The organism is Nonomuraea deserti (assembly GCF_004348685.1).
GTDB lineage: Bacteria > Actinomycetota > Actinomycetes > Streptosporangiales > Streptosporangiaceae > Nonomuraea > Nonomuraea deserti.
The window spans coordinates 1-100777 of record NZ_SMKO01000014.1 but is presented as its reverse complement, the minus strand read 5'-3'; the positions used below and the strand labels follow the sequence as shown (position 1 = coordinate 100777).

Here is a 100777-nt window from a genome sequence, read left to right as displayed (position 1 = left end):
CGGTCGCCGAGGTGACCCTGGCTCAGGTGCTCGAACGGCCCACCCACGAGGTCGCCGCGGCGCTGCGTGGGCTGGCGGCGGAATACACCGCCGCCGGACGGGGTTTCGATCTGAGAGAAGTGGCGGGTCATCCAGGCGGGCAGTGGCGGCTCCGAGTCGGGAGACTTGCGGGGGTTGGGCAGTGGGTTGTCAGTCATGGGATGGTTTCTCCGCGGATTCCTCGTAGTCGTCCCCCACCGCGACGTCGCCGTCGTCGGCGCCCGTCCAGGTGACGTGCAGGTCGCCCAGCGGCTCGACCTGCTCGAACGTGACCGCCGACTCCCGGAACAGCTCCAGCACGGCCAGGAAGCGGGCGATGACCTCGAAGGTGCCTTCGCAGTCGGCCACCAGCGCCCTGAAGGTGGCCCGCCGGAGGCGCCGCAGGTGCATGACGAGGATGGCCGCCTGCTCTTTGACGCTCGCCAGCGGCTGGTAGATGTGCCCCACGTTGACGGTGGGCGGCAGCTTGGGTGTGAAGGCCCCGGCGGCGATCTTGGCGAGTTGTTCAGGCCCGATGCCCAGGATGAGCTCGGGCAGCAGGTCGGCGAACTGCGGCTCGAGCGGCACCGTACGGGGAAAGCGCAGGGACTCCTCGGCCATCCGCCCGGCGAAGATCTTGGCGACCTCTTTGTAGGCTTTGTACTGCAGCAGCCGTGCGAACAGCAGGTCTCTGGCCTCCAGCAGGGCCAGGTCCTCCTCGTCCTCCACCTCGCCCGACGGCAGCAGCCGGGCGGCCTTGAGGTCGAGCAGCGTGGCCGCGACCAGCAGGAAGTGGCTGGTCTGGTCGAGGTCCCACTCGGGGCCGCGGGAACGGATGTAGGCGATGAACTCGTCGGTGACCTTGGAGAGCGAGACCTCGGTGATGTCGAGCTTGTGCTTGGCGATGAGACCGAGAAGCAGATCGAAGGGACCCTCGAAGACGTCCAGGTGAACCTGGAACCCTTGGGGCTCGGTCTGCTCTGCGGTCACCTGGCCATTGTGGCAGGCGCGGGCCAGCGGGAGAGCACTTCGCGCGCGAGCTCGCGGTAGGCGTTGGCGCCGAGGGACGAGGGGTCGAACGTGGTGATCGGCTCGCCGGCGACGGTCGCGTCGGGGAAGCGCACCGTGCGGTTGATGACGGTGTGGAACACCTTGTCGCCGAACGCGTCGACCACGCGGGCCAGCACCTCGCGGCCGTGCAGGGTGCGGGCGTCGTACATGGTGGCGAGCAGGCCCTCGATCTCGAGGTCCTCGTTGAGCCGCTCCTGGACCTTGGAGATGGTGTCCATAAGCAGGGCCACGCCGCGCAGCGCGAAGAACTCGCACTCCAGCGGCACCATGACGCCATGGGCGCACGTGAGCGCGTTGATGGTGAGCAGGCCGAGCGACGGCTGGCAGTCGATGAGGCACACGTCGTAGTGCGGCAGCAGCGGTTTGATCACGCGACCGAGCACCTGCTCGCGGGCGACCTCGGTGACGAGCTGCACTTCGGCGGCCGACAGGTCGATGTTGCTCGGCAGCAGGTCGAGCCCCTCGACGCCGGTCTCGAGCAGGACGTCCTCGGCGGTGACGCCGCGCTCCATCAGCAGGTTGTAGACGGTGAGGTCGAGCTGGAGCGGGTTGATGCCCAGGCCGACGGAGAGCGCGCCCTGCGGGTCGAAGTCGACCAGCAGCACCTTGAGGCCGTATTCGACGAGGGCGGCGCCCAGGTTGATGGTGGTCGTGGTCTTGCCGACCCCGCCCTTCTGGTTGACCATCGCGACCACGCGCGCCGGGCCGTGCACGTCGGGCACCACCGGCTCGGGGAACACGGGTCTGGGCCGCTGCGTGGGCCCGAGGTTGACGCCGTTGGAAGGCGCGTTGGTCTTCGTGTCGCCCCAGGGGTTGTCGGGGGTCCCCGGGGTCGAACCCTTGGTCGTCACAGTCACCAGCTCGAACCTCCCTGACGATCCCGAACCGGACCGTCCGGACGGACACTATGGCGTCACCACTTAACGCGGCAAGGCGGCACGCCGAGGGTGCCGCACACCGCAAAGACTATAGATCACTGCCGGGCCCGTGGATGCGCCGCGGCGTAGACCTCGCGGAGCTTGTCGACCGTGACCAGGGTGTAGACCTGGGTGGTCGTCACCGAGGCGTGGCCGAGCAATTCCTGGACCACCCTAACGTCCGCGCCACCGTCCAAGAGATGAGTTGCGAAGGAATGTCGGAGAACATGGGGAGATATGTTTTTCAGCCCGGCTCGTTCGGCGGCCGCGTGGAGCACCTCCCACGCTCCCTGCCTGGTCAGACGGCCTCCCCTGGCGTTCAGGAAGACGGCCGGCGTGCCGCGCCCGTGGGCGAGCAGGCCGGGCCGGGCGCGCACGAGGTAGGCGTCGAGGGCGGAGCGGGCATAGCGTCCCAGCGGCACGACGCGGGTGCGGCCGCCCTTGCCGCGCAGGCGCACCTGCTCGTCCTCGAGGTCGTCCACGGCCAGCCCGACGGCCTCCGAGATGCGGGCGCCCGTGCCGTAAAGGACCTCCAGCAGGGCACGGTTGCGCAGCGTGAGGGGCGCGCCGTCCGGGCCTGAGGCGGCGATGAGCCGCTCGACCTCGTCGACGGCGATGGCCTTCGGGAGCCTGCGCATGGGGCGCGGCGGGCGTACCTCGTGGGCGGGGTTGTGGGCCGTGACGCCTTCGCGCAGAGCGAAACGGTGCAGCCCGCGCACGGCCGACAGGGCGCGGGCGGCGGAGCTGGCGACGAGCGCCGGGTGCTCCCCGTCGCCCTCGCGCAGCGCGGCGAGGAAGGCCAGGACGTCGGCCTCACCCACCTCGTGGAGCTCCAGGCGCCCGCGCGCCCGCAGGTGCTCGTAGTAGCGGCGCAGGTCACGACGGTAGGACGCGAGCGTGTTGGCAGCCACGCCCTGCTCCACCGCCAGATGGGCGAGGTAGCTGGAGAGCACGGCCTCCACGATCGGTCCTTCCGTCACGCCTCCGGGGCGTCGGCGGGGCGCAACAGGGCGAGTCCCTCAACCGAAGCCGCGTACGCGGCGAGGATACCGGCCACGGCCGGGGAATTGTGGATCATTCCCATGAGCGCCTTTTCTACCGCGTCGGGCAGAGGGACCCATTTGACCGGCATGTCGATCTCTTCGTGCCGGTGCACGAAGCCGTTCTCCTCGTCGGGGATCTTGGTCAGGTCGCGGGCGAGGAACACCCTGATGCGCTCGTCGCTCATGCCCGGCGAGGTGCGCAGGTCGATGAGCGTGTGCCAGGTGGCGGCGCGGTAGCCGGCCTCCTCGGCGAGCTCGCGCGCGGCCGCGTCGACCAGCGGCTCGCCCGGCACGTCGCGGAGGCCGGCGGGCAGCTCCCACATCAGGTGGCGGGTGGGGTGACGGTATTGCCTGATGAGCAGGACGCGGTCCTGGTCGTCGAGCGCGAGGACGGCGACGGCCCCGGGATGGACCACGTAGTCGCGCTCGGCCGCCTCGTCGCGCGGCATCCTGACGGTGTCGGTGACCACCTTGATGACGTGGCCGTCGAACCGTTCCTTCGTCTCGAGCACGTCCCACGACTCGGGCGTGTCCTCGATCAATTGCCCCGCTCGCCGGTGGGGCGAGCCGTCGCCTTGGAAGCTCACTGGCCCACCGTCGTCGCGCCCACGCGGCCGTCGGCGTAGGCCAGGGCGGCGCCGATGAGGCCCTTGAACATCGGGTTGGCCCGGGTGGGCCGGGAGCGGAACTCCGGATGCGCCTGGGTGCCGATGAAGAACGGGTGGATGTCTGGGGGCAGCTCGGTGTACTCGACCAGGCGGCCGTCCGGCGACACGCCCGAGAAGACCAGGCCGACCTTCTCCAGCTGCTCGCGGTAGGCGTTGTTGACCTCGTAGCGGTGGCGGTGGCGCTCGTCGGCCTTGGCCATGCCGCCGTAGAGCTGCCGGGCGAGGGTGCCCTCGGCGAGCTTGGCGGTGTAGCTGCCCAGCCGCATCGTGCCGCCCATGTCGCGCTCGCCGGCGACGACGTCCTCCTGGTCGGCCATGGTGGAGATGACCGGGTGCTTGGTGTCGGGGTCGAACTCCGTGGAGTTGGCGTCCTCGATGCCCGCCATGTTGCGGGCGGCCTCGATGACCATGCCCTGCATGCCGAGGCAGATGCCGAGCAGCGGGATCTTGCCCTCGCGGGCGTGGCGGATGGCGCCGATCTTGCCCTCGATGCCGCGCACGCCGAACCCGCCGGGGATCAGCACGCCGTCGACGCCGTCGAGCTCGCGCGCGGCGCCCTCGGGGGTCTCGCAGTCGTCGCTCTTGACCCACCGGATGTTGACCCGCGCGTCGTTGGCGAACCCGCCGGCCCGCAGGGCCTCGGTCACCGAGAGGTACGCGTCCGGCAAATCAATATATTTCCCCACAAGGGCGACAGTGGCCTCCTTCGCCGGGCGGTGCACGCGGCGCAGGAGCTGCTCCCACTCGTTCCAGTCGACGTCACGGAACGGCAGGCCGAGCCGGCGCACCACGTAAGCGTCGAGGCCCTCGGAGTGGAGCACCTTGGGGATGTCGTAGATCGAGGCCGCGTCGACGGCGGACACGACGGCGTCCTCGTCGACGTCGCACATCAGGCTGATCTTGCGCTTGATCGCCGTCTGCACGGGCCGGTCGGAGCGCAGCACGATCGCGTCCGGCTGGATGCCGATGCTGCGCAGCGCCGCCACGCTGTGCTGCGTCGGTTTGGTCTTGAGCTCTCCCGAGGGCCCGATGTACGGCAGCAGCGAGACGTGCAGGAAGAACACGTTGTCGCGCCCCACCTCGTGCCTGATCTGCCGCACGGCCTCCAGGAACGGCAGCGATTCGATGTCGCCCACCGTGCCGCCGACCTCGGTGATGACGACGTCCACCTCGGGACCGGCCATGCCCCTGATCCGGTCTTTGATCTCGTTGGTGATGTGCGGGATGACCTGGACGGTGTCGCCCAGGTATTCGCCCCGCCGCTCCTTGGCGATGACGTTGGAGTAGACCTGCCCGGTGGTGACGTTGGCCGAGCCGTGCAGGTCGGTGTCGAGGAACCGCTCGTAGTGGCCGACGTCGAGGTCGGTCTCCGCGCCGTCGTCGGTGACGAAGACCTCGCCGTGCTGGAACGGGTTCATCGTGCCGGGGTCGACGTTGAGATAGGGGTCGAGTTTCTGCATGGTGACCCTGAGACCGCGCCCCTTGAGCAGGCGGCCGAGGCTGGATGCCGTGAGGCCCTTGCCGAGACTGGAGGCGACACCGCCGGTGACGAACAGATGTTTGGTTTGCGATGCGCTGCGCAAAGGGGCTCCCGTGGCTCGAGGTGTGGCCGAAGTGTCCACGGGCTCTCAGGATATCAAACAACGCCCCTCACATGGGCGAACGGCATGACCTGAGGGTAACTTTGGACTCTATGTCACTCGTACGGCGGGCAACGGGCGCGCTGATTCACCGCGTCTACCGGGCGATCCGCCGCGCAGGCGCGATCACTCCGGCGAGTCCGGCGGGCCACCGGTTCCGCCGGCTCGGCGACGGGGTCAGCATCGCGTTCCCCCCTGGCGCGATCTTCGGCGAGCAGTGGATCGAGGTCGGCGACCACACCCTGATCGGCGAGCGGGTGTCGCTCTCGTGCGGCATGGGCCCGGGCGTGGACCTCGGCCCGGGATCGATCCTGCGCATCGGCGGCGGCTGCTCGATCGGCCGGGGCACGCACATCGTGGCCCACCAGTCGATCGACGTGGGCGACGACGTCTTCACCGGCCCGTACGTCTACATCACCGACCAGAACCACGTCTACGACGACCCCGACGTGCCGATCGGCCGGCAGTGGCCGCGCAACAGCCCGGTCTCGATCGGCTCGGGCTCGTGGCTGGGCGCGGGCGCGATCGTCCTGCCCGGCACGACGCTGGGCCGCCAGTGCGTGGTGGCCGCCGGCGCGGTGGTGCGCGGCGAGTTCCCCGACCACAGCGTGGTGGCCGGGGTGCCGGCCAGGCGGGTACGCGGTTACACGCCCGAGTTAGGCTGGCACGCGCCGGACGTCGTCCTGGCCGACAGCGGATCCTGATCTGGACCGAACATCGTTCTGACGGTTAGCGTCACATCATGCGAACCGCCATCTGCGAGCGCCTGGGCGTCGAGTTCCCCCTGTTCGCGTTCAGCCACTGCCGCGACGTGGTGGCCGCGGTGACGAACGCGGGCGGCTTCGGGGTGCTGGGCGCGATCGCGTACTCGCCCGACCAGCTCGACACCGAGCTCACCTGGATCGACGAGCGGGTGGGCGGCCGGCCGTACGGCGTCGACGTGCTCGTGCCGGGCAGGGTCGACGCCTCCGCGCTCGACCGGCGCGCGCACCTGATGGACTTCATCCCCGAGCGGCACCGCGACTTCGTCACGCACCTGCTGTCCAAATACGGCGTGGGCGCGGCCCCGCAGCCGATGACGGCGGTGGCCGACGAGTTCGGCCGCAGGGTGACGGCGGCGGGGGCGACGGGGCTGATCGACGTCGCGCTCGAACACCGGATCGGGCTGATCGCCAGCGCTCTGGGTCCGCCGCCGCCCGAGATGGTGGCCAGGGCTAGGAGCGCGGGCGTGCCGGTGGCCGCGCTGGTCGGCACGGTCGAGCACGCGCGCAGGCAGGTCGCGGCGGGAGCGGACCTCATCGTGGCGCAGGGCACCGAGGCAGGCGGGCACACCGGCGAGATCTCCACGATGGTGCTGGTGCCGCAGGTCGTGGACGCGGTGGCGCCCCTGCCGGTGCTGGCGGCGGGCGGGATCGCGTCAGGACGCCAGATGGCCGCCGCCATGGCGCTCGGCGCGGACGGCGTGTGGTGCGGCTCGGTCTGGCTCACGACGGAGGAGGCGGAGACGCCGCCCGCGGTCAAGCGCAAGTTCCTGGCGGCCTCGTCACTGGACACGGTCAGGTCCAGGTCGCGTACGGGCAAGCCGGCCAGGCAGCTCCGATCGGCCTGGACCGACGAGTGGGACGCCAGCCAGGAAAGCCCCGGACCGCTGGGCATGCCGCTGCAGCTCCTGGTGGCCGAAGGGGCCATGGCGCGCATCGTGGCGGCGGCGGAGAAGGGCGAGCCGGGGGCGGTGGAACTGGTCAACTACTACGTCGGGCAGGTCGTGGGCCAGCTCGACCAGGTCAAACCGGCCAGGCAGGTGGTCTACGACCTGGTCAGCGAGTTCGGTGATGCCGTGGAGCGGCTCAAGCACCTGTCCGGGTGACGCCCGCGGCGGCCGGTCGGGGAGAATGGCGCCCGGCGGCCCGTTGTCACGCGCCGCGCTCCTTCACCCGAAGACGGAGACGACGAACCGTGGGCAAGACATACGACGCCATCACCGGCCGCTTGCGGGCGTTCATCGAGGCGCAGCCCGTGTTCTTCACGGCGACCGCGCCCCTCGCCGGCGACGGCACGATCAACCTCTCCCCCAAGGGGGTGAGCGGTTCGCTGGCGGTTCTCGACGAGCAGACGGTGGCCTACCTCGACTTCGCGGGCAGCAACGCGGAGACCGTCGCCCATCTGCGCGAGAACGGCCGGATCACCTTGATGTGGTGCGCCTTCCAAGGTCCTCCGACCATCGTGCGGGTGCACGGGCGCGGCGAGCCCGTCTTCAGGGACGACCCCCGGTGGGCCGAGCTGGTCGCCCGCTTCCCTGCGGTCGACGCCGGACTGCACGGGCTGCGCGCGATCGTGGTCGTCCACGCCGAGCTGATCCGCGACACCTGCGGCTTCGCGGTTCCCCTCATGTCCTACGAGCAGGACCGCGACCTGCACGCCAAGCGGTTCGCCCGGGAGGACGACGAGTCGCTCAACACCTATTTCTCCCGCAAGGAGCACGTCGCCACCAGCATCGACGGCTTGCCGGGCCTGCCGCTGCCCCTGCCCCCTCCACGGCCGCGGGAGCCCGCCAAGGGCTGACCGGGCTACGATGCGCGTGTGGTAGGGACACCGCCTCAGCTGGAGCGCGGCACCGGCGTCCCCGCGCACGTGCAGATCGAGCGGTGGCTGCTCGAGTCGATCTCCAGCGGCGAGCTGGCGCCGGGCGATCGGCTTCCCGGTGAGCGCGAGCTGGCCGGGCGGCTCGGCGTGAGCAGGATGACGCTCAGGCAGGCGCTGGCCACGCTGGAACGCGACGGCGTGCTCGTCAGGATGCCCGGCAGGGCGGGCGGCGCGTTCGTGGCCGAACCGCGCATCGAGTGCGACCTGACCGGGCTGACCGGGTTCACCGAGCAGCTGCGGCGGGCGCACCTGCGGGCCGAGGCGCGCATCCTCGTGGCGGCGACGGTGCCCGCGCCCGCGGCGGTGGCCAGGGCGCTGCGGGTCGCGCCCGGCTCGCCGGTGCACGAGGTGGCCAGGGTGCGCTCGGCGCGGTCGGCCAGGGGGCGATCGCCTGTGGCGCTCGAACGCTCCTACTTCCCCGACCTGCCCGGCCTGCTCGACCAGGATCTCACCGGCTCCCTCTACGCCCTGCTGGCCGGCCGCTACGACCTGGCGCCGCGCACGGCGGTCGAGCGGCTCGACCCGGTGATCGCCCGTCCTGCCGAGGCCGCGGAGCTGGGCATGACGCCGGGCGCGCCGCTCATGCTGATCGAGCGCACGGCGTACGCGGCCGGCGGCATGCCCGTGGAGTTCGCCCGCGACCTGTTCCGTCCCGACCGGGTGCGGATCTCGGTGCGCAGCGGCGTCACGGAACCAGCGGGGTCCTGACCACGGTTCCCGGCACCCAGGCGCCCTCGACCTCGATCTCCACCCCGGCCCCCGGCTCGACCGGCAGGTAGGCGTAGGCGATTGACCGGCCGGCGGTGTAGCCGTACCCGCCGGAGGTGACGCGGGCCAGCACCTGGCCGTCCACCCGGACCGGCTCGTTGCCGAGCGCGATTGCCCTCGGGTCGCTCAGCGTCACGCAGCGCAGCCTCCTCCCGGGGTCGGGGTCGAGGGCGTCCCTGCCGAGGAAGTCCTTGTCCGGCTTGACGCAGAACCCCAGCCCCGCCTCGTACGGCGTCGTCTCCGGCCCGATGTCGGCGCCCCACACCCGGTAGCCCTTCTCCAGCCGGAGGCTGTCGATGGCGCGGTAGCCGCAGGCCGCCATCCCGTGCGGCTCGCCCGCCTCCCACAGCGCCTGCCACAGCGCGAGCCCGTACTCGCTGGAGCAGTAGAGCTCCCAGCCGTGCTCCCCCACGAACGTCACCCGCAGCGCCAGCACCGGCACGTCGCCCACGGTGAGCTCACGTGACGACATGAACGGGAAGTCGAGCGGGTCGGGGGTGAGGCCGGACAGGATGTCGCGGGCGCGCGGCCCCCACAGGGCGACGCAGGCGTACTGGCCGGTGACGTCGGCGATCCTCGCGGTCGAGCCCGTGAGCGCGGCCTGTTTGCGCAGCCAGCCGAAATCGTGCGTGCCGCACGCGGTGCCGGTGACGATGAGGAACTCCTCCTCGCCGCGCCGGGTGACGGTGAAGTCGCACTCGATGCCGCCGCGCCGGTTGAGCGCCTGGGTGTAGGTGACGGCGCCCACCTCGCGAGCGACCCGGTTGTCGCACACCCACTCCAGCAGGGTGGCCGCGTCGGGACCGGTGACCTCGATCTTGGCGAACGAGCTCTCGTCGAACAGCCCCGCGGCCGTGCGCGTGGCCCGGTGCTCCGCCCCGGTCGCGGGCGACCACTCGCGCCCCGCCCAGCCGGCGGGGCGCTCGCCGTCCCCTTCGGCGGCGTTGGCCGCGTAGTAGTTGACCCGCTCCCAGCCCGCCTTCTCGCCGAAGACGGCCCCGTGCCGCTGGTGCCACGCGTACGCGGGCGAGACCCGCAGCGGCCGTCCCGCCGACCGCTCATGGCCGGGATAGCGGATGTCGTAGTACGTCTCGTAGTTCTCGACCGCGCGCTTGATCGTGTACGACGGCGAGCGGTAGTGGCGGCCGAAGCGGCGGATGTCCATGTGCCGGACGTCCATGGCGGGCTCGCCCTCGACGATCCACTCCGCCATCACCTTGCCGATGCCGCCGGCACCGGCGATGCCGTGGGCGCAGAACCCGGCCGCGACGAAGAACCCGCCCACCTCCGTCTCCCCCAGGCAGAACTCGTTGTCGGGGGTGAACGCCTCGGGGCCGTTGATCAGCTTGCGGATGCCGACGTCGGCCATCGCCGGCACGCGGATCCTGGAGTTGTCGGAGATCTCCTCGAATCTCGCCCAGTCCTCGGGCAGGAGCCGGCCGTTGAAGTCGGGAGGCACCGCGTCGAAGGTGTCGGCCCCGGCCGTCCAGGGCGCGCACGTGCGCTCGTAGCCGCCCATGACCAGGCCCTGCACCTCCTGCCGGTAGTAGACGAGCAGGTCGGGGTCGCGCAGCGTGGGCAGGCCCGTGTGGTCGTGAAAGGCGTCGGTCACCACGTACTGGTGGGACATCGGCACGATCGGGACGCGCACGCCGGCCATGCGGCCGATCTCGGCGGCGAACATGCCGCCGCAGTTGACCACGATCTCGCAGTCGATGTCGCCCTGGTCGGTGCGCACGCCGGTGACCCGGCCGCGGGCGGTGGTGATGCCGAGGACGCGCGTCTTGGTGCGCAGCCTCGCCCCGCCCTCGCGGGCGCGCGCGGCCAGCGCGTAGCAGAGCTGGGACGGGTCCACCTGCCCGTCCGTGGGCAGGTACGCGGCCCCCACGACCCTTTCGGGGTCCATCAGGGGGAACAGCTCGACGGCCTCCGCCACCGAGATCTCCCGCAGCGGCAGCCCGAACGTGCGCGCCCAGCCGATCTGCCGGCGGATCTCCGCCATGCGCTCGGGCGTGGAGGCCAGCTTGATGCCGCCGCACTCCGTCCAGCCGGCGTCGAGGGTGCGGTAGAGCTCGACGGAGTACTGGTTCATGCGGGTCAGCGTCGGGTCGGCGCGCAGCTGGCCGACCAGGCCCGCGGAGTGGAAGGTGGAGCCGCTGGTGAGCTCGTCCCGATCCAGCAGGACGACGTCGCGTTCGCCTAGTCGGGTGAGGTGGTAGGCGACGGACGTGCCGCCCACCCCACCACCGATGATCACGATGCGGGCCGAGTCGCTCATGGTCGCGAGGCTAACCGCCGTACCATAAAAGGTCTAGACCGTTTAGGCCGGTGGAGCTAGCATCGACCATGGCCGTTGCCCAGCTCCTCGATCGCATCCCCCTGCTGTCCGGCGTGCCACGAGCCGTGGAGGAGCTGCCAGGAGGGCTGACCAATCGCAACTATAAGGTGACCACGCCCGGCGGCGCGTACGTCGTGCGCGTGTCGGCCAGCGACGGCACGCTGCTGGCCATCGACAGGGACGCCGAGCACGCCAACTCGCTCGCCGCGGCGCGCGCCGGGGTCGGCGCGCCGGTGCACGCCTACCTGCCCGGCCAGGGGGTGCTCGTGGTGGGTTACCTCGAGGCGCGCACGTTCACCGAGGCGGATCTGCTCGATCCGGCCAACCTGCCGAGGGTGGCGGAGGTGTGCCGGCGGTTGCACGCCGGGCCGCGGTTCGTGAGCGACTTCGACATGTTCGACGTGCAGCGGCGTTACCTGGAGATCGTCCAGGAACGCGGCTTCCGGCTTCCGGCCAGATATCTCGACTTCATGCCCGCCGTGGCCGAGATCCGGAAATGTCTGGCTATACGGGATGAAGGCACGGTTCCGTGTAACAACGACCTCCTGCCCGGCAACATCCTCGACGACGGCCGGCGCCTCTGGCTGATCGACTACGAGTACGCCGGCAACAACGACCCCTGCTTCGAGCTCGGCAACGTCTGGAGCGAGTCCGACCTGCCGCTGGACCACCTGGAGGCGCTCGTCACCGCGTACTACGGCCGCCCGCTCCGCCACAGGATCGCCCGCGCCCGCCTGCTCGGCCTGATGTCCAAGTACGGCTGGACGCTCTGGGCCTCCATCCAGGACAGCGCGAACGAGAGCATCGACTTCGACTTCTGGTCGTGGGGGATGGAGAAGTACGAGCGGGCGGTGGCCGAGTTCACCGGTCCCGCCCTGACGGGCCTCATGGACGACGCGGCCCGGGCAGACTAGGGGCATGCTCGCCGCTCTGACCGGTCTGGGCCTGTCCACGGCCGCCGGGCTCAACGCCTACATCCCGCTTCTGGTCGTGGGCGTGCTCGCCAACCTCACCGACGCCGTCAAGCTCCCCGACGGCTACGCCTGGCTGTCCAACTGGGGCGTGATCGCCGTGATCGGGGTGTTGCTGATCGCGGAGACGGTCCTCGACAAGGTCCCCGCCGTCGACAGCGTCAACGACGCCATCCAGACCGTGATCCGCCCGGCGTCGGGCGGCGTGGTGTTCTCCGCCACGAGCGCCGCCGCCGAGCTCGACCGGTCGACCTGGATGGCCGAGCACCCGTGGGCCGGATGGCTGCTGGGCATCGTGATGGCGCTGGCCGTACACGTGATCAAGACCACCGCCCGGCCGGTGATCAACGTCGGCACGGCCGGGACCGGCGCGCCGGTCGTGAGCACGGCGGAGGACGCGGGCTCGCTCGGCCTGAGCCTGGTCGCGATCTTCCTGCCCGTCCTCGTGATCGTCGCGCTGCTGCTGCTCGCCGTCCTGAGCTGGTGGCTCATCAGGAGAGTACGCCGCCGACGCGCCCGCAGAAGGGCGGCCGGAGGCCTCCCCCCGGCCTGACCCCGGTCCGGTCGCCGGCCGGTCACGTCCGCAGGCGGGCCACCCATCCCTCCACCAGGTGCACGAACTCGGCGGCCCGTTCCTCGTGCAGCCGGTGGCTCGAACCCTCCCAGCACACCACCTTCGAGGCCGGATCGCTCAGCAGCCCGGCCTCCCAGCGCGCCCGGCCCGGATCCGACCAGATCGACAGCACCGGGCACCGCCTGCGCGCCAGATAGTCGTCGGAGGCCGGCCGCACCCCGATCGCGTCCGGACCGGTGAACATCGCCTCGAACGCCTCCGCCAGCACGTGCGGCGGCATGCCGTGCAGCCGGCGTTTGTGCCAGCGCCTGATGACGGCGGGGGTGGCGGCGTTCGTGCACCACTCGTCGATCTGCTCGGCGACCGTGTGCGCGTGCTCGCCACGCAGGCCCGCGATCATCCGGGGGAAACCGGCGGCGATGTCCGCCGTCATGCCGTAGCCGGGGTCGACGGCGACGATCCCGCGTACCTGCCGGGGATGCTCGACGGCGAGGATGGACACCACCTGGGCGCCCATCGAGTGCCCGGCCACGGTCGCCTGCGGGATGCCGAGGTGGTCGCCGAGCAGGGCGTGCAGGTCGCCGGCCATCGCGCGGGGCGTGTTGCCCGTCTCCGGAACCGACGAGTAACCGTGCCCGCGCAGGTCGACGGCGATCACGCGGTGCCGGACCGCCAGCGCGTCGATGTGCCACGACCACTGGTGCGAGTCGGCGCCCCACCCGTGGACGAGCAGCAGCGGCGGCCCGTCACCGTCATCGGTGTAGAAGAGCCGGACATCCTCCCCGACGTCGGCGTACGGCATCCGCCTACCGCTTCCCTTCCGGCCGGTCGTCGTCCGGCCCGTTCCCGTCCCGCGGGCCCTCTTCCTGCCGGTTCCCCTCCATACGGCTTCTGTCGGGGCGGAGCAGCAGCGCGGCCTCCCCCGCCGTCAGCCCGCCGTCGACGGCCAGCTCGGCCCCCGTCACGTACGAAGCCGCGTCGGACAGCAGGAACGCGATCGTCTCCGCGACCTCCTCCGGCTCCCCCCAGCGCCCGGCCGGGGCGAGAGGAAAGGTGCCGTCGCCGGACACCGCGCCGAGCGGCTCGGTCATCGTGGTGACGATCATCCCGGGATGCACGGAGTTGACCCGGATGCGGTGCCGCCCGAACTCCAGCGCCGCGATCTTGGTCAGCCCGCGCACCCCCCACTTCGAGGCGCCGTAGCCACCCGTGCCGGGCAGGGCGCTGAGGCCGGCGACCGACGACAGATTCACGATCGCGCCGCCGCCCGACTCCCGCATGGGCCCCACCACCGCCTTGAGGCCCAGGAAGACACCGAGCAGGTTGACCCGCAGCACGTGCTCGAACTCCTCGGCCGACTGCTGCTCGATCATCAGCATGGTGGCGATGCCCGCGTTGTTCACCAGCCCGTCGAGCCGCCCGTGTTCGTCGACCGTCTGAGCGACCACCGCCGCCCACTGATCCTGATCCCGCACATCGTGGGCGATGAAGCGGGCGTCCAAATCCTTGGCCGTGGCCGTACCCTCGTCAACCAGCACATCCGTGAGGACCACCCGCGCCCCCGCCGCGGCACACCGCCGCGCCGTCGCGGCCCCCATCCCCCTCGCCCCGCCAGTGACGATCACAACCTTGTCCTCAAGCACCGCCGTGTTCCCTTCTGCCGCACAAGCGCCTCAGGCCGCGTCGCCGGCCGGCGTGACCCGCTGCCCGGCGACCGATGTCGATGGTGAACTGAAACACAGGCCAAACTGATCGATCAAGAGCGGCCCCGGCCAGGCGCGCCAGACCCGCCCTGCCCGACTATCCTTCACATCATCGATTCCCACAGGAGGTGGCGGAGATCAGCGAAATCCTTCTCATCGCACTGGTGATCCTGGCGTTCCTCCTGTTGCTGGGCGGCGTCGGCATCTACGTGCTGGTCAAGCTGGGAAAGAAGGCCGCGGTCAAGGCCAGGGAGGCCACGACCCGGATCACCACGCACGTCAACGCGATGGGCACGGGCGAGGCCGCAGAGGTCGAGCGCCTCCGGCTCGACCTGCGCCGCGAGATGTCACTCACCCGCCAGGCCGTCGATCAGGCCCAGCGCCAGGGGTGGGGTCTGGGCGACCTGCCGAGGATCATGGCCGACCTGACGAAGCATGTCGACACGCACGACGGGCAGCTGGCGATGTTCGCCCAGCAGCAGCGCGTGTCTCCTTACGTCGACCACGTCACGCTTGACCGGCTCAGGGAGCACCAGGCCAAGCTGACGGCCACGTGCGCCCGCATCCGCACCGGCCTGCTCAACGACCAGGTCCACCACACCGCGTCGGGCATCGCCGATCTGACCTCCCGCACCGACCTGGAGATCGAGGCCCGCCGCCGCGACCCCGACCCGCTGGACGAGATCGACGACCTCTACCGCCGCACGATGGAGGAGCGCAGGAACGAACCCTGACCATCGCTCCTTGTGACACAATGGATGCGTCGCGTGAGCTTCGCTGAGGAGGCATTCCGATGACCACGGCCCTCCCGGAGTGGTTCTACCCCGGCCCTCCCGGTGGCTGGACCGCCGACATGCTCGATCACCTTCCCCCCGACGCGCCCCGGCACGTCGAGCTGATCGATGGGTCACTCATCATGATGTCGCCGCAGACGGCCTTTCACCTCTATGCCATCAGGCTGTTCGAGACCTCTCTCAAACCGCCGACGCATCTGGCGGTCGTTCGCGAGATGACGGTCACGCTGGGCATGCGCCAGCGTCCGGAACCAGACATCCTCCTGGTGAAGAAATCAGCGATCGGCGCGAGAACCACTTCTTTCCGGCCAGAGGATGTGCACCTCGTGGCTGAAGTGGTGTCGGAGGAATCCCTGGAGAGGGATCGGACGACCAAACCGATCAAATACTCCAACGCCGGCATCAAGCACTTCTGGCGCGTCGAACAAGAAGACGGCGTGCCCGTGGTCTACACCTTCGAACTCGAGCCTGCGGTCAAGGCCTATGTCCCTACGGGTATCCATCGCAAGCGCCTGCAGCTCAACGTGGGATTCGAGGTGGACCTCGATCTCACCTTGACCTGGCCACCCGCTTAGGGGCCGCTCCCCCAGTCACCGAAGATGACCGCGGCCAGTTCCGCCTCGGAAGCGCCCTTGCCCACCAGGGCCTTGGTGGCCTGGGCCTGCTCCACGGTGGGCAGCCGGCCGTCCAGGAGCGCGGGCAGGGAGAGGCGCCGCAGCAGCACCTCCGACGCCGAGATCCCGTACGGCCGGCGCGTCACGGCCACGTTGACCCGCAGCGCGTGCTCGTTGCCCGGCGGCACACCCGGACGGTCGATCTCGATGGCCGAATAACGGAAACCGTTGGCCAGGTCGCAGGGGGCGCACCCGGCCGGGCCCCTGCTGAGCCGGCCGCCGCACTCCGGGCAGGTCAGGCGGTCGTACGCGGCGTCCACCACGCGCCACACATGCCGGTCCGGTTCGTCCACGACCATCTCGGCGATCAGCCGCTCGCCGGGCGGCTCCGGCGCGCCGAACTCGCGCTCCAGGAAGGCCCGCCAGCCCTCCTCCACGATCTCGTCGACCAGCCTCGCGCACCGGGCACAACCATGGGCACCGGCCGGCTCCCACTGCCCGCACTCACCGCACCGTCGCATGCCCGCAAGGTACACAACCGTCCGGCCGTCCCGCACCGCGATATCCGACCCGCGCACCTCGGGCCGGGCCGGGCCGACATGCGCGAGCCGGGCCGACATGCGCGAGCCGGGCCGACGTGCGCGGGTCTTGCCGACGTGCGCGGGCCGGGCCGGGCACACCTGTGCGGGCCGCACACGTCGGCGGCATCCGCCCGCGACGCGACACGCCGTTTATTCGGTTGCGGCGCTCACGATCGACCGGCATAGTCGGTCCGAGTCGATCGCTGCGACGCGAAGGGAGGGTGAGACCGTGATGACGATTGTTCGCGTGCCGTTTTCCGCGTCCTCACACCTTCCCACCGGGCGTTCGCTGACCTGATCGACGAGCCGGTGGGTCTCACTTCTGGAGCAATCCCACCGTGCCCAAGCACTCGCAACACCGCCGCCGCGGCAAGTACGCCCTCGACGCCGACGACATCGCCTGGCTGGAGAGCACCTCCTCGAACACCTCCTCCGGAACCGACGACGGCCCGCCCGAAGGTGATCGCTGGTCCACCTGGGACCAGAGCACGCCCACCGAGAAGGGCCCCCGGCCCTACCCTGACTGGCTGGTCACCGAACTGGCCGCCGTCGACACCGAGCACGGCGTGCTCAAGACCGGCAAGGAAGCCGACGTCCACCTGATCTCGCGTGGCGTGCCCGGCACCGACCGCGAGTGCCTGCTGGCCGCCAAGCGCTACCGCTCCTCCGACCACCGCCTGTTCCACCGCGACGCCGGCTACCTGGAGGGACGCAGCACACGCGAGAGCCGGATGAACCGGGCCATGGCCAACCGCACGGCCTTCGGCAAGCAGGTGATCGCCGCTCAGTGGGCGGTGGCCGAGTTCGCCGCCCTGTGCCGGCTGTGGGAACTCGGAGTGCCGGTGCCGTACCCGGTGCAGATCGTAGGGACGGAGATCCTGCAGGAGTTCATCGGCACGCGGGACGGCTTCGCGGCGCCGCGGCTGGCCCAGGTGTCCGACGACCTGGACGACCTGTGGGAGCAGCTGGTCACGGCCATGGTCACCCTGGCCAGGGAAGGGCTGGCCCACGGGGATCTGTCGCCGTACAACCTCCTGGTGCACGAGGGCAGGCTGGTCATCATCGACCTTCCGCAGATCGTGGACGTGATCGCGCATCCGGCGGGCCCGTCGTTCCTCGACCGCGACGCGCGCAACGTCGCCACCTGGTTCGCCGCCAAGGGCGTCACGGCCGCCGACCCCGGCTCCCTCGCCGCCCTCCTGCGGGAGGAAGCGCGGATGTGACCGCCCCCGCCCCACGTCGTCGCGGCCGGAGCCCGCCCCGGGCCCGGTCGCGTCGCTCCCGGAGCCCGTTGCCACCGGTACATCGGGCATCGGGCATCGGGCATTAGGGGAGCGGGTCCGGCCGTCGACCGCGTTGGCGCCACCAACACGCGCTCAGTCGTTCCACGCGGGGCGCCACCAACACGCGCTCAGTCGTTCCACGCGGGGCGCCACCATCACGGGCTTTCCACGCGGGGCGCCACCGTCACCCGCTCGGTTATTCGACGCCTGCCTCGCGCATGTCGCGCAGCTCGCGCTTGAGCTCCTTGATCTCGTCGCGCAGCCGGGCGGCCACCTCGAACTGCAGGTCGGCCGCGGACTGGTGCATCTGCTCGGTCAGCGAGTCGATCAGGGACTCCATCTGTGCCCTGGGCATCTCGCCGGCGATGGCCTTGGCGTGCTGACCGGCCTGCCGGGCGGCGAAGCCCGGCACCGGCGCCTTGCCGCGCGACTGCTGGCGGCCCCCGCCGAGCAGCCGGTCGGTGTCGGCGTCCTCGCGCTGCAACGAGTCGAGGATGTCGGCGATCTTCTTGCGCAGGGGCTGCGGGTCGATGCCGTTGGCTTCGTTGTAGGCGATCTGCTTGGCCCTGCGCCGGTTGGTCTCGTCGATCGCCCGCTCCATCGACGGGGTGACCTTGTCGGCGTACATGTGGACCTGGCCGGAGACGTTACGGGCGGCGCGGCCGATGGTCTGGATCAGGGACGTCTCCGAGCGGAGGAAGCCCTCCTTGTCGGCGTCGAGGATCGACACCAGCGAGACCTCGGGCAGGTCGAGGCCCTCGCGCAGGAGGTTGATGCCGACGAGCACGTCGAACTCGCCGGTGCGCAGCTCGCGCAGCAGCTCGATGCGGCGCAGCGTGTCGACCTCGCTGTGGAGGTAGCGGACCCGGATGCCGAGCTCCAGGAGGTAGTCGGTCAGGTCTTCCGACATCTTCTTGGTCAGCGTGGTGACCAACACGCGTTCGTCGCGCTCGGCGCGGTCGCGGATCTCGTGGACCAGGTCGTCGATCTGGCCCTTGGTGGGCTTGACGACGATCTCGGGGTCGACCAGGCCGGTCGGGCGGATGACCTGCTCGACGACCTCGCCCTTGACCCGGCCCAGCTCGTAGGGCCCGGGAGTGGCCGACAGGTAGACCGTCTGCCCGATGCGCTCCAGGAACTCCTCCCACTTGAGCGGCCGGTTGTCGAGCGCCGACGGCAGCCGGAATCCGTGCTCGACCAGCGTGCGCTTGCGCGAGGCGTCGCCTTCGTACATGGCGCCGATCTGCGGCACGGTCTGGTGGGACTCGTCGAGCACCAGGACGAAGTCCTCGGGGAAGTAGTCGAGCAGCGTGTTGGGGGCGCTGCCGGCCTCGCGGCCGTCCATGTGGCGCGAGTAGTTCTCGATGCCGGAGCAGGTGCCGATCTGGCGCATCATCTCGATGTCGTACGTCGTGCGCATGCGCAGCCGCTGCGCCTCCAGCAGCTTGCCCTGGCGCTCGAGCTCCGACAGGCGTTCGGCCAGCTCCGCCTCGATGCCCGCCACGGCGGCCGTCATGCGCTGCTCGCCCGCGACGTAGTGGGAGGCGGGGAAGATGTAGAGCTCTTTGTCTTCGGTGATGACCTCGCCGGTGAGCGGGTGCATGGTCGAGAGCTTCTCGATCTCGTCGCCGAACATCTCGATGCGCACGGCCAGCTCTTCGTATTTGGGGATGATCTCGATCGTGTCGCCGCGCACCCGGAACGTGCCCCGGGTGAAGGCGAGGTCGTTGCGCGTGTACTGCATGTCGACCAGGCGGCGCAGCAGCTGGTCGCGGTCGACGTCCATGCCGACGCGGAGCCTGGCCATGCGGTCGACGTATTCCTGCGGCGTGCCCAGGCCGTAGATGCACGACACGGAGGCGACCACGATGGTGTCGCGCCGGGTGAGCAGCGAGTTGGTCGCCGAGTGGCGCAGGCGCTCGACCTCGTCGTTGATCGAGGAGTCTTTCTCGATGTAGGTGTCGCTCTGCGGGACGTAAGCCTCAGGCTGGTAATAGTCGTAGTAGGAGACGAAATATTCGACCGCGTTGTTCGGCAACATCTCGCGGAGCTCGTTGGCGAACTGCGCGGCCAGGGTCTTGTTGGGCTGCATCACCAGCGCGGGCCGCTGCAGCCGCTCGATGAGCCAGGCGATCGTGGCCGTCTTGCCGGTGCCGGTGGCACCCAGCAGGACGTTGTCCTTCTCCCCGGCCTTGACGCGGTGCTCCAGCTCGGCGATGGCCGTCGGCTGGTCGCCGGAGGGAGTCATCTCGGTGACGACCTCGAAGGGCGCCACCTTCCGCTGCAAATCTGTGACCGGTCGCATGGTGCCCACTGTAGGCGGCCGGACTGACAGAAAACGTCATGCGGACCGTTCGCCGATCCTGGGGAACGGGCTGGTGGAGAAGACCACTTCGACGGGCACCTCGAAATAGCCGGCGATGCGCAGCGCCAGGTAGAGGCTGGGGCTGTACTCCCCGCGTTCGAGATAGCCGACGGTCTGGTAGTGGACTCCCAGGGCCTCGGCGAGCTGCCTGCGGGTCACGTTCCGCTCCGCGCGCAGCAACGCGATGCGGTTGTGGACGGTCTCGCTCATCGAACTCCTCGCGTGCATCCCCGACGTAGTACGTCCACTACATAAGCAGCACACCTGCTACGGACAGCCATACATATGTGATGCCCCATTGCAAGCGAACAGTAAGTCATTCCCGATACGGTCGGAATCGCCTGTAGCGGAAAAGGAAGGTCCAATGTCACGTCCCAGAGAGGCACTACGCCAAGCAGGTCAGGGCATCGCCCAAGCGGTGGCGCAAGGGGGTGACGTACGCCAGGCGATGGGTCAGGCCGTGGGGCAGTTCGCCGGCCAGGTGGGGCCTCAGGGCGGGCAGGGCCAGGCCCCGGGCTTCGCGCTGAACCCGCACGACTTCGCGGCGGCCCGCGACGGCGGCGCCTCCATCGGCACGCTCATCGAGGCCAGAACGGCGTCGCTGAACGAGGCCGGCGAGATCGTCAACCGCAGCTTCGCCGACAACGGCATGCACGTCATCTCGCCCGTGGTGATCCCCAAGGGCAGCACCGCGAAGGTGCTCGTACCCCTCGGCATCCTCGTGGTGCTCGGCCTGATCGGCGCCCTCGGCAACGTCATCCCCAACACCGACCTGATCTTCGGCCCGCACTACTGGTTCGTGCTGGTCCTGGCCGCCGTGTTCCTGTGGTGGCGGCGGAGCGTGGTGATGGTGCCCGAGGGCTGCAAGGCGCTGATCACCAAGTTCGGCAAGCTGGTGCACATCGCGGATCCCGGACGGGTGACGCTGTTCAACCCGTGGAAGCGGGTCAGCTACATCGTCAACACCACGCGCGAGTACCCGTTCAACGCGCCGATCAGCGAAGCGCCGACCCAGCAGGGCGTCAAGGCGAGCGTGGACCTGTTCCTGCAGTTCAGGATCGAGAACCCGGCCGAGTTCATCTTCGTGCTCGGCTCGGTCAGCGGCTTCCAGTCGAAGCTCCAGAACGCCATCAGCGAGGTCACCCGCTCCCTCATCTACGCCCAGCGGGCCGAGGAGATCTACGACCTGGTGGGCGAGAGCACGCTCGGCATGCTGGAGAGCCTCAACCAGCAGTTCCTGCCCGCCGTACGGCTCACCGACGTGAACATCACGCACGCCGAGCCCTCCAGCCAGGAATACCGCATGGACCTGGCGGCCCCCGAGATGGTCCGCGTCGCCAAGGAGGCCTACACCTACGAGTACGAGCTGAACCTGCGCAAGGAGCAGAACGAGGGCGACCTGATCAAGGAGCTGGCCGGGCTGCAGGAGACGCTGAGTGCCATCCAGGCCGAGATCGCCGGCTACCAGGCCCGCATGGACACCGCGCTCGAACGTGCCACCCATCAGGCCACGGCGCAGGCCAGGCAGCGGCTGGTCGAGGCCGAGTCCACGGCCAACGCCAACGCCGCGCTCCTGGAGGCCCAGGCCCTGGACATCAGGGCGCTGTCGGCCGCGGAGGCGCCCGAGATCCTCGACTACCGCTTCCAGCAGGACCTGCTGACCAAGCTGGAGTCCGTCTCGGCCCGGCTGCCGCAGGTGGTGCAGGTGGGCGAGCAGACCGACATCGACTTCCTGGCCCTGGCGCAGCAGCTGGTGGGCGGTAAGGGCGCGGTGCTGTTCTCCCCCGAGGACATGGCCGCCATCCGCTCCAGGCTCGACGAGATCGGCGCGCGCGTGGCCGGCCGGGAGGACGAGATCGTCGCCCTGCTCAAGAAGGCCGCCGCCGACGTGGGCGAGGCCGTGGAGCCGCCGCAGCCCGACCCGGAGCTCGAACGGACCGTCGAACGCCTCCTGCCGGGCGGCCGGGCCCAGGGAAGTGAGCTCCTGTGAGCAGAGAGCCGAACCGACGCGTTGACGAGGAACTGGTGAGCGACCGATGAGCAGGGAATTCTCGAAGATCAAGGAGTCGCTGGCCTCCTGGGGTGAGATCCGCCAGCTGCTGCGCGGCGGCGAGCAGGGCCAGCTCGTCCCCGTCGTGATCCCCAAGGACCGCCGCGGCTTCGCCTGGATGGCGCTGGTGTTCCTGGCCCTCTACTGCGCCGGCATGGCCGCGCTGACCGACCTCACGATCATCGCCGCGCTCGCGGCGCTGCTCTTCCTGGCCCTGGCGCTGGTCACGATGTGGCGCAAGGCGATCATCGAGATCGAGGAGGGCACCACCGGCGTACGCAGCCGATGGGGCGCCATCACCAGCACGCTGCCGCCCGGCCGCCACTACCTCTGGCTGCCGTGGGACCGGGTGGACGCGGTCGTCGACACCTCGACCGAGATTCCGTACTCGGCGCCGATCGTGGCCTGCCCCACGGCCGAGAACGTGCCGCTGAAGTCGATCGAGTTCTTCCTGAAGTTCCGCATCGTGGACCCGGTCGCGTTCGTCCGCACGATCGGCGCGGGCAACTTCGACCTGGTGCTCTCCAGCGCGGTGCAGGACGCGATCAGGCAGCGCAGCCGCAGGGTCCACACCGAGCGCGCGTACGACCTGCGCGGCTCCGACGTGGGCGACATGCAGGACGCGCTCAACCGCCAGCTCGGCAGGTACGGCGTGCGCATCACGGGCGCCAACATCCCCGACGTCCAGCTGCCCGACCAGTACCAGCAGCACCTGTCCACCCGGGAGAAGGTGGCCAAGGAGATGTCGGCCTACGAGCGCGAGTGGGAGCTGACCCGCAAGCGCCGCATCGACACCCTGCTGATGGAGATCGAGCGCTCCAAGAAGACCCGTGACGCCCGCGTGGTCGAGGTCAAGGCCGCCCACAACACCGCGCGCAAGGACGTGGCGCGCATGCTGGAGGAGCAGGAGACCGAGGCGCAGCGGGTGACGTGGGAGATTGAGGCGCGCGGCAGGGCCGAGCTGACCGCCGCCGAGAACGAGGCCAAGGCGCTGCGCCGGCTGGCCGAGTCGTACCGGGACAACCGGGCCGTGCTGCAGTACGAGCTGGCCCGCAAGCGCCTCGACGTGGGCGCCAAACTGGCGGAGAACGCACCCCAGCCGCTGGTCGTCCGCACCCAGCAGGGGCAGTCGGACTCCGCGCTCTCCACCCTCCTCCTGGCCCAGCTGCTTCCCCGCATCTCGGGCACGGGTTCCGGCCACATGAACGGCCACACACCTTCCGCATAGGAGAACCCCCATGGTGTTCCGCAAGTTGATGGCCGCGTTCGGCGCGGGCGTCGAGGTTGACACGGTGCTGACCAACACGGGAGTGCGCCCCGGCGAGCTGCTGCGCGGAGTCGTCCACTTCCGTGGCGGCAAGGCGGACTACAAGGTCGAGGGCATCCACATCGACCTGACCGCGGTCGTGGAGGTCGAGTCGGGCGACAACGAGTACAAGTCGACCTACAGCTTCCTGCGCCAGCAGGTCTCGGGGCCGTTCCAGCTCGCCGCGGGCGCGCAGCACCAGCATCCGTTCGAGGTGGCGATCCCGTGGGAGACGCCGATCAGCGCGATCGCGGGGCAGCCACTGCACGGGATGAGGCTCGGCGTGCAGACGGAGCTGGCGCTGGCGGGCGCGCTCGACAAGGGAGACCTCGACCCGCTGTTCGTCAGCCCGCTGCCCGTCCAGGAGCACGTGATCGCCGCGCTCGACCGGTTGGGCTTCCGGTTCAAGAAGGCCGACCTGGAGCGCGGCACGCTCTACGGCTCGACGATGCCGTTCTTCCAGGAGATCGAGTACTACGCCGGCGGCAAGTGGCGGCGCTACTTCAACGAGCTGGAGCTGACGTTCATCGCCGTGCCGGGGAAGATGGACGTCATCCTGGAGGCCGACAAGCGGGGCGGCTTCCTGACCTCCAGCCATGACGCCTACAACCGGTTCACCATCCGCTACGACGATCCGCCCGGCGCGGCGGGTCAGGCCCTGGAGCGCGGGCTGGAGAAGATGGCCCGCAACCGCGGGTGGTTCTAGACCCGCGTCACGGCCAGCAGATGACCGCTGGCCCCCAGGAGCGACGGCTCGCACTCCACCTTGCGGGCGGCGTCGAGCAGCAGCTCGCGCCGCCCGTCGTCGTCCAGCCAGGCGTTCACGTCTCCGTAAAGCCAGAACACGCCTTCCAGGCCGTAGCGGTGCGGCTCGGGCAGCCCGGCGTCGGTGAACTCGCCGGGGATCTCCTCAGGGGTGTGCAGGTAACCCCGGAATCCCGTCTCTACGGTCGAGACGATCGTCCCGGTCTCGACCGAGCGGTAGTCGGCGGCGCGCGCGGCCTGCTCCGTGAAGGTCCCGTGGTAGACGCTGTCGTGCAGGGCCGCGTACCTGCTGATGAAGGCCGCGGCGACCGTGCCGCCGGGCCGTGCGGCCCGCCGCGCCTCGGCCAGCGCCCGGACGCGGTCTGCCCGCTCGGGCAGGTGGTAGAGCGGCCCCAGCAGCAGCACCGCGTCGGCCTGGCCGTCCGGGACCGGCAGGTCGCGGGCGTCGCCGAGCCGCGCGGTCACCCCCGGCAGCGCCGCCGCCTCCGTGACGTGCAGGGGCACCGGGTCGATCACCTCGACGGCGTACCCGTCGGCCGCCAGCCACTCGGCGTGCACGCCGGCGCCGCCGCCCACGTCGAGCACCCGGGCGGGTGGCGGGGGCAGCGTGCGGCGCAACACGTCGCGGGTGCGGTGGAACTCCAGCCTGCCGCGCCCCTGGCGCAGCCTGGTCAGCTCTCCGCCGCGCTCGTAGTAGGCGCGGACTTCCGGATCCATGATCATGCCGCCGGATCCTACGTTCGGCCGCGGTCCGGTTTCGACGCATTTTCCGCCTGACACCGGCTCCCCCACGGGTGTCTGAGGAAAAGTCCACACAAGTTGTGTGTCATATGTCGATGAGTTCCGCCGCCGTTCGATGTCTATTTAGAGGGTGCCGGCAAACGGCACGTGTGGAGAGGAGCCCGACATGTTCACCACGACCGAGCTTGCGCAGGTGCTCTTCGCGACCGCTCTGCAGCCGTCGGACCGGCTGTCGCCCGTCCAGATCCGCGAGGCCGTGGACGAGCGGCTGTGCGCGTGCGGCGGCGACGCGTCCTGGTGCGCGGAGTACGTGGCGCAGGAGGCGGGCGACCATCCCGAGACGTACGTGCGGCGGATGCGCTGGGCGCTGGGCGCGGTCGCCGACGCCTACACGCTGGCCGCCGCCTGACACACCTGACACGCCTGGCGCACCGGGCGTGCGGCGGGTGCTCGGCGGGCACGGGACAGGCGGCGCCCGGCGGCGCCGTCACGCGTCCGAGGTGCCCGACATGGGACGGCCCAGCAGGTCTCCGGCCACGGCCGCCACGTGCGGAGCGAGGTCGTCGAGGCCGGCCCCGGCCAGCGCCGGGGTGGCCACGACCGAGCGCAGGATGCCGATGCCGACCAGCCAGGCGCTGAGCAGCTCCGCCCGCAGCTCGGCGTCGTCGCCCTCGGCCAGGTCCTCCAGGGCCCTGACGTAGGTGGTGCAGACCTCCTCGCGGATGCGCTGCCTGGTGTCCTCGTGGGCCGAGGAACGCAACATGGCGACCAGCGGGTGCTCGCCGCCGTAGCGGGTCCAGTCGGCGAAGACCACGGAACGCACCATGCGGGCGACCAGCTCCTCCTCGGGGCCGTCGAGCAGGTCGGCGGGAATGTCGGCGGTGATCTCGTCGAAGAGCTGTTTCTTGCTGCCGAAGTAGCGGAAGATCAGGCCGGCGTCGACGCCGGCGTCTCCGGCGATGTCGCGCACGCTCGTGCCGTCGTAGCCCTCGCGGGCGAAGCGCAGCCTGGCGGCCTCCAGCAGGCGCGCTCTGGTGGCCTCCCGGTCCCTCTTCCGCACGCGGGACTCCCTTCGTAGTCATCGATCGTTGACATTGTACGGCCATGCTGTGTTACGTTCCCTCAAGTCAGCGTTCGATGACTTTAGGAATGAAATATGCGGACATATGTCGTGTCGGGTGGCACAGCCGGTATGGGGAGAGGGTTGGCCCGCCACTTCCTGCGGCGCGGCGACCAGGTGACGATCATCGGCAGCGACCCCGCGAAGGGGCGGCGGTTCCTCGACGAGGCGGCCCGCGCCGGGGCCGGCGACCGGGCCGCGTTCGTCCAGGCCGACCTGACCTCGGTCGCGGAGAACGTCCGCGTGATCAAGGAGATCGCGGCGCGGCACGACGCGCGGGACGGGCTCGTCCTCACCGCGATGCGGCACTTCCCCGGCCGGGTGGTGACACCTGACGGATTCGAGGCCGCCTTCGCCCTCTACTACGTCAGTCGCATGCTGCTCAGCTACGGGCTGACCGGCCCGCTGGAGAAGGGCGGGAACCCGATGATCGTCAACGTGTGCGGGGTCGGCGTCACCAAGGGCCGCATCCACTGGGACGACCTGTCGCTGAAGAACGGCTTCGGCCCCATCAAGGCCGTGCTCCAGGGAGGCCGCGCCACCGACCTCCTCGGCGTCGCCTACACCGCCAACCATCCGGGCGGGCGTACGCGCTTCCTCCTGCACCACCCGGGCTTCACCGACAGCGGCGCCGACAGCCTCGGCCAGCCGGCCAGAACCGTCATCAAGGTGCTGGCCAGGTTCTTCGCCCAGCCGGTCGAGAAGAGCATCCAGCCGATCATCGAGCTCATGGACGACCCGCCGGGCCGCGGCCTGCTCGCCTACGACCGGCGCACTCCGGTCGACCCGTCGCTGCCGACCCTCGACCCAGGTGACGCGCGCCGCCTGTACGAGCAGACCGCGCACCTGCTGCGGCCGTGACGCTCAGTACACCTCGATCCGGTCCATGCTGATCACGGTGCTGCCCGAGGCCGGGTTCCTCTCGCCTGTGACGCGGACCCGCAGGGTGTGCGGGCCAGGCGACAGGACCGGGCTCAGGTAGTTGAGCTGCTCACCGACCCGGATGCCGCTGTAGTAGTCGACGCGCTGCTCGGGGCCGCCGTCGATGGAGATCGCGGCGATGCCGTTGCCGCGGTCGCGCACGCTCAGCAGGGCCACCCTGGTGCCGGTGAAAGTGACGGTGGCGGTCGCGCCGGCCTCGCCGCTCCAGTGGTCGTTGCTCCAGAAACACTGGTTGCCGCAGCCTGAGCCCGACTGCCACGTGCCGGCGTACGACACCTGCGGGTCGAAGTCGTTGATCACCGAGGTGGCCGCGCCCGGATCGCCGGACGGAAGATCCTGGGTGGCCCCGGCGGCCAGCGGGCGGCCGAAGTCGGGCGTGCCGTCGGCCTTCCAGGTGAACCTCTGGACGCGGGTGGTGCGGAAGTCGTAGGTGTACTCGCTCGTGTTCTTGCCGTGGTAGGCGATCCAGTCCTCGGTGCCGTCGGGCGAGCGGAAGAACGAGTGGTGCCCCGGGCCCCACACGCCGGTGGCGTCGTTGCGCGAGAACACCGGCCCCGCGTGCTGCCGCCAGCTGGCCGCCACCATCGGGTCGGCGCCGTCCGCGATGCTCTTCATCCACAGCTGGTAGTCCGGCTTGCCGGTGTCGCAGGTGGAGTAGGTGAGGAACGTCCTGCCGTTGCGGTAGAGCGGGGTCGGCCCCTCCCTGACCTCCGTGCAGCCGCCGTCGGCGGGGATGGCCACCCGGCCGCCGGTCACCGTCCACGGGTTGCTCATGCGGGCGATGTAGAGCTGCGCCGGGCCGCCCATGCCGCGGCCCGGGCCGGCCCAGACGAAGTACTGCTGCCCGTTGTGGGTGATCGGCTCGCCGTCGATGGCGTACTCGCCGAAGTCGGCGATCTTGGCCTTGAAGGTGTACGGGCCCATCGGGTCGTCGCCCGCGGACTCCAGGACGTACATGCGGTGGTTGGCGTCGACGCCGTCGGAGGCGGTGTAGTAGACGTACCAGCGGGATCCGACGTGGCGGAAGGCGGGCGCCCACATCTGGGTGTTGCGGCTCGGGTCGCTGTCGCGCCACACCACCTGCTCGGGCGCCGACAGCAGGGTGGCCAGGCTGGGCGACTTCCAGACGCCGATCCGGTCGCCGCGCGTGGTGGCCACGTAGTAGTTGCCGTCGTGGTAGATCAGGCTGGGATCGGCGCTCGGGTTGACCGGGTTGCGGAACGTCTGCGTCGCGGCGCTCCCGGCGGCGGCGCCGGGGAAGATCCCCATGAGCGCGATGAGGGCTGTGGTCAAGACTGCGGACAAGCGCGGCATGGGGGGTCCTTCCACGAAACCTGTCGGGCGATCTTTCCGATGGTCATGGATCGTGGTCAGCCCGTCAACGCCCCACCGCTCCCGGGGCGCCGCGCCACCGGTGGACGGCGGGACCCTGCCCGCTCGTGCCGAGCACGGCGGCAAGGGCGGCTTGGGCGGGCACGAGCGGCACGGGCGGGCGCGGGTGAGACCTGCCCGCTCTCGTGCTCAGCCGCGGCCGGCGCGCCTCGTCAGCTCGTGCCAGACCTCGGCCACGCGGGCGTCCAGCTCGTCCAGGGAGCCCTCGTTCGGCACCACGATGTCGGCCGCGGCCAGCCGGTCCTCCCGGCTCGCCTGGGCGGCGATGCGGGCCCTGGCGTCGGCCTCCGGCATGCCCCGGTGCTCGGCGAGCCGCCTGACGCGCACCTCGTCGGCCGCGTCGACGACGATGACGACGTCGTACATGGGAGCCAGGTTGTTCTCCACCAGCAGCGGCACGTCGTAGACCACGATCGCGTCGTCGGGCGCCTGGCTTCGCAGCTCGGCCACCCGCTCCCCCACCAGCGGATGGACGATCGCGTTGAGCTCGGCCAGCCGCTCGGCGTCGTTGAACACGATGGACCCGAGCCGCTCCCTGTCGAGCGAGCCGTCCGGGCGGAGCACCCCCTCGCCGAACGCGGCGACCACCTTGGCCAGGCCCGGCGTGCCCGGCTCGACCACCTCGCGCGCGATCTTGTCGGCGTCGATCACCATGGCTCCCCTGGCGGCGAGCCGCTTGGACACCTCGCTCTTACCGGAACCGATCCCGCCGGTGAGCCCTGTCGTCAGCACGGGCACGAGCCTATCGACCGGAGCGGAGCCATGGGGAACACGCCTGCGCCCGGCCGCCTCGACGGGGTGGTGGGGGCGGCCCGGCCGCGGGCCGGCGCGCTCTCGACGGACCGCGTCCGGTGATCACCTCGGGTCCGCGACCCTGCGCAGGTGCACCAGCGTCAGATGGTCGTCCATCCGCTCCCGGTGCGTCTCCCGGTAGCCGAGGCGGCGGTAGAGCCGCACGTTGCCCTCCGACAGGTGCCCCGTGAACAGGTCGAACGCCGACGCCCCGGGCATCTCCTCGTGCAGGGCCCGCAACAAGGCCGTGCCCAGCCCCTGCCCCTGGCGGTCGGGCGCGACCACCAGGCGGCCGACCACGCACGTGGCACCCGACAGCTGCCCGCGCACCGCGCCGACGATCCTCCCCGCGTCGAGCGCCTTGAGCACGACGGCGCCCTCGATGGCCTTGCGCATCTGCTCCAGCGACTCCACGAGCGGCAGTATGTACGGATCGCCGTAGAGCTGGGCCTCGCTCACGTAGGCCGCGCGCTGCACGGTGAGGATCTCACCCGCGTCCGCGGCCACCGCCCGTTCGATCAGCACGCGCAGCACCCTACCCGGCGGCCGCGCCTCTCGGGTTCATACCGTCCACCAGGGCTCCCCCGCACGCGGTGCCGCGGGCGGGCAGGATGCCCTTGACGAGGTGGTCGTGCACGCGGGCGCGCAGGCAGGCGGCGCGGAGCTTGCGTACGCCCTGCAGCAGGTAGGCGTCATGCCCGTCGCTGTGCCACAGCACCACCGCACCGGGGATCCGCCTGGCCGCCCGGGCCGCGCCGGAGGCGGGCGTCTCGATGTCCAGCCGCCCGATCCCCACCAGCACCCGCGCTCCCGCGTACGCCCGGGACCGCTGGGGCACTTGGGAATACTGGAGCTGGGACAGCTGGAACTGTGACTGTGACTGTGACTGTGACTGTGACTGTGACTGGGCCTGGGCCTGGGCCTGGGCCTGGGACTGGAACTGGGGTTGCTGGGACGCTGCCGGAGAGAGCCGGGGCGGCTGGGACGGCCCTGTGCCCGCCAGGCCCATGCACCGGCCGGCCTCGTGTCTCCCGCTCAGCCACCCCACCCGGGGCGCGACCGCGCGCAGCCTCTCCTCCATGGCGAGAAAGCGCCGGTATCGGGGCATGGCGGGCGCGAAGTCATGACACATCATCATGCGCAGCGCCGTACCGTCCGCGCCGCCGGCCGGCGCTGCGGGCCCGCCGCCCGCCGCCGCGCCCGACCCGCGTACCGCACCATGACCGTCGCCCGGGGCGAGCCCGCTCAGCCCGCCGCTCGACGGCGGCCCAGGCGCGTCGTCCGCACCCGCCGACGCCAAGGAGTCCGGGGACGGCAGGGACGGAGACGCCAGGGACGGAGACGCCAGGGACGGAGACGCCAGGGACGCCAGCGGGCCGGCGTCTCCGGATCTGGCCGCCGACAGAGCCCTGGCCAGTTCGGGCCAGCGTGCCGGGGCGAGGCCGGCGTACACGGCGGCGACCAGCCGCCGGGCGTTCACCTTGCTTCGCGGCCCGGCGGGCAGGGGCACGCGTCGGGCCAGATCGTCGAAGACCGACACGGCGTCCTCCTCGCCCAGCGGGCAGCCGAGACGGCCGCGGCACCAGTCGCGGAAGGCGTACAGCTGGCGCTCCACCGCGCGGGCCCTGGCGGTCATCCGCCGCTCCAGCCCGGGTTCGGCGAGGTCGGGGACGCCCTCCAGGTACATCCGCCCCACGCGGCCAGGGAACGACTCCACGTACGCCTGCCCGTAGACGGCACCGTAGGAGTTGCCGAAGTAGCGCAGTCGTGCCTCGCCGAGGGCGGCCCGCAGGGCGTCGAGGTCGTACGCGACCTGCCAGGACGTGAGCCGGGTGGCTCCCGCGGCGGCGCGGCAACTCCTGCCGTAGGCGGCGTTGCCGCGGGCGTGGGCGCGCCAGCCGGCCTTGCCCCGGGACAGCTGCTGGAGCCGCTGCACGTCGGGGGGCGGCACCGCGCATCGTACGGCCGCCGCGCTGTCATGGTCGCCGGTCCCGCGCGCCTCCATGATCACGACGTCGAACCACCGCGCCAGCTCGCTCACGGTGTCGGGCCGCGCCCGCACGTCCTGGACGGAGGACCCCGCACCGGTGTTCACGACCACGTGGCCGAGACTCCGCCGCGGGTCCCGCGCGGGCATCCTGGCCACGTCGATCTCGGTACGGGCTCCGCGCGGCCTGGCCCAGTCGGCGGGCACGGACAGCTTGGCGCACTGCAATCCGTCCCCGCAGTCCCACCAGGCGAGCTCCCCGCGCATTCCCGGCACCACGCCGGCGCTCACTCCCGAGACCGCACGGGCGCCGCGCGCCCTCGGCGTGGCATGCACGGCACCCGCAGCATCCAACTCCGGCACGACCCGCACAGGGCTCCCGCCGGCCGCTTCCGGTGCGGCGAGTACGCCACCCGCGCCGGCGACCGCCAGAGCGGTCGTCATCCGCATCATCCGCTGACCCATGCCCACCGCGTCGCTCCTGCAGAGTAGTGCCGACAGCGCAGGTCAGCAGTCTGTCAGCGCCCCGCGGGCCGGTGGACGGCTTCGCCGAAGGCCGTCGGGGAAATCTCCGGCAGCCTCAGCGGATCGTCCGGAAAGCGGCGCGTATGCCCGCCACCAGGGAGTCCGGCGCCGCCATGGCGACCATGTGGCTGGGGCTGTGCGCCTCACCCCAGTAGACGATGTCGTTGCCGCGTTCGGCGATCCGGCGCATCACCGCCGGCCCGCCGTGTGTCACCCCGGTCGGCACGGCGCGCTGGTCGATGGGCAGCCCCGCGGCCCTTTCGTAGTAGGTCCACGACGACGACCCGCCGGTGCCGGTCAGCCAGTAGAGGCTCGCGTTGGCCAGCACCAGGTCGCGGTCGATGGGCTCGGACCCCGCCCCCCACCCGTCGAACTCCTTGAACCTCTCCACGAGGTAGGCGAGCTGCGCCACCGGCGAGTCGGTGAAGCCGTACGCGAGCGTCTGCGGCCTGTTCGCGAGGTAGGGGCCGTACCCGCTGCCCCCGGTCATCCAGGCGGCCATGTCCGCCAGTTCGGCCCGCTCGGCCTCGCTGAACCCCTCCAGCCGCGCCGGGTCGCCCATGTGGATGCCGAGCCCGGCCGTGATGACGGAGCCGATCACGTGCTCGCTGTCGAGCGCGGCCAGCTGTGGTGTGACCATCGCTCCGGCGTCGTTGCCGTGCGCGCCGTACCGATCGTAGCCGAGCCGGCGCATCAGCTCGGCCCATGTGCGCGCCACCCGCTCGATGCTCCACGGCCGCTCGTCGGCGGGCTCGGGAAACGGGGAGAAGGCGAATCCGGGCAGCGAGGGCGCCACGACGTGGAAGGCCATGGCCGGGTCGAGCCCGTGCCGGCGCGGGTCGGTGAGGGGCCCGATGACGTTCAGAAACTCGGTGACGGAGTTCGGCCAGCTGTGCGTCATGATCAGCGGGATGGCGCCGGGCTCCGGGGAGCGGGCGTGCAGGAAGTGGATCGTCTGCCCGTCGATGCCGGTGGTGAACTGCGGGAAGGCGTTGAGCCTGGCCTCCCACGCCCGCCAGTCGAAGCCGTCGGCCCAGTGTCCGGCGAGCTCGCGCAGGTATGGTGCGGGCACGCCCCGGCTCCACCCGCCGGGCAGCGCTCTCGCCCATCTGGTGCGCCGCAGCCGGTCGCGCAGGTCGTCGAGGTCGCTCTGCGGAATGTCCAGGTGAAAGCGCTTGATGACGTTCATGCCCGGCACCCTAGGAACCCTTGCGGCAAGGATGCTTCCGCATTGACGGGCCGGCGCGCGGCTGCGGCGATCGTGTCCGCGGCCGCCAGGCGACCGCGCCGGCCCGATCCACCGCGCGGACGGAAGCGCGTGGCGCCTAGGCTCCGTCCGAAGGAGCCGCTGGAGCACTCATCGGCACGTGCGCCCGCATGCGGAAAGCCCCGCACGGGTCATCCATCCGTACGGGGCTTTCCGGTCAGGCCAGGGATCGAGCCGCAGCCTCACTCAGGAGGACGTCAGCTCTGGCCGCCGGCGAGCTTCTCGCGCAGGGCCGCGAGCGCCTCGTCAGAGGCGAGCGCGCCGCTGGCGGGAGCCGACGACGAGCCGCCGCCCGACTGGGCAGGCGAGTCGCCGCTGTAGGACGAGGGAGCGGCCTCGCCGGCCTCCGCCTCGGCCTTGCGGGCCTCCTCGATCTGCTTCCTGTGGGCCTCGAAGCGCTGCTGGGCCTCGGCGTACTGCCGCTCCCACTCCTCACGCTGCTTGTCGAAGCCCTCGAGCCACTCGCCGGTCTCCGGGTCGAAGCCCTCGGGGTAGATGTAGTTGCCCTGGTCGTCGTAGGTGGCCGCCATGCCGTAGAGGGTCGGGTCGAACTCGACCTCGGTGCCGACACCCTCGTTGGCCTGCTTCAGCGACAGGCTGATGCGACGGCGGTCGAGGTCGATGTCGATGATCTTCACGAAGATCTCGTCGCCGACCTGGACGACCTGCTCCGGGATCTCCACGTGGCGCTCGGCCAGCTCGGAGATGTGGACCAGGCCCTCGATGCCCTCCTCGACCCGGACGAACGCGCCGAACGGCACCAGCTTGGTGACGCGGCCCGGCACGACCTGGCCGATCTGGTGGGTGCGGGCGAACTGCTGCCACGGGTCTTCCTGGGTGGCCTTGAGCGACAGGGAGACGCGCTCGCGCTCCATGTCGACGTCGAGGACCTCGACCGTGACCTCCTGGCCCACCTCGACGACCTCGGACGGGTGGTCGATGTGCTTCCAGGACAGCTCGGACACGTGGACCAGACCGTCGACGCCGCCGAGATCGACGAAGGCGCCGAAGTTGACGATCGAGGACACGACGCCCTTGCGGACCTGGCCCTTCTGGAGGGTGTTGAGGAACGTCTGGCGAACCTCGGACTGCGTCTGCTCAAGCCAGGCACGGCGCGACAGGACCACGTTGTTGCGGTTCTTGTCGAGCTCAATGATCTTGGCTTCGAGCTCGCGGCCGACGTACGGCTGCAGGTCGCGGACACGCCGCATCTCGACCAGGGACGCCGGGAGGAAGCCACGGAGGCCGATGTCGAGGATGAGACCACCCTTGACGACCTCGATGACGGTGCCGGTGACGATGCCGTCCTCGTCCTTGATCTTCTCGATCGTGCCCCAGGCGCGCTCGTACTGGGCGCGCTTCTTGGACAGGATCAGGCGACCCTCTTTGTCCTCCTTCTGGAGAACCAGGGCCTCGACGTGTTCGCCGACCTCCACGACGTCAGCAGGGTCGACATCGTGCTTGATCGAAAGCTCGCGCGAGGGGATGACACCCTCGGTCTTGTAGCCGATATCGAGAAGGACCTCGTCTCGATCGACCTTGACGACGGTGCCCTCGACAATGTCGCCGTCGTTGAAGTACTTGATGGTCTCGTCGATCGCTGCGAGGAAGGCTTCCTCGGACCCGATGTCGTTGACCGCTACCTGCGGGGTGCTCGAGGTGGCCTCAGTGCTGGACGTCATGTGTGGAATTGCTCCGAACGCGGACAGGGTGTCGATGTGGCGGATGCGCGGCAGGCCCTCTTCCGCATCAAGCCGAGGAATGACGACATCGACGTGACCGAGCGCGAGCCCGCTCCGTCTGAGGCGCGCGCGAGCCCACAGCGCAGCGATCAGCATATGAGACCTTGGCCACGGGGTCAATCCAGGGTGGCGTCAGTACGCGATGACCTGGAGCCCTCGCTTGGCCTCGATATTACCGCGAAGTTTCTTCGGTATGGAGATCCGGTCGGGGTCGCCGTCGGAGACGTAGCGCTCACCAGGGTGCTTACGCAGCCAGTCGAGCCAGTGTTGCGAGCACCACTTGCGGCACTCGCCCTTCTTGGCGTTGCTCTGGATGCGCTGGATCGCTCCCCGGTCGAATTTTTTCGCGTAGGGCGAAAGTGACGGCTCGGCTCCGGCGAGGAACACGCCTGCGAAATCATAACGCGTGCCGTCCCACGCCCCGACCCGAGCGGGTTTCTTCCCGCGGGGCAGCGAGCCGTACGGCAGCGCCAAGGTCCTGGAGGACGGCACGCCGAGCTTCTTGAGCAGGCGTTCGAGCCGGACGATCTGCTCGCGCACCTTCCGCCGCTTGATCGCCCGCAGGTCGGGGTGGCTCCAGGTGTGGTTGGCGACCTCGTAGCCATGGTCGACCAGCCACCGCACCGCCGCCGCCTGCGACGGCGTGTCGCGCAACCCGAACGGCTCCTTGTTGATCCAGAACGTGGCCACCGGCCGGAAGGACGGGTGTTTCCTGGCCACCTCCTGGATCACGGCCACGGCCGTGCCCGCCGCCGGGTTGCCTGCGGCGTCGAGGGCGAAGTGGCTGGGGTGACCGTCGTCGAACGTGAGCACCACCGGGAACCTCCCCGCGGGGACCCTGATGTCGCCGGTGGCGAACTCCCTGGCGGTGATCGGCACGTAGCCCTCCTTCGCCAGCCGCTCCAGCTCCTTCCTGAGCTGGGCGGGGGTTCTGTCGATGGCCGCCATCCGATCGGCGACGATCCGGTGGTACATCAGGACCGGCACCAGGCCCGCCTCGTTGGCGCCCACCTGGCGGGCGAACTCGGGCGTGGACACGACGCCGGGCGGCTGGCCCACCGGCGACGGGCTGGGCGGCGGAGGGCTGTCGCCGGCCTCGGCCGTGGTGTCCGGCCGCGCGTGCGGCCGCGGCTCCTCCGGTAACAGGCTGAGCCCGACGATGGCCACCGATATCACCACCACGTTCGCAACGCCGATGATCCGCGTGAGGGACGCTGGTAACCGCACAGAACTCCCGGGCCGCTCGGGTGAGAAACACGATCAGGCTAGTGCAGATCTCCCAAGGCGGGCGGCCCTCGGCGTCAGTGGCCGGCGTCCTCCCAGGTGCGCCCGACGCCCACGGAGACCTCCAGCGGCACGCGCAGGTGGTAGGCGGCGTTCATCTGGTCGCACACGAGCTGCGTGAGCGGCTCCAGCTCGCCGGGCGCCACCTCGAACACCAGCTCGTCGTGGACCTGCAGCAGCATCCGGGAGGCCAGCCCCGCCTCGCCGAGGGCCTGGCGCACGTGCAGCATGGCGACCTTGATGATGTCGGCCGCCGAGCCCTGGATGGGGGCGTTGAGCGCCATGCGCTCGGCCATCTCGCGGCGCTGGCGGTTGTCGCTGGTGAGGTCGGGGAGGTAGCGGCGGCGGCCCATGATGGTCTCGGTGTAGCCGTCGGCGCGGGCCTGCTGGACGATGGCGTGCAGGAAGTCGCGCACGCCGCCGAACTCGGTGAAGTATTCCTCCTTCAGCGCCCGGGCCTCGGCCACCGGGATGTTGAGCTGCTGGGCCAGCCCGAAGTCGGACAGGCCGTAGGCCAGGCCGTAGTTCATCGCCTTGATGCGGGCGCGCAGCTCACCGTCGATCTGCTCGGGCGGCAGGTCGAACACCCGGGCGGCGGTGGCCTGGTGGAAGTCGTGGCCCGACTCGAACGCCTCGATCAGCGACTCGTCGCCCGACAGGTGGGCCATGATGCGCAGCTCGATCTGGCTGTAGTCGGCCGTCAGCAGCGTCTCGTAGCCCTCGCCGACCACGAAGCCCTGCCGGATCCGGCGGCCCTCGGCGGTGCGGATCGGGATGTTCTGCAGGTTGGGCTTCTCCGACGAGAGCCGGCCCGTGGCGGCCATGGTCTGGTTGAACGTGGTGTGGATGCGCCCGTCGTCGGCGATCTCCTTGATCAGGCCCTCCACGGTGATGCGGAGCTTGGCCTGGTCGCGGTGGCGCAGCATGATCGTGGGCAGCTCGTGCTCGGTCTGGGTGGCCAGCCAGGCGAGCTGGTCGGCGTCGGTGCTCCAGCCGGTCTTGATCTTCTTCGTCTTGGGCAGGTTGAGCCGGACGAAGAGGATCTCCTGCAGCTGCTTGGGCGAGCCGAGGTTGAACTGCTCGCCGACCGCGCGGTGCGCCTCCTCCACGGCGTGCTTGACGGCGGCGCCGAACTCGGCCTCCAGGCCCGCGAAGTATTCGCTGTCGACGGCGATGCCGGCGCGCTCCATCTCGGCCAGCACCGACAGCAGCGGCAGCTCCACGTCGGCCATGAGCTGGGTGCCGCCCCTCCCGGCCAGGAAGCTCTCCAGGGAGTCGGCCAGCTCGCGCACGGCGTGGGCGCGCAGCGCGAGGTCCTTGGCCGGCGCGTCCTCGTCGTCGCCGAACAGCGCGGCCTGCCCGTTGGACTCCTCCTCGGCGCGCAGGTCGCGGTTGAGGTAGCGCCTGGCCAGGTCTTCCAGGGCGAACGTGCGCTGCCCCGGCATGGCGAGGTAGGCGGCCAGCGCGGTGTCGCAGCTCAGGCCGCGCAGCTCCATGCCCTGCGCCCAGAGGGCCAGGATGGGGCCCTTGGCGTCGTGGACGGCCTTGGGGCGGGCGTCGTCGCCCAGCCAGGCGCGCAGGGCCGTCTCGTCGGCCTCGGTGAGCTTGACGGGGTCGATGTGGGCGGCCGTGCCGTCGGGCGAGGCGATGGCGATGCCCTCGACGCGCCCGCTGCCGCTGCCGTAGGCGCCCTTGAACGCCAGGCCCGCGCGGCCGGCGGGCAGCGCCGACAGCCAGCCCGCGACGCGGTCGGGGCCGAGCAGCACGGTCTCGACCTCGAAGCCCTGCTCGGGCTCCTGCTCGCCGGTGCCGAGCACCTTGAACACCCGCTCGCGCAGCTCGCCGCGGATCTGCAGGGTGTCGAACAGTTTGTTGATCTCCTCGCGCTCCCACGTGCCCTGGCTGAGCGCGCCGGGCTCGACCTCCAGCGGGACGTCGCGCAGCAGCTCGGTGAGCCGACGGTTCATCAGCACCTGGGCGACGTGCTCGCGCAGCTTGTCGCCGACCTTGCCCTTGACCTCGTCGACCCGGTCGACCAGCGCGGTCAGCGAGCCGAACTCGCGCACCCACTTGGCCGCGGTCTTCTCCCCCACGCTCGGGATGCTCAGCAGGTTGTCGCTGGGGTCGCCGCGCAGCGCCGCGAAGTCGGGGTATTGCGCGGGCGTCAGGCCGTATTTCTCCTGGACCGCCTCGGGCGTGAACCTGGTCATGTCGCTGATGCCGCGCCGGATCATCAGGACGGTGACGTTCTCGTCGACCAGCTGGAGCGCGTCGCGGTCGCCGGTGACGATCAGGACGTTCATCCCCTCCGCGGAGGCGCGGGTGGCCAGCGTGGCGATGAGGTCGTCGGCCTCGAAGCCCGCCTTGGACAGCCGCGGGATGCGCAGCGTGTCGAGCAGCTCGAAGATCAGCTGCATCTGCCCGCGGAAGTCTTCCGGCGTCTCGCTCCTGTTGGCCTTGTAGTCGGAGTATTCCTCATGGCGGAACGTCGGCTCCGACCTGTCGAAGGCCACCGCCACGTGGGTCGGCTGCTCGTCGCGCAGGATGTTGGTCAACATCGAGGTGAACCCGTAGACCGCCTCGGTGTGCTGACCGTCGGTGGTCATCAGGTTGGCGTCCTTGAGCGCGTAGAACGCGCGATAGGCCAGGGAATGCCCGTCAAGCAGCAACAGGCACGGGCGGCTGGGGGTCACTTCACTCTTCGGCACACCCGCAGCCTAGTCTGCGTCTGCGACAGAAAACCTGAGCTCGGAAGAGTGGAGGCGTCCCTTTGACACAGACCAACCCCATGGACGTAGCGATGGTCGGCGACATGCACGCGGGCACGCTTCCCGAGCGGATGGGCGTCGAGTTCCTCGAGGCCACACCGGAGCGGGTGACGGGCCGGATGCCGGTCGAGGGCAACACGCAGCCGTACGGGCTGCTGCACGGCGGGGCGTCTGTGGTGCTGGCCGAGACCCTGGGCTCGGTGGCGGCGGCCATCCACGCGGGGCCCGAGCGCATCGCCGTGGGCATCGAGATCAGCGCCACCCACCACCGCTCCGCGACCTCCGGCCATGTGACCGGCGTCGCGACCAGGTTGCACGCCGGCCGCACGCTGGCGACGTACGAGATCGTGATCAGCGACGAGCAGGGGCGTCGCGTTTGCACCTCGCGCCTCACCTGCCTGCTGCGCGACCGCTGACACACCGGTCACTTGGGCGCATCCTTTGCACGTGCCCCCCGCGGGTCGCTACGGTTGTCCGAACAGAGCCCCGCGGGGAGGCCCAGTAGAAAACGTGTACGGCCGGGGAAGCCTTACACGGTCCCAAAGGCCGCCCCGCGGGCTCGTCAACATCCACCTGCGATCGTTATTCCATCGTTTTCCGCACATGCCAGGTGTCTCCCCCGATTTAGCCCCTGACCTGCCTCGTTGTTTCCTCACATCAGTGACACACACATGTCACTAATTGGTGACGAACGATACTGAAACGGGCGCACCCAGAATAGGCTCCCGCCATTGCATCCCAGTTGTGCCTGCGATGCGCGCGTGTCGAGATGGAGGGGCACAACCCCGCCTTGACCTATTTTCGAGGGAGCACCATTGCGCAGAGCCGTGATCGCGTTCACGGCCTTCCTGGGTGGACTCATCTTCCTGCTCGCCGGCCCCGCCCATGCGGGGCCCGCCGACTGCCAGGGCTTGAGGGGAACACTCAACTTCCAAGGCCAGCCAGTGAACGGCGCCAGAATCTCCGTGACCACCGAGGACGGCAAACCCGTCGCGGAGGCCACCACCGACGCTCAGGGCAGATGGGATGTCCAGGTCGAGGATCCGGGCAGGTACAAGGTCACCCTGGATGTCGGCAGCCTGCCGCAGAACGCCGAGGCGCGGGGCGGCACGAACGTCCGCACGCTGAGCGTCTATGAGGGCAACTGCTCCACCGCCCTCTTCCCGCTCCAGCCGAAGGGCGGCGGCCAGGACCAGGGGCAGCAGAGCGACGACAACAGCGCGTTCTGGACCCGCGCCGCGCAGCTCACCTTCGAGGGGTTCAACCTCGGCCTGATCATCGCCCTGGCCGCGCTCGGCCTCTCGCTCATCTACGGCACGACCGGCCTGACCAACTTCGCCCACGGCGAGCTGGTCACCCTCGGCGCGATCCTCGCCTACGGGTTCAACGCGGGCATGGGGCTCGGCCTCATCCCCGCCGCCGCCATCGCCGTCATCGTCGCCGGCCTGCTCGGCTACCTCCAGGACCGCTTCTTCTGGGGGCAACTGCGCAGGCGCGGCACCGGCATCATCGCCATGATGATCATCTCGATCGGCGTCGCGCTCTTCCTGCGCTACCTGTTCCTCATCGTCTTCGGGGGCCAGACCGAGGCGTACACCCAGTACAACGCCCAGCCGGGCGTGCAGGTGGGGCCGATCTCGGCCGCGCCGAAGAACTTCGTCGCCATGGGCATCGAGCTGGTCGTGCTGATCATCGTCGGCATCGCCCTGCTGCGCACCCGCACCGGCAAGGCGGCGCGCGCGGTGGCCGACAACCCGGCGCTCGCGGCGTCCTCCGGCATCAACGTCGACCGGGTCGTCCGGATCATCTGGACCTCGGGCGGCGCCATCGCCGCACTCGCGGGCATCATGCTCGGCCTCTCCCAGAACCTGAAATACACGATGGGACAGGAGATGCTCCTGCTCATCTTCGCCGGCGTGACGCTCGGCGGTCTCGGCACCGCGTTCGGCGCGCTGATCGGGTCACTGGTGGTCGGCCTGTTCATCCAGGTCTCGACACTGTGGGTGCCGCCGGAGCTCAAGAGCGTCGGCGCGCTGGCCGTTCTCATCATCGTGCTCCTCGTCCGGCCGCAGGGCATCCTCGGCCGCCGCGAGCGGATCGGCTGATCGGGGGAGGATCAGAATGGACTGGATCACGATCTTCAGCACCACCATCAAGTCCGCGGTCGGCGTCGAGACGGTGTTGTACGGCATCGCCGCCATCGGTCTCAACGTGCACTTCGGCTACACCGGCCTGCTCAACTTCGGCCAGGCCGCGTTCATGGGCGTGGCCGGCTACGGCCTGGCGGTCACCGTCGTCGTCCTGGGCATGCCGTTCTGGGCGGGCATCATCTTCGGCCTGATCGCGGCGGTGATCCTGGCGTTCCTGCTGGGCATACCGACGCTCCAGTTGCGCGCCGACTATCTGGCCATCGTCACCATCGCGGCGGCCGAGATCGTCCGGCTCGTCTTCCGCTCGGTGCAGTTCAAGGACGTCTTCGGCGGCTCCGACGGCCACCGCGGCTTCACCGAGGGCTTCTACGCGCTCAACCCCTATCCCACGGGAAACTACGGCTTCAACCTCGGCCCCATCCCGCTGTTCTTCAACCACCGCACGATGTGGGTGATCACCGTCGGCTGGGTGCTGATCGCCCTGGCCTGCCTCATAGTCCACCTGCTGATGAAGAGCCCGTGGGGCCGCGTGCTCAAGGCCATCCGCGAGGACGAGGACGCCGTGCGCAGCCTGGGCAAGAGCGTCTTCTCCTACAAGATGCAGGCGTTGGTGCTGGGCGGCGTCATCGGCAGCCTCGGCGGCTTCATCTACGGTCTGGGCTATGCCTCGGTGCAGCCCGACGTGTTCGGCACCGAGACGACGTTCTACATGTACACGATGGTCATCCTCGGCGGCGCGGCCCGCGTGCTCGGCCCGGTCATCGGCTCGATGCTCTTCTGGGTCCTGCTCGTGCTCATCTACGGCGTGCTCTCCGAGGCGGTCCGCGTGGGGTACATCACCTTCATGGACACCAACCAGGTCGGCGCGCTGCGCTGGATCCTGGTAGGCGCCGGTCTGATCCTGTTGCTCGTCTACCGGCCACAGGGCATCTTCGGCGACAAGAGGGAGATCGCAATCGATGCACGCTGAGACCATGAGCACCGACCGCAAAGCCGCCGCCCTGGCCGCCTTCAAGGACCTGGCGCGCGATCCCGGCGTGCCCAAGCCCGACCCCATCCTCGTGGTGGACCACGTCGTCCGGCGCTTCGGCGGCCTGACCGCCGTCGACGTCGGCCACGTGGAGATCCAGCGCGGCTCCATCACGGCGCTGATCGGCCCCAACGGCGCCGGCAAGACCACGTTCTTCAACCAGCTCACCGGCTTCGACACGGCCGACGCCGGCTCGTGGACGTTCAACGGGCGGTCCATGAACGGCGTTCCCGCCCACAAGGTGGCCAGAAGCGGCATGGTGCGCACGTTCCAGCTCACCAAGGCGCTTTCGCGCCTGACGGTGCTGGAGAACATGCGCCTCGGCGCCCAGAAGCAGAAGGGCGAGAACTTCTGGCGTGCGCTCGTGCCGCGCGTGTGGCGTGCCCAGGAAGACGAGATCACCGAGCGGGCCGAGGAGTTGCTGGCCCGCTTCAAGCTCGACGCCAAGCGCGACGACTTCGCCGGATCGTTGTCCGGCGGCCAGCGCAAGCTGCTGGAGATGGCCCGCGCGCTCATGGTGAACCCCGAGCTGGTCATGCTCGACGAGCCCATGGCGGGCGTCAACCCGGCGCTGACGCAGTCGCTGCTCGGCCACGTCAAGGACCTGCGCGAGCAAGGCATGACGGTGCTGTTCGTGGAGCACGACATGGACATGGTCCGTGACATCAGCGACTGGGTGATCGTCATGGCCCAGGGCGCGGTCATCGCCGAGGGCCCGCCCTCGACGATCATGTCCGACCAGCGTGTGATCGACGCCTACCTGGGCGCCCACCACGACGCGCCGCTGTCCGAGGGCGAGCTGGAGGCGCAGCTGCAGGAGGCTGAGGCGGCGCTGGAGGCCGAAATCGAAGAGGAGACGCAGAAGTGAACGCCGGCCCAGAGTCGAAGGCGGCCGTCACCGACCGCAGCGCGCATCTGGAAGGCGCCGAGGACGCCGTGCTCCGGTGCGACGAGCTGATCGCCGGCTACCTGCCGGGCGTCAACATCCTCAACGGCTCCGACCTCTACGTCAAAGACGGCGAGCTGATCGGCATCATCGGCCCCAACGGCGCCGGGAAGTCGACGCTGCTCAAGGCCATGTTCGGGCTGGTCAACATCCGCAGCGGCACGGTGCTGCTCAAGGGTGAGAACATCACGAACATGAAGGCGCACACGCTGGTCTCCCGCGGGGTCGGCTACGTCCCGCAGACCAACAACGTCTTCCCCAGCCTCACCATCGAGGAGAACCTCGAGATGGGCGCCTTCCAGACCCCGGGGAAGTTCAAGGAGCGCTTCGCGTTCGTGTCCGAGTTGTTCCCCGCCCTCAGGGAGCGGCGCAAGCAGCGCGCCGGGTCCCTGTCCGGCGGCGAGCGGCAGATGGTGGCGATGGCCAGGGCCCTGATGACCGAGCCCTCGGTGCTGCTGCTCGACGAGCCGTCCGCCGGTCTGTCGCCCAAGCTGCAGGACCTGGTCTTCATCCAGGCCCAGCAGATCAACAAGGCGGGCGTGACGGTCATCATGGTGGAGCAGAACGCGCGCCGCTGCCTGCAGATCTGCCACCGCGGCTATGTCCTCGACCAGGGCCGCAACGCCTACACCGGCACCGGTCGGCAGCTCGCCAACGATCCCAAGGTCATCGAGCTCTACCTCGGCACGCTGGCCAAGGCGTAAATCCCACGATCGTTCGCTAAAACGGCGAAGGGGCTCCCGGTGAGCCCCTTCGCCGTTCTTTAATGATCGGTGTGAAACGTTTTGCGACAGTCGCGCTCATGCTCCCCGTCCTGCTCGTCGGCTGCCAGGACGCAGCCTCGTCGGCGGGCAAGTACAGCACCGGAGGCGATCCCACCGACAGCCCCTGCGCCCGCGTGGTGTCCGCCATCGGGTACGCGGGCCTCATGCTGGGGCCGAAGGGCCAGGAGGACCGCCAGCACTTCGAGGACGCCCTGACCGGCCGCCTGGCGGAGGTGCACGGCATCACGCGGGAGTTCGGCGGCCGGCTGCCCGGCTCGCTGAGCGGGGCCGTGGAGACCGTCGAGACGACGACCGCGGGGCTGTCCAAGAACGACGTCCCGCGCGAGCGGCGGGTGGCGCTGCTGAAGCGCTACCGCGCGGCCGCCGACCAGATCGTGGCCGGCTGCGGATGACAGCAGGAGGGCCCGGTCCTGACGACCGGGCCCTTCTCCGTCACGCGGGTGCTGGTCAGCCCTCGATGTTGCCGGTGCGGTACTCGAGCGCCTTGACCGGGTACTTGTTGTTGTCGCCGTACTGGTAGATGCCGATGGTGGCGACGGCCGGGTCACCGGCGTCGTTGAACTCCACCGGGCCGCTGACGCCGTCGTAGTCGATGTCCTTGCCGGCCTTCAGCAGGTCGACGCACTCCTTGAAGTTCTTGCACTTCTCGCCGCCCTTGCTGACCTCGGCCAGCTTGGCCGCGATGTCGGCGCCCGCGTCGCTCTTGGCGGCCTCGGCGGCCAGCGCGATCAGGTTGGCCGCGTCGTAGGACTCGGGAGCGTAGGTGTAGTCCTCGAGCTTGGGGTCGACCTCGAGGAGGTTCTTCCTGAACGCGTCGGGAGCCGAGGCGCCGGGGTAGGTGCCCTTGACGCCCGTGAGCGTGCCCTTGGGCATCTTCGCGTAGTTGGTGTTCGACATGTTGCCGTCGACCATGTACCACTTGTGCTTGCTGGCCGGCATGCCCTGCTTGACGAGCTCGCCGATGACCTTAGCGGTCTCCTCGAAGCCGATCAGGACGATGCCCTTCGGGTTCTTCGCCTTGATCTTGGCGACGTCGGCGGAGAAGTCGGGCGCCTTCGGGTCGTAGTCGACCCGCTCGACCACCTGGGCGCCGGCGTCGGTGACGGTCTTCTCCACCTGGTCGGCCAGGCCGGTGCCGTACGAGTCCTGCATCGCCATGATGGCGACCGTGTCGTTGCCGTCGGACACCACCAGGTCGCCCAGCACGCGGCCCTGCAGCTTGTCCGGCGGCGCGGTGCGGAAGTAGAGGCCGTTGTCCTTGATCGTGGTGAACTTGTCGGAGGTGTTGGCGGGCGAGAAGTGCACCACGCCGGCGCCCGTGATCTTGTCGATCACCGACTCCGACACCGACGACGACGCGGCGCCGATGATGGCGTCGGCCTTCTGCGCCAGCAGCTTGTCCACCGACTGGGACGCGATGTTGGTCGTCGTGTCACCCGAGTCGGTGTCGAACTTCTCAACGGGCTTGCCGAGCACTCCCCCGGCCTCGTTGATCTCCTTGAGCGCGAGATCGACCCCGGCGAACTCGGGCGGGCCGAGGAACGCCAGCGAACCGGTCTGGGGCAGCAGCGTGCCGAGGGTGAGCGTGCCGTCACCCTTCGCCGCGGCCGGCGCCGACGAGGATGAGGCGGGCGCGGCACTTTCGGAGGTTTGCGTGGCCGTGTCGCCGCCACCACCGCAGGCTGTCAGGGCCAGGCTGGTGGCAGCCGCGACAGCCAGCGCCCGTCCCACGGGAGCAATGCGGATCATGAAGTGTCTCCTTCATTTCAGGCCGGGGATCCGTCAGCACCGCCGAACGTTCCCGATCGAATGACGGAAACGTACAAAACTGTCGCATGCTCCAACCAGATGCCGCGAGGAACTGTCGGCACTTGGATGCGGAGTCGTAATCAGTCCTCAACTTACGGGACCTGCGGAAGCAGGCTTAATGTGCGTCAGGTGAAGCGTAGTACCACATTCTTGGCCGTGGTGGCCCTTCTCGCCGGGTGCGGCTCCTCGGAACCCCCTCCCGAGGCTCCGTCGGGGCCACCCGCCGGCGTCTCCGTCACGCTCGGGCAATGGCGTTCCGACGAACCGGCACACCGGCTCCAGGTGGCCGTGCGCAACACCCGCGACACCCCCGTCTATTTCGCCGACGTCCAGCTGGTGACGCCGTCTTTCCGTACGGTGCCCGCGAGCAGAGCCGGCGCCGCCATCGGCAGGACCGAGCGCACCGACCTGCCCATCCCGTACGGCGCCGCCAACTGCTCACCCGACGGCCTGCCCCAGGTGCGGCCCGCCACCGTCGTGGCCCACCTCCGCACCGGCTCGGAGCCGCTGCGCAAGGTCGCCTTCGAGCTGCCCCACCCCGACCCGCTGCTGGCCAGGCTGCTGCGCGACGAGTGCTCGGAGTTCCTCATCAAGCAGGCCGTGCGCATCGAGTTCGGCCGGGAGTGGACGGAGTCGGGCAAGGTCATGCGCGGCGACCTGGTCGTCACGCGGCGCGGCGCGGGAGCGGTGACGCTGGCCGCCATGGGCGGCACGACGCACTACAACGTAGCCTACGACGGCCCGCGCCTGGGCCTGCTGCGGGCCGCCGAGCAGCGCCTGGAGGTGCCGATCGAGCTCACCCCCGCACGCTGCGACGGCCACGCGTTCGGCGAGGCCAAGAAAGCCTTCCAGTTCCCCGTGCGGGCCGCCATCGACGGAGGCGAGGAGCGGGTGGTCATCGTGGCGCCGCCCAAACCGCTGCAGGACCGCCTGATCGGGTACGCGTTCAGGGCGTGCGGCTTCGGCCGCTGAGCGACCCGCCGTGCGGCGGGTCGCTCAGCGGCCGAAGCCGGAGGTCAGCCCTCGATGTTGCCGGTGCGGTACTCCAGCGCCTTGGTGTCGTAGGTGTTGTTCTCGCCGTACTGGTAGATGCCGATGGTGGCGACCGCCGGGTCACCGGCGTCGTTGAACTCGACCGGGCCGCTGACGCCGTCGTAGTCGATGTCCTTGCCCTCCTTCAGCAGGGCGGCGCACTCCTTGAAGATCTTGCACTTCTCGCCGCCCTTGCTGACCTCGGCCAGCTTGCCCGCGATCGACGCGCCGGAGTCGTCCTTCGCCGCCTCGGCGGCCAGGGCGATCAGGTTCGCCGCGTCGTACGACTCCGCCGAGTACGTGAAGTCGTCGAGCTCGGCATCGAGCTTCTTGAGCTTCTTCCTGAAGTCGTCAGGGGCCTCGGCGCCCGGGATGGTGCCCTTGACGCCCGTGAGCGTGCCCTTGGGCATCTTCACGTAGTTGGTGTTCGACATGTTGCCGTCCACCATGTACCACTTGACCTTGTCGGCCGACAGGCCCTGCTTGACCAGCTCCGCGATGACCTTGGCGCCCTCCTCGAAGCCGATCAGCACGACCGCCTTCGGGTTCTTCGCCTTGATCCGCGCCACGTCGGCGGAGAACTCCGGCGCCTTCGGGTCGTAGTCGACCCGCTCCACGACGCTCGCACCCGCTGCCTCGGCGGTCTTGGTGACCTGGTCGGCCAGGCCGGAGCCGTAGGAGTCCTGCATGGCCAGGATGCCGATGGTGTCGTTGCCGTCGGCGGCGATCAGGTCGCCCAGCACGCGGCCCTGCAGCCTGTCCGGCGGCGCCGTACGGAAGTAGAGGCCGTTGTCCTTGATCGTGGTGAACGCGTCGGAGGTGTTGGCCGGCGAGAACTGCACCACGCCGGCGCCCGTGACCTTGTCGATGATGGACTCCGACACCGACGACGACGCCGCTCCCACGATCGCGTCCACCTTCTGCGCCAGCAGCTTGTCCACCGACTGCGACGCGATGTTGGTCGTCGTGTCACCCGAGTCGGTGTGGATCGTCTTGACCGGCTTGCCGAGCACTCCCCCGGCGTCGTTGATCTCCTTGACGGCCTGGTCGACGCCGGCGAACTCGGGCGGGCCGAGGAACGCCAGCGAGCCCGTCTGCGGCAACACCGTGCCGAGGGTCAGCGTGCCGTCGCCCTTCGCCGCGGGTGCCGAGGACGCGGCGGACGACGATCCCGGCGCGGGCTCCTGCGCCGACGTGTCGCCACCACCGCCGCCACAGGCCGTCAGGGCCAGGCTCGCCGCGGCCGCGACGGCCAGCAGGCGTCCCGCTGGAGCAATACGGATCATAAAAAAGTCTCCCCCAATCTCAGCGAAGGAACGTCCCCTTCGCCGGGTTCTCCCAGCTCAGCATGCCTCTCAGATGGGACGTCCAGGGGTTGTTACGCGGCTTTTATGCTGATTCGTAATGTCCTAAATACCCATAGTAATGGGATGTTCCGCCACAGTTACGGAGACATCACACAGGAACGGCCCTGACCCGAAATTTCGAGGCAGGGCCGTAATACTTGGGAATCGTGGGACATAAGGGAATTCGGAGGCGGCCCGCGATCGCGCAGCCGGGGAGCGCGACGCGGAACCCGGGGTCTCCGCCCCGGCCGCGGCGCCACGGGTCACATCCCGTGGTGCGGGGCGCCTCAGCCCCGCTCGGCCGCGTCGTCTATAACGATCTGAGCAACCTCCCGCATGCTCAGCCGCCGGTCCATCGACGCCTTCTGGATCCACCTGAACGCCTGGGGCTCGCTCCAGCCGTGCTGCGTCATCAGCTGCCCCTTGGCGCGCTCGACCAGCTTCCGCGTCTCCAGCCGCTCCGACAGGCTCGACACCTCGGCGGCCAGCGCCACCATCTCCTCGTGCCTGCTGACCGCCATCTCGATGGCGGGCACCAGGTCCGCCTTCGTGAACGGCTTGACCAGGTAGGCCATCGCCCCCGCGTCCCTGGCCCGTTCGACCAGGTCACGCTGGGAGAACGCGGTCAGGATGAGGCACGGGGCGATGCGCTCGCCCACGATGCGCTCGGCCGCGGAGATGCCGTCGAGCACGGGCATCTTGACGTCGAGAATGACGAGATCGGGTCTCAGCTCCGCGGCCAGCCGGATCGCCTGCTCGCCGTCACCGGCCTCGCCCACGACGACGTAGCCGTCCTCCTGGAGCATCTCCTTGAGGTCGAGGCGGATCAGGGCCTCGTCTTCCGCGATCACTACTCGCCGCTGCGTACTCACGAGCGCAAGAGTACAGACGTCCGGTAGATTAGATCCACGCTGCCACCGTTGCTGATCATCTTCGGCGGCGGAGCGTAGCATTGATCCGGACAAGTCCGGAAAATCAGCCGGAATGATGGAATGGCAGACATGGACGCCTCAAAAGCGTCTGCTCGAAAGGGCGTGCGGGTTCGAATCCCGCTTCCGGCACCTCCACCGCGCAGCCACTGCCGGCGCCGGTCCCCGCACTGAGCGTGTGCTCTTCGCCCGGGGCCTCGTCCACCGGCCGGTCGCCCGAGTCGTACGGCGTGTCCCTCCTGGCGTTCGGGGAACGGCGCACCCGCCCGGGACGGGAAGCCCGCCCACATGCGGAGCCGTCCAAGAGGGCCGAGAGGGTGCAGGTGCCGGGTCGCGTACGCGTTCGGCCGTCATCCGGACTGTGGGGGTTGGACATATCGGGTGCCCTAAACTGGCGGGCTGACAGGGACGCATGATCATTGGAGTGCCGCATGGCTACGCTCTCCGGCCAGGACGACGATCGCGAGATCATGGCCGCGATCAACGGCAAAGTCGAACAGATGGTGCGGGAATCCTTGGCAGCGCGGGATCGCGATCGGGACATCGTCGGGGTCGGCGAGAGTGCCGACAGGATGGTCAGGGCAAGGGCCGACGCCGAGGGTGCGATCGTTTCGCTCGCTCTCGATCCGCGCGTGATGCGGCGTGACGCGGGTCGTCTCGCCGAGGATGTGGCCGCGGTGCTCAGCGCGGCGCAACGGGACGCACAACGGCAGGCGCAGGAGATCCTGGACGGCGCCAGGCTTTCCTCGATCACCTCTGACCCGCTCGGCGAGAGCCTGGCGACCGACCGGGACGGGCGGGCTGTGGGCGCCGTTCTCCGCCGGCTCTTGGAGATGTCCGGCTCTGGCTCCGTGGCGGATGAAGTGGCGGACGAAGACGAGTCGCGGGTGCCCGATTTCCTGGAGAAGCAGTACGGCGAGCTGGAGAGCGTGACCGGCACGGGCGCGAATGCGTCCGGGCACGTCACGGCGACCGCGGACGCGCGCGGACGCGTCCGCGAGATCGGCATCGGGGGCCGTGCCATGCGGCTGGACAGTCACGTGCTGGCGGAGGACATTCTGGCAGCCGTCCGCGAGGCCCGGCGCGCGGTCGTCGCGAAGGCGGAGGAGAAGGTCTTCGATGCCTTCCCGGATCTCGATGCCGGAACCGGCGCCGGCGCGGCGTCCGCGGACGGCTCCCGGGACAGGCGCCGGTGACCCGGGACGGCGCCTCGTGTGCACGCCGGTGAGGCGCCGTCCGGGTTTCGTCCTAGGAAACCTTCTCTTTCTCGAGTTCCGGGATCACCAGCTGCTGGCCGGGGGACAGGTGGCCCTGATTGATGCCGTCGAGCTGCCAGTTGGCCTGCTGGAGGAGCGACGCGTAGCGCGCGCTGCCGTATTCGCGCTGAGCGATCGCCTCCAGCGTGTCGCCGGATCGCACCGTGTGCGTGGTGGCGCCGGGCGGTTGCCCGGAGCCGGACCGCGGCGGCTCGGCATTGGAGCCGTGGTCCCAGTTCCGGTAGTCGGGGATCGTCAGGTCGACGGGCTCGCTCTGACCGCGGGGCACCAGGGTGTAGTTGATCGTTCCGGGAATAAGGCCGAGGATGCGGTTCTTCCAGAAGGGGTCCAGCTGCAGGAAGGAGTTGATCGGCCCGATCTGCCTGGCCCGGTAGGTGAGGCCGTTCTTCGGGAGCCAGATCTTGGTGCCGTCGCTGAGCTTCATCTGGGCGAGATGGTTCCCTGGCAGAATCCGTCCGTAGCGGACGTTGGTGGCCGACATCGGGCCGCCCGCACTGAACTTCACGGTCCCCCACTTGTTCGCCTTGCGCCAGGCGAGGTGCTTCAGGCCGGTCGCGTCACGGAGCGCCGCGTAGCTTCCCAGGCCGAAGGCCGCACCGACTCCTCCGACGATGAGGCCATCCTTGAGCGCGGCGCCGAAGCTCTTGTTTTCGAACGTCATGCTCAGGGCCGTGGCCGCGCCGGCGTTGAGGCCGAACTCGAGCCCCATGGTGAACCTCACGGGGTGGGCCTGCGCGAGTCTGGTGACCGCGCCTATGTTCTTCACGAGCGCGAAGCCGCCACCGAGACCGAACAGGAAGGCTAGGGTGCCCAACATGCCCGGGGAAATCGCCCAGGGATTTTCGACGCCCCGAAAGCTGTTCGCTATCGAGGAGTTAATGTAGTTGGCGCCGGCGACACCAAGCCCGTTCTTCATGAATCCGCTCAGCACCGGGCCGCGTGCGGCCACGCTTGACCCGAAGCCCTTGCCCAGCAGCTTGAGCCTGGCGCGCAGGAGCTTGATCACCAGCATGGCGCGTTGCCTGAGAGCCTTGGCCATCCGCACGAGGAAGGCGCGTACCGCCGGGTTGAGGATCGCCGCTCCGGCCATGATGACGCCGATCGCCGCGAGCGTCTGCAGGGTGCGCTTGACGAGGTGCTTGGACCTTTGGGTCTCGTCGACTGCGTTGCCGAGGATCTCGGCGGAGTGCTCGGAGCGCGCGGCCCACTGTTCCAGGGTCTGGGCCTGGTCTCTCCCGCCGCCGGAGGGGTTGACGTACTCCGTCCAGGCCGCGTGGTAGGTCTGGGCGGCGTCTCCGCCCCATCGCGCCTTCTCGACCTCGTCCTCGACCGCGTCGATGTCGGGCTGCAGCGCCCGGAGCCGGCGTGCCGTGTCCTTGCACGCCTGCTGCATCTCGAGGAGCTTGCGCTCGTAGTCGTCGCCGAGGCCGAGCAGGTCGAGTGTCGCGTTGAACGTCACGGACAGGGTGCCGGGATCGGGCAGCTCGACGTTCTCGCGGAAGGGGGGCGGGTCATCGGGCGGGAGGAGGCGCTCGCTCCAGCCGTAATTGGCCGCGGAGTACTTCAGGTTGCTCCCGCAGTTACTCAGAGCGCTGCCACGCCGGTACATGGAGTCGGACAGGTCGCGGAAGAACTGGTTGTAGCCGCTGGCGAGTTCCGCCGCGCCGTCCTGGATCAGGGCGTACGAGTTGACGTCGCCCTTCGCGTGTGTGACGAACGACCTGCGGATCTCGGCGAGGCTCTCGCCCGCTTCCTGGCTTCTCATGCCCGCCCGCTTGAGATGCTCAAGCCCCTCCGGGCCGGCGTAGCTGAAACCACTACTGGCCATGCACTTCCTTATGGACTGGGACGACGTGACCGCTCGGCGGGATTACCGCCGCGGGTCTCGTGCCGGTACGGCTCCGCTGGGAGGAGCGGCTTGTTTGGCCGTAATCTGCTAGACAGTAGTTGATCAGTAATTCTTCAGTCAACTGTCCTTTTATGATCTGATGTCGACAGTTTCGCGACATTTCCCGCATACCGCAGCAGGCCTAAGGAGCGAGACTCGCGCATCCTGATATTTAGGTTAGGCTCACCTAATTAGGCCTAGCCACAGGAGGCGCACATGCGGGTTGCGATGTTCGGCTACCAGACCTGGGGACACCGTACGTTGCAGGCACTGCTGGAATCCGGCCACGACGTGGTGCTCGCCGTGACACACCCCAAGAGCGAGCACGCCTACGAGAAGATCTGGGACGACTCGGTGGCCGATCTGGCGGCCGGGCACGGCGTTCCCGTGCTGCTACGCGCCAGGCCGGACGACGAGCTCGTCACCGCGCTCAAGGAGGCGGAGCCGGACATCATCGTCGCCAACAACTGGCGCACCTGGATCCCGCCGGAGATCTTCAGGCTGCCCCGCCACGGCACCCTGAACGTGCACGACTCGCTGCTGCCCGCCTACGCCGGCTTCTCGCCGCTGATCTGGGCGCTGATCAACGGGGAGGAGGAGGTGGGCGTCACCGCTCACCTGATGGACGAGGAGCTGGACGCCGGCGACATCGTGCTGCAGCGCGCCGTACGCGTCGGGCCTTCCGACACGGCCACGGACCTGTTTCACAGGACCGTGGCGCTGATCCGCCCGATCGTGCGGGACGCGCTCGCGCTCATCGGGAGCGGCCGGGCGGCCCCGGTCGCCCAGGACCGGTCGAAGGCGAGCTTCTTCCACAAACGGTCCGTCGAGGACAGCCGCATCGTCTGGAGCTGGCCGGCGGAGGACATCGAGCGGCTGGTGCGCGCGCAGTCCGACCCGTACCCGAACGCTTTCACGTTCTACAAGGGTGAGCGCATCCGCGTGCTGAAGGCGTCCGTGTCGAAGGGTCTGTACGGGGGGACCCCCGGCCGGGTGTTCATCCGTGAAGGCGACGGAGTGGTCATCGTCGCCGGCCCGGAGGCTCGGAGGGGGCGCGGCCACGGGCTGGTGATCGAGCAGGTCCGCACGGAGTCGGGTGCGGACCTGCCCGCCACGGAGGTTTTCCGCACGATGGGCGGCTATCTCACCGACCGCTGACCTGGGTGGCCGAGCCAGGGACGGGAGCGGCCGGGTCGGCCCCGACGTCGACGATCCGGTTGCGCCCGTCGACGTGCACCACGAAGGGGACGTGCGATCCGGCCTCGTCGTCGGCCACATGCAGGAAGGACATGATGATCACGAGGTCTCCGGGCGACACGAGGTGGGCGGCGGCCCCGTTGATGCCGATGACGCCCGAACGTGCTTCGCCTTCGATGGCGTACGTGACCAGCCGTGACCCGTTGGTGATGTTCACGACGTGGACCTGCTCCCCCTCGATGAGCCCGGCCGCGTCCATGAGGACCTTGTCGATGGTGATGGACCCGACGTAGTGGAGGTCGGCCTGGGTCACGGTGGCCCGATGGATCTTCCCGCCGAGCAGGATGCGCTGCATCTTCAGCTCCCATGATCAATGTTAGGTAATGCTATCCTAAGTTGCATCCCATAACCTGGCCAGAAGGACCGCAGATGATCAGTTTCCGCGCGCTTCGGCGAGCCTTAGTCAGCACTGTGCCGGGCGTCCTCCTGGCGGCTTCGCTGATCTCGTGCTCGGCGGGAACGCAAGCCGAGGCGCCGCGGGCCGCCGCGTCCGCCGATCCCGCGTTCCCGGTCACCATCGACCACAAGTTCGGCAGCACCACGATCGAGGCCAGGCCGTCCCGGGTCGTCACCGTCGGATGGAACGATCAGGACTTCGCGCTCGCGCTGGGTGTGGTGCCGGTCAGCACGCGCGCGTGGTTCGACGAGTACACGAACTTCCCGTGGGTCAAGGCGGCACTGGGCGGCAAGCAGCTGTCCACGTTCTCGGCGGAGCTGAACTTCGAGGCCATCATCAAGCAACGGCCCGACCTGATCATCGCCATCTACGAGACCGTCAACAAGGAGACCTACGACAAGCTCTCCCAGATCGCGCCCACGGTGATCCAGTCGGGCGACTACGCCGACGAGCAGACCCCGTGGGACGTCCAGACGCTCACCACGGGCAAGGCGCTGGGCAAGTCCGCAGAGGCTCAGGCGCTCGTCGACGAGGTCAACGCGAGGATCGCCGAGGCGAAGCAGGAGCATCCCGAGTTCGCCGGCAAGACCCTCGTGGTGGACTTCGGGCCGGAGAACGGGCAGCACTGGCTGATCCCGGCCCGCGACCCGCGCCGCGCGCTGTTCGACGCGCTCGGCTTCGCCGCTCAGAGCGAGTCCGACGAGATCAGCGAGGAGCGGCTCGACCTGCTCGACCGCGACGTGCTGTTCGTCAACGGCGCGACCAGGGCCAAGATGCTGGAATCGCCGGTCTTCTCCCGCCTGAAGGTGGTCAAGACCGACCGCACGATCTACACGGACTTCTCCACCCCTCTCGGCGGCGCGCTGTCCTACAGCGGGCCGGACGCGCTGCTCTACGCGCTCGACGTGCTCGTGCCGCAGCTCGCGAACGCCGTCGACATGGACCCCTCGACCCCGGTCAAGGACCTGTCCGCCGTCACATGAGACGGGCCAGCAGCGGCCCGAGGATCTCCAGGGTGCCGGCGTCCAGCAGTTCGGAATGCCGGCACCCGACCGCGACCACGCGCAGCTCCCCCGCCACGTAGGGACTCCACCGCTCCGAGGCCGAGCCGGTGAACCCCTGCTCGGGCACGGTCGCGTCGACGAAGAGCACGTCGCCGGGATAGACGTCGTACCTGGCCCGCCCCATCATGCGATCGCCGGCCAGATAGCTCTCCACGACCCGCTCGATCTGCCCCTCCTGCAGCGCCGCGACGCCGTCGCCCATGCCGCGCAGGAAGGCGGCGGCGTCGGCGGCGGACATGCGCTCGTCCGGCACCCGGTAACCCATCTCGGCCAGCAACGCGGCGACGTCCCCCGCGGCTCCCGGAACCTCCACCGGCGTGTCGAGCATGCCGAGGAGGTGGATGTCGCGGCCCTCGGCCGCCAGCCGTACCGCCACCTTGTGCGCGACCGCCCCGCCGAACGACCACCCGAGCAGGGCGACCGGTCCCTCCGGCGCCACCCCGGCGATGAGGCCCGCGTACTCCGCGGCGAGCTCGTCCATGGTCGTGGGCAGGCCGCTGTCTCGGCTCAGGCGGGGCGACTGCAGCCCGTACAGCGGGACGCCCTCGGGCAGGTAGCGCTTGAGCGGGGCGAACGGCCAGCTCAGCCCGCTGGCGGGCGGGAAGCAGAACAGCGGTGGCCGGGTGCCGTCGCCGGGCCGCAGGGTCAGCAGTTCGGCCATGGCGTCGGCCGTGGGGACGCCGCCGCTGATCCGCCTGGCCAGGGCGGCCGCCGTGGGAGCGGCGAACAGGTCCGCGACCGGGATGTCCACGCCCAGCCGGGCGCGCAGCGCGGCCGCCAGGCGTACGAGCAGGAGCGAGTGGCCGCCGAGGGCGAAGAAGTCGTCGTCCACGCCGACAGAGCCGGCCGGGCCGACGCCCAGCACCTCCGCCAGGACGGCGCAGACGGCCGCCTCGGTACGCGTGCGCGGCTCGGCGCGGGTGGCCGTCGGCGCGAAGTCCACCTCGGGCAGGGCCGCGCGGTCCACCTTGCCGTTCGGGGTGAGCGGCAACTCGTCGAGGACCACGACCGCGGCGGGGACCATCCACGAGGGCAGCCGCCGCGCGAGATGGTCGCGCAGCGCGGGAGCGGGGGCGGTGACGTACGCGACGAGCCGGTCCTGCCGGGCGGCGACCGCGACCCGCGACACGCCCGGGCAGGTCGCCGCCACCGCCTCGATCTCGCCGGGCTCGATGCGGAACCCGCGCACCTTGACCTGGTGGTCGGCCCGGCCGAGGAACTCGAGCTCGCCTCCGGCGCTCCAGCGGGCGAGGTCGCCGGTACGGTACATGCGCCCGCCCGTGAAGGGGTCGGCGACGAACCTGCCAGCCGTGAGGCCGGGGCGGCGCAGGTAGCCGCGGGTGACCTGGGCGCCGCCGAGGTACAACTCACCGGCGACGCCGGGAGGCGCGGGGCGCAGCGCCGGATCCAGGACGTACGCGGTCGTTCCCGGCAGTGGCCGTCCGAGCGTGGGAGGCTCGTCCCGGCGGACGGTCGCGGCGGTGGCCCACACGGTCACCTCGGTGGGGCCGTACACGTTGGTTACGGAGGCGGCACGCGCGGTCAGGTCGCGGGCCAGGGCGGGCGGCAGCGCCTCGCCACCGACCAGGACGCGCACCCCACGCAGATCAGCGCCGGGCAGGTCGACACCGGGCACATCGATCCCAGGCACATCGAGGCCGCGCACGTCGGCGCCGGGCAGGTCGGCGCCGGGCAGGTCGGCGCCGGGCCGTAGCGTCGACCACAACGACGGCGTGGCCTGCATCACCGTGATCCGCTCTTCGCGGAGCAGCTCGGCCAGCAGGTTCGGGTCGCGTACCTGCGTGTCGGAGGCCAGCACCACGCAGCCACCCGCCCGCAGGGGCCCCATCAGCTCCAGGACGGAGATGTCGAAGGAGAGCGTCGTCACGGCGAGCAGCCGCTCGCCCGGCCCGGCCACCGGGAGCGCGCCGAGGAAACACTCCAGGTCGTGCTGGGTGACGACCACGCCCTTGGGGCGGCCGGTGGAGCCGGAGGTGTAGATGACGTACGCGGCCGAGCGCGGGTCGCGCGGCGGCGGATCGAAGGATGCCGGCCCGCCGCCGAGCATGATGCCCTCGGGGAAGAGCTCGCGGGTGCGGTCGTCCACCACGATCGCGGCCGGGCGCGCGTCGGCCACCATGAAGCGCAGCCGTTCGGCGGGGAACGCGGGATCGAGGGGGAGGTAGGCGGCCCCCGCCTTGGCCACGCCGAGCACGGCCACCAGCAGCCCGGCCGAGCGCGGCAGGGCGATCCCGACGAGGTCGTCGGGTCCGAGGCCGCCGAGCCGGGCGGCGAAGGCGTCAGAGGCGGCGTCGAGTTCGGCGTAGCTCATCGTCTCGCCCTCGAAGACGCAGGCGGCCGCGTCAGGGGTGCGCCGCGCCTGCGCGGAGAAACGTTCGTACCACGGCTGCCCGCCGGCCCGCGGCGGCCCGCCGTCCTGCCACCGGGCCAGGTCGGCCCGGTCGCGCTCCGCGAGCACGCCGGCGCTGTCGACCGGCTCGTCCGGCCGGGCGGCGACCTCGCCGAGCAGGACGAGGAGGCGCTCGACGAGCCGCCGCGCCGTCTCAGGGCGGAACCGGCCGGCGTCGTACTCGAGGATCATCTCGAACGGCTCGCCGTCGACGAACGTGACGTTCAGGTCCACCTTCGGATCGGCGGCGACCGTGGGCGCCTCCCCCACCGGCAGGCCGAGCACGGTGTCGCGGCCGGCGGGCCGGTGCAGGTAGCCGAGCATCACCTGGAACAGCGGGTTGCGGCCCTGCGCCCGCGCCGGGTTGACCGCCTCGACCACCTGCTGGAAGGGCAGGTTCGCGTGCTCGAACGCGGCCAGGTCGCTCTCCCGCACCCGGCGGAGCAGCTCGGTGAACGTGGGCGAGCCGGACAGGTCCGTACGCAGCACGACGGTGTTGACGAAGAACCCGACGAGGTCGCCCAGCGCGGGGTCGGCACGGCCGGAGGCGGGGGTGCCGATCGGGATGTCGGTGCCGGCGCCGAGGCGGGACAGCAGGGTGGCGAGCGCCGCGTGCAGCACCATGAACAGGCTGGCCGACTCGGCCCGTCCCAGCTCGCGCAGCGTGTTGACCAGCTCGTGCGGCAGCTCGGCGGTCACCTGCCCGGCGGGCAGGGAGGCAGGCAGACCGGCGGGCGGATCGGCGGGCGGATCGGCGGGCGGATCGGCGGGCAGGGTGCTCTCGGCGGGCAACCCGCGCAACCGCCGTTCCCAGTAGGCGCGGTCGTCGTCGTGCCGGTCGTCGAGCCGCAGCCAGAGCGCGTAGTCGGCGTACTGCACCGGCAGCGGCTCCCAGCCGGGGGCGTGCCCGGCCAGCCGGGCGGCGTAGGCGGTGCCGAGGTCGCGCAGCAGCGGGCCGTCGGACCACTCGTCCATCGCGATGTGGTGCATCACCAGGGCCAGCACCGTGTCGCCGCTGTCCTTCTCCTCGATCAGGGTGGCCCGCAGCGGGGGTTCGGCGGCCAGGTCGAAGGGGCGGGCGAGCGCTGCGGCGAGCGCGGGACCGGCCGTGGCGCAGCGGACGACGGCCAGGTCGATACGGGGCTCGGCGAGCACCCGCTGGGCGGGCCCCTCGTCGATGACCGTGCGCAGGATCTCGTGCCTGCCCGCCACGTCGCCGAGCGCGGCCCGCAGGGCGGCGGCGTCGACGGCGCCGCGCAGGCGGACGAGCAGCGGGTAGGTGTAGGCGGTCGAGGCCGGGTCCAGCTGCTGGAGCAGCCAGAGCCGCTCCTGCGCGGGCGACAGCGGCACGCGGCCGGGGCGCGGCCGGCGGGCGAGCGGGGGCCGTGCCGGCCCGGCCGCGCCCGCCAGGCGGTCCGCGAGCCGGGCGGGGGTACGCGCGTCGAACAGGTCGCGCAGCGACAGGTCGGCGTCCGTGGCGGCGCGGACGAGGCCGAGCAGCCGGATGGCCAGCAGCGAATGCCCGCCCCTGTCGAAGAAGTCGTCCTCGGGCCCCACCTCCTCGCCGTCGTCGAGGGCCTGGCGGAACAGCGCGCACAGCAGCCGTTCCCGCTCGTTCGCGGGCGGCCGTGAGCCGGAGGCGAGCGCGCGGGGCGGGGGCAGTGCGGCCGTGTCCAGCTTGCCGTTGACGGTGAGCGGCAGCGCGTCCACGACCGCGTACGCCGCCGGCATCATGTGACCGGGGAGCACGGCCTTCAGCTCGCGATGCACCTCGGCGGCCAGCGCGGCGGCGTCCTCCGGGCGGTCGGGGACGAGGTAGGCCACCAGCCGCCCGCCCCCCGCCCGGTCGGGCACGGCGAGCACGGCGCTCTGGTGGACGCCCGGCCGGGCGGTGACGGCGGCCTCGACCTCGCCCGGCTCCACCCGGTGCCCGCGGATCTTGACCTGGTCGTCGGTGCGGCCGAGGAAGTCGAGGTTGCCGTCGCCGCGGACGCGGACCAGGTCGCCGGTCCGGTACATTCGCCCGCCGGGCACGAACGGGTCGGCGACGAACCTCCCGGCGCTCAGCCCGGGGCGGCCGAGATAGCCGCGAGCCAGCCCGGCACCGGCGATGTAGAGCTCCCCGACGGGAGCCGGGCGGAGGAAGGCGTCGAGCACGTAGCAGCGGGTGTTCCGGATCGGCCGACCGACCGTGGTGGTGGCGCTGTCGGCGGTGCCCGCGCCGAGCGTGTTGATCGTGTACTCGGTCGGCCCGTAGAGGTTGTAGCCGTGCACGCCCTCGGCCTCGCGCAGCTCCGACCACAGCGACTGGGGCACCGCCTCGCCGCCGAGGAGCACCAGGGGCGGGCGGTGGGGCCCGTCGAGGAGCCCCTCGTCGAGCAGGTGCCGGGCGTAGGTCGGCGTCACGTTCACCACGTCGACGCGGTGGCGGTGGCAGTAGGCGACCAGCGCCGTGGCGTCCCTGCGCAGCTCCTCGTCGCAGATGTGCACGTGGTGGCCCTCGACCAGCCACAGCAGCTCCTCCCACGACATGTCGAAGGAGAACGAGACGGTGTGGGCGATGGTGAGGACACGGCCGCCGGCCGCCGCGACAGCCGGCGTGAAGATCGCCTCGCGGTGGTTGAGCTGCATGTTGGTCAGGCCGCGGTACGGCGTGACCACCCCCTTGGGGCGGCCGGTGGAGCCTGAGGTGTAGATGACGTACGCAGGATGGTCGAGCCGCCCCGCCCGGCGGGGGACGGCGACCGGCCCGGCGGGCCCCGACACGTCGTCCAGGAGCAGCCCGGCCACGGGGTGGGAGGCGAACCTGGGCGCCACCGCACGCGTGGTGACCAACAGGACGGGCCCGGCGTCGGCCAGCATCGCGAGCAGCCGCTCGTCGGGGTGGTCGAGTTCGAGCGGCAGGTACGCCGCACCGGTGCGGAGCACGGCGAACAGCGCGGCGACCATGTCGATGGAGCGGGGCACCGCGAGCGCCACGATCCTCTCCGGCGCCGCTCCTCCGGCCAGCAGCGACCGCGCGATCTGGTTCACCCGCGCGTCGAGCTCGGCGTAGGTCAGGGTCCGGTCCTCGAAGGTGAGGGCGGGCCGGTGCGGGGTCCTGCCGGCCTGGTCCGCCAGGAGATCGGCGATCGTGTCCTCGCCGACGGGCCCGGTGACCCCGTCCATCGAGGTGCTCTCCCCCGCCAGGAGCAGCGGCACGTCGGCCACGGTCGCCTCGGGGTCGGCCGCGAGGCGGAGCAGGACGTGCTCCAGCCGGGCCAGCAGGGCCTGCGCCTGCTCCCCCGCCACCTCGTCTGCCCGGTACTCCAGCCGCAACGTGAGCCGCGCGCCGGGGGTGACCACCCACGTGAGCGGGTAGTGCGTGGCGTCCACGCTGGACACGCCGACGACGCCGTGCGCCTCTTCCAGATCGATGAAGGTGTCGTCGTCGAGGAAGTTCTGCAGCACGTAGAGGCTGTCGAACAGGGTGTCGCGGCCCGCGGCCCGCTGGATGTCCCCGAGCCCCAGATGTTCGTGCGGCATCACCTCGGCGCGCTCGGCCTGGACCCGCCTCATGACGTCCAGCGCGCTCTCACCGGGGGCGAGCCGCACCACGGCCGGCACGGTGTTCAGGAACACCCCGATCACCGACTCGATGCCGTCCAGCTCGGTCGGCCGCCCCGCGACCGTCGTGCCGAACACGGCGTCGCGGCGGCCCGACGCGTGGGCCAGCACCATGCCGAGGGCGGTGGTGAGCATCGCGTTGAGCGTCACGCCGCCGCGACGGGCCCGGTCGATCACCCGCCGGGTCTGCTCCTCCGTCAGCCGCGCCGACAGACTGGTCGCCGGCACGGGGGCGGTACCCGCCGCCGCCGGGAACAGGACGGTGGGCTCCACGCCGGCCAGGGCCCGCGCCCACGCCCTGCCCGCGGCCGCGGCGTCCTGGCGGGCCAGCCAGGCGAGGTAGTCGGTGAACGTCGCCCCGCCCGTGGGGAGGGCTCCGCGCTCGCCGCGGGAGTCGTACAGGGCGAACAGCTCGCGCAGCACCAGCTCGCGCGACCAGCCGTCCCACAACAGCAGGTGGTACGTGAGCAGCAGGCGGTCACGCCCGCCCGGCAGGTGGACCACGGTCAGGCGGCACAGCGGCGGGCAGGCCGGGTCGAAGGGCCGCCTCCGGTCCTCCGCCATCACGTCGGGCAGCCCGGAGGCGTCCGCGGACAGGTCGATCACGTCGACGGCGGCGTCGAGGCCCGTGCCGACCACCGCCACCGGACGGTGCCCGTCGTCGGCGGTGAAGCCGAGACGCAGCGCGGGATGGCGGTCGAGGAGGGCCGCGTACGCCAGGCGCAGCGCCGGTAGGTCGAGGCGGGCGGCGAAGTCGAAGGCGTTCTGCGCCACGTACACGTCGGCGTCGCCGGCGTAGCGCGCCTGGAAGAACAGCCCTTCCTGCAGCGGCGACAGCGCCCACCGCTCCGGCGCGGCGACCAGGTCGCGCAGCGCGGCGCCCCAGCCGTCGGCGATCATGCGGGCGTCGTCCGCGCCCAGCCCGCCCTCCGCGTACGTGAACACCGCGTGCAGCTCGGGGCCGTCCGGGGTGTCGTGGCAGGCGACGTTGATCTCCAGCAGGTACGGCGTCCCCAGGTCCGGGTCGGGGGCCACGCGCAGCGCCGCGGTCTCGGGCGCGGCGTCCCAGTCGCGCGTCCCCCCGGCCGGGAACCTGCCGAGGTAGTTCAACAGCAGCTGGGGCGTGCCGAGCCGGCCGAGCGCGGCGGCGGTCCGCGGGTTGCAGTACCGCAGCAGCCCGAAACCGAGCCCCCCGTCGGGTGCCGCCCGCACGGCCTCGCGCACCTCGCCGGGCGTGGCCTGGCCGCCGGGCAGGCGTACGGGGGCGATGGCGGTGAACCAGCCCACCGTCCTGGACAGGCCCGCGCCGCCCGCGCGGCCGTGCCGTTCCAGGTCGAGCACCAGCGGCGCCTCCGCGTCCAGGCCACGCGCCGAGCGCCAGCGGGCGACCGCGGCGTGCAACGCCGCGACGAGCGTCTCGGTGACGTCTCCTCCTTGCGCGGCCGGGACGCTGGTGAGCAGCGGCCCGGTCACGTCGGGGGACAGGCGGAGCACGTGGTCGCGGGTTGCCCCGACAGTCAGCCCGACGGTCAGCCCGAGGGCCGGCGCGGCCGGGTCGAGCTCGCCGCCCGGCCGCAGCGTGGCCGCCCAGTGCTCGAACTCCGCCAGCCTGGCCGCCTGAGCGGCGTTCTCGGTCATCGCCCGCGCGTGGGCGCGCAGGGAGGTGCCGACCGGGTCGAGCACGGGCCGCTCCCCCGCGGCGACGGCGTCCCACGCCTGCCGCAGGTCGTCGACGAGGATGCGCCAGGACACCCCGTCCACGGCGAGGTGGTGGGCGACGATCAGGAGCCTGCCCTGCCGGTGCGGCCCCCGGTCGAACCACACCACCTGGAGCATCCGGCCGGCGTCCGGGTCGAGCCGGCCGGCGGCGGCGTCCGACTCGGCGGCGATGAGCGCGCGCAGGCCGTCCTCGTCGTGCCCGGTCGCGTCGACCGCCAGCACGCCGGGCTCCGGCGGGTCCCCGGCCGGGCGCGCCTCCAGCGACCACAGCAGCGGCGAGGGCCTGCTGAGTTTCAGGCGCAGCGCGTCGTGCCGGTCGGCCAGCGCCCGGATCAGCTCGGCGACCTGCTCGCGCGTCATGCCCGGCGGGGTACGGAGCAGCTCGGCCTGGTTGAGCCGGGAGATCGTGCCGCCCAGCTCGGCCAGCCGGTGCACGATCGGCATGAGCATGATCTCGCCGACGCCGTCGGACCCGGCCGGCGCCGTCCCGGGCACGGTGTCCTCCGGTGCGGCGTTCTCCGGTGCGGCGTTCTCCGGTGCTGCGTTCTCCGGTGCTGCGTTCTCCGGTGCTGCGGGCTCGGGCCCGGAGGTCAGGGCGCTGGCGAGGGCGGCCGGGGTCCTGCGTACGAACACGTCCTGCGGTGACAGGTGCAGCGCGCGACGCCTGGCGAGGTTGACCAGCTGGATGGCGATGATGCTGTCACCGCCGAGGTGGAAGAAGTCGTCGTCGGGGCCGGCCGCGTCCACCTGGAGAATCTCCGTGAACAGCGCGCGCAGCACGTCCACCGGGTCCCCGTCGGCCGCGAGAGCCGCGGAGGTCGCGGAGGCCGCGAAGGTCGCCGTGGGTGCGTTGGTCGCGGCGGGTGTCGTGGGTGCGGTGGTCGCGGCGGGCGTCGTGAGCGGGACGGCGGCCAGCGCGTCCCTGTCCAGCTTGCCGTTGACCGTGAGCGGCAGCGCCTCCAGCGGGACGAACGCCGCCGGGACCGCGTACGGGGGCAGCGACCGGGACAGGTGCGCCCGCGCCGCGTCGGCGTCGATCCGCGTGCCCGGCCGGGCGACCACGTAGGCCACCAGCCGCCGGCCCCGCTGGTCCTCGCGCACGGCCGCCGCGGCGTTGGCGACGCCGTCCAGCGCCAGCAGCGCGGCCTCGATCTCGCCGAGCTCGATCCGGTAGCCGCGTACCTTCACCTGCCGGTCGGCCCGCCCCAGGTAGACGAGGTCGCCGCCGGGAGCCCGGCGCGCGAGGTCGCCGCTGCGGTAGAGGCGGCCGCCCGGGATGAACGGGTCGGCCACGAAGCGGGCGGCGGTCAGCGACGGGCGGCCGAGGTAACCGCGGGCCAGCTGGTCGCCGGCGACGTACACCTCGCCCGTCACCCCCGGCGGGACCGGCTGCAGGTCATGGTCGAGCAGGTGGACGCCGAGGCCGGGCAGCGGCCCGCCGATCGTGCCGGCGGGCTCGCCCCGGGTGTCGTCCGGGGTCAGCTCCCTGAAGGTGACGTGCACGCAGGTCTCGGTGATGCCGTACATGTTGACCAGCCGGGCGGCCGGGTGGCGGCGCTGCCACGACGCCAGGCGGGCGGGGTCCAGCGCCTCGCCGCCGAAGACGACGTACCGGAGGGCGAGCTCGCCCGTCGCCGCCTCCGCCAGCGGGTAGAACGCCGACGGGGTCTGGTTGAGCACGGTCACCCGCTCGCGTTCCAGCAGGCCGTGGAACCGCCGCGGGTCGCGCGCCACCTCCCTGTCGACGATCACCAGCCGCCCGCCGTGCAGCAGCGCGCCCCACAGCTCCCACACCGAGAAGTCGAACGCGGCGGAGTGGAACATCGTCCACACGTCCGAGTCCCCGAAGTCGAACAGCTCACCGGCCGCGGCGAACAGCGACAGCACGTTGCGGTGCGTCACCTCGACGCCCTTGGGCGTCCCCGTCGAGCCGGAGGTGTAGATGACGTACGCCGTGTTGTCCGCTCCGGCCGGTGTGAGCGGGGCGCCGCCGTCCCGGTCGTCCGGCAGGTCACCAGGCAGGTCGCCCGGCAGATCGTCCACCAGGTCGCCCGGCAGGTCGCCCGGCAGGTCGCCCGGCAGGTCGTCCAGCAGCACGATCGGCACGCCGGTCCCCGGCAGCCCGGCCAGCGTGGCCGGGTCCGTCACCAGGCACGCCGGCGCGGCGTCGTCCAGGATGAGGGCCAGCCGGGCGGCCGGGGCGTCGAGGTCCAGCGGCACGTAGCAGCCGCCCGCCTTCACGACGGCGAGCAACGCGACGACGAGGCCGGCCGAACGCGGCAGCGCCACGGCCACCCGCGACTCGGGCCCCACTCCCCTGGCGGCCAGGACCCGGGCCAGCCTTGTGGCGGCGGCGTCCAGCTCGGCGTGGGTGAGCGAGGTGTCGCGCCAGGTCACGGCGGTCGCGGCGGGCTCGGGCCGGGCAGCGGCGTACGCGTCGGCCAGCGTCCCCGCCACGGCGGCCCGTGACGCGAACGGCGCCACGTCCGCACGGGACACGATAGGCGCCACGTCCGGGCGGGACCCGAAGGGCGCCACGTCGGCACGGGACCCGAAGGGCGACGCGGCGGGCCGGGACAGGGCGGCCGGGCGTTCTGCGCCGGTGAGCGGGTCCAGCCGCGAGACCGGCGTGTCCGGGGCCTTGACGAGCTGGTCGAGCACCCGGGTGACCAGGTCGAGCAGGTTCCTGGCGCGTTCCTCCCCGACCAGCTCCACGTCGTACTTGATCTCCAGGGTGAGCCGCTCGCCGGGGAAGGCGACCAGCGAGACCGGGTAGTGCGGCGAGTCCGTGCCGGTGAAGCCGCGCAGCGCCAGCCGGGACCGCTCGCCCGCGCGCGCGGCGGGGAAGTTCTCCACCACGACCATGGTGTCGAAGAGCTCGCGGACCCCCGCGAGCCGGGCCAGCTCGGCGAGGCCGACGTGCTGCGCGTCGAGCAGGTCTCCCTGCTGCCCGTGCAGGCGGTCGACGATCTCCCCCAGGGTCTCCTCGGGCCGCCAGGACATCGGCACGGGGATGGTGTTGATCAGCAGGCCGACGATGGTCTCGACGCCGGGCAGCGCCCCGCCGCGACCGGACACCGTGGAGCCGAAGACCACGTCGTCCCGCCCGAGCAGCCGGCCCAGCAGCAGGCCCCATGCGGCGTGCACGAGGGTGCTCAGCGTCACGCCCCGCTCGCGGGCCGCGGCGGCGACCGCGCCGGCGGGCAGCTCGCCGTGGACGCTCGCGTGCCTGGACACCGTGTACGTGGCCGGGAACAGGCGCGTCGCCGAGTCGACCCCGGCCAGCGCGGCGGCCCACACGTCGCGGGCGGCGGCCCGGTCCAGCCCGGCCACCGCCTCCACGTGATCGCGGAACGTCACCGCGGGCGCGGGCAGCGCCGCGCCGCGCTCGTAGGCCTCGACGACGTCGCCGAAGACCAGCGGGTACGACCAGCCGTCGGCGATGATGTGGTGCATGGTCTCCACGAGCCGATGGTCGGTGTCGCTGAGCGAGACCAGCGCGTAGCGCAGCAGCGGCGCGGCCGCCAGGTCGAACGGCTCGGCCAGCTCGGCGGCGGCCAGCTCGGCCAGCCGTTCGCGGGCCTCGGCCGCGCCCAGCCCGCTCAGGTCGGCCGTGCGCCACGGCACCTCGACCGTTCCGGCGATCACCTGGACCACCCGGCCGTCGGCCAGCTCCTGGAAGCTCGCCCGCAGGGCGTCGTGGCGGTGCACCGTCGCGGTCACCGCCCGGCGCAGCGCCGCCGGGTCGACCGGGCCGGCGAGCTCGGCCACCTGCTGCACCACGTAGGTGTCGGTGTGGCCGGCGCCGAAGGACGCGTGGAAGTACATGCCCTCCTGGAGCGGCAGCAGCGGCAGGACGTCGCGGGCGCCGGCGTACCGGTCGACGTCCTCCTGCGTGAGCGCGACCAGGGGGAAGTCCGACGGGGTGTGCCCGGCCAGGTCGGCGCAGCGGGTGAGGGCCGTCAGCGCGGCCAGCCACAGCGCGGCCAGCTCGGCGACCTCCCCGCCCGCCATGACGCCGGACGGCCAGGACAGCGTGGCCGAGAGCGAAGGCCCGTCCGGTCCGTCCTGGGCCAGGGCGTTGATCTCCAGCCCCATCGCGGGGTTGTCCGGGTGGACGCCCTCGCGCAGGGTGCCGCCGCCGGCGGCGAAGCGGCCGAGGTAGTTGAAGAGGATCTGCGGCGGCTGCGGGAGATCGAGCCCGTCGAGGTGGCGCAGGACGCCGTGGCCGAGCCCCTTGCGCGGCACCGCGCGCAGTTGCTCCTTGACGGCCTTGGCCGCCCTGGCCAGCCCGGGGCCGGCCGCGGTGACCTCGTCCCAGCTCAGCGGCCCGGGATCGAGGCGTACGGGGTGAATGGCGGTGAACCAGCCCACGGTCCGCGACAGGTCGGCGCCGCCGGCGAGGTCACCTTCGCGGCCGTGGCCTTCGAGGCTGAGGAGCACGGCGGAGCCGTCGCCGCGCCCGTGCAGGTGCCGCCACCGGGCGAGCGCGACGGTGAAGCCCGTCAGCAGCACGTCGTTGACGCCGCCGTGCATCTCGGCGGGCACGGCGCCCAGCAGGGCCGCGCTCGTCCCCACGGGCAGGGACACGGTCAGCGACCGTACGGTGGCGGCCGTGTCGACCGCGGGATCCAGCGGTCGGGCGCCCAGCGGCGGATCGTCGGTCGCCAGGACGTCGCGCCAGTGGCCGGCCTCGTCGCGGAAGGAGGGACGCGCGTCCTGGATAGCCGACGCCCACGCGCGGAAGGACATCGGGACCGGGTCCAGCGCGGGTTCGCGGCCGGCCAGCAGGTCCGTCCAGGCGCGGGCGAGGTCGTCGGCGATCACGCGCCAGGAGACGCCGTCGATGACCAGGTGGTGGATGACCAGCAGCAGGTGACCGGGTCCAGGGGCGCGGTCGAACCAGACCGCCTGGACCATGATCCCGCGCTCCGGGTCCAGCCTCCCGGCCACCTCCTCCGCGAGCCGCCGCCCGGCCTCCTCCACGGCGTCCGTCACGGCGTCCGTCACGGCGTCCCTCACGGCGTCCCTCACGGCGTCCCTCACGGCGTCCCTCACGGCGTCCGTCACGGCGTCCATCACGGCGTCCTGCCCGGCGGACCGGCCCGTCGCCGGGTCCGCCGCCTGCCAGGCGGCCTGCCCGAGAGCCTGCTCCGGCGCCCGTCCGGAGGCCTGGTCCGCGGCGGGCAAGGGGGCTTCCTGCCGCGTGCAGAGCGCGGACGCGTCGAACCCCTCCGGCGGCGGCACCGACAGCGTCCACGCGTCGCCGTCGCGGTCGAGCCGGGCCCGCAGCAGGTCGTGGCGGACGCAGAGCGCCCGCACCGCCCGTTCCACCTGCCGCGCGTCGAGACCGGCGGGGACCGGCAGGACCATCGACTGGTAGAAGCGCTCCAGGGGCGTGCGGGCCAGCATCGTCTCGGCGAGCATCGGAGTGAGCGGGACCGTCCCGGTCGCGGGCACGCCAGGATCGTGCGCCTCCAGCGGCGCGGGCTGCGGGAGGGCGGCGGCCAGCGCGCGCACGGTACGGCGGCGGAAGACGTCGCGCGGGGTGAGGTTCATGCCCGCCTTGCGTGCCCGACCCGTCACGGCGATCGAGGAGATGCTGTCGCCGCCGATGGCGAAGAAGTCGTCGTCGACGCCGACCTCGGCCAGGCCGAGAACCTCGGCGTAGATGGCCGCCAGAGCATGTTCCCGCTCGCCGCGCGGCGCCTGCCGGGCGCCGCCGCCGGGCGCGACGGGCTCGGGGAGCGCCGCCACGTCGAGCTTGCCGTTGACGGTGAGCGGCAGCTCGTCCACCACCCCGTACAGGGCGGGGACCATGTAGTCGGGCAGCCGTTCGGCCAGCGCCGCGCGCAGCCCGGCGGCGAGCTCGTCGTGGCCGCCGCCGGGCGCCGGGATCACGTACGCGACCAGCTTCTTCAGCCCGGGCACCGCGGGATCGGGGCGGGCGATCACGGCGGCCTGGCGCACCCGCGGGTGGGCCGACAGCGCCGACTCGACCTCGCCGAGCTCGACCCGGTATCCGCGGATCTTCACCTGGTCGTCGACGCGGCCGAGGAAGTCGAGGTTGCCGTCCTCGCGCTGGCGTACGAGGTCGCCGGTGCGGTACATGCGCCCGCCGGGCACGAACGGGTTGGCGACGAAGCGGGCGGCCGTCTGCCCGGTGGCGTGCAGGTAGCCGTGGGCCAGGCCGGCGCCCGCCACGTGGAGCTCGCCCACCACGCCCGCGGGCACGGGGCGGAGCCACCCGTCCAGCACGTACGCGCGGGTGTTCCGGATAGGACGGCCCACGGTCGGGGTGGCGCTGTCGCGGGTGCCCGCGCCGAGCGTGTTGATCGTGTACTCGGTGGGCCCGTACAGGTTGTATCCCTCAGGGCCGTCCGGCTGGCTCAGCCGCTCCCAGACGCTCTCGCTGACGGCCTCGCCGCCGAGCAGCACCAGGCACGGGGCGTGCCCGCCGTCGAGCAGGCCCTCCTCGAACAGCAGGTGGGCGTAGGTCGGGGTGACGTTGACGACGTCGATCCCGTTGGCCTGGCAGTACGCGGCGAGCGCGGTGGCGTCCCTGCGCAGTTCCTCGTCGCAGATGTGCACCTCGTGGCCCTCGACCAGCCACAGCAGCTCCTCCCACGACATGTCGAACGAGAACGACACGGTGTGCGCGATGCGCAGCCGCTGCCGCCCGGTCCGGCGCGCGGTCGGCCCGAAGATCTCGGCCCGGTGGTTGAGCTGCATGTTGGTCAGCCCGCGATAGGGCGTCACCACGCCCTTGGGCCGGCCGGTGGATCCGGAGGTGTAGATGACGTAGGCGGGCAGGTCGCCCGGCACGTCCACGATGAGCGGGTCGGCGGAGAAGGCGTCCAGGTCGGGGAGCACGCACCGCCCGCCGAGCCGCCGCTGGTGCTCGGCCAGCGCCGAGCCCGGGTCGGCGCAGACCAGGAGGACGGGCCGGGCGTCGTCGAGCATGGCGGCCAGCCGGTCGACCGGATGGTCGAGCTCCAGCGGCAGGTAGGCGGCGCCCGCGCGCAGGACGCCGAAGAGCGAGACGACCATCTCGACGCCGCGGGGCAGCCCGAGCGCGACGATCCTGCCGGGGCCCGCGCCCTGCGAGCGCAGCAGCCGGGCGCACTGGTTGATCCGGCCGTCCAGCTCGGCGTAGGTCAGCCGCCGCTCCCCGAAGACGAGGGCGACCTCGCCGGGGCACGCGCGGGCCCGCTCGGCCAGCAGGTCGGCGATCGTCGCCGTGCCGATCGGATGCTCGGCCGCCGCCCACTGCCGGGCCAGCTCGTCGCGCTCCTCGTCGAGCATCAGGTCGAGCGCGCCGACCGGCACCGCGAGGCCGTCGGCCAGCGTCGCCAGCAGCCGGGTGAACCTGCGCACCATCCGCCGGGCGCCGTGCTCGGGCACGTCCGGCCGGTACTCCAGCTTGATCCGCAGGTTGGCGCCGGGGGTGAGCACCCAGGTGAACGGGTAGTGGGTGCTGTCGGTGTAGTCCACGCCGACGATGCCGTGCTCGCGTTCCAGGTCGGTGAACGTGGTGTCGGTCAGGAAGTTCTGCAGCACGTACAGCGTGTCGAACAGTTGCTCCTGGCCGCACGCGCGGTGGATGTCGCCGAGGCCGAGGTATTCGTGCGGCGCCAGGTCGACGCGGTCGTCCTGGGCACGGCGGGCCAGTTCGAGCACGGTGGTGCCGGGAGAGGGCGCCACTCTGACCGGGACCGTGTTGAGGAAGAGGCCGATCACGTTCTCGATGCCGGGCAGCTCGGCCGGTCGGCCGGCCACGGTCGAGCCGAACACCACGTCCGGGCGGCCGGACTCGTAGCCGAGCAGGATGCCGAGCGCGGCGGTCAGCAGCGCGTTGAGCGTGACGCCGCCGCGGGCGGCCTGTTCGCCCAGCCGCGTGGTGACCTCGGCGGGCAGCGCGGCGAGGATGCGCTCGGACGGCACCGGCTCGCGGCCGATGGCCTCCGGAGCCAGGACGGTCGGCTCGTCGACTCCCGACAGGGCCGCCCGCCAGGCGGCTGCGGAGGCGTCGCGGTCGCGCGTGCCGATCCAGGCCAGGTAGTCGGCGAACGTGCTCTCCGCCGGAGGGAGCGCGGCGCGCGTGCCGCCCGAGCCGTACAGCGCGAACAGTTCGCGCAGGACCAGCTCGCGTGACCAGCCGTCCCACAGCAGGAAGTGCGAGGTCAGCAGGAGCCGGTCGCGCCCGTCCGGCAGGCGTACGACGGTCAGCCTGACCAGGGGCGGGCGGGCCAGGTCGAACGGCTCCTCCCGGTCGGCCCGCGTCACCGCGTCGAGCCGGCCGTCCTGCTCCGTCAGGTCGACGACCCGGACCTCGGCGGGCACGTCCGCGGCGATGAGCTGCGAGCCGCCGTCGGCGGCGAACCCCGCGCGCAGGGTGGGGTGGCGGCGCAGCAGCGCCGCGAAGGCCTCCGTCATGGCGTGGACGTCGACCCGCCGGTCGAGGTCGAAGACGTTCTGCGCGATGTAGGTGCTGCTGCTCTCCGCGAAGGTCGCCTGGTAGTAGACGCCCTGCTGGAGCGGCGACAGCGGCCAGACCTCGCCCTCCGTGCCCCCCGCGACGGGCGGCTCCGCCTCCCGCAGGGACGCGGCGAGGGCGGCGGGCGTGCGCAGGCGGAACACGTCCCGGATGGTGAGCTCGACGCCGTCCTTGGCGAGCAGGCTGACGAGGCGGATGGCGAGGATGCTGTCGCCGCCGACGGTGAAGAAGTCGTCATGGACGCCCAGGCCTTCGACGCCCAGCAGGGCGCCGGCCCGGGCACAGATCATCGCCTCCTCGGCGGTCCGCGGCCGCCCGCCCCTGACGCCGGGTTCGGGGTCGGGCAGGGCGCGGCGGTCGCGTTTGCCGTTGGGCAGAACAGGCAGCCGGTCCAGCACCGTCACCGTCGCGGGCAGCAGGTACGAAGGCAGGTCGGCGCGGAGCAGCGCGCGCAGTCCCTGGGCGTCCAGCTCCTCCCCCGGCGCGGCCACCACGTAGGCGTGCAGGGCCCCTCCCCGCACCGCCACCGCCGCGTCGGAAACCCCGGCGCGGCGCATCAGCGCGGCTTCGAGCTCGCCCGGCTCGACCCGGTAACCGTTGATCTTCACCTGGTCGTCCGCCCGGCCGAGGAACTCGACCCGCCCGTCGGGCGTCCAGCGGCCGAGGTCTCCCGTGCGGTAGAGGCGCGCGCCGCCGCCGAACGGGTCGGCCACGAACCGGCCCGCGGTCGTCCCCGACCGGCCCAGATAGCCGCGGGCGAGCTGGGCGCCGCCGACGTAGATCTCGCCGGGCGCGCCGGGCGGCACGAGCTGGAGCGCGGAGTCGAGCAGGTAGAGCCGCGTGCCCGGCACCGGCCTGCCCAGCGTCACCGGCTCCCCCGGGTCCACCTCGCCCTGGAGCACGTCTCCCGCGACCTCCGACGAGCCGTAGGAGTTGACGATCCTGGCCTCGGGCGACGCGCGGCGCAGGGAGCGCACGCAGGACTGGCCGAGCGGTTCGCCGCTGCAGATCCAGCGGTTGAGCGCGGTGAGCCGCTCGGGCGCCGTGTCGGCGAGCGCCGCGGCCAGGCTCGGTACGGCGAGCAGCTGGGTCGCCCCCGACCGCTCCACGAGCCGGGCCAGCGCCGCCCCGTCGGTGGCCTCGTCGTCGCCGGCGATGACCGTCGTCGCCCCGGCGACCAGCCCGCCGAGCAGCTCTGTCGTACCGTCGATGAAGCTCAGCGAGCTCTTCGCCAGCCGCACCCTCGCATCCCAGGCCGCCGCCGCCCAGGTGAGCCGGTTGGCGAGCGCTCCGTGGGTGCCCACGACCGCCTTCGGCCGGCCGGTCGAGCCGGAGGTGTAGACGACGGAGACCGCGTCCAGCGGGGTCACGGGCGTGCCCGCCGCGGCCTGGCCCGCGGCGGCGGCCCTGACGGTGAAGGAGGGCAGGTCGTGCGGGGGCAGCGTCCTGGCGTTCGCCTCGTCGGTGAGGAGGCAGGCCGGGCGGGCGTCGCCCAGCATGAACTCGATCCTGGCCGCCGGGTAGGCGGGGTCGACGGGCAGGTAGGCGGCCCCGGCGCGCATGACGCCGAGCAGGGCCGCGGCCATGTCCGCGGAACGGCTCGTCGCCACCGCCACGATGTCGCCGCGCCGTACGCCGGCCGCGGCCAGCGTGCCGCACACCCGCCGGGCCCGGTCGTCCAGCTCGGCGTAGGTGAGAGTGACCCCGGCGGACATGACGGCGGCGCGCGCGGGGTGCTCGGCGACCTGGCGGGCGAACAGGTCCAGCACGGAGGTGCCGCCGACCGCGACCCCGGCGCTGGTTCCGGCGTCGGGTCCGGCAGCGGCTCCCGTCCCGGGGGCTCCGGCTCTGGTTCCGGCTTCGGTTCCGGTTCCGGTTCCGGCTTCGACCTCGACTTCGGTTCCGGCTTCGACTTCGGTTCCGGCTTCGGCTCCGGCTTCGGCTTCGGCTCCGGCTTCGACTTCGGCTCCGGCTTCGGCTTCGGCTCCGGCTTCGACTTCGGCTCCGGCTTCGGCTCCGGCGGTGGTGGCTGCGGCGGTGGCTTCGGGTCCGGTTCCGGCGGCCAGCAGGTCCCGGCGCTGCTCGCCGGACACCAGCTCCACCTGGCCGCACGTCAGCGTGGCGTCGTCGGCGAGGGCGGCGAGCAGCCTCTCGTACTGGCCGATCAGCAGGTCGGCCGAGGTCGCGGAGACCAGCCGCCGGTCGTGGGTCAGCGTGAGCACGATCCGATCGCCGGGCTTGGCCATCAGCGTCACCGGATAGTGGGGCGCCTCGATCGTGTCGATCCCCGCGATCGCGAGGCCGCCCTGCGCTGCGGCGGGCTCCGGGTAGTTCTCGACGACCACCAGCGTGTCGAACAGCTCGGCCACGCCCAGCCGGCGGTGCAGCGCGGCCAGCGAGACGTGCTCGTGCTCCATCACCTCGCGCTGCGTACGCGCGAAGCGGCGCAGCACGTCGGCCAGCGGGTCGGCCGGCTGCCAGCGTACCCTCGCCGGCACGGTGTTGATCAGCAGGCCGACCATCGCGTCGATGCCCGCCGGTTCGGAGGACGCGCGGCCGGACACGGCCGAACCGAACGTCACGTCGTCGCGCCCGGTCAGCCGCCCGACGAGGATCCCCCAGGTGGCGGCGAGCACCGAACCGACGGTGAGCCCGTTCCCCTGCGCCCATGCCCGCAGGCGGTCGCCGAGATCGCCCGGCAACTCCCGCCGGACCCGGCCGAACCCGCCGCCGAGCCCGCCACGGCCGTGCCCGCCGGACGCGTCGGCCGCCTTGTCGGCCAGCGGATCGGCCTGCGGGTCCGCCAGCCGGTCGGCCTGTGCGTCCGCCAGCCGGTGGTGCTGTGCGTCGGCCAGCGCGTCGGCCAGCGCGTCGGCCAGCATGGTCGGTTCCCGCACGCCGGCCAACGCCTCGGCCCACGCCTCGATCGCGGTGTCGGCGTCCTGCCCCGCGAGCATCCTCAGGAACTCCCGGTAGGGCGGCGGGTCGGGCAGCGGCCTGTCCTCGTAGAGGGCCAGCAGGTCGCGCAGGAGCAGTGGCACCGACCAGCCGTCGGCCAGAATGTGGTGAACGGTGTGGACGAGGGCGTGCCGCCGCGACCCGAGCTTCACCAGCGCGAAACGCATGGCCGGCGGCCAGGCGAGGTCGAACGTCGCCGACCGCTCAGCAGCGGCGAGCTCCTCCAGGACGGGCTGGGCGAGGTCGAGGTCGCTGAGGTCCTCGCTGCGCCACGTCACCTGCGGACGGTCCGCGATCACCGACACCACCTGCCCGTCGCCGGTGGTGCGGAAGGCCGCACCCAGGTTGGGGTGGCGGCCGAGCAGCTGTTCGGCCGCGGTGCGCAGGCGCTCGCCGTCCAGCGGCCCGGTGAGCTCGATGATCTGCTGGACGACGTACGGATCCTGGTCGGGGTCGAGGGTGGCGTGGAAGTACAGGCCGGTCTGCAGCGGCGAGAGCGGCAGCACGTCCTTCAGCCCCGGCGCGTCCGCCTCGATCGCCGTCACGTCGGCCTGTTCCAGCTGGACGAGCGGGAAGTCGGACGGGGTGTGCCCGGTGACCGTGGCGCTGGTGGCCATGTCGGTGAGGGTCTGCGTCCACAGCGCGGCCAGTTCCCGTACGCGGCCGGCGTCGAGCACGCCCGCCGGCCAGCTGAACGTGGTCGTCAGGACCGGTCCGCGGGCCGTGTCGACGGCGACGGAGTTGATCTCCAGCACGCGTGGCAGCGGCATGCGCGGATCGCGCCGCTCGACCACGATCTCACCCCCGCCGACGGGCGCCCAGTCCCCGGCCCGGTCACCGACCCCGTCGTCGGCCCCGTCGTCGGCCCCATCGGAGGCGCGGGCGGAGGCCCGGTCGGAAGCCCGGTCGGAAGCCCGGTCGGAAGCCCGGTCGGAAGCCCGGTCGGAGGTTGGGGCGTCGGCGGGGGCGCCGTCGAAGCGTCCGAGGTAGTGGACGAGCACCTGCGGCGTGGCGGCCAGGTCAGGGCGGGGCCCCTCCCCCAGGTAGCGCAGCACCCCGTAGCCGAGCCCGCGTTGCGGTACCCGGCGGAGCTGTTCCTTGACGGCCTTGACCGCCTCGCCCGGCGTCCCGGAGCCGGGGTCGATCACGGCGGGGAACAGGGTGGTGAACCAGCCGAAGGTACGCGAGAGGTCGGCGTCGCCGACGGCCTCCTCCTCCCGCCCGTGCCCCTCCAGCTCCAGCAGCACCGCCGAGCCGCCGCCGCGCCAGCGGCCCACGGCGCGCGCCGCGGCGGCGACCAGCACGTCGTTCACCCCGCCGTGCACGGCGGCGGGGACCGGGCCGAGCAGGCGGCCGGCGATCGCGGTGGGGATCTCGACCGTGAGCGACTGCTCCGTGGCGACCACGTCGCGGCGGGGATCGAGCGGCCGCTCGCCGATCATCGGGTCGGGCGCCGCCGCGGTACGCCGCCAGTGGTCCTCGCCGGCGCTGAAGTCGCACTCCCGCAGCCGGGTCGCCCACTGCCGGAACGAGGTGGGCGCCTGGGGCAGTTCGACGGGTCGGCCCGCCCGTGCCGCCTGCCAGGCCTGGGCGAGGTCCTCCAGGAGGATGCGCAGCGACACGCCGTCCACGACCACGTGGTGGACCACGATCGCGAGCCGCCCCTGGGCGTGCGCTCCGGCGTCGAGCCAGACGAGGTCGAGCATGCGCCCGCCGGCCGGGTCGAGCCGTCCGGGGGCGGCGGCGACCTGCCGTTCCAGGTCGGCCGCGGTCTCGACGCGGGTGATCACCTCGGCGGCCCCGGGCTGCTGCCCCGGCGGCTGTACCGTGAGCGTCCAGCGGCCGGTGCCGGTCGTCCGCGCCCGCAGCAGGTCGTGGGCGGCGAGCACCGCGTCGATCATGCGCTCCAGCTGGTCGCCGGTCAGCCCGGCGGGCGTGCGTACGGTCATCGACTGGAAGAAGCCGTCCATCGACGGCCCGATGTCCTGGAGCCACTCGGTGATCGGCGTCGGCGGCACCTCCCCGATCCCGCTCACGGCGGGCAGCACGGCGGAGGGCGCCGCGGCGCTGACGTCGGTGACCGTGGCCGCCAGCGCGGCCGGGGTGGGGTGGGCGAACAGGTCGCGCGGGCGTACCACGAGCCCGGCACGCCGTGCCTGCCTGACCACGCCGATCGCGACGATGCTGTCGCCGCCCAGGGCGAAGAAGTCGTCCTCGGCCCCGACCTCGGCCACACCCAGGACCTGCGCGAAGACCTCGCACAGGACGCGCTCGGGCTCGGTGCGGGGCGCCCGCGTGCGGGCCGCCGCCGGGTCGGCCGGCCGGGGCAGCGCCTGCCGGTCCACCTTCCCGTTGGCGGTGACGGGGAAGCGGTCGAGGACGACGTACGCGTCCGGCACCATGTACGCCGGCAGGCGTCCGGCGCACCAGTCACGCAGCTCCGCGGCCGGGACGGCGTCGTTCGACCTCGCGTACCCGACGAGCCGCCGCCCGTTCTCGCTCACCGCGACGGCGGCCTGCCGCACTTTCGGGTGGGCGGCGAGCGCGGCCTCGACCTCCTCCAGCTCCAGCCGCATGCCGCGGATCTTCACCTGGTGGTCGGCGCGGCCGACGAACTCCAGCGAGCCGTCGGGGGCCCATCTGGCGAGGTCGCCGGTCCGGTACATCCGGGAGCCGTCCGCGGCGAACGGGTCGGCGACGAACCGGCCGCCGGTGAGCGCGGGAGCGTTGATGTAGCCGCGGCCGAGCAGGAACCCGGCGGCGTACAGCTCGCCCACCGTGCCCGTGGGCACCTGTTCCAGGCGTTCGTCGAGGACGTACAGCCGCGTGTGCGGGTTGGGGCGGCCGATGGAGGTCGCGATGCGCTCGGCGGTGTCGCGGTAGATGACGTGCGAGACGCCGATGGTGGCCTCGGCCGGGCCGTACCCGTGGTAGAGGGTCGTCGAGAGCTGGCCGCGGAAGCGGTCGAACAGCTCCGGGGTGAGCACCTCCCCGCCGCACCAGACGTGCTTCAGCCCCGACAGCAGCGAGCTCCCGCGGGCCATCTCCAGCAGGACGTCGAGCATCGACGACACGAGATAGACGAAGGTCACGCCCTCGCGGGCGATGAGGTCCAGCAGGTACTGCGGGTCGCGTTCGCCGCCGGGCTCCGCGATCACCACGTAGCCGCCGGAGACGAGCGGCAGCAGGATCTCGTTGACGGAGATGTCGAACGACAGCGGCGCCTTGAACAGGGACGCGTCGCCGGGACCGAAGCCGAGGATCTCCTCCACCTGCCAGAGCAGGCGGTGGCTGATCGCCTCGTGGCGGATCATGGCGCCCTTGGGCGTGCCGGTCGAGCCGGAGGTGAACATCACGTAGGCCAGCCGGCCGCCCTGGACGGAGACGGGCGGCGGCTCGGCGGGCTCGTGGGCGTACCGCCAGGAGCCCAGGTCCACTTCCCGCACGCCCAGCGTGCGGACCGCACCCGCCTCGGCGCCGACCTGGCGGCGGCGTGCCCGCGGCCAGGCCGGGTCGACGGGGACGAACGCGCCGCCCGCCACCATGATTGCCAGTACGGAGACGACCATCTCCGCGGAGCGCGGAGTCGAGACGGCGACGACCTCCTCGGGGCGCAGACCCTCTTTGTGCAGGTGCTGCGCCAGCTGGAAGACGTGGGCGCCGAGTTCCGCGTACGTCAGCCGCACGCCGGGCGCGACGACGGCCGGCGCGTTCGGGGTCCGGCGCACCTGGTCGATGAACAGGTCCGCGATCGTGGTGATCCTGGCGGGAGAGTTCGCTTCCATGGCTGCCTAACGTGATGACGACGTGGGGGTGCGCGCCTCCCAGGCACGCCAGAGTTGCGCGTACCGGCCGCCCGCGGCGACCAGCTCCTGATGCCGGCCCTGCTCCACGATCCGGCCGTGCTCCAGGACGACGACCCGGTCGGCGGCGGCTGCCTGGGTCAGCCGGTGGGCGACGATCAGGGTGGTGCGTCCCCGGGTCGCCGCGGCGGCGGACTCCTCCAAGGTGCGCGCGCCGAGGCTGCCCGCCTCCGCGGTGGCCTCGTCGAGGATGGCGATCGCCGGGTCGACGAGGATCAGGCGGGCGAGGGCGAGTTGCTGGGCCTGTGCCGTGGTCAACTCGTGGCCGCCCTCGCCGACCACCGTGTCCAGGCCGTCGGGCAGGGCCGTCGCCCAGTCCAGCGCTCCGACGGCGGACAGCGCGGAGGCGATCTCGCCCGGCGACGCCCCCTGCCTGGCCAGGCGCAGGTCCTCGACGAGAGGGCCGGCGAAGACGTGCACCTCCTGGGTGATGATCGCGACGTGCGCGCGCAGCCGGTCGGGCGGCAGTGCCACGCCGCCGACGGACACGGTGCCGCCGCCGGGGCGCAGGATGCCCGCGGCGATCGCCGCCAGCGTGGACTTGCCCGCGCCCGTCGATCCGACCAGCGCGACGCGGGCGCCGGCGGGCAGGCTGATGGAGACGCCGTGCAGCACCTCCGGCCCGCCGTCGTAGCCGAAGCGCACGCCGGACAGCTCCAGCCCGGCTCCGCCCGGCCCGCTCGCGCCGTCGCCAGAACGGTCCAGGTCGCCACCGGGACGGTCCGGGTCGCCGCCGCGAGCCGCCAAGCCGCCACCGGGACGGCCCGGGCCGTCGCCGCGAGCCGCCAAGCCGCCACCGGGACGGTCCGGGCCGTCGCCCGGGTCCGGCGCGAGGTCCACCACGCCGACCAGCCTGGCCAGGCTCGCCGCCGCCGCCTGCAACTCGTCGAACGTGAACAGCAGCATGCCGATCGGGTTGAACAGGCGGTGGAACAGCACGGCCGCCGCGGCGCTCTGGCCGACGGTGGCGGCGCCCGACCGGACGAGGAGGAAGCCGACCACGAGGATCGCGGCCAGGCCGAAGAACTCCGCCCGGTTGACCCGGCCGACGAAACGGGTGAACAGCGTGAAGACCGACACGGAGATGTCGTGCACCTGGTGCGAGGCGTCGCCGATGTCGCGCAACCGGCGCTGCTCCAGCCGGTAGGCGTGCACGGTGCGGGCACCTTGCATGTTCTCCACCAGCAGTTGCGAGTTGCCGGCCACGGCGCGCCGCTCGGCGGCGTACTTCGGCGCGGCGCGCGGCAGGTACCACCGCAGCGCAGCGACGTAGAGCGGGACGGCGACCGCGCCGGCGAGCCCGAGCCGCCAGTCCATTCCGGCCATCGCCGCGATGCTCAGCACGCCCAGCAGGAAAGCGGAGATCATCGTGGGGACGACGCTGGTGGCGGCCTTGCCGATCGAGGCGGCGTCGGTGCTGACCCGTGACAGCAGATCTCCCTTGCCGGCCCGTTCCAGCGTGGTGACGGGCAGGGTGAGCGCCCTGGCCACCGTACGTTCCCGCAGGTCAGCGAGCATGTGCCCGCACACCCGGCCGATCAGGTACGTGGCGGCGCCGGTGGCCGCCCCGCCGACGACGGCCGCGGCCACGATGACGACCGCGATGGGGATGATCGCCGAGACCGGCGCGTTCTCCCTGACGCGGTCGACGAGGGTGCCCAGGGCGTACGCGGGCACCACCGACGCGGCGGCGCCCACGACGCCCACCAGCGCGGCGAGCGTGCCGCCGATCCATCGCGCACGGAGTTCGAGCCGCAGCCACGCCCAGGTCCTGCGGGCGTCGGCGACGGGCAGCCTGTCTGGTCCGGTCATCGCAGCACCGCCCGGTTGTAGTCGTCGTCGGTGACGGCCAGTTCGGCGTGGGTGCCCTCGGCGGCGATCCGGCCGCCGTCGAGGACCACGACCCGATCCGTCATGGCGAGCAGGGCCGGGCTGCTCGTCACCACCACGGTGGTGAGCCGCCCGGAGCCGGGATGGCGCAGGGCGCGCAGCCCGCGGGCGATCTCGTGCTCGGTCACCGCGTCCACGGCGGTGGTGGGGTCGTGCATCACGAGGATCGCGGGGCGGGCCGTGAGCGCGCGGGCCAGCGCCAGCCGTTGCCGCTGCCCGCCCGAGAGGCTGGCGCCCCGCTCCGCGACGACGTGGCCGAGGCCGTCGGGGTGGGCGGAGACGACCTGGTCGGCCGCCGAGGCGGCCAGGGTGGCCTCGTCCAGCGGCCCGCCGGCGGTCACGTTCTCCTCGATCGTCCCGGTGAACAGGTCCGTGAGGTGCGGTTCCACGAGCATCGCCCGGCGGGCCTGCGCCGGGTCGAGGCGCGCCAGGTGCGTGCCTCCGACGAGGACGCCGCCTTCGTACTCGTCGGGCGCCACCCGGCCGGACAGAATCTTGACCAGTGCCTCCCCGTCGGCGGAGCGGTGGGGCACCACGCCGACGAACTCGCCGGGGCGCACGTGCAGGTCGACCCCGTCCAGCGGGCCGTACCTGAGCGCCCGCAGTTCGAGGTCGGGCGAGCCGGCGTCGAGCGTCTCCGTGCCTTCCGGCAGCAGCGCGGGCGCGTCGAGGACGGTGGCGACACGGTCGGCGGACGCCCTGGCCTCGGCGACCCAGCCGGGCACGACGGCGAGCGTGCCGATGGGCTCCATCAGGAACTGCGCGAGGCCGATGACGGTGATGAGCTCGCCGGCGGTGATCCTCCCGTTGAGCGCGAACCACCCGGCCAGGATCGCGATGCCGCCGGCCAGGAGCGCGCCGCCGGCCGTGGAGGCGGACAGGTACGCGCCCTGGGTGCGCGCCGCGCGTAACGCGGCCCGCAGGGACCGCCTGCTGACCTCGTCGTAGCGGCCGGCCGCCGCGTGCTCCGCGCCGATGCCGCGCAGCGGGCGCACCCCGCTGACCAGGTCGGCCGCCAGCGAGGTGGCCTCGCCGGCGAGGTCCTGCTGCTCGGTGACCCGCTTGGTGATGAGCGGGGTGGCGGCCTGCAGTCCGAGGACCACCACGGGGGTTCCGACCAGCACGGCCAGCCCGAGCTGCACGTCGATCACCAGCAGCGCGACGGCGCTCACCGCGGTCGCCGTCACCGCCCCCGCGACGCGCGGCACGTAGTCCAGCAGGTAGGACGTGTTGTCGGTGTCGGTCGTGGCCACGGTGAGCAGGTCACCGGCACGGCGGCCGGTCCTGACCCCGCGCGGATTGATAATCTTGGAGGCCACTTCGACGCGCAGCAGGTGCGCCTCGTCCGCGATGGCGGTCATCAGCCGGCGGGCGCCGAAGCGGTAGGCCATGCTCAGCGCGGTGAACAGGCCGGCCAGGACCGCCACCCAGAGCACCAGGGCGCCGCCGTCCCCCGGGCCGATGGCCTGGTCGACGATCACGCCGATGAGGATCGGCACCAGCGACTCGCACACCTGGTGCAGGCTGATCAGGCCGGTTCCCGTGCCCAGCTGCCACCGGTTGCGCGTCACCGCGCGCCACAGGACCCGCCGGCCGGTCATGGGCCGCGTCACTGCTCGGCGGCCATGCTCTCGCGCAGGCTCTTGGGCCGCAGGTCCGTCCAGTGCTCCTCGACGTAGTCCACGCACTCCTGGCGCTTGCTCTGGCCGCCTTCGCCGAAGACCACCCGCCAGCCCCGAGGCACCTCCTTGAACGTGGGCCACAGGGAGTGCTGCTCCTCGTCGTTCACCAGCACGTAGAAGGTGCCGTTCTCATCGTCGAAGGGATTGTTCGACATCGTGTCTCCTGACTGCGTGGTGGGATCGGGGGATGACCAGCGGGGTGTGGGTCTCCGGGTCGTCGATGATGCGGCAGGGCAGGCCGAACACGTCCTCGATCAGCTCGGCGGTGACGATCTTCCGGGGGTCGCCCTGCGCCACGACGGCGCCCGCCTTCATCGCGATGATGTGGTCGGCGTACCGGCAGGCCTGGTTGAGGTCGTGCAGGACCGCCACCATGGTGTTGCGCTGCTCCCGGTTCAGGCGGAGGCAGAGTTCGAGCAGCTCGATCTGGTGGGCGATGTCGAGGAACGTGGTCGGCTCGTCGAGCAGCACGATCGACGTCTCCTGGGCGAGCACCATCGCCACCCAGACCCGCTGGCGCTGCCCGCCGGAGAGCGTGTCGACGAGCCGCCCGGACAGGTCGGTGACGCCGGTGGCCGCCATCGCGCCCGCCACGGCCGCCTCGTCCTGGGCCGACCACTGCCTGATCAGTTTCTGGTGCGGGTGGCGCCCCCGTGCCACCAGGTCGGCCACGGTGATGCCGTCGGGCGCGATCGACGACTGCGGCAGCAGGCCGAGCCGCCTGGCGACCTCCTTGGCCGGGTGGGAGTGGATGTCCCTGCCGTCCAGCACGACCTGTCCCGCGGACGGCTTGAGCAGCCGCGACAGCGCTCTGAGCAGGGTGGACTTGCCGCACGCGTTAGGGCCGACGATCACGGTGAGCGCGCCGTCGGGAATGTCGACGCTGAGGTGCTCGCTGATCGGCCGGTGGTCGTAGCCGAGAGTGAGGTCCCTGGCGCTCAGTCTCATGAGCTCGCCTTCCGCATCGGCCTGGTCAGCAGCCAGGCGAAGTAGAGCCCGCCGAGCGACACCGTCACCACGCCCACGGGAAGCTGGGTGGGGGCGAACGCGCGCTGGCCGAGCCAGTCGCTCGCGGTCAGCAGCAGCGCGCCCATGGCCGCCGAGGGCGCCAGGGCTATGCCGGCCGTACGCGTGAGCAGGCGGGCCAGCTGGGGGGCCGCGAGCGCGACGAACGCCACCGGGCCCGCGGCGGCGGTGGCCACGGCGGTCAGCGCCACGCCGACGACGAGATAGAGCAGCCGGGCCCGTTCCGTGCGCACGCCGAGCGCGGCGGCGGCCTCCTCGCCCATCGCCAGCAGCGACAGGCGCGGCCCGAGGGCCAGCAGGCATCCGGCGAGCAGCACAACCGCGGCGGCCACGGGCGGGACGTGCTCCCACTTCACCGTGTTCAGGCTGCCCTGTCCCCAGATCGCCGCGGCGACGGCCAGGCGCAGGTCGACCTTGATGACGAACCACTGGTTCACGGAGGCGAGGACCGCGCTGATCGCGATCCCCACGATGATCAGCCGGAACCCCTGCACGCCCTGCTTGTACGCCAGCAGGTAGACCACGAGGGCGGCCGCGAGCCCGCCGATCAGGGCGCCCGCCGCGGTCTCGTAGTAGCCGCGGCCGACCAGCACCATCGTGACCAGCACCCCGGTGTAGGCGCCGGTGTTGAACCCGATCACGTCGGGGCTGCCGAGCGGGTTGCGCAGCAGCGACTGGAAGACGGCGCCGCTCAGCCCGAGCGCCGCGCCGATGAGCAGGGCCAGCAGCACGCGCGGCAGCCGCCATTCCACGACCACCAGGCGCGTCGCGCCCGACCCCTGCCCGGCCAGCGCCTGGATCACCTCGCCTGGCGGCACCTCGAACTCGCCGGTGCCCAGCCCGAGCACGGCCATCGCCGCGGCCGCGAGGCCGAGCACGGCGCAGACGAGCGCCGTGCGCGCGCCGAACCTGACGGATGCGCGGGACCGGCGCAGGATGACGACGCGGTGGCCGAAGTCCACCCCGCTCACGGGCTCGTCACCGCCCGCCGGCGGATCAGCCATATCAGCACCGGGGCTCCCAGGAACGCGGTGACGATCCCGGCCTGCAGTTCGGCGGGGCGGATCAGCACCCGTCCGGCGACGTCGGCGCCGAGCAGCAGGATCGGGGCGCAGATCACCGTGTACGCGAGGATCCACCGCTGGTCGGGCCCGACGATCCGGCGGACGGCGTGCGGCACCATCAGCCCGATGAACCCGATCGGGCCCACCGCCGCGGTCGCCGCGCCCGTCAGGAGCGCCACCGAGACCACCGACAGCACGCGTGTCCGGGTGACGCCGGCGCCCAGCGAGCGGGCGAGGTCGTCGCCCAGCGCGACGGCGTTGAGCGAGCGGGCGGCGGCGAACGCCAGGACCAGGCCGGCCAGGATGAACGGCGCGACCGCTTCGGCGATGGGCAGCGGCCGGCCGCCGAGCGTGCCGACGTCCCAGAAGCGCAGGTAGTCGAAGGCCCGCGGCTTCAGCAGCCGGATCGCGGCCGAGACGCCCTCCATGACGGCGCCGAGCGCCACGCCCGCGAGCGTCAGCCGGAGCGGTGTCGCTTCTCCGCGCCCGATCGAGCCGAGCGTGTAGACGAGGACGGTGGCGAAGGCCACCCCGGCGAACGCGAACCACACGTACGACCAGATGGACGTGAGGCCCAGGACCCCGATCGCGAACACGACGAAGAGCGCCGCTCCCGCGTTCATCCCGAGGATCTGCGTGTCCGCCAGCGGGTTGCGCGTCACCGCCTGGATGACCGCTCCCGAGACGCCGAGCGCGGCCCCCGCCAGCAGCCCCAGCACGGTCCTCGGGACCCGCAGCTCGCGCACGATCGCGTGGTCGTCGCTGTCGGCGACGTGGGCGAACGCGTCCCAGACCGTGGCGAGGCCGATGTTCCTGGTGCCGACGGCGATGCTCAGGACGCACGTGGCGACCAGCGCCGCCACGAGCACGAGCAGCCAGCCGCTCCGGCCGGCGTTGCCCGCGGCGACGCCCGCCGGCCGGTCCGTCGGTGCGGCCGGCCGGCGATCGGAGAGGATCACTATGTCGCCGCCCTGGCCCGCGGCGTGTGGCCGGCCAGCAGCGAGTCGCGGATCTCGCCGGCCCGGACGGCGGTGGCGGACAGGAGTGTGGAGGTGAGGCCGTGGGTGTGTTCACCCGCTCCTTGCAGGTAGATGCCCGCCGACACGTGCGCGGGCGTCTCGACGCGGTAGTCGCGGACTATCCTGAGCCGGTCCTCGTCGTCGCGCAGGCATAACTTGGCGGCCTGGCCGAGGACGGTGCCGATGTCCTGGGGCCGGTAGCCCGTGGCGTGGACGAGGAGGTCCGCTTCGAGCACCTCGTGCTCGCCGGTGGGCAGATACTCCACCGCGACGTCGAGCCGGTCGTCGCGTTCGTCCACCTCGCGGATGCGCGAGGCGCGCAGGACGCGCAGCCGCTCGCCGCCCTGGACCTTCTCCCGGTACATGGTCCGGTAGAGGGACTCGATGAGGTCCATGTCCACCACGGAGTAGTTGGTGCCGCGGTGGTAGTCGAGCAGGGACTGCTTGACGGCTGACGGAGCGCCGAAGAACGTGTCTACGGCCCCGGGATCGAAGATCTGGTTGGCGAAAGGGCTGTCATCGGCGGGGGTGTAGCCATATTTGGCGATGACGGCGCAGACTTCCGCGTCGGGGAACGTGCGATGCAGGTAGTCGGTCGTCTCGGCCGCGCTCTGGCCGGCCCCCAGCACCAGGGCCCGCCGCACCGGGACCCCGGCCTCCTTGAGGGCGGCCACCCGGGGCAGCAGCTCGCTGTTGTGCCACACCCTGTCGGAGACGACCGTTCCCGGCGGCAGGTGCGGCTCCAGCCCGGTGGCGACGCAGAGGTTACGGGCCCGCCGTACGGTGGTGTGCCCGGGACGCTCCGGGTCCGTGCTGATCACGTCGAACGCGGGGATGCCGCCGCCCTCCGCGATCACCGGCTCGACGGCCACGACCTCCTCGGCGTACGCGACCAGGTCGCGCACCCGCTCGGCCGCCCACTCGAAATAGGCGTGGAACTCGATCCGCAGCGGGAAGAGCGTCTTGTGGTTGAGGAAGTCCACCAACCTGCCGCTGTCCTTCAGGAAGCACAGAAAGCTGAAGTCGCTGGCGGGGTCGCGCAGGGTGACCAGGTCTTTCAGGAATGACACCTGCATGGTCGCGTCGTCGAGAAGCATCCCCTTGTGCCAGCCGAAGCCGGGCTGCTTCTCCAGGAATCGCATGTGAAGCCGTTCGGGTGCCGGGACCCGGGCGTTGTGCTCCCGCAAGGCGATCGCCAGCGCGAGGTTCGATGGGCCGAAGCCGATTCCCAAGATGTCGTAGGTGCCGTTGAGTCTGCTCAGCAGTGTCTCCACCGAGGCATCGCCTCCCTCTGCGGCACGATGCTAGATTAGGTTAGCCTTACCTTGCAAGGAGGGTCCTCCGCCGGGCGGACGACCGGCGCGGAAAGGGACGGCGAGTGGCTTTTCGGGACCGCTCCCACCGGGAATGACCGTCTCAAGATCGATGAAGACGGGGGTGGGGGCATGCCGTTGGACGTGGCGGCGCGGGAGGCGTTCCTGGCGGAGCCGCACATCGCGAGCCTCGCCGTGGAGACCGGTGAAGGGCGGGGTCCGCTGAACGTACCCGTCTGGTACGACTACCGCCCCGGCGGCGAGATCCGGTTCCTGACCGACGGCGACTCGGTCAAGGCCCGGCTGATCGCGAAGGCGGGCAGGTTCTCGATGCTGGTGCAGCGGGTCAGCCCGACCTACCGGTACGTGTCGGTGGAAGGGCCGCTGGTGCGCTCCGATCCGACGACGCTGGAGGACCTGACACGCATCTCGGCGCGTTACCTGCCGCCCGACGCCGTGTCGGGTTACGTGCAGGGCTCCGACCTGCACGCGCTCGTCACGTTCAGGATGCGGCCAGAACACTGGCTCTCCGCCGACCTCGGCGCCCTGGGCTGAGCGGAAACGGTATTTTTGGCCCCGTGACTGCTATCGATCCCACCTCGACCGGCGCGTTCGGCGCCGGCCTCGCGACCATCGCCTCCGACGGCACCGTGCTCGACACCTGGTTCCCCGCACCCGAGCTGGGCGACGCGCCCGTCTCGGGCACCGAGCGGCTCACCGCCGCCGAGGCCGGCGAATTGGCCGGGCTGACCGGGCCCGACGAGGCGCGCGGCGTTGAGGTGGTCGCGGTGCGCACCGGCATCGCCAAGCTCTCCGAGGCCCCCGTCGACGCGCACGACGTCTACCTGCGACTGCACCTCATCTCCGCGCGCCTCGTCAGGCCGCACGGCGTCAACCTCGACGGCGTCTTCGGCCTGCTGGCCAACGTGGTGTGGACCGACGCGGGCCCGTGCCCGGTGCCGGGCTTCGAGCGGACCCGCCTGCGGCTACGGGCCAGGGGCGCGGTGACGGTGTACGGCGTCGACAAGTTCCCCCGGATGGTCGACTACGTGATGCCGTCCGGCGTGCGGATCGCCGACGCCGACCGGGTGCGCCTGGGCGCGCACCTGGCGAGCGGCACCACCGTCATGCACGAGGGCTTCGTCAACTTCAACGCCGGCACGCTGGGCGCCTCGATGATCGAGGGCCGGGTCTCGGCCGGCGTGGTGGTCGGCGACGGCTCCGACGTGGGCGGCGGCGCGTCGATCATGGGGACGCTGTCGGGCGGCGGCAAGCAGGTCATCTCGATCGGCCAGCGCTGCCTGCTGGGCGCGAACGCCGGCATCGGCATCTCGCTGGGCGACGACTGCGTGGTGGAGGCCGGACTCTACGTCACGGCGGGCACGAAGGTCGCCCTGCCCGGCGGCCGGGTGGTCAAGGCCGCCGAACTGTCGGGAGCGAACGGCATCCTGCTCCGGCGCAACTCGCAGTCGGGCGCGGTGGAGGCGGTGCCGCGCGAGGGCGGCACCATCGAGCTCAACGCCGCCCTCCACGCCAACTGACCGACCCATCTCCTTTCCGGCTGGTTCGGCTTTCTCTTCCTTTACGGCTTCAGCCACCTGCGGCGGGTGGCTGAACCACGCGAAGCCGTAAAGGAAGAAGGGAAAGCCCGACCAGCCGGAGAAGAGGCGTCAGTGCGCGTGGGACACGGCGGATCCGATGGTGTGGACGCGCAGGGCGTTGGTGGAGCCCGGGGTGCCGGGAGGTGAGCCGGCCACGATGACGACCTTGTCGCCCTTCTCCAGCCGCCCCGACGACAGCAGCGAGGCCTCGACCTGCCGCACCATGTCGTCGGTGTGGTGGACGAACGGCACGTGGAACGTCTCCACCCCCCACGTCAGCGAGAGCTGCCCCCGCACGTGGGGCGCCGACGTGAAGGCCAGCAGCGGGATCGGCGAGCGGTAGCGGGCCAGCCGCCGCGCCGTCTCGCCCGACATCGTGAACGCCACCAGCGCCTTGGCCCCGACGATCGCGCCGACCTCGGCCGCGGCCCTGGCGATGGCGCCTCCGGTCGTCTCCGGCATGCGCTCCAGCGTGTGGGTGGCGTGCAGGGAGTGCTTCTCCGCGGCGCAGGCGATGCGGTCCATCGTGGAGACGGCCTCGATCGGGTAGTTGCCGACGGAGGTCTCGCCGGACAGCATGACCGCGTCGGCGCCGTCCATGACCGCGTAGGCCACGTCGGAGGCCTCGGCGCGGGTGGGGCGCGGGGAGCTCATCATGGAGTCGAGCATCTGGGTGGCGACGATGACCGGGCGGGCCTTCTCGCGGCACAGCTCGATGATGCGCCGCTGCACGATCGGCACCTGCTCGAGCGGAAGCTCGACGCCGAGGTCGCCGCGGGCCACCATGATGCCGTCGAAGGCCTCGACGATGTCGGGGAGGCGGTCGACGGCCTGCGGCTTCTCGATCTTGGCGAGCAGCGGGAGGCGCACGGCCTCCTGCTCCATGATGTTGCGCACGACGTCGGCGTCGGACGGGCGGCGGACGAACGACAGGGCGATCATGTCGCACCCGGTGCGCAGCGCCCAGCGCAGGTCGGCTTCGTCCTTGTCGGTCAGCGCGGGGGCGCTGACGTTGACGCCGGGCAGGTTGAGGCCCTTGTTGTCGGAGATCATGCCGCCGATGACGACGCGGGTGGCGATGCGGTCGCCGTCGACGCGGGTGGCCTCGAGCACGAGGCGGCCGTCGTCGACGAGGATCGTGTCGCCGGGGCGGACGTCGTTGGGCAGCCCCTTGTAGGTGGTGGAGACCTGCTCGCGGTCGCCCGGCACGTCTTCGGTGGTGATGGTGAAGACGTCGCCGAAGCCCAGCCTGACCGGGCCCTCTTCGAACGTGCCGACTCGGATCTTGGGGCCCTGCAGGTCGGCGAGCACGCCTACACCGCGGCCGAGGTCGGCCGCCACCTCCCGGACCCGGTCGTAGACCTCTCTGTGCAGGTCATGGTTGCCATGACTGAGGTTGAACCGTGCCACGTCCATGCCGGCGGCGATCAGCTCGTGCAGGCGTTCTTTGGACGAAGTGGCGGGGCCGAGGGTGCAGACGATTTTCGCGCGACGAGTCACGAGTCCTACCTTAATTGGTACAGACCACTTAACAGTCACTGACGACGGAGAACGTACCCGCAGAAGGGGAACAGAACGAGAACGGCGCCCCCCAGACGGGCCAAGTTCGAGTACTGCTCCGGGCGGGTCACGGCTTCAGGTACTGCTCTGGGCGAACCACGCCGTCACGGTAGCGGGTAGTTCTCCGGGCGCATCACGCTGTCATTGTTCGGTGGTGGCGGCCTTCCAGGCGTCCACGATGCCGTGGCCGTAGAAGCCGTTGTCCGCTCTGTCGCCCTCGCACTCGTGTGTCTCGGTCTTGTTGTAGATCTTGTAGACGTAGCGGCGGGGCGTCGGGCACGCCTTCTGGGTCGCGGTCTTGTGGAGCAGCCGCTCGGTGGTGGCCGGATCCAGGTGGACCCCGCCCTTGCCGGGCTTGCCGAAGCGGCTGATCAGGATCGCCGCGACCCCGGTGGCGTGCGGCGAGGCCATGGAGGTGCCCTCCAGATACTGGTAGTACGAGCAGCGGCCGTCCTTGCAGTCCTTGACCACGTCCGCACCCTTGGGGTTGCCCCTGGCGTCGATGCGCCCGGACGCGCGCAGCACGTGCTCGGGTGCGGCGGCCAGGATCCCCCGGTCGGCCTTGGCGCCCTGACCGTCGAGGATGTCGCCCCCGGGCGCGGCCAGGTCGGTCTGCTCGACGCCGTAGTCGCTGTAGATCGCCTTGCGTCCCGACGGACCGACCGCGGAGACGGAGACGACGCCGCCGGACTCCGCGGGCACGTTGACGCAGGAGTTGTCGATCTTGCGTTCCTTCTCGTCGCCCTTCGGGTAGCCGGGGCTCTGGTCGTCGACCTTGGGATGGCCGAGGTCGGTGCCGCCGTTGCCGAGGGCGGAGATGAGCGTGACGCCCCTACTCCTGGCGTAGTCCAGGGCCCGCTGCATGCCGGTGATGACGGCCTGCTGCTCCAGCTGCTGCTTCTTGGTGTCGGCCGCGTTGGCCTTGCAGTTGAACAGCCAGGGGTCGACGTAGTAGCTCATGTTCACGACGTCCACGCCGATGTCGGCCGCGTGGGCGAGCGCGTCGAGGCTGGGTTTGAGGAAGAAGAACCCGGAGTCCTGGCCGGCCCTGAGGTTCACGATCTGCACGCCGGGCGCCACGCCCGCGATGCCGATGCCGTTGATCGGGGAGGCGATCGTGCTGGCGACGTGGGTGCCGTGGCCGTCGTCGTCCACGTCGGCGGGGTCCTTGCAGCCCTCGGCCTCGCAGGGGCCGTCGAGCGTCTCGCCGCGCTCGTCCTTGGGCCGGTCGGTGACGAAGTTGCGGCTCAGCTCGCGGTTGAAGTTGGGGGCGATGTCGGGGTGCTTGCCGTCGACGCCGGTGTCGATGACGCCGACCAGGACCTTCTTGGTGCCGGGGGCCTTGGTGTTCGCGCGCTCCGCGCCGATCATGCGCATGTTCCACTGGCGGCCGGCGAGCGGCTCCGCCGTGCTCTTCGTGAACGACGACGCGTCGGGGAAGGCCGCGGGCCGCCGGCGCAGAGCCGCCTGATGAGTGCCCTGGTGAGCCGTGGCGAAACCGATGCGCCGGTCGGCGGACACGCCCACGATGGCCTGGTCGGCGCCCACGCCCTCGGCGAAGCCGCCGCCCGCGCCCCTGGCCAGGAGGTAGCCGAGCCTGGAGTCCTCTCCGACCGTGGTGCCGCCGGCCCGTTCGACGGCGTTCACGGCCTGGGTGTGCCGTCCCGCCGCGTAGAAGACGAGATAGTCGCTCTGGGGCCCGGCCGGTTTCCGGGGGGCCGTGGCCGGCTGTGCGCAGCCGGCGAGGGCGAGTGCGGCGGCGAGCGCCATCGTTCCAGAGGCGACTCGCCGCATAGTTCCCCCATCCGCTGACTGGCCGTGAAGCTGCATCTTCCCGACAGTCAATCAGCGATGCGCCTTAGTAGTGAAATTTCGGTTGATGGGTGGCGAAGGTGGGTCAATACCCCCAGCCCGCTGCGCGGCACGTGACGGTGCCCGCCGCACCGGCGGGCACCGGAAGGCGCGCCGGCCCAGCCCGGCAGGCGCCGCCGCTCAGCGGGCGAGCTCGATCTCGGCGTCGCCGAACATCACCTGGCGCGTCATGGGACGCATCAGGAACTCGTGCGGGAAACCCAGATCCACCCGGCTGACCTCGGCCAGTCTCACCAGCTGCTCCTCCGTGAACCGCACGTCGAGGGCGCCCAGGTTGTCCTCGAGCTGCGCCGCCGTACGCGCCCCCACGATGGGAGCCGTCACGGCGGGCTCGAGCGTCGTCCAGGCCAATGCCACCTGTGACGGCGTCGCGCCGACCTCGGCGGCCACCTGCTTGACCACCTCGGCGACGCCCAGCGCCCGCTCGGTCAGCGAGCCGTTGGCCGCCGCGACGTTCTTACGGGAGCCGGACGGGTCCGCGCTGCCCTCACCCAGCTCGAGGTCGGCCCGGGTGTACTTGCCGGTCAGCACGCCGCTGGCCAGCGGCGACCACGGGATGACGCCGAGGCCCATCTCGCTGGCCATGGGGATGAGATCGCGCTCCACCGTCCGTTCGGCCAGGCTGTACTCGATCTGCAGGGCGATCAGCGGCGCCCAGCCGCGCAGGTCGGCGATGGCCTGCATGCGGGAGATCTGCCAGGCGGGCGTGTCGGAGATGCCGACGTAGACGACCTTGCCCATGCGGACGAGGTCGTCCATGGCGCGCAGGACCTCCTCAACCGGCGTGGTGAAGTCCCAGGCGTGCAGGTACAGCAGATCGATGTAGTCGGTGTTCAGGCGGCGCAGGCTCGACTCGACCGACTGCACCATGCTCTTGCGGTGGTTGCCGCCCGAGTTGGGGTCGCCGGCGCGCCTGGCCATGGTGTACTTCGTGGCCAGCACGAGCTGCTCGCGCCGCCCGGCCGCGAACTCGCCGACCAAAGTCTCAGCGGTGCCCTCCGTGTACTGGCTGGCGGTGTCGATGAAGTTGCCGCCGCGGTCCACGTACGTGTCGAAGACCCGGCGTGATTCGTCCTCGTCCGAGCCCCAGCCCCATTCGGTCCCGAACGTCATGGTCCCCAGCGCCAGCGGCGAGACCCTCAGGCCGGAGCGGCCCAGCAGGCGGTACGTGTCAAGATACGTCATGCCTCCAGGCTGCTCCGCCCCGCGGCCCAGGGTAAGGGAAGGCTCATCCTGGGACCGGCCTTCCCAGGCATGCGGATCGTAGGATCGAAGAGATGAACACCGTGAACCCGACGCGCGAGCTGGCGGCCTTCCTGCGCACGCGCCGCGAGCGGCTGCACCCCGGCGACATGGCGCTGCCCGCCCGGCGGGCGCCGCGCCGCACCCCGGGCCTGCGCAGGGAAGAGGTCGCCGAGCTGGCCGGGGTCAGCGTCGACTACGTGATCCGCCTGGAGCAAGGGCGCGGGCTGCGTCCCTCGCCCGAGGTGCTGGAGGCGCTGGCCGGCGCGCTGCGGCTGAGCGAGGACGAGCGGGCCTACCTGTTCGACCTGGCCGGGCAGCGGCCCGCCCGGCAGCCCACGGCGCGCAGGGCGCCCGCCGCCGACGAGGCGGGTCCGCTGGCCCGGCTCGTGGCCGACCTGTCGCCGCTGCCCGCCATGCTGCTCAACCACCGCTTCGACATCATCGCCTGGAACCCGGAGATGGCGGGGCTGATGCTGGACTTCGGCGCGCTGCCGCCCGAGCAGCGCAACAGCATGTGGTTGTGCGTGCTGCACCCGGGCCTGGGCACGTTCTACCGCGACAGGGAACGCGTCATCCGGGAGGGCATCGCCGATCTGCGTGCCGCGTGGGCGGCCCATCCGGACGACACCGCCCTGTCGGAGCTGATCGACGGCCTCACCTCCGGCAGCGAGGAGGTCGCCCGCCTGTGGGCGCTGCGCGACGTCAAGGTGAACGCCAGGGGCCGGAAGCGGCTCCTGCACGCCACGCAGGGCCCGCTGACCGTCGACTACGAAGTGCTCGCCCCGTTGCACTCCCCCGATCAGCGGCTGGTCGTCTACCGCGCCGCCGACCCCGCCTCCCAACGCGTGCTGGACGCCGTGGCCCGCGCCTGCGCGGCTCCCGTACCTCGTGGCGCGGCCGGCGCCGAGAGCGCCCTCACCCCCCGCTGAGCGCACGGATCCGGGGCCGCCTCGTGGGCGGCCCCGGCGCGTGCCGTCAGACCAGGGGGCGGGCGGTGGGCAGGATCGGGTACGGCAGGGCCGTCTCCCCCGTCAGGAACCGGTCCACGCCCGAGGCCGCCGCGCGGCCCTCGGCGATGGCCCAGACGATGAGCGACTGCCCGCGCCCCATGTCGCCCGCCACGAAGACGCCGTCCACCTTGGACATGTACGTCTTGTCGCGCGAGACGTTGCCCCGAGCGTCGTAGAAGCCGTCACCGGCGACGGCGGCGAGGTCCTGCAGCAGGGCGCCCTTCTCCGGGCCGAGGAAGCCCATGGACAGGGTGACCAGCTCGGCCGGGATCTCCCGCTCGGTGCCGGGGATCGGCTTGAAGCCGCTTTGCGGCCCCTCGACCTCGACCAGCCGCAGCGCCCGCACGTTGCCGTCGGCGTCGCCGGCGAACTCGGTGGTGGAGACGGCGTAGACCCGCGCTCCCCCGCCGTCGGCGAGCTCCTCGTGGGCGCTCTCCATCTTGAACAGCATGGGGTACGTCGGCCACGGCTGGTTGCCCGGCCGGGTCGCCGGCGGCTGGGGCATGATCTCGAGCTGGGTGACGGACTTCGCACCCTGCCTGATCGCCGTGCCGATGCAGTCGGCGCCGGTGTCGCCACCGCCGATCACCACCACGTGCCTGCCCTCGGCCGAGATCGGTGACCGGTCGAGGTCGCCTTCCTGGACCTTGTTGGACAGCGGCAGGTATTCCATGGCCTGGTAGACGCCATTGAGCTCGCGCCCGGGCACCGGCAGGTCACGCCACTGGGTGGCGCCGCCCGACAGCACCACGGCGTCGAACTGCTCGCGCAGCTCGGCGGCGGTGATGTCGACGCCGACGTTGACGCCGGTGCGGAACTCGGTGCCCTCGGCCCGCATCTGGTCGAGGCGGCGGTTGATGTGCCGCTTCTCCATCTTGAACTCGGGGATGCCGTAGCGCAGCAGCCCGCCGATCCTGTCGGCCCGCTCGAACACCACCACGTGGTGCCCGGCCCTGGTGAGCTGCTGGGCGGCGGCCAGGCCCGCGGGCCCCGAGCCGACGACGGCGACCTTCTTGCCGGTCTTGACGGCCGGGGGCTGGGGGGTCACCCAGCCCTCGGCGAACGCCCGGTCGATGATCTCGACCTCGACCCGCTTGATCGCCACCGGGTCGGCGTTGATGCCGAGCACGCACGCCGCCTCGCACGGAGCCGGGCAGAGCCTGCCGGTGAACTCCGGGAAGTTGTTCGTGGCGTGCAGCCGCTCGATCGCCTCGCGCCAGTCGGTGCGGAAGACGAGGTCGTTCCACTCGGGGATGAGGTTGCCGAGCGGGCAGCCGTTGTGGCAGAACGGGATGCCGCAGTCCATGCAGCGGGCCGCCTGCTTGGTCAGCTTCTCCTGCGGGAAGTCCTGGTAGACCTCCCGCCAGTCGCTGATGCGGACGTCCACGGGGCGGCGCGCCGGCAGCTCCCGGTCATGCGTGAGGAAACCCTTCGGGTCAGCCATTCGGTTACGCCTCCCTTAACCCTGAACAGTGGTTGACAAGCACAGCCCGCCATGGCGGCACGGCTCATCACGGCGGGTCATGACTGCACCGCGGCCGCCATGACGGCCTCGTCGACGTCCCTGCCTTCGATGCGGGCGGCCTCGGCGGCCTCCAGCACCCTCTTGTAGTCGGTCGGCATGACCTTGCCGAACCTGCCGAGCGCGACGTCCCAGTCGGCGAGCAGCTGCTTGGCGACCGGCGAGCCGGTCTCCGCGAAGTGCTTCTCGACGGTCTCCTTGAGGAACTCGGCGTCCTGCTCGGTGAGCGCCTCGATGGCGACCATCTCGCGGTTGACCCGCTCGGGCTTGAGATCCAGCAGGTACGCGATGCCGCCCGACATGCCGGCCGCGAAGTTGCGCCCTGTCGGGCCGAGCACCACGGCCTTGCCGCCGGTCATGTACTCGCAGCCGTGGTCGCCCACGCCCTCGACGACCGCCGTGGCGCCGGAGTTGCGCACGCAGAAGCGCTCGCCGACGACGCCGCGGACGAACACCTCCCCGGACGTGGCGCCGTACAGGGCGACGTTGCCGGCGATGATGTGGCCGTCGAGCGGGGCCGCCTCGTGCGGCCGGACGGTGATCCGCCCGCCGGACAGGCCCTTGCCGAGGTAGTCGTTCGCGTCGCCGGTCAGCCTCAGCGTGATCCCGCGCGGCACGAAGGCGCCGAACGAGTTGCCCGCCGAACCGGTGAACGAGATGTCGATGGTGTTGTCGGGCAGGCCCTTGCCGCCGTGTCGCTTGGTCACCTGGTAGCCGAGCATGGTGCCGACCGTGCGGTTGACGTTGCGGATGGGCAGCTCCAGCGTCACGGGGGTGCCGTTCACGATCGCGCCCTCGGCGAGCTGGATCAGCGTGTTGTCGAGGGCGTGCTGGAGCCCGTGGTCCTGCTCGACGACGCGGCGCAGCGCGGTGCCCGCGGGCAGCTCCGGCCGGTGCAGGATCGGCGACAGGTCGAGCCCGCCGGCCTTCCAGTGGTCCTCGGCCGCCGTGGTGTCGAGCAGCTCGACGTGCCCGATGGCCTCGTCGAGCGAACGGAAGCCCAGCTCGGCCAGATATTCGCGGATCTCCTCGGCGATGAACTCGAAGAAGTTGACCACGAATTCGGGCTTGCCGGTGAAGCGCTTGCGCAGCTCCGGGTTCTGCGTGGCGACGCCCACGGGGCAGGTGTCGAGGTGGCAGACCCGCATCATCACGCAGCCGGAGACGACGAGGGGCGCGGTGGCGAAGCCGTACTCCTCGGCGCCGAGCAGCGCGGCGATGATGACGTCGCGGCCGGTCTTGAGCTGGCCGTCGACCTGGACGACGATGCGGTCGCGCAGGTCGTTGAGCAGGAGCGTCTGCTGGGTCTCGGCCAGGCCGAGCTCCCACGGGGCGCCCGCGTGCTTGAGCGAGGTCAGCGGCGAGGCGCCGGTGCCGCCGTCGTGCCCGGAGATGAGCACCACGTCGGCGTGCGCCTTCGACACGCCCGCGGCGACCGTGCCGACGCCGACCTCGGCGACCAGCTTCACGTGGACCCTGGACTCCGGGTTGGAGTTCTTCAGGTCGTGGATGAGCTGGGCGAGGTCCTCGATCGAGTAGATGTCGTGGTGCGGCGGCGGCGAGATGAGGCCGACGCCGGGTGTGGAGTGCCGGGTCTTGGCGATCCACGGGTAGACCTTGTGGCCGGGCAGCTGGCCGCCCTCGCCGGGCTTGGCGCCCTGGGCCATCTTGATCTGCAGGTCGGCCGCGTTGACCAGGTATTCGCTGGTGACGCCGAAGCGCCCGGAGGCCACCTGCTTGATGGCGCTGCGGCGCGCCTGGTCGTAGAGCCGCTCGGGGTCCTCGCCGCCCTCGCCGGTGTTGGACTTGCCGCCGAGCCGGTTCATCGCGACGGCGAGCGTCTCGTGCGCCTCCATCGAGATCGAGCCGTACGACATCGCGCCCGTGGAGAAGCGCTTGACGATCTCCGAGGCGGGCTCGACCTCGTCGAGCGGGATCGGGTCGCCCTTGCGCAGCTTGAACAGGCCGCGCAGGGTCATCAGCCGCTCCGCCTGGGAGTCGACGAGGTTCGTGTACTCCTTGAAGATCTCGTAGCGGCGGGTCCTGGTGGCGTGCTGCAGCTTGAAGACGGTCTCGGGGTTGAACAGGTGGGGCTCGCCCTCGCGCCGCCACTGGTATTCGCCGCCGACCTGGAGCTTGCGGTGGGCGTTCGGCACGCGCGGGTAGGCGTGGCGGTGCCGCAGCTCGATCTCCTTGGCCAGGACGTCGAAGCCGACGCCGCCCAGGCGCGAGGTGGTGCCGGTGAAGCAGGAGTCGACGACCTCCTGGCTCAGGCCGAGCGCCTCGAAGATCTGGGCACCGGTGTAGGAGGCCACCGTGGACACGCCCATCTTGGACATGACCTTGATGACGCCCTTGCCGTAGGCCTTGATCAGGTTGCGTACGGCCTTGCGCTTGTCGAGCTGGAGCGCGCCCGAGTCGACGAGGTCCTCGACGGTCTCGACGGCGAGGTAGGGGTTGACCGCGCCGGCGCCGTAGCCGATGAGCAGCGCCATGTGGTGGCACTCGCGGGCCTCGCCGGTCTCGATGACCAGCCCGATCTTGGTGCGGGTCTTCTCCTGGATCAGGTGGTGGTGCACCGCGCCGGTCAGCAGCAGCGCCGGGATCGGCGCCAGCGTCTCGGACGAGCCCCGGTCGGACAGCACGATGACGCGCGCGCCCCCGGCGATCGCCTGGGACGCCTCCGTCCTGATCTCCTCCAGGCGCCGCAGCAGCGCCTGGCCGCCGCCGGACACGTCGTAGAGCCCGCTGATGACGTACGGGTGGAAGCCGGGCAGGTCACCCTCGTCGTTGATGTGGATGATCTTGGCGAGCTCTTCGTTGTCGAGCACCGGGTACGGCAGCACGAGCTGGCGGCACGAGGTGGGGCCGGGGTCGAGCAGGTTGCCCTCGGGCCCGAGCGTGCTGGCCAGCGAGGTGACCAGCTCTTCACGGATGGCGTCCAGCGGCGGGTTCGTGACCTGCGCGAACAGCTGCGTGAAGTAGTCGTACAGCAGGCGCGGCTTCTCGCTCAGCACGGCGACGGGCGTGTCTGTGCCCATGGAGCCGATCGGCTCGGCACCGGCCCTGGCCATCGGCGACAGGATGACGCGCAGCTCTTCCTCGGTGTAGCCGAAGGTCTGCTGCCGTCTGATGAGCGCCTCGTGCGTCGGGATCTCGCGCTGGCGGGCGGGCAGCTCCTCGAAGCGGACCAGGCCGGCGTGGAGCCAGTCGGCGTACGGCAGCTCGGCCGCGAGCTCGGCCTTGATCTCGCCGTCCTCAATGATCTTGCCGCGGGCGGTGTCGATGAGGAACATGCGGCCCGGCTGCAGGCGGCCCTTCCTGACGATGTCGTCGGGCTTGAAGTCGAGCACGCCGGCCTCGGAGGCCAGCACGACCAGGCCGTCGGCGGTCACCCAGAAGCGGCCGGGGCGCAGGCCGTTGCGGTCGAGCACCGCGCCGGCCAGGGTGCCGTCGGTGAACGTGATCGAGGCAGGGCCGTCCCAGGCCTCCATCATCGTGGAGTGGAACTCGTAGAAGGCCCGCCGCGCGGGGTCCATCCCGGTGTGGTTCTCCCACGCCTCGGGGATCATCATGAGCACGGCGTGGGGCAGGCTCCGGCCGCCGATGTGCAGCAGCTCAAGGGCCTCGTCGAAGCTGGCGGTGTCGCTGCCATCCGGGTCACAGATGGGGAAAAGTCGTGAAATATCGCCAGGAATGTCGGCGGACTTCAGCATCGCCTCGCGCGCCCGCATCCAGTTGCGGTTGCCCTTGACCGTGTTGATCTCGCCGTTGTGGGCGACGTAGCGGTAGGGGTGGGCCAGCGGCCAGCTGGGGAACGTGTTGGTGGAGAACCGCGAGTGCACCAGCGCGATCGCGGTCGCGTAACGCTCGTCGCTCAGGTCGGGGAAGAACGGCTCGACCTGGTCGGGCGTGAGCATGCCCTTGTAGACGATCGTCCTGGCCGACAGCGAAGGGAAGTACACGTCGGCCTCGTGCTCGGCCCGCTTGCGCAGGCAGAACGCGAGCCGGTCGAGCTCCAGCCCCTCCGGCCCGCTGCGGCCGGACACGAACAGCTGGGCGAAGTGCGGCATGACGGCCCGGGCGCTCGGCCCGGGAAGGGCACGGTCGACGGGCAGCTCCCGCCAGCCGAGCACGGTGAGGCCCTCCTCGGCCGCGATCTCCTCGATCAGGCCGACGGCAATGCGCCTGGCCTCCTCGTCGATCGGCAGGAAGGCGATGCCGGTCGCGTAGGCGCCGGCGGCGGGCAGCGCGAACGGCACTGTCGCGCGGTAGAACTCATCGGGGATCTGCGTCAGGATCCCGGCTCCGTCGCCGGTGTCCGGCTCGCTACCCTTGGCCCCCCGGTGATCAAGGTTGCACAACGCCGTCAGCGCCTTGACCACGATGCCGTGACCACGGCGTCCCGCGACGTCGGCGACCATGGCGACACCGCAGGCATCGTGCTCGTTGGCGGGGTGGTAGAGGCCCTGAGGCTCGGGGAACCCGAGGTGGGCAGCAGGCATTTAATCCCTCCCGTCGTCATCGTCTGTCTCGAACTGCTCTACAGGCGGGGACGACGTTGGCCCTGCTGCATATCGTGGGTAGAGGTTACAACACCCTGCCGGAATGGTGCCCGCCACGTCCGCATTGCGAACATTCGGGCTGGTCCAGCATCCGAACTCTCTATCCCAAACTCTGGGCGAGGCCCGTGTCATTCCCGGTTCGGCGCACCTGTATGCGGCAGAGATGGCGATTTTCTGCCGGCCCCGCTCGGCGGCCGGCGAGCCCCTGGCCTCTCGATAGGGTTTGCCCATGGACCGTGACGGGGTGGAGCGCCTGCTCCGAGAGGCCGGGGCCGACAGCAGGCGGCTGAGACACGCGCTGACGCTCCTGTGCGACGGCCAGTGGTGGCGGCTCGCCGGCCTGGTCCGCGAGACCGCCACGTCGAGGCGCACCATCGAGGCGCTGCTCCGCGAGCTGCCGCTGGAGCGATCCGGCGACGCCTTCCGCGTGCCGCTCGCCCGGACCCCCGCCTACCAGGACCTCTTCGCCGTTGCGCCGCCGCCGGAAGACCCGGTCGCCCACCTGCTCCCCCACTACTCCGATGCGCTCGACCGCCTGAGCGCCCTCATCGCCGGCGCCCCGCGCGCCCGGCACGTCCTCGACCACGTCGCCGCCACGCCCGAGACCGTGCTGCGGCGGGCGCTGCTGCTCGGCGCCCGCTTCTGGCTGCCGGGCGCGCGCCTGCTGTGCGTGGGCGACCACGACCTGACCTCGCTGGCCGTCAAGCTCGTCCACCCGGAGACCGAGGTCACGGTGGCCGACATCGACGAGCGCATCCTGGCTTACATCGACGACCAGGAGCTCGGTGTCCGCACCCGCTGGGCCGACCTGCGGCTCGGCCTGCCGGCCTCGGCCAGGGGCCATGACCTGGCGCTCACCGACCCGCCGTACACGCCGGAGGGCGTCGGCCTGTTCGTGGCGCGCGCCGTGGAGGGGCTGAAGGACGACGGGCGGGTGCTGCTGGCCTACGGCGCCGGCGAGCGCATGCCCATGCTGGCGTTCAAGGTCCAACAGGCCCTGGCGGACCTCAACCTCGCCTATGAAGCCATCTACCCCGACTTCAACCGCTATTTCGGCGCGGAGGCCATCGGCTCGGCGGCCGACCTGTACATCCTCCGGCCCACCAGCAAGACCCGTCCGGCCGTGACGTCCCGCCTGAGCCGCCAGGCCACCGCCATCTACACTCAGGGCCCGCAAGCCATAGAAAACGCCCACAAGGGCATCTCAGCCCCAGAGAGGGGCATTTCAGACTTCGAGCCCGACCTGCTGGTGGGCGAATGGCCCAAGGAGCTCACCCAGCCCCGGGTCAAGGTGTCGACCTGGCTCGCCAAGCCGTACGCGGCCGCCCCCGGCCGCGTGGCCGTCGCCCTCCCGCCCGGCCTCGAGGCCGCGCTGCCCCGCCTGCTCCTGGCGACCCGCGCCTCCCACGTACGCGTCCTGGGAGCCGACCTGCCGCCCCTGCCCGGCGTGCTGTCCGCCGTCTACACGACGAGCGCCGGCGAGGACACACTCGACGCCGTACGCCTTCCGCAGCCCGGCGACACGGCGGCCCGCGTGCTGCGCAGGATTCTGGACAACGGTCACGCCAAGCTGGCCAACACGTGGCGCGAGGCCCTCATCGCGGCGGCCCGCGAGCAGGGCACCACGCTCACCAAGAACGACGCCAGGGCCCTCATCCGCGAGGCGGCCCCGTGGTCGGAGGAGCTGACCCCGCTGGAGGCGCCACTGCACCGCCTGTCCAGCCTTCCGGAGGCGGTCGCCACAACCGTCACGTCCCTGACCACGACCTTCCC

At 71.4% G+C, this 100777-nt stretch carries 68 protein-coding genes and 1 tRNA gene; 29 read left to right on the top strand and 40 right to left on the bottom strand.

Annotated elements, in window-relative coordinates; translation table 11 throughout:
* The 6 genes from E1292_RS50955 to pyrG all read right to left on the bottom strand — a co-directional run.
* Positions 1 to 197 (bottom strand): hypothetical protein (locus tag E1292_RS50955; RefSeq protein WP_165974449.1); only part of this gene is annotated, 197 nt, incomplete at its 3' end.
* On the bottom strand, positions 190 to 1008 hold the full coding sequence (locus E1292_RS08780; protein WP_132510364.1) for a segregation and condensation protein A: 819 nt from the start codon (positions 1006 to 1008) through the stop codon (positions 190 to 192). The genes E1292_RS50955 and E1292_RS08780, both read right to left, overlap by 8 nt.
* On the bottom strand, positions 1005 to 1940 hold the full coding sequence (locus E1292_RS08775) for a ParA family protein (RefSeq protein WP_425465074.1): 936 nt from the start codon (positions 1938 to 1940) through the stop codon (positions 1005 to 1007). Before E1292_RS08775 ends, E1292_RS08780 begins: the two co-directional genes overlap by 4 nt.
* Before the next feature lie 122 nt (positions 1941 to 2062).
* Positions 2063 to 2986, bottom strand: a complete 924-nt coding sequence (locus tag E1292_RS08770) for a site-specific tyrosine recombinase XerD (RefSeq protein ID WP_132593861.1) — start codon at positions 2984 to 2986, stop codon at positions 2063 to 2065.
* Positions 2983 to 3636, bottom strand: coding sequence for an NUDIX domain-containing protein (locus E1292_RS08765; RefSeq protein WP_246090012.1), 654 nt, complete (start codon positions 3634 to 3636; stop codon positions 2983 to 2985). Before E1292_RS08765 ends, E1292_RS08770 begins: the two co-directional genes overlap by 4 nt.
* Positions 3633 to 5300, bottom strand: a complete 1668-nt coding sequence (gene pyrG, locus E1292_RS08760) for a CTP synthase (protein WP_132593859.1) — start codon at positions 5298 to 5300, stop codon at positions 3633 to 3635. The genes E1292_RS08765 and pyrG overlap by 4 nt, the downstream gene beginning before the upstream one ends.
* Before the next feature lie 110 nt (positions 5301 to 5410).
* Here pyrG and E1292_RS08755 point away from each other — a divergent pair, with 110 nt between their 5' ends.
* The 4 genes from E1292_RS08755 (at position 5411) to E1292_RS08740 (ending at position 8708) form a co-directional block, all read left to right on the top strand.
* Positions 5411 to 6061: an acyltransferase gene (locus tag E1292_RS08755; protein ID WP_132593857.1), complete on the top strand. Its 651-nt coding sequence runs from the start codon at positions 5411 to 5413 to the stop codon at positions 6059 to 6061.
* Positions 6062 to 6099: 38 nt separating this feature from the next.
* Positions 6100 to 7224, top strand: a complete 1125-nt coding sequence (locus E1292_RS08750; RefSeq protein ID WP_132593855.1) for an NAD(P)H-dependent flavin oxidoreductase — start codon at positions 6100 to 6102, stop codon at positions 7222 to 7224.
* A gap of 89 nt (positions 7225 to 7313) precedes the next feature.
* The gene (locus E1292_RS08745) at positions 7314 to 7919 is read left to right on the top strand and encodes a pyridoxamine 5'-phosphate oxidase family protein (protein WP_132593853.1); all 606 of its coding nucleotides are present in this window, start codon (positions 7314 to 7316) and stop codon (positions 7917 to 7919) included.
* Between the two features lie 18 nt (positions 7920 to 7937).
* A complete protein-coding gene (locus tag E1292_RS08740) occupies positions 7938 to 8708 on the top strand; it encodes a GntR family transcriptional regulator (protein ID WP_132593851.1) in 771 nt (256 codons plus the stop codon).
* On the opposite strand, the gene E1292_RS08735 is transcribed toward E1292_RS08740, so the two are convergent.
* Entirely contained in the window at positions 8686 to 11046 is a 2361-nt protein-coding gene (locus E1292_RS08735; RefSeq protein WP_132593849.1) for a GcvT family protein, read from the bottom strand. The two genes, E1292_RS08740 and E1292_RS08735, sit on opposite strands and share 23 nt — an antisense overlap.
* A gap of 68 nt (positions 11047 to 11114) precedes the next feature.
* Between E1292_RS08735 and E1292_RS08730 the strand changes: the two genes are divergently transcribed.
* Together E1292_RS08730 and E1292_RS08725 are read left to right on the top strand one after the other, a co-directional pair.
* Positions 11115 to 12020 (top strand): choline/ethanolamine kinase family protein, encoded by a 906-nt coding sequence (locus E1292_RS08730; RefSeq protein WP_132593847.1) that lies wholly within the window; start codon positions 11115 to 11117, stop codon positions 12018 to 12020.
* A 4-nt stretch (positions 12021 to 12024) separates the two neighbouring features.
* Entirely contained in the window at positions 12025 to 12630 is a 606-nt protein-coding gene (locus tag E1292_RS08725) for a DUF4126 domain-containing protein (RefSeq protein WP_132593845.1), read from the top strand.
* Positions 12631 to 12652: 22 nt separating this feature from the next.
* Here E1292_RS08725 and E1292_RS08720 read toward each other — a convergent pair whose 3' ends face one another.
* A complete protein-coding gene (locus E1292_RS08720) occupies positions 12653 to 13453 on the bottom strand; it encodes an alpha/beta fold hydrolase (protein WP_132593843.1) in 801 nt (266 codons plus the stop codon).
* 4 nt (positions 13454 to 13457) lie between these two features.
* Entirely contained in the window at positions 13458 to 14294 is an 837-nt protein-coding gene (locus tag E1292_RS08715) for a glucose 1-dehydrogenase (RefSeq protein ID WP_281284011.1), read from the bottom strand.
* 188 nt (positions 14295 to 14482) lie between these two features.
* Between E1292_RS08715 and E1292_RS08710 the strand changes: the two genes are divergently transcribed.
* Both E1292_RS08710 and E1292_RS08705 read left to right on the top strand, forming a co-directional pair.
* Positions 14483 to 15088, top strand: a complete 606-nt coding sequence (locus tag E1292_RS08710) for a hypothetical protein (protein WP_132593841.1) — start codon at positions 14483 to 14485, stop codon at positions 15086 to 15088.
* 59 nt (positions 15089 to 15147) lie between these two features.
* Positions 15148 to 15723, top strand: a complete 576-nt coding sequence (locus E1292_RS08705) for a Uma2 family endonuclease (RefSeq protein ID WP_132593839.1) — start codon at positions 15148 to 15150, stop codon at positions 15721 to 15723.
* Here E1292_RS08705 and E1292_RS08700 read toward each other — a convergent pair.
* Positions 15720 to 16283, bottom strand: a complete 564-nt coding sequence (locus E1292_RS08700; protein WP_246090011.1) for a hypothetical protein — start codon at positions 16281 to 16283, stop codon at positions 15720 to 15722. The genes E1292_RS08705 and E1292_RS08700 overlap by 4 nt on opposite strands.
* Before the next feature lie 398 nt (positions 16284 to 16681).
* Here E1292_RS08700 and E1292_RS08695 point away from each other — a divergent pair, with 398 nt between their 5' ends.
* A complete protein-coding gene (locus tag E1292_RS08695; protein WP_132593837.1) occupies positions 16682 to 17566 on the top strand; it encodes a serine protein kinase RIO in 885 nt (294 codons plus the stop codon).
* 256 nt (positions 17567 to 17822) lie between these two features.
* On the opposite strand, the gene uvrB is transcribed toward E1292_RS08695, so the two are convergent.
* Entirely contained in the window at positions 17823 to 19931 is a 2109-nt protein-coding gene (gene uvrB / locus E1292_RS08690; protein ID WP_132593835.1) for an excinuclease ABC subunit UvrB, read from the bottom strand.
* A gap of 36 nt (positions 19932 to 19967) precedes the next feature.
* Complete coding sequence (locus E1292_RS08685; RefSeq protein ID WP_132593833.1) at positions 19968 to 20201, bottom strand: helix-turn-helix transcriptional regulator; 234 nt, start codon at positions 20199 to 20201, stop codon at positions 19968 to 19970.
* Positions 20202 to 20355: 154 nt separating this feature from the next.
* Between E1292_RS08685 and E1292_RS08680 the strand changes: the two genes are divergently transcribed.
* Genes E1292_RS08680 through E1292_RS08670 form a run of 3 tightly spaced genes read left to right on the top strand, consistent with a single transcriptional unit; the run spans position 20356 to position 24053 of the window.
* Positions 20356 to 21981 (top strand): SPFH domain-containing protein, encoded by a 1626-nt coding sequence (locus tag E1292_RS08680; RefSeq protein WP_165974448.1) that lies wholly within the window; start codon positions 20356 to 20358, stop codon positions 21979 to 21981.
* 46 nt (positions 21982 to 22027) lie between these two features.
* The gene (locus E1292_RS08675; protein ID WP_132593831.1) at positions 22028 to 23269 is read left to right on the top strand and encodes an SPFH domain-containing protein; all 1242 of its coding nucleotides are present in this window, start codon (positions 22028 to 22030) and stop codon (positions 23267 to 23269) included.
* 10 nt (positions 23270 to 23279) lie between these two features.
* On the top strand, positions 23280 to 24053 hold the full coding sequence (locus E1292_RS08670; protein WP_132593829.1) for a sporulation protein: 774 nt from the start codon (positions 23280 to 23282) through the stop codon (positions 24051 to 24053).
* Here the strand turns inward: E1292_RS08670 and E1292_RS08665 are convergent.
* Positions 24050 to 24835, bottom strand: a complete 786-nt coding sequence (locus E1292_RS08665) for a class I SAM-dependent methyltransferase (RefSeq protein WP_132593827.1) — start codon at positions 24833 to 24835, stop codon at positions 24050 to 24052. The two genes, E1292_RS08670 and E1292_RS08665, sit on opposite strands and share 4 nt — an antisense overlap.
* 184 nt (positions 24836 to 25019) lie before the next feature.
* Here E1292_RS08665 and E1292_RS08660 point away from each other — a divergent pair, with 184 nt between their 5' ends.
* Positions 25020 to 25262 carry a hypothetical protein gene (locus E1292_RS08660; protein WP_132593825.1) on the top strand — a complete coding sequence of 81 codons (243 nt, stop codon included), beginning with the start codon at positions 25020 to 25022 and terminating at the stop codon, positions 25260 to 25262.
* Positions 25263 to 25340: 78 nt separating this feature from the next.
* Here the strand turns inward: E1292_RS08660 and E1292_RS08655 are convergent, their stop codons facing one another.
* Positions 25341 to 25913 (bottom strand): TetR/AcrR family transcriptional regulator, encoded by a 573-nt coding sequence (locus E1292_RS08655; protein ID WP_132593823.1) that lies wholly within the window; start codon positions 25911 to 25913, stop codon positions 25341 to 25343.
* A gap of 96 nt (positions 25914 to 26009) precedes the next feature.
* Between E1292_RS08655 and E1292_RS08650 the strand changes: the two genes are divergently transcribed.
* A complete protein-coding gene (locus E1292_RS08650) occupies positions 26010 to 26834 on the top strand; it encodes an SDR family NAD(P)-dependent oxidoreductase (RefSeq protein ID WP_132593821.1) in 825 nt (274 codons plus the stop codon).
* A 3-nt stretch (positions 26835 to 26837) separates the two neighbouring features.
* On the opposite strand, the gene E1292_RS08645 is transcribed toward E1292_RS08650, so the two are convergent.
* From E1292_RS08645 to polA, 8 genes are all read right to left on the bottom strand, one after another.
* A complete protein-coding gene (locus tag E1292_RS08645) occupies positions 26838 to 28220 on the bottom strand; it encodes a glycoside hydrolase family 43 protein (protein WP_246090009.1) in 1383 nt (460 codons plus the stop codon).
* Between the two features lie 216 nt (positions 28221 to 28436).
* Positions 28437 to 29039 carry a dephospho-CoA kinase gene (gene coaE, locus E1292_RS08640; protein WP_132593817.1) on the bottom strand — a complete coding sequence of 201 codons (603 nt, stop codon included), beginning with the start codon at positions 29037 to 29039 and terminating at the stop codon, positions 28437 to 28439.
* A gap of 123 nt (positions 29040 to 29162) precedes the next feature.
* Positions 29163 to 29621 (bottom strand): GNAT family N-acetyltransferase, encoded by a 459-nt coding sequence (locus E1292_RS08635; RefSeq protein WP_132593875.1) that lies wholly within the window; start codon positions 29619 to 29621, stop codon positions 29163 to 29165.
* 13 nt (positions 29622 to 29634) lie between these two features.
* Complete coding sequence (locus E1292_RS08630) at positions 29635 to 31551, bottom strand: alpha/beta fold hydrolase (protein ID WP_246090013.1); 1917 nt, start codon at positions 31549 to 31551, stop codon at positions 29635 to 29637.
* A gap of 115 nt (positions 31552 to 31666) precedes the next feature.
* A complete protein-coding gene (locus E1292_RS08625; RefSeq protein WP_132593813.1) occupies positions 31667 to 32800 on the bottom strand; it encodes an epoxide hydrolase family protein in 1134 nt (377 codons plus the stop codon).
* 275 nt (positions 32801 to 33075) lie between these two features.
* Complete coding sequence (gene rpsA, locus E1292_RS08620) at positions 33076 to 34560, bottom strand: 30S ribosomal protein S1 (protein ID WP_132593811.1); 1485 nt, start codon at positions 34558 to 34560, stop codon at positions 33076 to 33078.
* A gap of 192 nt (positions 34561 to 34752) precedes the next feature.
* Complete coding sequence (locus tag E1292_RS08615) at positions 34753 to 35787, bottom strand: polysaccharide deacetylase family protein (protein WP_246090008.1); 1035 nt, start codon at positions 35785 to 35787, stop codon at positions 34753 to 34755.
* Positions 35788 to 35921: 134 nt separating this feature from the next.
* On the bottom strand, positions 35922 to 38612 hold the full coding sequence (gene polA, locus E1292_RS08610; protein ID WP_132593807.1) for a DNA polymerase I: 2691 nt from the start codon (positions 38610 to 38612) through the stop codon (positions 35922 to 35924).
* 80 nt (positions 38613 to 38692) lie between these two features.
* On the opposite strand from polA, the gene E1292_RS08605 reads away from it, so the two are divergent.
* The 6 genes from E1292_RS08605 (at position 38693) to E1292_RS08580 (ending at position 43975) form a co-directional block, all read left to right on the top strand.
* Positions 38693 to 39088, top strand: a complete 396-nt coding sequence (locus tag E1292_RS08605; RefSeq protein ID WP_246090007.1) for a PaaI family thioesterase — start codon at positions 38693 to 38695, stop codon at positions 39086 to 39088.
* A gap of 399 nt (positions 39089 to 39487) precedes the next feature.
* Positions 39488 to 40777: a branched-chain amino acid ABC transporter permease gene (locus tag E1292_RS08600; protein ID WP_246090006.1), complete on the top strand. Its 1290-nt coding sequence runs from the start codon at positions 39488 to 39490 to the stop codon at positions 40775 to 40777.
* A gap of 16 nt (positions 40778 to 40793) precedes the next feature.
* A complete protein-coding gene (locus tag E1292_RS08595) occupies positions 40794 to 41792 on the top strand; it encodes a branched-chain amino acid ABC transporter permease (RefSeq protein WP_132593805.1) in 999 nt (332 codons plus the stop codon).
* Between the two features lie 4 nt (positions 41793 to 41796).
* Entirely contained in the window at positions 41797 to 42720 is a 924-nt protein-coding gene (locus E1292_RS08590) for an ABC transporter ATP-binding protein (protein WP_220446738.1), read from the top strand.
* Positions 42717 to 43502: an ABC transporter ATP-binding protein gene (locus E1292_RS08585; RefSeq protein WP_132593801.1), complete on the top strand. Its 786-nt coding sequence runs from the start codon at positions 42717 to 42719 to the stop codon at positions 43500 to 43502. Before E1292_RS08590 ends, E1292_RS08585 begins: the two co-directional genes overlap by 4 nt.
* A 98-nt stretch (positions 43503 to 43600) precedes the next feature.
* Complete coding sequence (locus tag E1292_RS08580; protein ID WP_132593799.1) at positions 43601 to 43975, top strand: hypothetical protein; 375 nt, start codon at positions 43601 to 43603, stop codon at positions 43973 to 43975.
* A gap of 55 nt (positions 43976 to 44030) precedes the next feature.
* Here the strand turns inward: E1292_RS08580 and E1292_RS08575 are convergent, their stop codons facing one another.
* A complete protein-coding gene (locus E1292_RS08575) occupies positions 44031 to 45332 on the bottom strand; it encodes an ABC transporter substrate-binding protein (RefSeq protein WP_132593797.1) in 1302 nt (433 codons plus the stop codon).
* Between the two features lie 216 nt (positions 45333 to 45548).
* On the opposite strand from E1292_RS08575, the gene E1292_RS08570 reads away from it, so the two are divergent.
* Positions 45549 to 46364 carry a hypothetical protein gene (locus tag E1292_RS08570; protein ID WP_132593795.1) on the top strand — a complete coding sequence of 272 codons (816 nt, stop codon included), beginning with the start codon at positions 45549 to 45551 and terminating at the stop codon, positions 46362 to 46364.
* A 44-nt stretch (positions 46365 to 46408) separates the two neighbouring features.
* Here the strand turns inward: E1292_RS08570 and E1292_RS08565 are convergent, their stop codons facing one another.
* Together E1292_RS08565 and E1292_RS08560 are read right to left on the bottom strand one after the other, a co-directional pair.
* A complete protein-coding gene (locus E1292_RS08565; protein ID WP_132593793.1) occupies positions 46409 to 47710 on the bottom strand; it encodes an ABC transporter substrate-binding protein in 1302 nt (433 codons plus the stop codon).
* 347 nt (positions 47711 to 48057) lie between these two features.
* Entirely contained in the window at positions 48058 to 48642 is a 585-nt protein-coding gene (locus tag E1292_RS08560) for an ANTAR domain-containing response regulator (RefSeq protein ID WP_246090005.1), read from the bottom strand.
* Positions 48643 to 48748: 106 nt separating this feature from the next.
* On the opposite strand from E1292_RS08560, the gene E1292_RS08555 reads away from it, so the two are divergent.
* A tRNA-Leu gene (locus E1292_RS08555) sits at positions 48749 to 48831 on the top strand.
* A gap of 299 nt (positions 48832 to 49130) precedes the next feature.
* The gene (locus E1292_RS08550; RefSeq protein ID WP_132593791.1) at positions 49131 to 49895 is read left to right on the top strand and encodes a YbaB/EbfC family nucleoid-associated protein; all 765 of its coding nucleotides are present in this window, start codon (positions 49131 to 49133) and stop codon (positions 49893 to 49895) included.
* Between the two features lie 52 nt (positions 49896 to 49947).
* Here E1292_RS08550 and E1292_RS08545 read toward each other — a convergent pair whose 3' ends face one another.
* Positions 49948 to 51804 (bottom strand): LysM peptidoglycan-binding domain-containing protein, encoded by a 1857-nt coding sequence (locus tag E1292_RS08545; RefSeq protein ID WP_132593789.1) that lies wholly within the window; start codon positions 51802 to 51804, stop codon positions 49948 to 49950.
* 276 nt (positions 51805 to 52080) lie between these two features.
* Between E1292_RS08545 and E1292_RS08540 the strand changes: the two genes are divergently transcribed.
* Positions 52081 to 53022, top strand: a complete 942-nt coding sequence (locus E1292_RS08540) for a methionyl-tRNA formyltransferase (RefSeq protein WP_132593787.1) — start codon at positions 52081 to 52083, stop codon at positions 53020 to 53022.
* Here E1292_RS08540 and panD read toward each other — a convergent pair.
* Positions 53009 to 53416 (bottom strand): aspartate 1-decarboxylase, encoded by a 408-nt coding sequence (gene panD, locus E1292_RS08535; protein WP_132593785.1) that lies wholly within the window; start codon positions 53414 to 53416, stop codon positions 53009 to 53011. The genes E1292_RS08540 and panD overlap by 14 nt on opposite strands.
* Positions 53417 to 53532: 116 nt before the next feature.
* On the opposite strand from panD, the gene E1292_RS08530 reads away from it, so the two are divergent.
* The gene (locus E1292_RS08530; RefSeq protein WP_220446737.1) at positions 53533 to 54501 is read left to right on the top strand and encodes an iron-siderophore ABC transporter substrate-binding protein; all 969 of its coding nucleotides are present in this window, start codon (positions 53533 to 53535) and stop codon (positions 54499 to 54501) included.
* On the opposite strand, the gene E1292_RS08525 is transcribed toward E1292_RS08530, so the two are convergent.
* Genes E1292_RS08525 through E1292_RS08490 form a run of 8 tightly spaced genes read right to left on the bottom strand, consistent with a single transcriptional unit; the run spans position 54494 to position 85590 of the window.
* Complete coding sequence (locus tag E1292_RS08525) at positions 54494 to 77557, bottom strand: non-ribosomal peptide synthetase (protein WP_132593781.1); 23064 nt, start codon at positions 77555 to 77557, stop codon at positions 54494 to 54496. The two genes, E1292_RS08530 and E1292_RS08525, sit on opposite strands and share 8 nt — an antisense overlap.
* A 6-nt stretch (positions 77558 to 77563) precedes the next feature.
* Positions 77564 to 79447: an ABC transporter ATP-binding protein gene (locus E1292_RS08520; RefSeq protein WP_132593779.1), complete on the bottom strand. Its 1884-nt coding sequence runs from the start codon at positions 79445 to 79447 to the stop codon at positions 77564 to 77566.
* The gene (locus tag E1292_RS08515; RefSeq protein WP_132593777.1) at positions 79444 to 81126 is read right to left on the bottom strand and encodes an ABC transporter ATP-binding protein; all 1683 of its coding nucleotides are present in this window, start codon (positions 81124 to 81126) and stop codon (positions 79444 to 79446) included. Before E1292_RS08515 ends, E1292_RS08520 begins: the two co-directional genes overlap by 4 nt.
* An 8-nt stretch (positions 81127 to 81134) precedes the next feature.
* Positions 81135 to 81362 (bottom strand): MbtH family protein, encoded by a 228-nt coding sequence (locus E1292_RS08510; protein ID WP_132333419.1) that lies wholly within the window; start codon positions 81360 to 81362, stop codon positions 81135 to 81137.
* Entirely contained in the window at positions 81337 to 82155 is an 819-nt protein-coding gene (locus E1292_RS08505; RefSeq protein WP_132593775.1) for an ABC transporter ATP-binding protein, read from the bottom strand. The genes E1292_RS08510 and E1292_RS08505 overlap by 26 nt, the downstream gene beginning before the upstream one ends.
* Complete coding sequence (locus E1292_RS08500) at positions 82152 to 83237, bottom strand: FecCD family ABC transporter permease (protein ID WP_132593773.1); 1086 nt, start codon at positions 83235 to 83237, stop codon at positions 82152 to 82154. The genes E1292_RS08505 and E1292_RS08500 overlap by 4 nt, the downstream gene beginning before the upstream one ends.
* Positions 83201 to 84256 carry a FecCD family ABC transporter permease gene (locus E1292_RS08495; RefSeq protein ID WP_246090004.1) on the bottom strand — a complete coding sequence of 352 codons (1056 nt, stop codon included), beginning with the start codon at positions 84254 to 84256 and terminating at the stop codon, positions 83201 to 83203. The genes E1292_RS08500 and E1292_RS08495 overlap by 37 nt, the downstream gene beginning before the upstream one ends.
* Positions 84256 to 85590: a lysine N(6)-hydroxylase/L-ornithine N(5)-oxygenase family protein gene (locus E1292_RS08490; RefSeq protein WP_246090003.1), complete on the bottom strand. Its 1335-nt coding sequence runs from the start codon at positions 85588 to 85590 to the stop codon at positions 84256 to 84258. Before E1292_RS08490 ends, E1292_RS08495 begins: the two co-directional genes overlap by 1 nt.
* Before the next feature lie 171 nt (positions 85591 to 85761).
* Between E1292_RS08490 and E1292_RS08485 the strand changes: the two genes are divergently transcribed.
* Both E1292_RS08485 and dapD read left to right on the top strand, forming a co-directional pair.
* Positions 85762 to 86184: a pyridoxamine 5'-phosphate oxidase family protein gene (locus E1292_RS08485; protein WP_132593771.1), complete on the top strand. Its 423-nt coding sequence runs from the start codon at positions 85762 to 85764 to the stop codon at positions 86182 to 86184.
* Between the two features lie 23 nt (positions 86185 to 86207).
* Positions 86208 to 87170: a 2,3,4,5-tetrahydropyridine-2,6-dicarboxylate N-succinyltransferase gene (dapD, locus tag E1292_RS08480; protein WP_132593769.1), complete on the top strand. Its 963-nt coding sequence runs from the start codon at positions 86208 to 86210 to the stop codon at positions 87168 to 87170.
* A 129-nt stretch (positions 87171 to 87299) separates the two neighbouring features.
* On the opposite strand, the gene pyk is transcribed toward dapD, so the two are convergent.
* The 3 genes from pyk to E1292_RS08465 form a co-directional block, all read right to left on the bottom strand.
* Positions 87300 to 88730: a pyruvate kinase gene (gene pyk / locus E1292_RS08475; RefSeq protein WP_132508412.1), complete on the bottom strand. Its 1431-nt coding sequence runs from the start codon at positions 88728 to 88730 to the stop codon at positions 87300 to 87302.
* A 201-nt stretch (positions 88731 to 88931) separates the two neighbouring features.
* Entirely contained in the window at positions 88932 to 90584 is a 1653-nt protein-coding gene (locus tag E1292_RS08470; RefSeq protein WP_132593767.1) for a S8 family peptidase, read from the bottom strand.
* A 198-nt stretch (positions 90585 to 90782) separates the two neighbouring features.
* Positions 90783 to 91847 (bottom strand): aldo/keto reductase, encoded by a 1065-nt coding sequence (locus tag E1292_RS08465; RefSeq protein WP_132593765.1) that lies wholly within the window; start codon positions 91845 to 91847, stop codon positions 90783 to 90785.
* Positions 91848 to 91939: 92 nt separating this feature from the next.
* Here E1292_RS08465 and E1292_RS08460 point away from each other — a divergent pair, with 92 nt between their 5' ends.
* Positions 91940 to 92836 (top strand): helix-turn-helix transcriptional regulator, encoded by an 897-nt coding sequence (locus tag E1292_RS08460; protein WP_132593763.1) that lies wholly within the window; start codon positions 91940 to 91942, stop codon positions 92834 to 92836.
* Between the two features lie 46 nt (positions 92837 to 92882).
* On the opposite strand, the gene E1292_RS08455 is transcribed toward E1292_RS08460, so the two are convergent.
* Positions 92883 to 94361, bottom strand: a complete 1479-nt coding sequence (locus E1292_RS08455; RefSeq protein WP_132593761.1) for a glutamate synthase subunit beta — start codon at positions 94359 to 94361, stop codon at positions 92883 to 92885.
* 77 nt (positions 94362 to 94438) lie between these two features.
* Positions 94439 to 98944 carry a glutamate synthase large subunit gene (gene gltB / locus E1292_RS08450; RefSeq protein ID WP_132593759.1) on the bottom strand — a complete coding sequence of 1502 codons (4506 nt, stop codon included), beginning with the start codon at positions 98942 to 98944 and terminating at the stop codon, positions 94439 to 94441.
* A 289-nt stretch (positions 98945 to 99233) separates the two neighbouring features.
* Here gltB and E1292_RS08445 point away from each other — a divergent pair.
* A partial coding sequence (locus E1292_RS08445; protein ID WP_246090002.1) for a bis-aminopropyl spermidine synthase family protein occupies positions 99234 to 100777 on the top strand: 1544 nt, incomplete at its 3' end.

What these genes read in the sequence shown, in the direction of transcription:
- E1292_RS08755 (WP_132593857.1), top strand. Translation starts at nt 5,411, where the DNA reads ATGTCACTCGTACGGCGGGCAACGGGCGCGCTGATTCACCGCGTCTAC.
- E1292_RS08750 (WP_132593855.1), top strand. Translation starts at nt 6,100, where the DNA reads ATGCGAACCGCCATCTGCGAGCGCCTGGGCGTCGAGTTCCCCCTGTTC.
- E1292_RS08735 (WP_132593849.1), bottom strand. Translation starts at nt 11,046, where the DNA reads ATGAGCGACTCGGCCCGCATCGTGATCATCGGTGGTGGGGTGGGCGGC.
- E1292_RS08730 (WP_132593847.1), top strand. Translation starts at nt 11,115, where the DNA reads ATGGCCGTTGCCCAGCTCCTCGATCGCATCCCCCTGCTGTCCGGCGTG.
- E1292_RS08725 (WP_132593845.1), top strand. Translation starts at nt 12,025, where the DNA reads ATGCTCGCCGCTCTGACCGGTCTGGGCCTGTCCACGGCCGCCGGGCTC.
- E1292_RS08720 (WP_132593843.1), bottom strand. Translation starts at nt 13,453, where the DNA reads ATGCCGTACGCCGACGTCGGGGAGGATGTCCGGCTCTTCTACACCGAT.
- E1292_RS08705 (WP_132593839.1), top strand. Translation starts at nt 15,148, where the DNA reads ATGACCACGGCCCTCCCGGAGTGGTTCTACCCCGGCCCTCCCGGTGGC.
- E1292_RS08700 (WP_246090011.1), bottom strand. Translation starts at nt 16,283, where the DNA reads ATGCGACGGTGCGGTGAGTGCGGGCAGTGGGAGCCGGCCGGTGCCCAT.
- uvrB (WP_132593835.1), bottom strand. Translation starts at nt 19,931, where the DNA reads ATGCGACCGGTCACAGATTTGCAGCGGAAGGTGGCGCCCTTCGAGGTC.
- E1292_RS08685 (WP_132593833.1), bottom strand. Translation starts at nt 20,201, where the DNA reads ATGAGCGAGACCGTCCACAACCGCATCGCGTTGCTGCGCGCGGAGCGG.
- E1292_RS08680 (WP_165974448.1), top strand. Translation starts at nt 20,356, where the DNA reads ATGTCACGTCCCAGAGAGGCACTACGCCAAGCAGGTCAGGGCATCGCC.
- E1292_RS08675 (WP_132593831.1), top strand. Translation starts at nt 22,028, where the DNA reads ATGAGCAGGGAATTCTCGAAGATCAAGGAGTCGCTGGCCTCCTGGGGT.
- E1292_RS08670 (WP_132593829.1), top strand. Translation starts at nt 23,280, where the DNA reads ATGGTGTTCCGCAAGTTGATGGCCGCGTTCGGCGCGGGCGTCGAGGTT.
- E1292_RS08665 (WP_132593827.1), bottom strand. Translation starts at nt 24,835, where the DNA reads ATGATCATGGATCCGGAAGTCCGCGCCTACTACGAGCGCGGCGGAGAG.
- E1292_RS08660 (WP_132593825.1), top strand. Translation starts at nt 25,020, where the DNA reads ATGTTCACCACGACCGAGCTTGCGCAGGTGCTCTTCGCGACCGCTCTG.
- E1292_RS08650 (WP_132593821.1), top strand. Translation starts at nt 26,010, where the DNA reads ATGCGGACATATGTCGTGTCGGGTGGCACAGCCGGTATGGGGAGAGGG.
- E1292_RS08630 (WP_246090013.1), bottom strand. Translation starts at nt 31,551, where the DNA reads ATGGGTCAGCGGATGATGCGGATGACGACCGCTCTGGCGGTCGCCGGC.
- E1292_RS08625 (WP_132593813.1), bottom strand. Translation starts at nt 32,800, where the DNA reads ATGAACGTCATCAAGCGCTTTCACCTGGACATTCCGCAGAGCGACCTC.
- rpsA (WP_132593811.1), bottom strand. Translation starts at nt 34,560, where the DNA reads ATGACGTCCAGCACTGAGGCCACCTCGAGCACCCCGCAGGTAGCGGTC.
- E1292_RS08605 (WP_246090007.1), top strand. Translation starts at nt 38,693, where the DNA reads ATGGACGTAGCGATGGTCGGCGACATGCACGCGGGCACGCTTCCCGAG.
- E1292_RS08595 (WP_132593805.1), top strand. Translation starts at nt 40,794, where the DNA reads ATGGACTGGATCACGATCTTCAGCACCACCATCAAGTCCGCGGTCGGC.
- E1292_RS08590 (WP_220446738.1), top strand. Translation starts at nt 41,797, where the DNA reads ATGAGCACCGACCGCAAAGCCGCCGCCCTGGCCGCCTTCAAGGACCTG.
- E1292_RS08580 (WP_132593799.1), top strand. Translation starts at nt 43,601, where the DNA reads ATGCTCCCCGTCCTGCTCGTCGGCTGCCAGGACGCAGCCTCGTCGGCG.
- E1292_RS08575 (WP_132593797.1), bottom strand. Translation starts at nt 45,332, where the DNA reads ATGATCCGCATTGCTCCCGTGGGACGGGCGCTGGCTGTCGCGGCTGCC.
- E1292_RS08565 (WP_132593793.1), bottom strand. Translation starts at nt 47,710, where the DNA reads ATGATCCGTATTGCTCCAGCGGGACGCCTGCTGGCCGTCGCGGCCGCG.
- E1292_RS08550 (WP_132593791.1), top strand. Translation starts at nt 49,131, where the DNA reads ATGGCTACGCTCTCCGGCCAGGACGACGATCGCGAGATCATGGCCGCG.
- E1292_RS08545 (WP_132593789.1), bottom strand. Translation starts at nt 51,804, where the DNA reads ATGGCCAGTAGTGGTTTCAGCTACGCCGGCCCGGAGGGGCTTGAGCAT.
- E1292_RS08540 (WP_132593787.1), top strand. Translation starts at nt 52,081, where the DNA reads ATGCGGGTTGCGATGTTCGGCTACCAGACCTGGGGACACCGTACGTTG.
- panD (WP_132593785.1), bottom strand. Translation starts at nt 53,416, where the DNA reads ATGCAGCGCATCCTGCTCGGCGGGAAGATCCATCGGGCCACCGTGACC.
- E1292_RS08525 (WP_132593781.1), bottom strand. Translation starts at nt 77,557, where the DNA reads ATGGAAGCGAACTCTCCCGCCAGGATCACCACGATCGCGGACCTGTTC.
- E1292_RS08520 (WP_132593779.1), bottom strand. Translation starts at nt 79,447, where the DNA reads ATGACCGGACCAGACAGGCTGCCCGTCGCCGACGCCCGCAGGACCTGG.
- E1292_RS08515 (WP_132593777.1), bottom strand. Translation starts at nt 81,126, where the DNA reads ATGACCGGCCGGCGGGTCCTGTGGCGCGCGGTGACGCGCAACCGGTGG.
- E1292_RS08510 (WP_132333419.1), bottom strand. Translation starts at nt 81,362, where the DNA reads ATGTCGAACAATCCCTTCGACGATGAGAACGGCACCTTCTACGTGCTG.
- E1292_RS08505 (WP_132593775.1), bottom strand. Translation starts at nt 82,155, where the DNA reads ATGAGACTGAGCGCCAGGGACCTCACTCTCGGCTACGACCACCGGCCG.
- E1292_RS08500 (WP_132593773.1), bottom strand. Translation starts at nt 83,237, where the DNA reads ATGGCTGATCCGCCGGCGGGCGGTGACGAGCCCGTGAGCGGGGTGGAC.
- E1292_RS08485 (WP_132593771.1), top strand. Translation starts at nt 85,762, where the DNA reads ATGCCGTTGGACGTGGCGGCGCGGGAGGCGTTCCTGGCGGAGCCGCAC.
- E1292_RS08470 (WP_132593767.1), bottom strand. Translation starts at nt 90,584, where the DNA reads ATGCGGCGAGTCGCCTCTGGAACGATGGCGCTCGCCGCCGCACTCGCC.
- E1292_RS08465 (WP_132593765.1), bottom strand. Translation starts at nt 91,847, where the DNA reads ATGACGTATCTTGACACGTACCGCCTGCTGGGCCGCTCCGGCCTGAGG.
- E1292_RS08460 (WP_132593763.1), top strand. Translation starts at nt 91,940, where the DNA reads ATGAACACCGTGAACCCGACGCGCGAGCTGGCGGCCTTCCTGCGCACG.
- E1292_RS08455 (WP_132593761.1), bottom strand. Translation starts at nt 94,361, where the DNA reads ATGGCTGACCCGAAGGGTTTCCTCACGCATGACCGGGAGCTGCCGGCG.
- gltB (WP_132593759.1), bottom strand. Translation starts at nt 98,944, where the DNA reads ATGCCTGCTGCCCACCTCGGGTTCCCCGAGCCTCAGGGCCTCTACCAC.